The organism is Delftia sp. PX-1 (assembly GCF_055797465.1).
In genome coordinates, this window is record NZ_CP184763.1 from 5,763,482 (window position 1) to 5,876,995 (window position 113,514).

A 113,514-nucleotide genomic window follows, 5' to 3' on the forward strand; every position below is an offset into this window, starting at 1 on the left:
ACCTTGTGCAGGGCCTTGATGCTGGCCTGCTTGCTGGCGGAGTAGGAGTGGTAGTAGATGTCCACGGCCTTCATGCGCCGGGGCGCGTCGGTCATCTCGAAGGTTTCGATGACGCGCTCGAAGCCGTAGAACGGCCCGTGCCAGAGGTTGGTGTAGATGTTCTCGTTGGTGACGGGCGCATAGATCTGCAGATGGCCGCCCTTGCGCAGGCCCCAGCTGCGCACCTCCGTCAGAGAGGGATTGCTGCGCGTGATGGCCGTGTCGCCGCCATTCATGTTGAGCAGTCCCGCCGCGTCGGAGATGGCCAGGGCCTCGGCGCTGGGCGCCGTGTTGCCGGTCCACAGGAACACGTCCACCGGCTTGCCGGGCGGCGCCAGGCGCTTGCGGATGTAGTCGACCGAGCCATTGATCTCCCGGTTCATGTCCATCTGGTAGCCGGGGATGTGGAGGTTGAGGTTCACCTCCTTGCTGTCATCCCCGTCGGGCGCTGCCCCGGGCTCCCAGAAGAAGGGATGGGAATAGGAATGGCTGGCGATCTCGACATGGGGCATGGCGAAGATGCGCTTGGCAATGCCCTCCAGCTGGTCGGCCCATTGCGGATACAGGCCCTGCGGCGAGACTTCGGCCTCGATGACCGAGATGGTGTGCGGAATCCTGTAGCGCTCCAGGATCTCGCGGCGCAGCACTTCGCCCGCGAAGGGCGTGCCCGGCAGCTCGGCCTTGGAAGGAAAGCCGTCCCCGTCCACATGAGCCAGCAGCAGGCGGCGGCCGTTCTCGGTGGTGACGTCGGGCACCGGAAAGTCCTGCAGGCGCAGCGCCTCGCGCAACAGCGCGAAGGGGTCGATCACCCAGCGCGACTGGTCGGTGCCCGGCATGCCCACCACCACATAGGGCATGAGTGCAAAGCCGCCCCAGGGCGTGATGGCGGCCGACACGAAGCGGCGCCCCCGCTTGTCGTCGAAGGACAGCAACTCGCGGCTGCCCCTGGCCATCTGCGGCGTGAACTCCCAGCCTTCGTAATCGTGCGCTGGCTCGGCCGGCTGTATCTCGAAACCCATGACCGGCGCCTTTTCGGCGCGCCGCAGCGGGAACACGGGTGCCGCTTCCGTGCTGCGCGTGCCCAGGGCGGCCGACATGGTGCGGTCCTGTGACAGGCCCAGCGTATTGAGCACCAGCAGCGGCATGCCCTGCTGCACCTGGTTGGCCAGCCACTGCCGCACGCTTTTGGCCCGCATCTCGGGCACCGCGCCGCCGAACCAGCTCACCACGCCGGCATAGCGGTCACGCGCCACGCCTTCAGGCAGGGGCTCGCGCACATCGGCGTAGTCGGCGACGTAGCCCATGTAGTTCAGGGGCATTTCCAGGAAGCGGTGCGCCGATGCGCCGTTGATGGACGGATAGTCGGCACCGTTGTAGAGAATCAACACCCTGCGCGCCACCGCCTCCACCTGGCCTATGCCCAGGGTCTGCAGCCCGGCATCGGAAACCCAGGGGATGATGCCCAGCTGCGCAATGCGGCGGGCGGTCTCACGCGTGGCGTCGCGGTCATGCGGGGCCACGTAGTCGATGGACAGCACCGGCAGGCGGTCGCGCTCGCGGATGGTCTGCAGTTGCTGCAGCAGCCATTCGCGGTCTTTCTCGGGCACGTTCACATAGCGCTTGAGGCTGGCATCCCAGCCCCGCAACAGCGACTCGGCCGCCACCATCTGTACCTTGTCCCTCACGCGCGGCACGATCTCGAAGCCCCGGTTCAGGATCAGGCGGATGCCGGGATAGCGCTGGTGCAGCGTCTCGATGACGCGCACCAGGCCGTCCTGCTGGGCCTTTTCGTCGAAATTCGTGGCCAGGCGGTAGGAGTCCAGCGTGTCCAGGAAGAAGCCGCGAAAGCCCTGCTTCCACAGCGGCGCGATCACCTCGTCGGCAAAGAAGGCGGGCCACTGCGCGGGTGTCTGGTCCAGGACGATGGACTGCCAGGCGCCGTTGCGCGCCATCTTCCAGGCCTCGGGAATCTTGCCGAAGTAGGCGCGCTCGGGCAGCACCTCGGCCACGGAAGCGTAGGCATACAGCTCGCTGCCCGGGGCCTGCTTGCGAAACCGGACCGGGTCATAGCCATGGCCCGGCTCCACGACGGCAATGTCGTAGAGGCTCAATTCACTGAGCGATGCCTTGTTCCCGTAATAGACAGCCACCGCGGGTTCGGCAGCCTGCACCACCCAGCCGCACAGCAACCCCCAGCAGACCAGGCAGCTTCGCAGGAAACCGTTCATGGCCTTCTCCTCAGGGCGTGGTGATGCCCCATCAATTCATAGTTTTTATGCATCAAATTTCTTAACAATTTGATGAAAGCTATCGTCAATCCGACGAAAAGCGGGCCGAGCATAACGTTGTTTGTCTACAAATGTGTTTTCTCCCTACTTTTGTGCTCAGCCCACTTGAACCCGAGGAAAAGCTGGGTTATTGCGATACTAGGCACGCCAAAAAATCACCAATGAGAGGTATTCATGATCCTGGTCACAGGCGGCGCCGGCTTCATCGGCTCCCACACCTGCGTGGAGCTGGCCGCCGCAGGCGAGCCCTACCTGATCTACGACAACTTCAGCAACAGCAGCGCCGACGTGCTCGACCGCATGGAACGCATCACGGGCCGGCGCCCGCTGTGCGTGGAAGGCGATGTGCGCGACCGCGCCGCGCTGGACCGGCTGTTTGCCGAGCACTCCATCCGCGAGGTGATCCACTTCGCCGCACTCAAGGCCGTGGGCGAATCCGTGGCCCAGCCACTGCGCTACTACGAACACAACGTGGGCGGCACGGTCGCCCTGCTGCAGGCCATGCAGGCGGCGGGCGTGCACAGCCTGGTGTTCTCCTCCTCGGCCACGGTCTACGGCGACCCGGCCAGCCTGCCGATCCGCGAGGATTTCCCGCTGTCTGCCACCAACCCCTACGGCCGCAGCAAGCTGTGGATCGAGGAAATGCTGGCCGACCTGGACCGCGCCGAGCCCGGCCAGTGGCGCCTGGCACGGCTGCGCTACTTCAATCCCGTGGGCGCCCATGAAAGCGGCCTGATCGGCGAGGACCCACGCGACATCCCCAACAACCTCATGCCCTATGTGTCGCAGGTCGCCATCGGCCAGCGCCAGCAGCTCAGTGTCTTTGGGGATGACTACGCCACGCCGGACGGCACGGGCGTGCGTGACTACATCCACGTCACCGACCTGGCGCGCGGCCACCTGGCGGCGCTGCGCCATCTGCGTAAACAGCAAGGCCTGCTGACGGTGAACCTGGGCACGGGGCGCCCGGTCTCGGTGCTGGAGATGGTCAAGGCCTTCGAGCGCGCCAGCGGCCGCCCCGTGCCCTACCAGATCGTGGCGCGCCGCCCCGGCGACGTGGCCCAGTGCTGGGCCGACCCCGCCGAGGCCGAGCGCCTGCTGGGCTGGAAGGCCATGCTGGACCTGGACCGCATGTGCGAGGACGCATGGCGCTGGCAAAGCCAGGCCGCAGGTCTCAAGCGCTGAACCCCGCAGCGCCTGCGGACGCCGAGGGCGTGGTATCTTTTCGCCCTTGTTTCACGCCCTAGCCACGAGTCTGCCCATGCTTGCCAAACGCATCATCCCCTGTCTTGACGTCACGGGAGGGCGCGTCGTCAAAGGCGTGAACTTCGTGGAGCTGCGCGATGCGGGCGACCCGGTGGAGATCGCCGCGCGCTACAACGCCCAGGGCGCGGACGAGCTGACCTTCCTGGACATCACGGCCACCAGCGATGGCCGAGACCTGATCCTGCCCATCATCGAATCGGTGGCCAGCCAGGTCTTCATTCCGCTGACCGTGGGCGGTGGCGTGCGCACCGTCGAGGACGTGCGCCGCCTGCTCAACGCGGGCGCCGACAAGACCAGCTTCAACTCGGCCGCCATCGCCAATCCCGATGTGATCAATGCCGCCTCCGACAAGTACGGCGCGCAGTGCATCGTCGTGGCCATCGACGCCAAGCGCCGCACCGCCGAAGACGAGCAGCGCATCGGCGCCGACGGCCGCGCCGCCGGCCCCGGCTGGGATGTCTACAGCCACGGCGGACGCAAGAACACCGGCCTGGACGCCGTGCAGTGGGCCGCAGAAATGGCGCGCCGCGGCGCGGGCGAGATCCTGCTGACAAGCATGGACCGCGACGGCACCAAGTCCGGGTTCGACCTGAAGCTCACGCGCGCCGTCAGCGACGCCGTGCCCGTGCCCGTGATCGCCTCCGGCGGCGTGGGCTCGCTGGACGACCTGGCCGATGGCGTGACCCTGGGCGGCGCCGACGCCGTGCTGGCCGCCAGCATCTTCCACTATGGCGAATTCACCGTGGGCCAGGCCAAGCAGCGCATGGCCGAGCGCGGCGTGCCCGTGCGCCTCTGATACGGCGCGTCGGCGGACTCCTTCATTTCAGTTTTCCATGGCGCTCGCGCCGCCCACAACCCATGAAACCGGCGCGGCCCAAGGGACCAGGGACAGCGAGCAAGGGCCGCCCCGCAGCAAGGCTGTCGTCTCCCTCCCGCGCAGCGAGAGAGGGGGAAGGCGCGAAGCGACTCAGGGGGTGTATTTTCAATCCAGGCAATTCCTGACAATGCTGTCACAGGGATTCCAACCCAGGATATTCACAATGCAGGCAATGAACTGGCTAGATCAAGTCAAATGGGATGCGCAGGGCCTGGTGCCCGTGATCGCGCAGGAAAAGGACACGGGCGACGTGCTGATGTTCGCCTGGATGAACCGCGAGGCCCTGGCCAAGACGGCCGAGCTGGGCCGCGCCGTCTATTTCAGCCGCTCGCGCAACAAGCTGTGGTTCAAGGGCGAGGAATCGGGCCACGTGCAGACCGTGCACGAGGTGCGCATCGACTGCGACAACGACGTGGTCCTGCTCAAGATCACCCAGACCGGCCACGAGCCCGGCATTGCCTGCCATACGGGGCGCCACAGCTGCTTCTACAGCGTGCTGCGCGATGGCCAGTGGCAGGCCGTCGATCCGGTCTTGAAAGACCCCGAATCGATCTACAAATGAATTCCACGAACATGAACGACACCGCAAGCACTTCCTCGCAGGACGCCCTGGCGCGCCTGGCCGCCGTCATCGAAAGCCGCAAGCCCGCCAACGGCGGCGACCCCGACAAAAGCTACGTCGCCCGCCTGCTGCACAAGGGCCCGGATGCCTTTTTGAAGAAGATCGGCGAAGAGGCCACCGAAGTCGTCATGGCCGCCAAGGACGCAGACCATGGCGGGGACGCCGGCAAAATCCTCTACGAAGTGGCCGATCTGTGGTTCCATAGCATGATCGCCCTGGCCCACTATGGCCTGACGCCCGCCCAGGTCGTCGCCGAGCTGGAGCGCCGCGAAGGCACCAGCGGCATCGAGGAAAAGGCGCTGCGCAAGGCCCAGGAACGTGATGTGAACGAGAAAGGACCGCTGCCATGAATGACGATTACATCGAAGTCCGTGCCCTGGACCAGTCCCGCATCGAAGGCCTCAAGGCCTGGGGCTGGGTCAGCTACCTGCTGCACCTGGTGGTGGCCGTGGCCGCCGTCGTGCCCGGCGCCCAGCCCAGCATCGCGCTGCTGGTGATCGCCCTGATCATCGACCTGGTCAAGCGCGGCGACGCCGAAGGCAGCTGGATGGCCAACCATTTCTCGTGGCGCATCCGCAGCGTGATCTGGGCCGGCATCCTGTACCTGGTCACGGCACCTCTGTGGCTGCTGTTCTTCGTGCCCGGCTGGATCGCCTGGACGGTGATCTCCATCTGGTTCCTGTACCGCATCGTGCGCGGCATGGTCGCCATGAACCGCAACCAGGCCGTGGACCGCTGAAGCCGCCGGCCCGCCCGCCATGTCCTCCACCCCGACCTGCAAGATCAACCTCGCCCTGCAGGGCGGGGGCTCGCACGGCGCCCTGACCTGGGGCGTGCTGGACGCACTGCTGGAAGACGGCAGCCTTGTCTTCGACGGCATCAGCGGCACCAGCGCCGGCGCCATGAATGCCGTGGCCCTGGCACAGGGCTTTGCCCAGGCCGCGCGCCAGGAAAGCGATCCTGTGGCCGCCCAGGCGCTGGGCGCCCAATTGGCCCGCGCCTCGCTGACCGAACTGTGGGAAGGCGTGGGCACCATGGGCAGCCTGATGTGGGGCGCGCCATTGCCGGGCAGCCCCTTCATGGGCGTGCTCAACCAGTTCTTCTCGCCCTACCAGACCAACCCGCTGGACATCAACCCGCTGCGCAAGCTGCTCGAACGGGTCGTGGATTTCGAGGCGCTGACGCGTCCGCCCGTGGAGGGCGTGGTGCCCAAGGTCTTTGTCTGCGCCACCAATGTGCGCACAGGCCGGGGAAGCATCTTTTCGGGCAGAAGGCTCAGTGCCGACGCGGTCATGGCCTCGGCCTGCCTGCCCCAGCTGTTCAAGGCCGTGGAAATCGATGGCGAGCCTTACTGGGACGGCGGTTTCTCGGGCAATCCCGCCCTGTATCCCCTGATCTACGGCACGGCGTCCAGCGACATCCTGCTGGTGCAGATCAATCCCATCGAGCACACCGACCTGCCCAACACGGCGGCCGACATCATGGACCGCATGAACGAGGTCACCTTCAACGCCGGCCTGCTGTCCGAGCTGCGCGCCATCGAATTCGTCAAGCGCCTGCTGGAGCAGGGCAAGCTGGACCCGGCACGCTACAAAAAGGTGCTGCTGCACCGCGTGGACGGCGGCGCGGTGCTCAAGGGCTACGGCGCCTCGACCAAGACGCGCTCGGACATGCGTTTCGTGCGCGAGCTGTTCGAGCTGGGGCGCGAGCAGGGGCAGCACTGGCTCCAGCAGCACCGCAGCGACATCGGCGTGCGCCAGACACTGCACATCAACGACAATTCACCCTGATTTTTCGATCCACCGCCAGCTTCCCAGGACTCCCGTAGCGCCATGCACGACCACGACCCGAACTGCCTGTTTTGCCGCATCATCAAAGGCGAGATCCCTTCCCGCAAGGTCTATGAAGACGATGAAGTCTTCGCCTTCCACGACATCCATCCCGGCGCGCCCATCCACTTTCTGATGGTGCCCAAGAAGCACATCCCCTCCATGGCCCAGGTCCAGGCCGACGACGCTGCGCTGCTGGGCCGCATGATGGTGCTGGCGCCCCGCCTGGCCGCCGAGCAAGGCTGCAATCCGTATCCCGACGGCGGTTTCCGTCTGGTGGTCAACACGGGCACCGAGGGCGGACAGGAAGTCCACCACCTGCACATCCATGTCATGGGCGGCCCCCGCCCCTGGCTGAAGGGCTGAAGCCTTTGCTGGACGCAGGCTAGCGCGCAAGATGGCCCGCCTCTTGCTTGCGACTTCTGCGTACATGCGCCGGCCGAACGGCTTTTGTGGGGCCTTGCGAACTGCCGCCATGGCCCGGCGTCTAAAATGATCTGCAATTCTTAGGAGAGATTCTCATGGGCTCGTTTTCCATCTGGCATTGGCTGATCGTCCTGGCCATCGTGGTTCTGGTGTTCGGAACCAAGAAGCTGAAGAACATCGGTTCCGACCTTGGCGGTGCAGTCAAGGGCTTCAAGGACGGTGTGAAGGACGGCTCGACCTCCACCGACACCCCCGCAGCTGCCCCTGGCCAGGTTGCAGGCCAGACAGCCACCGACAAGGCCACCATCGACGTCGAAGCCAAGCAAAAGAGCTGATGCTCCGCACGCCAAGCCTCCATGTTTGATATCGGTCTGTCCAAGATGGCGCTGATCGGCGCCGTGGCTCTCGTGGTCATCGGCCCCGAGAAGCTGCCGCGCGTGGCGCGCACCGTCGGTACCCTGCTGGGCAAGGCCCAGCGCTACGTCTCCGATGTGAAGGCCGAGGTCAACCGTTCGATGGAACTCGACGAGTTGCGCAAGATGAAGGACACGGTGGAAGGCGCGGCGCGTGACGTCGAGCAGTCCATCCACACTTCGGCCGCCAATTTCGAGAAGGACTGGAACGAGTCCACGGCATCGCTCAACGGCACGTCTTCCTCGTACGACTCCTCTTCCTACGGCTCGGACAGCGATACGTACAGCGCCGTGGCGCCGGCCTACCGCCACCCGGGCAAGAACTGGCGCCTCAAGCGTGCTGCCGTGCCCCAGTGGTACAAGGCCCGGGCCGGCGTGCGCACCAAGGCGCAGTCGGGCGCGGCGCGCGTGGCGCGCTTTCGTCCCCAGAAGTCCCGCTGAAGATGCTGGCGCGCAGCGGGCCACGAGGCAACCGGCCCAGCCTCTGCCACCCGGGCACCCGCCATCGCCCCACCCTGCCCGATCCGTCGGGCTTTCTGCTTTTCATACCAGGTCCGTGGACGCCCTTGCGGCCCGCCGCGGTTTCGCACCATGTCCGACATTCCACCTAAAGACGACGAGCTGGCAGGCACCGAGCAGCCTTTCGTCCAGCACCTGATGGAGCTGCGCGACCGCCTGCTCTACTGCATCTACGGCATCGGTCTGGCGATCGCCGTGCTGGCCGTATGGCCCGGCCCCAACGGGCTGATCGACTTCATCGCCCACCCGATCAAGGCCCACATGCCGCCCGATGCCAAGCTCATCGCAGTCGGCGTGTTCACCCCCTTCTTCGTGCCGCTCAAGGTACTGATGATGGTGGGCATCTTGGCCGTGCTGCCCTGGATCATGTACCAAATGTGGGCCTTCGTGGCGCCCGGCCTGTACAGCCATGAAAAGCGCTTTGCGCTGCCGCTGATCATCTTCGGCAGCCTGCTGGCCTATATCGGCATCGCCTTCGTGCAGTTCTTCGTGCTCGACAAGATGTTCGCCTTCATCCAGGGCTTCACCCCGGACAGCGTGGCGGCCACGCCGGACATTGCATCGTATGTGGAGGCCATCCTGTCGCTGTACCTGGCCTTTGGCCTGGCCTTCCAGGTGCCCATCGTGGTCATGCTGCTGGTGCGCTTCGGCCTGGTGGACATCGCCAAGCTCAAGTCCTTCCGCGGCTATTTCATCGTGGTGGCCTTCATCATCGCCGCCGTGGTCACGCCGCCCGACGTGATCTCCCAGCTGGCCCTGGCCGTGCCCATGTGCATTCTTTACGAGATCGGCATCCTGGGTGCCGGCTGGTTCAGCCGCGTCTCCAAGGCGCCGGAAGAAGAAGCCGAACCCGGCACCGCAGTGGACAAGCCCGCAGAGGATAAACCCTCCCCCTGAGTCGCTTCGCGCCTTCCCCCAGAGGGGGACGACACCCTCGGTGCGGGGCGGCGCGGCCGGCCCAGGCCCTTCCTCGGTGTCTCTCGCTTTAGGGCGCGCCAGTTTCAAGGGCCTACGCTGAAACACGAGGAATTTGTAATAAAAAGCCCTTGGTTCATCACCAAGGGCTTTTTCTTTGTCTATGGCCAAGCCCCTTCCGGGGTTGGCATCTCACCGAGGCAGGTCGGACGTGCCCATGAGGAACTCGTCAATGGAGCGAGCGGCCTGGCGGCCTTCGCGGATGGCCCAGACCACCAGGGACTGGCCGCGGCGCACGTCGCCGGCGGCGAAGAGCTTGGGCACGCTGGTGGCGTAGCCGCCCGTGAAGTCGGTGGTGGCCTTGACGTTGCCGCGTGCGTCCTTGTCCACGCCAAAGGCATCGAGCACGGCCTGCACGGGGCTGACGAAGCCCATGGCCAGCAGCACCAGGTCGGCCTTGAGCACCTGCTCGCTGCCGGGCACCTCGACCATCTTGCCGTCCTTCATTTCGATGCGCACGGTCTTGACGGCCGTGACCTGGCCCTTCTCGCCGATGAACTCCTTGGTGGCGATGGCGAACTCGCGCTCGCAGCCTTCCTCGTGGCTGGAGCTGGTGCGCAGCTTGATCGGCCAGTAGGGCCAGACCAGGGGCTTGTTCTCCTGCTCGGGCGGCATGGGCATCAGCTCGAACTGGGTCACGCTGACGGCGCCATGGCGGTTGCTGGTGCCCACGCAGTCGGAGCCGGTGTCGCCGCCGCCGATGACGATGACATGCTTGCCATCGGCACGCAGCTGGCCCTTGAGCTTGTCGCCGGCATTGACCTTGTTTTGCTGCGGCAGGAACTCCATGGCGAAATGGATGCCCTTGAGTTCGCGGCCGGGCACGGGCAGGTCGCGCGACTGCTCGGCACCGCCGGTCAGCAGCACGGCGTCGAACTCGGCCATGAGCTGCTCGGGGCTGACGGTTTCCTTGGCCCAGTTGGTGACCTTGGAGTCTTCGCCCAGGCCGTCCTTGCCCGCCACCAGCACGCCGGTGCGGATCTTGACGCCTTCGGCCACGAGCTGCTCGACGCGGCGGTCGATGTGCGACTTCTCCATCTTGAAGTCGGGAATGCCGTAGCGCAGCAGGCCGCCGACGCGGTCGTTCTTCTCGAACAGCGTCACATCGTGGCCGGCGCGGGCCAGCTGCTGCGAGGCCGCCAGGCCTGCGGGGCCGGCGCCGACCACGGCCACCTTCTTGCCGGTCTTGCGGCTGCTGGGCAGCGGCTTGACCCAGCCTTCGGCCCAGGCACGGTCGATGATGGCGTGCTCGATGGACTTGATGCCCACGGCATCGTCGTTGATGTTCAGGGTGCAGGCGGCCTCACAGGGCGCGGGGCAGATGCGGCCCGTGAACTCGGGGAAGTTGTTGGTGCTGTGCAGCACGGCGCTGGCGCTCTTCCAGCCGCCGTGGAAGACCAGGTCGTTGAAGTCCGGAATGATGTTGTTGACCGGGCAGCCGTTGTTGCAGAACGGCGTGCCGCAGTCCATGCAGCGCGCGCCCTGGATCTTGGCCTGGCTGTCATCGAGGCCGATGACGAATTCCTTGTAGTGCTTCACGCGCTCGGCGACGGGCGCATAGCCCTCCTCGAGGCGCTCATATTCCATGAAGCCGGTGGTCTTTCCCATGATTCGTTGTCCTGATGTGTGGGGTGCAGGGATGGGTGCGGGCCGCTGCCCGCATCCTTCGCTTCCTTGTTATTTGGCGGCCACGGCTTCCTTGGCGTGTTCCTCGACCTCGGGCGTGGCGGGCTCTTCCATCACCTGGCGCTCGTACATCTCGGACAGGGCACGCTTGTACTCGCTGGGGAAGACCTTGACGAACTTGGAGCGGGCCGCCGCCCAGTTGTCCAGCAGGTCGCGGGCGCGCTTGGAGCCGGTCCAGCGGCTGTGCGCCTCGATCAGCGCGCGCAGCTGGCGCTCGTCGGTTTCGCGGCGGTGCCAGACGGCGGGCGAGACCTGGGCCAGGTGCTCGTCGTGGGGCAACACCTGGTCCAGCGAGACGGACGCCTTGTTGCAGCGCTCGGCGAAGCGGCCATCCTCGTCGTAGACATAGGCCACGCCGCCGCTCATGCCGGCGGCGAAGTTGCGGCCGGTCTTGCCCAGCACCACCACGGTGCCGCCGGTCATGTATTCGCAGCCGTGGTCGCCCACGCCTTCGACCACGGCGGTGGCGCCAGACAGGCGGACCGCGAAACGCTCGCCGGCCACGCCGCCGAAGAAGGCCTCGCCGCTGGTGGCGCCGAACATCACGGTGTTGCCCACGATGGTGTTGCTGGTGGTATCGCCACGGAACTCATGGCTGGCGTGCACCACCACGCGGCCGCCGGACAGGCCCTTGCCCGTGTAGTCGTTGGCGTCGCCGCGCAGGTTCAGCGTGATGCCGTTGCACAGGAAGGCGCCGAAGGACTGGCCGCCGGTTCCCTCGAAGTGGATGCGGATGGTGTCATCGGGCAGGCCTTCGGGATGCACGCGCGTCACGGCACCGGAGAGCATGGCGCCCACGGAGCGGTTGACGTTGCGCGCCACTTCCATGATGCGCACGCGCTCGCCGTTCTCGATGGCGGGCTTGCAGCGCTCGATGAGCTTCACGTCCAGCGCCTTGTCCAGCAGGTGGTCCTGCTTTTCGACATGGAAGCGCGCCACGTCGGCGGGCACTTCGGGCTGGGCGAACAGGCGCGAGAAGTCCAGGCCCTGGGCCTTCCAGTGCTGCAGGCCCTTGCGGGTGTCCAGCAGGTCGGAGCGGCCGATCAGGTCGTCGAACTTCGCCACGCCGAGCTGGGCCATGATCTGGCGCACTTCCTCGGCGATGAAGAAGAAGTAGTTCACCACATGCTCGGGCTTGCCCGAGAACTTGGCGCGCAGCACCGGGTCCTGCGTGGCCACGCCCACGGGGCAGGTGTTCAGGTGGCACTTGCGCATCATGATGCAGCCCTCGACGACCAGGGGCGCCGTGGCGAAGCCGAACTCGTCGGCGCCCAGCAGCGCGCCGATGACGACGTCGCGGCCGGTCTTCATCTGGCCGTCGGCCTGCACGCGGATGCGGCCGCGCAGGCGGTTGAGCACCAGGGTCTGCTGGGTCTCGGCCAGGCCGATCTCCCAGGGCGAGCCCGCATGCTTGATGGACGACCAGGGCGATGCGCCCGTGCCGCCGTCATGGCCTGCGATGACCACGTGGTCGCTCTTGCACTTGGCCACGCCGGCCGCGATGGTGCCCACGCCCACTTCGGACACGAGCTTGACCGAGATGTCGGCGTGCGGCGCCACGTTCTTCAGGTCATGGATCAGCTGGGCCAGATCCTCGATGGAGTAGATGTCGTGGTGGGGCGGGGGCGAGATCAGTCCGACGCCGGGCACGGAGTGGCGCAGCTTGCCGATGTAGTCGGACACCTTGCCGCCGGGAAGCTGGCCGCCCTCGCCGGGCTTGGCGCCCTGGGCCATCTTGATCTGCACCTGGTCCGAGGACGACAGGTACTCGGCCGTGACGCCGAAGCGGCCCGATGCCACCTGCTTGATCCTGGAGCGCAGCGAGTCGCCGTCCTGCAGCTCGATGTCGGCCTCGACCTTGTCGGCGCCGATGATGGAGCCCAGGGTCTCGCCCTTCCTGATCGGGATGCCCTTGAGCTCGTTGCGGTAGCGCTGGGGATCTTCCCCGCCTTCGCCGGTGTTGCTCTTGCCGCCGATGCGGTTCATGGCCACTGCCAGCGTGGCATGGGCCTCGGTGCTGATGGAGCCCAGCGACATGGCGCCCGTGGCAAAGCGCTTGACGATCTCCTTGGCCGACTCGACCTGGTCCAGCGGGATGGCCTTGGCCGGGTCGAACTTGAACTCGAACAGGCCGCGCAGCGTCATGTGGCGCTTGCTCTGGTCGTTGATCAGCTGGGCGTATTCCTTGTACGTGCTCCAGTTGTTGGAGCGCGTGGAATGCTGCAGCTTGGCGATGGCGTCGGGCGACCACATGTGCTCTTCGCCACGGGCGCGCCAGGCGTATTCGCCACCGGCGTCCAGCATGGTCTCCAGCACGGGATCGTCACCGAAGGCCGCGCGGTGGTTGCGGATGGTTTCCTCGGCGATCTCGAAGACGCCGATGCCCTCGACGCGGCTGGCCGTGCCGGTGAAGTACTTGTCCACGGTGTCGCTGTTCAGGCCGATCACCTCGAACAGCTGGGCGCCGCAATAGGACATGTAGGTGGACACGCCCATCTTGGACATGATCTTGGACAGGCCCTTGCCGATGGCCTTGACGTAGTTGTAGATGGCCTTGTCGGCCGACAGGTCGCCGCCCAGCTCCTTGTGCATGTCGGCCAGGGTTTCCATGGCCAGGTAGGGATGCACGGCCTCGGCGCCGTAGCCCGCCAGCACGGCGAAGTGGTGCACTTCGCGCGCCGTGCCCGTTTCCACGACCAGGCCGGCCGTGGTGCGCAGGCCCTCGCGCACCAGGTGCTGGTGGATGGCCGACAGCGCCAGCAGCGCGGGGATGGCCACCTGGGTGGCGCTCACATGGCGGTCGCTGATGATCAGGATGTTGGCGCCGCCCTTGATGGCGTCCACGGCCTGCGCGCACAGCGATGCCAGCTTGGCTTCCACGCCCTGCTTGCCCCAGGACAGCGGGTAGGTGATGTCGATCGTTGCGCTCTTGAACTTGCCCTGCGTGTGTCGTTCGATGTCGCGCAGCTTGGCCATGTCGGCGAAGTCCAGCACGGGCTGGTGCACTTCCAGGCGCATGGGCGGGTTGACCTGGTTGATGTCCAGCAGGTTGGGCTTGGGTCCGATGAAGGACACCAGCGACATCACGATGGCTTCGCGGATGGGGTCGATCGGCGGGTTGGTCACCTGCGCGAACATCTGGCGGAAGTAGTTGTACAGCGGCTTGTTCTTGTCCGACAGCACGGCCAGCGGGCTGTCGTTGCCCATGGAGCCGATGCCTTCCTCGCCGTTCTTGGCCATGGGGGCCAGCAGGAACTTGATGTCTTCCTGCGTGAAGCCGAAGGCCTGCTGGCGCTCGAGCAGCGGCAGGCTGGCGGCCTCGGGGCCGGCATGGGTGTCACCGCCCACGCTGCCCAGCTTGATGCGCAGGTTCTCGATCCACTGCTTGTAGGGCTTGGTGTTGACGATGTTGGCCTTGAGCTCGTCGTCCTCGATCAGGCGGCCCTGCTCCAGGTCGATCAGCAGCATCTTGCCGGGCTGCAGGCGCCACTTCCGCACGATGGCGCTGTCGGGCACGGGCAGCACGCCGGCTTCGGACGCCAGGATGACCAGGTCGTCATCGGTGATCACGTAGCGCGAGGGGCGCAGGCCGTTGCGGTCCAGCGTGGCGCCGATCTGGCGGCCGTCGGTGAACACGATGGAGGCCGGGCCGTCCCAGGGCTCCATCATGGCGGCGTGGTATTCATAGAAGGCGCGGCGGCGCTCGTCCATGGACTCGTGCTGTTCCCAGGGCTCGGGAATCATCATCATCACGGCCTGGCTGATGGGGTAGCCGGCCATGGTCAGCAGTTCCAGGCAGTTGTCGAACGTTGCCGTGTCGGACTGGCCGGCGAAGCTGATGGGATAGAGCTTCTTGAGGTCCTCGGCCAGCACGGGCGAGGCCATCACGCCCTCGCGCGCCAGCATCCAGTTGTAGTTGCCGCGCACGGTGTTGATTTCACCGTTGTGGGCCACGTAGCGGTAGGGGTGGGCCAGCGGCCACTCGGGGAAGGTGTTGGTGGAAAAGCGCTGGTGCACCAGGCCGATGGCCGAGACGCAGCGCTCGTCGGACAGGTCGTTGTAGTACACGCCCACCTGGTCGGCCAGCAGCAGGCCCTTGTAGACCACGGTGCGGCTGCTCATGCTGGGAACGTAGTATTCCTTGCTGTGCTTGAGCTTGAGGTTCTGGATGGCGGCGCTGGCCGTCTTGCGGATCACGTACAGCTTGCGCTCCAGCGCGTCCTGCACGATCACGTCGGCGCCGCGGCCGATGAAGACCTGGCGCAGGATGGGTTCCTTTTCCTGGACCGTGGGCGACATGGGCATGTCGCGGTTCACGGGCACATCGCGCCAGCCCAGCAGGACCTGGCCTTCGGCCTTGATGGCGCGTTCCATCTCCTGCTCGCAGGCCAGGCGCGAGGCGTGTTCCTTGGGCAGGAAGATCATGCCCACGCCGTACTCGCCCGCGGGCGGCAGGGCCACGCCCTGCTTTGCCATCTCTTCGCGGTAGAGCTGGTCGGGAATCTGGATCAGAATGCCCGCGCCATCGCCCATGAGCTTGTCGGCACCCACGGCACCGCGATGGTCGATGTTTTCGAGGATCTTGAGCGCGCCGGTGACGATGTCATGGCGCTTGACGCCCTTGATATGCGCAACAAAGCCGAGGCCGCAGGCGTCGTGCTCGTTGCTCTTGGAGTACAGACCGTGGTCTTGGAGATGCTTGATCTCGGCAGCCGTCGTCATGGCGGAATCCTCAAATTTTTCGCAGGGAACGCAAGATTAAGGCAAGGCATCACCTCATGCAATAAATTTATATAAGGGTCAGATCCCAATTAATTCCAGAACAAAAAAATCGGAAATTAATAAGGGACATATTTATTTCACAGAGGCCTGCGATGAGGAATCAAGCACTTGCAGACCATCAGTGGGTACTAACGCACTGTTGTGGTGCGCTCATTGGTCCGTCCTGGCGGACGGCCGGCGCGCTGGCGGGTCACGCGGCGCTCGGTGCGCTGTTGTAAATCGGCAATGAATTGCTCATCGCCCAGCGCCCAGCCCCGCAGCGCCGACTGGCTGATGCGTTCGCCGTCATCGCTGCTGACGCCCTCTTCCACGGCCGACACATACGCCGCGTCGCGCGCAAACGGGGTGTTGCCCAGCTCCCAGAACACGGCATGGGGCTGGATCAGCGCGTCGCTGCGCAGGCCGGCGTTGTGCGCGTAGCTGGACCAGGGCCAGTCGGCCGGCCGCTGGACCAGGCCGGCGCGCACGGGGCTGTCGTCCATGAAGACCATGGTGGGCAGCAGCCAGCTGGGCTGCAGCACCGTGCCGCGATAGCGACCTTCCCACAGCGTGCCGCTGCGGCCGTGGCGGTCGTTGAAGTAGCGCACATAGCGCCGGCCCACGGCCTGCATGAACCTGGGCAGGCCATCGTCGGTGCGCGGCGTGGCCAGCAGGTGGAACTGGCTGGGCAGGAGCACGTAGGCATGCACGGCCAGCTCGCAGCTGCGCGCCATCTCGCGCAGCAGCCCCAGCATGGTCTCCCGGTCCTGGGCATCGATGAAGATGTCCGCGCCGTTGTTGCCGAGCTGGATGATGTGGTGCGGCAGATCCGCAATGGTGAGTCTGGGCAGGCGGGCCATGGTGCTGGGTGCAGGCAAGCGGGTGCAGGGCGTGGAGCGGCAATTATGGAGCGCCCCGCCCCGCCCCGCGCTGCCGCACTGCGCCACACTCCGTTTTACAGGGAAAGACGCGACGAGGCCCTCAACAGCTGGCTCACCAGCTGCGTGGCGGCCAGCAGCCGGGGCAGCAGTTGCACGCGCATCATCTCGGCGCTGTTGCGGTTGGCCTGGCCGCTGATGTTGAGCGCGGCCACGGTGCGCCCTGCCGCGTTCTTCACGGGCGCCGCGATGGAGATCAGGCCTTCGGCCAATTCCTGGTCCACCAGGGCCCAGCCCTGGGCGCGCACCTCCAGAATGCGCTGGCGCAGGCGCTCGTCGTCCTGCTCGGTCAACGCCGTGAACTGGCGGCGCTCGCGCGCATCCAGCAGGGCCTGCAGGGATTCATCGCTCTCGCCGGCCAGCAGCACGCGCCCCATCGAAGTCCAGCAGGCCGGCAGGCGCGAGCCCACGCTGAGGTTGGTGCTCATGATCTTGTGGGTGTGCACGCGCAGCACATAGACGATGTCGCCCCCATCGAGCACGGCGGCCGAGCAGGACTCCTTGACCTCGTCGACCAGGTTTTCCATCACGGGCTCGGCCAGGTTCCAGACCGGGGTGGAGCTGAGGTAGGCAAAGCCCAGTTCCATGATGCGCGGCGTGAGCTGGAACAGCTTGCCGTCGCTCTTCACATAGCCCAGCGTCTGCAGCGTCAGCAGGATGCGCCGGGCCCCGGCGCGCGTGAGCCCCGTGCGCGCCGCCACCTCGCTGAGCGTCTGCGCAGGCGCCTCGGCGCTGAACGAGCGGATCACGCCCAGGCCGCGCGCGAAGGACTGCACATAGCTGTCGCCGGGGCGCGGCGTACCGCCCTCTTCTTCAACCCCACCTGTGGAAATTACGGAAGCGGCTTTTTTTTCCATGGCCCTATAATTCTTTCTGCGAACTTTTGTTCTACATACGAACATTTTAGCGCAGCGCCAGCGGCCTGCATACCGGAGACAAGCAAGTGATCAACAAAATCACCGACACCATCGCCGAGGCGTTGTCGGGCGTCCAGGACGGCTCCACCGTGCTGATCGGGGGCTTTGGCACCTCGGGCAATCCCACCGAACTCATCGACGGCCTGATCGCCCAGGGCGCACGCGAACTGACCGTGGTCAACAACAACGCGGGCAACGGCGACCAGGGCCTGGCCGCGCTGCTCAAGAGCGGCCAGGTGCGCAAGATCATCTGCAGCTTCCCCCGCCAGGTGGACAGCTGGGTGTTCGACGACCTGTACCGCAGCGGCAAGATCGAGCTGGAACTCGTGCCCCAGGGCAACCTGGCCGAGCGCCTGCGCGCCGCCGGCGCCGGCATCGGCGGCTTCTTCTGCCCCACGGCCTATGGCACGGAGCTGGCCAACGGCAAGGAAACGCGCGAGATCAACGGCAAGCACTATGTGCTGGAGCATCCCATCCACGGCGACGTGGCACTGGTCAAGGCCGAGAAGGGCGACCGCTGGGGCAATCTCACCTACCGCATGTCGGCCCGCAACTTCGGGCCCGTGATGGCCACGGCGGCCAAGCACACGATCGCCACCGTGCACGAGATCGTGGAGCTGGGCGCGCTGGACCCCGAGGCCGTGGTCACGCCCGGCATCTACGTGAGCCAGATCGTGAAGATCGACCGCGTGGCCACCCAGGCCGGCGGCTTCAAGAAAACCGCATGAGCGCCCCAACCGCCGAAAGCAAGAGCATGAGCAGCTACCAGAAACGCAGCAAGCAAGAGCTGGCCCGGCGCGTGGCCGAAGACATCTTCGACGGCGCCTACGTCAACCTGGGCATCGGCATGCCCACCCAGGTGGCCAACCATATCCCGGCCGGCCGCGAGGTCATCCTGCAAAGCGAGAACGGCATCCTGGGCATGGGCCCGGCGCCCGCCGAAGGCCAGGAGGACTATGACCTGACCAATGCCGGCAAGCAGCCCGTCACCCTGCTGCCGGGCGGCTGCTACTTCCACCATGCCGACAGCTTCGCCATGATGCGCGGCGGCCACCTGGACATCTGCGTGCTGGGCGCCTTCCAAGTCTCGGCCACGGGCGACCTGGCCAACTGGAGCACGGGCGAGGCCGGTGCCATTCCCGCCGTGGGCGGCGCCATGGACCTGGCCGTGGGTGCACGCCAGACCTGGGTGATGATGGACCTGCTGACCAAGACCGGCGAATGCAAGGTCGTCGAGGCCTGCAGCTATCCGCTCACGGGCCTGTCCTGCGTCAAGCGCATCTACACCGACCTGTGCACGCTGGAATGCACGCCCGAGGGCCTGCGCCTGATCGACACCGTGCCCGGCCTCTCGCACGCCGAGCTGCAGTCCATCGTGGGCCTGCCCATCAAGGACGCGACGGCCACGGCCTGATCCCTCCGCTCCCCCAGTGGGTGCGCTGCGGCGCACCCCGGCACCTCTTCATTCTTTTCCCAGGAGACACCATGAGCCAGTCCAACCAGGCCTTCATCTGCGACGCCATCCGCACCCCCTTCGGCCGCTACGGCGGCGCCCTGTCCCCGGTGCGTGCCGATGACCTCGGCGCCGTGCCGATCAAGGCGCTGATGGAGCGCAACCCCGGCGTGGACTGGACGGCCGTGGCCGACGTGCTCTACGGCTGCGCCAACCAGGCCGGCGAAGACAACCGCAACGTGGCGCGCATGTCCGCCCTGCTGGCCGGCCTGCCCATCGATGTGCCGGGCGCCACCATCAACCGCCTGTGCGGTTCGGGCCTGGACGCCGTGGGCACGGCCGCGCGCGCCATCAAGGCGGGCGAGGCCCGCCTGATGATCGCGGGCGGCGTGGAAAGCATGAGCCGCGCCCCCTTCGTCATGCCCAAGGCAGAAAGCGCCTTCAGCCGCAGCAACGCCGTCTATGACACCACCATCGGCTGGCGCTTCGTCAACAAGCTGATGAAGCAGCAGTACGGCGTGGACTCCATGCCCGAGACGGCAGAGAACGTGGCCGGCGACTTCAGGATCGAGCGCGAAGCCCAGGACCGCATGGCCCTGGCCAGCCAGCAAAAGGCGGCCGCCGCCATTGCAGCCGGCTACCTGGCCAAGGAAATCGTGTCCGTGTCCATTGCCCAGAAGAAGGGCGACGCCATCGTGGTGAGCCAGGACGAACATCCGCGCGCCACCACCATCGAGGCGCTGGCCAAGCTCAAGGGCGTGGTGCGCCCGGATGGCACGGTGACGGCCGGCAATGCCAGCGGCGTGAACGATGGCGCCTGCGCCCTGCTGCTGGCCAACGAGGAAGCCGCCCAGCAATACAACCTGGTGCCCCGCGCCCGCGTGGTCGGCATGGCCGTGGCCGGCGTGGCACCGCGCATCATGGGCTTCGGCCCCGCGCCTGCCGTGCGCAAGGTGCTGGCCCTGACCGGCCTGACGCTGGAGCAGATGGACGTGATCGAGCTGAACGAAGCCTTCGCCGCGCAGGGCCTGGCCGTGCTGCGCGATCTGGGCATTGCCGACGACGACCGCCGCGTCAACCAATGGGGCGGCGCCATTGCGCTGGGCCATCCGCTGGGCGCCTCCGGTGCCCGCCTGGCTACCACGGCCGTGAACCAGCTGCACACGCTGGGCGGCCGCTACGCGCTGTGCACCATGTGCATCGGCGTGGGCCAGGGCATTGCCGTGATCCTGGAAAAGGTCTGAGACAGCGATGAGCACCGTGGACAACAAGACACCCGTCACCGTGGTCAGCGGCGCCAGCAACGGCATCGGCCGCGCCATCGCCGAGGCCCTGCTGGCCCAGGGCCGCGCCGTGGTCAATCTCGACTACGTGCTGCCCGAATGGAGCCATCCGCTGCTGGTGAGCTACCAGGCCGACCTGACCAGCGAGCAGGCCACGGCCGAGGCGGCGGCCCGCATTGCCGCCGCGCACAACGTGGTGGCCCTGGTCAACAACGCGGGCGCCACGCGCCCCGGCACCATCGACAACGCCAGCACCCAGCATCTGGACGATGTGGTGGGACTGCACCTGCGCGCGCCCATGCTGCTGGTGCAGGCCTTCCTGCCCACGCTGCGTGCCTGCGGCGAGGGCCGCATCGTGAACATGTCCTCGCGCGCCGCGCTGGGCAAGCCCGACCGCATCGTCTACTCGGCGACCAAGGCGGGCCTGATCGGCCTGACGCGCACCCTGGCGATGGAGCTGGGCCGCGACCGCATCACGGTCAATGCCCTGGGCCCCGGCCCCATCGCCACCGAGCTGTTCACCAAGAGCAACCCCGAAGGCGCGCCGCAGACCCAGCGCATCCTCAACAGCATTGCCGTGGGCCGCATGGGCACACCGGAAGACGTGGCGCGCGCCGCGCTGTTCTTCCTGTCGCCCGACAACGGCTTCGTCACCGGCCAGGTGCTCTACATCTGCGGCGGCACCACGCTGGGCGTGGCGCCCATCTGACCGAACGTCGGACCGACCGTCTGACCGACCGTCTGACCGAACGCCTTCCCAGGCACAACCCCCTTCAAGAAGAACCACTGGAAGCGCCCGCCTGCACAGGCGTGCGCCACACAGGGCATTGCCCTGGCCCAGCCCGGCGTTGCCGGGCCCGGCCATCCACCTTATTGCCGAATCAGGAGACCTCTCGATGTTTGATCAAACCACCCGTTTCACCCGCCGCCGTGGCCTGCAGGCGCTGGCCGCCGCATCCCTGACCGCGCTCGGCGCCCTGTCCGGCACCGCCGCCCTGGCCCAGGACGGCTTCCCCAGCAAGCCCATCACCATCCTCGTGCCCTTCGCCGCTGGCGGCACCACCGACATCCTGGCGCGCATCGTCGCCCAGGCGCTGCAGCAGGAGCTGGGCCAGACCGTGATCGTGGACAACAAGCCCGGCGCGGGCGGCAACATCGGCGCCGTGGCCGCCGCACGTGCGCCGGCCGACGGCTACACGCTGTTCATGGGCACCGTGGGCACGCATGCCATCAATGCCGCGCTCTACGCAAAGCCCGGCTTCGACCCCATCAAGGACTTCTCGCCCCTGACGCGCGTGGCCAACGTGCCCAACCTGCTGGTAGCCCACCCCAGCCAGCCGTTCAAGACCGTCAAGGAAATGATCGCCTATGCGCGTGCCAACCCCGGCAAGCTGAACTACGGCTCCTCGGGCAGCGGCAGCTCCATCCACCTGTCGGGCGAGCTGTTCCGCTCCATGACAGGCCTGGACATGGTGCACGTGCCCTACAAGGGCAGCGCCCCGGCCATCACCGACCTGCTGGGCAACCAGATCGCCGTCATGTTCGACAACATGCCCTCGGCCATCCAGCATGTGCGCTCGGGCAAGCTGCGTCCCATCGCCGTGACCACGGCCAAGCGCTCGCCGGAACTGCCCGATGTGCCCACCGTGGCCGAAGCCGGCGTGCCAGGCTACGAGGCCACCTCCTGGTTCGGCCTGTGGACCCAGGCCAAGACGCCCGCCGCCGTGCAGCAGCGCCTGTACACGGCCATTGCCAAGGTGCTCAAGGACCCGGCCGTGGTCAAGAAGATCAACGACCAGGGAGGTGATGTCGTGATCGACACGCCGGCCGAATTCCTCGCCTACATCAAGGCCGAATCGACGAAGTGGAGCAAGGTCGTCAAGGACTCCGGGGCGCAAGTCTGACCTTCGTTTCCGTATAAAAGAGCTGCTGCGTGCAGCTCTTTTTCATTGGAGCACCGACCTATTGCTAAGCACCGCCCACATCGCACGAACGAGCGCGGCCCAACTCAGGGACACCGAGGAAGGGCCTGAGCCGGCCGCGCCGCCCCGCACCGAGGGTGTCGTCCCCCTTCAGGGGCGCCGTGCAACGGGGAAGGCGCGAAGCGACTCAGGGGGTAATCATTTCAATCCAGCAGATCGGAGTAGTCACCCTTGTCGTAGCCTTCGATGGCCTTCCAGGGCTGGGCCAGCGGTGCGGGCAGCTTGGTGGCGGTGACGACGATGCGCTCGGTGCCGTGGGAGTCGCTGCGCTCCACGCGGCGGGCGAACTGGTTGGCCACGTCCCAGTCGATGACAGTGGTCTGCTCGCCTGCCTTGCCGCGGTAGCGCTGCACGCCGTTGTGCGGCTTGCCCACGCGCTCCATGCCCTGCAGCGCGGTGGGAGGCACGATCCAGTACACGTTGTCGAAGGAGCCGCCGTAGCCCACGTTGCCGTGGTGGGCCAGGTCCACGCTGATGACGCGGCGCAGCTTGGCCAGGATGACTTCCACGCCCACCTTGCCGTCATCGGCGCGGCGGATGGACAGGGGTGCGGCGCGGGCTTCGTCATGGGCGTGGCCGGCGTGCGGGCCGTGGGCCTGGTCATGGCCGTGCTCCTGGCTCTGGCGCAGGGCGGCGGGCATTTCCCGCTCTATCCACAGCTGGGCCTTGCGGCGGTAGACGCGGTTGGTATAGACGCTGCTGCGCTGCACGCCGTCGCTGCCCACGCTCATGGCTTCATAGGTGATGCGCAGGTCGGCCTCGGGCGTGGCCTGCACGGCGGCCGTGGTGCGCGCCACGGAATCCGCAGGGACTGCGGCCGTGGGTGCGGGTGCCGGCTTGGGCGGCTCGGCGGCCCATGCTGCGGAGACGGAGCAGGCCAGCAGCGCGGCCGCGTAGATGTGGCGCGCCGCGCGCGGCGCCGGAAGGGAGAGCGTCATGGAATCCAGCCAATGCGAAAAAACCGGGGCCGGGCACACGCATGCGCCACGGCTCCGGCCAGGGGTTGGCAAGCAGCCAACGAAGGAAGAAACAATTACAGGCCAGCGGCTTCGCGGACCTTGGAGAACACCTTGGTGTTGTCCATCGTGCCCTTGAAGATCCTGGCGCCCGCGCCGCCGGCGAACAGCATCACGTCGCCGCCGCCATGGGTCTCGGAGCCCGGCGTGCCCAGGTTCAGGCCCACTTCCTGCAGGTAGTTGTCGTCCGTGGTGTCCACGCCGCTGAGGTCCTGGCGCTCCGCGCCGCGAGTGGGCGCGATCCAGGGCTTGTTGCCATCTTCGGCATTGACCTGGCTGGAGGCCGTGGCGTTGGGACGTCCGCCATTGCCGAAGGCCAGCGTGGTGTAGGGCTTGCCGTCCTGGGCCTTGGCCATCTGGCCGCTCTGGTAGTCCTGCACCTTGCCCAGGATGGGGTTGCCGATCCTGGAGTAGCCGTTGAACACCATGTTGTGGTCGTGATCGGCGGTGACGACGATCAGCGTGTTCTTCAGGCCCGGATCCTTCTTTTCCATGTAGGCCATGGCGGTCTCGATGGCGCGGTCGAAGGCCAGCGTGTCTTCCAGCGCGCGCTTGGCATTGGTGCCGTGCAGTGCGTGGTCGATGCGGCCGCCTTCCACCATCAGGAAGAAGCCCTTGTCATTGCGGCTGAGCACATCCAGCGCCTTGCCGGTCATGTCGGACAGGCTGGGCTCGTCCAGCCTTTGCTTGACGCGATCCAGCTCGTAGGCCATTTCGCTTTGCGTGAACAGGCCCAGCAGCTTGGGCGCCTTGGTCGCGTCCAGGGCCGCCAGCTCGCTGCCCTTGGCGACATAGGCGTAGCCCTTGGCCTTCATCATGTCCACGAGGTTGGCCGTGTCCGTGCGCTTGCTGCTGGGGTTGACCGACTTGGGCAGGTAGTTGCGCTGGCCGCCACCCATGAGCACGTCGATGCCGTCGCCCAGCCTGGCGTTGTAGTTGGCATGCCCGGGCACGGACTGCTCGGCAATGCTGTTGTAGCCATTGCGGTTGCAGATATGGGCATAGGTGGCCGCAGGCGTGGCATGGCCCACGCGCGTGGTGGAGATGGCGCCCACGGCGCGGCCCTTGGCCTTGGACAGTTCCAGCAGGGTCTGCGCGGGTTGGCCGTTGCCGGCCGGGCAGGTGGTGTCCTCGCCGTTGATGTACTGCTGGCCGTTGGCCGCGTAGGCCATGGTCTCGGCCGACATGGAGATGACTTCGTTGTTCATCTTCACGCCGGTCATGTAGGCGGCCATCGAGGGCGCGCTGTCCGTGGTCTGGCCATCGCGCGAGAAGGTCTTGATGCGGCTGGCGTAGGGCAGGGACTGCATGGTCAGCGTGGCGCGTTCGCTGCTGGCCAGGGAGCCGGCCTTTTCGGCCAGCTGCTTTTCACCCTTGTAGATGCGCGCGGCGGTCACGGTGACCGGGCCCATGCCGTCGCCGAGGAAGAAGATGACGTTCTTGGCCTCGCCAGCCGCATGGGCTGCAGGCGCCAGCAGCGCCAGCGCGCCGGCCGCCGCCAGGGCGAGGGAGGTCTTTTGAAGGATCGGATGCATGTGGAATTCCTTGAGTGCCTTGAATGCAGCGTGCGGCATCACAAGCCGATGCTCTTCTTGATCAGGTTGAACACGGCCGTGTTGTCGATCACGCCCGAGAACGTATCGGCACCCATGCCTTGAGCCCCCAGGAACACGTCGCCGCCGCCGTGGGTTTCGGAGGCCAGGGGCACCACGGCCTCCTGCAGGTAGTCGGGGCTCTCCAGCGAAGCCGCGTCGATAGGGCCGCGCGTGGCCAGGCGCTTGGGACCGTTGCCGAAGCCCAGGATGGTGTAGGGATTGCCATCCACATCGGTGGAGGCCTTGCCGTCCACGTAGTTCTTGACCAGGCCCAGCACGCCGGGCTTGCCGGCCTCGGTCTTGCCGGTGCGCGCGGCATAGCCGTTCAGGTGCAGCGTGTGGTCATGGTCGGCTGTGACGACGATCAGCGTGTTCTTCAGGCCCGGATCGAGCTTGGCCATCTTGTCCAGCGCGGTCTGGATGGCGTTGTCGAAGGCCACGGTATCCTGCAGCGCGCGGCGCGCGTTGGTGGCGTGCAGCGCATGGTCGATGCGGCCGCCTTCCACCATCAAGAAGAAGCCCTTCTTCTTGGCCGACAGCGCGTCGATGGCCTTGCCCGTCATCTCGGCCAGGCTCGGTTCCTTGGTCGCGTCGCGGTCCAGGTCATAGGCCATGTGGTCCTTGGTGAACAGGCCGGCGATCTTGCTGCCGTCCACGGGCAACTTGTCGAACTCGCTCTTGTTGGCGGCGTAGCTGTACTTTTGCGTCTTGAACTCGGCGATCAGGTTGCGGCTGTCGTTGCGGCGGCCGCCGTCGGCCTTGGGCGTGAAGTAGTACGAGCCACCGCCCAGGATCACGTCCACGCCGTCACCGAGCTTGCTGTTGTAGCCGGAGCCGCCGGGCACCAGGGCCGCGGCGATGGTGTTCTCCGCATCGCGGTGGCAGACGTGCGAGTAGGTGGTTGCCGGCGTCGCATGCGTGATGCGCGCGGTGGAGACCACGCCCGTGCCGTAGCCGGCGGACTTCATCTGCTCGAGCAGCGTGGGAACGGCCTGGCCGTTGCCGCTGGGGCAGGTGCTGTCGTAGTTGGTGTGATAGGCCTTGCCGCTGGCATCCGTGGCCTTGGTGTCGGGCGTCATGGAGATGACTTCGTTGTTCATCTTCACGCCGGTCATGTAGGCGGCCATCGAGGGCGCGCTGTCCGTCACCTGGGCGTCGTTCGAGAAGGTGTGGACGAAGGCCGTCTCGGGCAGCTTGTCCATGGTCAGCTCACCGTCTTCGCCCACGCTGTAGATGCGCGCGGCGGTCATGGTGGTGATGCCCATGCCGTCACCCAGGAAGAACAGCACGTTCTTGGTCGGGGTGGCAGCGGACGATCCATCGCTGCCGCCACAGGCGCTCAACAGCAGCGACGCACCGGCCAGCGCGCTGCACAACATCTTCAGTTTCATGCGGATATCCCTTTGTAGGCAGGGGACCCCGCGGCAAGGCCGCGCCCTCCCCCTGTTGATTGATTTGTGCACTGTAGGAACAGCCCGTGACGAGCCAGTGACAGTCAGCCCAGGCCGGCAGGCGTATCGTTGCAGGCAAGGCGCTGAGGGCCGGATAGCATTGCGGCCAACCCAGCGACGGAACAAGGAACCCCATGAACCAGAAAGCCCAAGACCCGATCGCCTCGCAGGCCCCGGAAGCGCCGCCCAGGCCGGTGCTCGACTACCCGTTCGAGGCGCCGCCGCAGCGCGGGCAGACGCTGGAGGTGGCGCCCGGCGTGCTCTGGCTGCGCATGCCCCTGCCCTATGCGCTGGACCACATCAATCTCTGGGCCATCGATGACGGCCAGGGCTGGGCCATCGTCGATACGGGTGCGCGCACCGACGAAGGCGTGGCCACCTGGCGCGCGCTGTTCTCCCAATCCACCGATGGCCGCTCGCTGACGCGCGTCTTCGTCACCCACATGCACCCCGACCATGTGGGCCTGGCCGGATGGCTGACGCGCAAGTTCCATGTGCCCCTGTACATGACGCGCCTGGAGTACCTCAACTGTCGCGTCGTGGTCTCGGACTGCAGCCGCGAGGCCCCGCCCGACGCCATCGCCTTCTACCGCCGCGCAGGCTGGAGCGACAGCGCACTGGAGTCCTACCGCGCCCGCTTCGGCAACTTCGGCAAGCACATCCATGCCCTGCCCGACAGCTACCGCCGCCTGCACGATGGAGAGGAACTGCGCATAGGAAAACACCTGTGGCGCGTGGTGGTCGGCAGCGGCCACTCGCCCGAGCACGCCAGCCTGTACTGCCCCGATCTCAAGCTGCTGATCTCGGGCGACCAGGTGCTGCCGCGCATCTCGTCCAACGTCTCGGTCCACCCCATGGAACCCGACGCCAACCCCATGGCCGACTGGATGGAGTCTCTGGAAAAGGTCAGGCGCGAAGTGCCCGACGATGTGCTCGTCCTGCCCGCGCACGGCGATTGCTTTCGCGGCCTGCATGCGCGCATCGATTCGCTGGTGGCAGGCCAGGAGCGTGCCAGCGACCGGCTGCTGGCAGCCCTGGCCGAGCCGCGTCGCGCCGTCGATGTCTTCGGCGCCCTCTTCTCACGCCCCATCAGCGAATCCAGCCCAGCCCTGCTGGGCATGGCCACGGGCGAAAGCCTGGCCTGCCTGAATCATTTGATGCATGCAGGGCAGGTGGAGCGCAGCATTGATGCCGATGGCATCGCCTGGTACCACGCCGTGGCGGGGGTCTGAGACTGCTGCAGGCAGCCGGCTCAGGCCGCCTGCAGCAGCGGATAGCGCTGTGCCATCGCATCCTGCAGGCCGAACTCCGCCAGGATGGCGCGCATGCGCTCAACCGCACTGCGCTTTTTCTGCCCCGTGTAACGCGCAATGATCAGCTCGTTCTTCATGCTGTGCTCCCAGCCGACCAGCTCGGTCACGGTGACCTGGTAACCGCAGGCTTCCAGGTACAGGCAGCGCAGCACGTTGGTGAGCTGGCTGCCCATTTCGCGCGTGTGTATGGGATGGCGCCACAGTTCGGCCAGCGGCGTGCGCGTCAGGCTCAGCGCCTTGGTCTGGCGCAGGCAGGCAGCGACCTCGGCCTGGCAGCAGGGCACCAGCACCATGGCCTTGGCCTTTTTCTCCAGGCCGAAGGCGATGGCATCGTCGGTGGCGGTGTCGCAGGCATGCAGGGCCGTGACCACGTCGAATTGCGCAGGCATGAAGTCGGCATGCGTGGATTCGGCCACCGACATGTTGAGGAAGCCCATGCGGTCGAAGCCCAGCTCGGCGGCCAGCTTCTGCGAAGCCTCCACCAGCGGCGCGCGCGTTTCTATGCCGTAGATATGGCCGCGCCCCAGCGGCTTGAAATACAGGTCGTAGAGGATGAATCCCAGGTAGGACTTGCCGGCGCCGTGGTCGGCCAGGGTGACCGCATGGCCGTCGGCCGACAGTTCTTCGAGGATGGGCGCGATGAACTGGTAGAGGTGGTAGACCTGCTTGAGCTTGCGGCGCGAATCCTGGTTGATCTTGCCTTCGCGCGTGAGGATGTGCAGTGCCTTGAGCAGTTCAATGGACTGGCCGGGCTTGAGGCCCAGCTGCGCGGTCACATCCTGCTCGGGCTTTGCGGCAGGCTTGCCCTGGCGCGCCTTCATTCGGCAGCGTCCGGCTTGGCTGCGTGCGCCATAGGGCAGCGCGCGCCCACACCCAGGTCCAGCCAGCCTTCGATGCCGATCTTCTCCAGCGTCTCCATGTTGCGCTCGTAGATGGATTCGGCTTCGGGGAACACCTCGACCGCCTTGTCTATGCTGTCCTCGCGCAGCAGGTGCAGCGTGGGATAGGGAGAGCGGTTGGTGCAGTTGGTGACGTCGTCGGCTTCGGTGCCCTCGAACTGGAACTGCGGGTGGAACGAGGCCACCTGCAGGATGCCGCCCAGGTCCAGCTCCTCGACCATGGCGTCGGCCACTTCGAGAAAGTCGTTGAAGTCCAGGAAGTCCTGCAATGCGTGCGGCAGGATCAGCAGCGTGGTGTCGCGCTTGTCCGGGGAGGCCTCGGCCAGGGCTTCCAGCTCGCGGTGCAGGTCTGCCGCCACGCCTTCGGCGTCGGTGGCCTGGCTGACCGTGTAGTGGATCTGGCCCTTGATGTGCACGCCCTTGGCGAAGGGGCACAGGTTCAGGCCGATCACGGCCTTTTCGAGCCAGTGCACCGTATCCTCGATCACGGTGACAGGCGGAAACTCGGCCGCGCGAATCTCGTGGTTGGTATCGGTCATGGCTGTGCCCTTCAAAAATGCGAACGGGGGCACTGCGCCCCCAGACATTGCGAAACCGTCCAGGAACCCTTCCCTGCCCTGTCACGCAGGGTCCGCATTCTAGCCGCGCCGCCCCGGCGACGCCGTTGCTCGGATTTCTCAGCCCAGCAGGCGCAGGCCTGTCAGCAGCTCATGCTCGCGGGCCGCGTAGCGGTCCGTCATCCCGGCGATGAAGTCGGCCACCACCCGCGCACGCGCCGATACGTCCTCGGCCAGCATGGCCCGCTGCACGAAGCGCGGCTTCATGCGGTCGGGCTCGACCATGTAGGCCGCAAACAGCTCGGCCACCACCTGCTGCGCGCCTTCCATGGTCTTCACCACCTGCTCATGGCGGTAGAGATTGCGGAACAGGAACTGCTTGAGCTGCTGCGACTGCTGCCTCATGGTATCGCTGAAGCCCACCAGAGGGCCAGGCTGGGCGCGCACCTCGTCCACCGAACAGGGCCGTGCCTGAGCAATGCGTTGCTGCGTGGCGGCGATCACGTCATAGACCTGGTCGCTGAGCATGCGGCGGATGCTTTCGTACAGCAGGCGCCGCTCGGCCAGGGGCATGCCCAGTTGAGGATGCTCGGCCAGTGTTGCGTCGTGATAGCGCGCGAACAGGGGAACAGCCTCGCACAGCTGGGGCATGGTGATCAGGCCGGAGCGCACGCCATCGTCCACGTCATGGGCGTTGTAGGCAATGGCATCGGCCAGGTTGCACAGTTGGGCCTCCAGCGAAGGCTGCCGGCCCAGCAGAAAACGCTGCGCCACCCCGCCGGGCTCGCGCGCCTCCAGGTGCTCGGCATTGGTGCGCGAGCAGTGCTTGAGAACGCCCTCGCGCGTCTCGAAGCTCAGGTTCAGGCCGTCAAAGGCTGGATAGCGCTCTTCCAGCCGGTCCACCACGCGCAGGCTTTGCAGGTTGTGCTCGAAGCCGCCATGCGGCTGCATGCAGGCATTGAGCGCATCCTGGCCCGCATGGCCGAAGGGGGTGTGGCCCAGGTCGTGGGCCAGACAGATGGCCTCGACCAGATCTTCGTCAAGTTGCAGCGATCGGGCCACCGAGCGGCCCAGCTGGGCCACTTCCAGCGAGTGCGTCAGGCGGGTGCGGAACAGGTCGCCCTCATGGTTGACGAAGACCTGGGTCTTGTAGACCAGGCGCCGGAAGGCCGAGGAATGGACGATGCGGTCCCGGTCGCGCTGGAAGTCGCTGCGCGTGGGCGCAGGCGCCTCCGGGAAACGCCGCCCCCGGCTGAACGCCGGGTTGCAGGCATAGGGGGCCAGGGCCTGTTTCTGCATTCGATCGCCTCATCATGCTGACAAGGGCACTCTAGCAGTTCCGGCTTGCCCCCAGCGCCGCGCGTCAGGCGCAGCAGGCGTCTATGACTTCGCGCACCAAGGCATCGGGCGCCGAGCGCATGACGGCCTTTCCCGGCCCGTCAATGAGAACGAAGCGGATCTCGCCCGCCTCGGACTTCTTGTCCACGCGCATCAGCTCCAGATAGCGGCCAGCGTTGTCACGCGCATCCAGCACGGCGCCGCGCACCGGCAGGCCCGCACGTTCGATCAGCACGCGCAGCCTTTGCACAAAGGCGGCATCCACCAGGCCAAGGCGCTGCGACAGCTCGGCCGCCATGACCATGCCTGCGCCCACGCCTTCGCCGTGCAGCCAGTTGCCGTAGCCCATGCCGGCTTCGATCGCATGCCCGAAGGTGTGGCCGAAATTGAGAATGGCGCGCAATCCGGCCTCTTTCTCGTCCTGCCCCACCACCCAGGCCTTGATCTCCACGCTGCGCTTGATCGCGTGCGCCAGTGCAGTGCGGTCGCGGGCAAGCAAGGCATCCATGTTCTCCTCCAGCCAGGCCAGGAAGTCCATGTCGGCGATGGGCCCGTACTTGATGACCTCGGCCAGGCCGGCGCTCAGCTCGCGCACGGGCAGCGTGTCCAGCGAGGCCAGATCGCAAACCACCAGCTGCGGCTGGTAGAAGGCGCCGATCATGTTCTTGCCCAGCGGATGGTTGATGGCGGTCTTGCCGCCCACCGACGAGTCCACCTGCGACAACAGCGTGGTGGGCACTTGCACGAAGGGCACGCCGCGCATGTAGCTGGCGGCAGCAAAGCCCGTCATGTCGCCGATGACGCCGCCGCCCAGCGCGAACAGCACGGTCTTGCGGTCGCAACCACCGGACAGCAGGTCATCGAAGATCAGATTCAGCGTCTGCCAGTCCTTGTGGGCCTCGCCATCGGGCAGCACCACGGTCCGCACGCTGCGGTAGCGCTGCTCCAGCACGCGGCGCAGTGCGGGCTCATAGAGCGGTGCGACCACATCGTTGCTGACGATGACGGCCTGTGCCGCAGAAGGCAGCGCGGCATAGGTGGCTGCCTGGTCCAGCAGGCCGGTGCCGATGGCAATCGGATAGGAGCGCTCACCCAGGTCAATGGTCACGACCTGGGCAGCAGGCGAGGAGGAGGCGTGGGGCAAGATGATGTCGCTCCAGGGGAGAAAGAATGAAAAGGTTTCCGCGACACGGCAGCGCGCCCGGCAACTGCCGATCTTAAAGAAAAAGGCCCCGGCAAGTGCCGAGGCCTTTGGTGTTCCAGCGGGCAGCGTTCAGGCCAGCTCCGCCTGCATGCGTATGCGCTGGGCGGCCTGCGCCACAGACAGGCCGGATGTCTGGATCACGAAGTGCGCCGTCTCCAGATACAGGGGCTCGCGCTGCAGCAGCAACTCGCGCAGGCGCAACGCCGGATCCTCCACCTGCAGCAAGGGCCGCGTCACATCGTTGCGCAGCCGCGCGGCGATGTCCTCTGGCGTGCAATCCAGGTAGAAGACCTGGGTGCGCTCATGCAGATGGCGGCGATTTTGCTCGCGCAGCACCACGCCGCCGCCCGTGGACAACAGCAGGCTGGATGTGGAGGCCGACAGCTCATCAATGACCTGCGACTCCATGTCGCGAAAAGCCTGCTCGCCCTCACGCTCGAAAAACTCCCGGATGCTGCAGCCCAGGCGCTGCTCGATCACATGGTCCGAATCCACAAAACGCATCGACCACAGGCGCGCCAGCTGGCGCCCTATGGTCGATTTGCCGGAGCCGGGCAGGCCGATCAGGGCCACCCGGGTTACCAAGCCTGAAACATCCATTTGCTGTTACCGCACGGGCCATGGGAAATCAAAATTATCTCCCATGGCCGTGAACGGCATCGCCTTTACGGCGTCGTGGTTGCCGGCTTGGCCACCGTGATGGTCATGTTCCTCGTGATCACCGTGTTGTCGGCATCCGTGACGCGCACGATCATGTTGAAGGTGCCATCCGCCGTCGGAGTACCCGACAAGATGCCGTCGCTGGACAACGCCAGCCCTTCGGGAGTGCCACCCAGACTCACCCACGTGTAGGGAGCGGTACCGCCGGTTGCCGACAGTGCGTACGCCAGGGCCACACCACGGACGCCAGAGATGGTCGGTGCAGTGAAGGCCAGAGGTGCCTTGGCCGCAATGGTCACGGTCACGGTCTTGTCGACCACGGTGCCCTGTGCGTCCTGCACACGTACCAGCATGTTGAAGGTTCCGACCACCGTCGGCGTACCGGAAAGCACGCCGTCGCTGCTCAGGCGCATACCGTCTGGAACACCGCCCAGTGTCGACCAGCGGTAAGGAGGAATGCCGCCTGTTGCTGCAAAGCCGTACACCAGAGGCTGGTCCTTGACACCCGTGATGCTCAAGCCATCAGGCAGGGCCAGAGGCGTCTTGGCGATCTCATGGTAGACACCCACAACGGTATAGGCCCTGATGGGATCCTGAATGCCATTGCTGACATCATTGTCCCGGCGGTCCACGGTCGTTTCCAGCACGATGGCGCCGCTATCGGGGCCACTGGAAAGCGACAGCTGTGCGATGCCGTTGAGCGAATTGACTTGCAACGAAGAGCCAGCCTTGGATCCAGAGATCAGGCGCGCACCTTCATAAGCCGAGCTGGGCAAAATCCGAACCTGCACATTGGGGCTGGTACCAGTGACCGGTTGATTGCGGTCGTCGACCACCTTCACTTCCAGTGCTACGTTATTTCGCAGATTGGAGAGGTTGTCGCGGGATCCCAGATAGCCAGGCGTCTGGGTCACGGCCAGCGTGCTGGCAGGAATGCCCTGCGCAGCGCCACCGACATTAACACTGGTCACAGCACTCACCTGGCGCTTATCGCGGGGATCGGTCACCGTGCAAGTCACGCTTGCTACACCAGCCTTGTCGATTGCGTGCAAGTGGAAAGTGGCACTACCAGAGTTGGAGCCCAGCACAATGGAACGACTGGCTGAGATATTTCCTTTATCGTCTTTTTTATCCGTTCCATCCAGATAATACAGAACTGCCGAATCAAGACCTGCAGTCACGGCGCATTGAAAAATGCCATCCCCACCAGGAATAGGCATATTTCCTTGACGAGCCTCGACATACATTGTTGTCGTATATGCCGCATCAGCACCAATACCAGGACCGGCATTTCCAATATTCACCGGCAGCTGCGTCTTATCTGCGCGCAGCGAAATGGTATACGGCTGATTTGTCTCACCAGCACTCCCTCCACCACCACCACACCCGGCCAGACCGAGTGCCAGCATGGCACCGAACATGATTTTTTGCATGATTATCTATCTCCTACTACATTCAACGAGCACTTCTGATGTCAGCCAACATCTTCGGTGTAATAAATACCAGCATTTCCCGCTTCTGGGACTCTCTCACGCGACTTTTGAAAAGATGCCCCAGAACAGGGACATCGCCCAATAGCGGAATCTTGTTTTCCGTATTGGTCTCCTCCATCTCGAAGATACCGCCGATCACTACAGTTCCACCATTCTGGACAAGAACCTGGGTACGCACATGCTTGGTATCGATGGCAACGCCTTGCAACGTGCTCTCACCACGTGAATCCTTGTTGACATCGAGGTCCAGAATGATATCGCCTTCGGGAGTGATTTGAGGCGTCACCTCCAGTTTCAGAACAGCCTTTTTGAAAGCAATGGTCGTCGCACCGTTAGGCGCAGTCACAGAGTAGGGGTACTCAGTACCCTGCTCAATCAATGCCTTGGTTTGATCAGCCGTTACCAACCTCGGGCTGGAAATGATCTTTCCCTGGCCATCGGACTCCATGGCAGAAAGCTCAAGAGTCAGGAATCGATTTGCAGCCGCATTGAAAATAGACATGGCAAACGTCCCGGAGTTCGCCACGTTTGACAGCTTCCCAGGCAGATTGACAAAATTTCCCGAGGTATTCACAGCCTGCCCGCTTGCCCCAGCTGAAGCATTGGCATTGTCAAAACCCGTACCGATGGCCACGCGGTTATCCCCACCAATGCTGTATCCCCCATCCCCACCGCGTTGAGCCCGCAAATCCCCGCCGCCTAGACGGACGCCCAGTGCACGGCCAAATGTGTCACGGGCTTCAACGATACGAGCTTCGATCAGCACTTGGCGAACAGGCACGTCCAGTGTCGCCAGCAGCACCTTCACTTCTTCCAGTTTCGTGGCTGTGTCGGTCACGAACAGCTGGTTGGTTCGGGGCTCCGAAATCGCAGATCCGCGCTCAGACAGAAATCTGGTGGAGGTTCCGCCAGTCCCGCCGCCACCACCGCTGCTTGCGCTGATCTGTTGAAGAATATCGGCTGCCTTCGCATAGTTCAGCTGAAAGCTCTGGGTCCGAAGCGGCTCCAGTTTCTGGATTTCCATGGCGGCTTCATAGTCACGCTTGGTGCGCGCATCGATCTCATCCTTGGGCGCAATCCAGAGCACCGAGCCCGACTTGCGCATGCCCAGGCCCTTGGCATCCATGATGATCTGCAGCGCCTGGTCCCAGGGAACATCCTTCAGACGCAGGGTCAGCGCCCCGGAAACCGTGTCCGAGGTCACGATGTTGAAGTTCGTGAAGTCGGCAATCACCTGCAGCAGGGACCGCACTTCGATGTTCTGGAAATTCAGGGAGAGCTTTTCACCGCTGTAGCCGGGGCCCTGCGTGAGCTTGCTCACATCCACCTTTTTCTGGCGGACCTCGATCACAAACTGGCTGTCGCTTTGGTAGGCACTGTGCTCCCAGTCACCGACGGGAGCGATACGCATGCGCACGGATTCCCCCTGCTGCACCGATGAGATTGTCTGCACCGGTGTTCCGAAATCCGCAACATCCAGCTTGCGGCGCAAGCCTTCAGGCAGGGAGGAACGCAGAAAATCGACGACCAGTTCCTTGCCTTCGCGGCGCAGGTCCACGCCGACCTGGCTATTGCTCAATCCCACGACGATGCGGCCCGAGCCATCGCTGCCACGACGGAAATCAACATCCCGAATGGGTTGGACATCGCTACCGACGGCTGTCTTGGCTTCGAACACACCCTGCTGTGCAGAAGGCTTCACCGCAGCAGACGCAGCTACAGGATCCAGCAGGATCAGCAACGCCTTGCCTTGGCGCTCAGTGCGGTAGGAAGTCGCCGTTTTCAAATTCAGCACCAGCCGGGAACGGCCCGAGGCCTCCACGATATTGATGGAACGCAGGTTGCCCTGGTTGAGCTCGACCATCGATTTGCCCGTCGCATTGGTTGCGCCAGGAAAATCCAGCGCGATCCGTGCAGGCGACTGGATCGCAAATCCGGTCGGGTCCGCAGCCAGCGCTTCGGAAAGCTCGATGCGCACCACCTCGGTGCTCCCCTGGAGGGAACCGGAGACCGACTCTATAGCGGACTGCGCCCATGCAAAGGAGCCCAGCAACCAACCGCCCAAGGCGATTCCCCAGCGAGCTTTATGAGACATGCTGCGATGTGTACCCATCATTTCCTTCCCTCCTGCAACTCCAGTGTGCTATTTCTTTCTATCCAGTCGCCGCTGCCATCCTGGACGATTTCCCGCAACTGGATGGAAGTCTCCGTGATCCGGGTGATCTTTCCGTAGTTCTGTCCCAGGTAATTTCCTGCACGAACCTGATACAGCAAGGCTCCTACCTTGATCAGCGCCGTAGGCACACCCTTCTTGTCCAGACTGCCCACCATGGTCATTGCATCCAGGGGCTCTGCTTCCAGCGGCTCCTTGCGGCGGTTGAGTTCTGCGGCAATCAGGCTGGTATTCGCATTGGTCTGGGCCGATTCCTTGCGCAGCACCTGCATCAGTTTCAAGGGATTGAAGGGGTCCATGCCATCAGCCCCCAGGTAGGCTTGGGGCGTAAACGCTTTGGGCTCTTCCAAAGGCTTGACCCGAGGCTTTGCATTGGCTTTCTCCTGAGCCATCCAGGTTTGCAACTCCTCTTGATCAGAAGAAGTGCAGCCCGAGACGGCCAAACAGCCAGACAACATAAGCAAGACGCTGCAGCGCATGTGTCTCATTTCTTCTTGCCCTTCCCGGCAGCCGCGCGCTGCGCCTGCACTTCATCGGCATCCAGATAGCGGAAGGTTCGCGCCGTCGCCTCCATGCTCAGGACCTCGCTTCCGTCCTTGCCCACAGGGACAATCGACAAGTTGTTCAAGGTCACGATGCGAGACAGGTAGGCCACGTCGGAAGCGAATGAACCGATGTCATGAAAGCGTCCTGTGACCTTCAAAGCAATGGGCAGCTCGGCGTAGTACTCCTTGACCACCATCGCCCCGGGGCGGAACGTTTCAAACTGAAGGCTGCGCCCCAGTCCGGCCTGGTTGATGTCCGAGAGCAGCGCAGCCATTTCCGCCTTGCTGGGCAACTGCTTTTCCAGCTGTGTCACATATTGCTGGACCTGTTCACGCTGCTTCTTCAGGCCATCCAGGCTGACCGCCTTGGACAGCTTCTGGCTGAAGTCCTGGCGCAGCGTGACTTCGGTGTTGCGCTCTTGCTCCAGCATGTCCTCATAGTCCTTGATCAGTACGTACCAGAGCAAGGCGGCAACGCCCAACGCAATGGCAACGCACAACAGAAAACGCGGCAGCAAGGGCCACCGCGAAGGATCATTGGGATCAAGACCACGGAATTGGCGCTGGATGTTCTCCTGCAGTGCGGAGAAGTCGATGTCGTTCTTTTTCTTCTTGGCCATCACTGGGACTTTCCTGGGTTGGCCGCCGTCGGAAGGCCTTTCTCCGCAACGCTGGCGCGCGTGAGCTGGAAGCGCAGATTGAACGCTGCAGCACGGCGCTGGTCCTTGGGCGTGACGTTGACCGTCTTGGCCACGATCTCCACCAGTTCCGGCTTGGAGATCCAGGGCGTTCCCTCGGACAGATTGCGCAGCATCTCGGACACCCGCTCATTGGACTGCGCCGTGCCCTGCATGGTCACGGCCAGACCTTCCTGCTTGATGCTGGTGATGTAGACGCCATCGGGCAGTTGGGACACCAGCTCGTTGAGCATGTGCACCGGCAGATTGCGATCGGACTGCAGGTCTTCCACGGCCTTCTGACGTGCACGCAGGGCAGTGATCTCATCCTCCAGCCCGGCGATTTCCTTGATCTGGGACTCCAGCACCGTGATCTCGGCGCGCAGCATGCTGTTCTTTGCCTGCTGGGCTTCGATCATCATCTGGTACCACCAGTAGACAGCACCAATGATCAAAACCCCTATCAGGGCCGAAAGGACCATGGTGGCCTGGAATGCTTCCTTGCGTCGCTTGCGTGTGGCTTCTCTGTGAGGAAGCAGATTGATCAGGATCACGACACAAACCTCCGCATGGCCAGACCGCAGGCGGTCAGGTAGGCGGGGGCCTCGCGCGACATGCGCTTGAGGCGCACGCCGCTGCCGACTTCCATGCCATCGAAGGGGTTGGCAAGGCTGCAGGCGAATCCGGTCTGCTGCGTGATGGCCTCGGACAGGCCGGAAAGCGGTGCCGAGCCGCCAGCCAGCAGGATGTGGTCTATGCGGTTGTGGGGCGTGCTGGTGAAAAAGAACTGCAGTGCGCGCGACACTTCCTGCGTCATGCTCTGCACGAAGGGCTTGAGCACGGCGGAGGCGTAGTCCTCCGGCAGTTCGCCGTTGCGCTTCTTGGACTCGGCCTCTTCAAGGGAGAAGCCATATTGGCGCGCGATCAGCTGCGTCAGCTGGGCGCCGCCAAAGGCCTGGTCACGGTCGTACAGCACCTCGTCGTCACGCAGGATCTGCATGCTGGTCGTCATGGCGCCTACCTCGAACAGCGCCACCAAAGCGTTGTTGCCCTGATTGGGCAGGCGCTCGATCAACCGTCCGGCGGCCATGCGGGAGGCATGGGGCTCGATGTCGATGACCATCGGTTTGAGGCCGGCCGCCTCGGCCAGGCCCTGGCGGTCCTGCACCTTCTCGCGGCGGGAGGCGGCAATGAGCACATCCACGTCGCCAGGCGAATTCGATGACGGGCCTATAACACAGAAGTCCAGACTCACTTCGTCGAGCGAAAAAGGAATGTACTGATTGGCCTCGGATTCGACCTGGACCTCCAGTTCCTGCTCGCTCATGCCGTCGGGCAGCGAAATCTTCTTGGTGATCACGGCCGAAGCCGGCAATGCCATGGCCACGTTCTTGGTCCGCGTGCCGCTTTTTTTGACCAGCCGCCGTACAGCCTCTGCCACTTCGTCGAACTTTTCGATGTTGCCATCCGTGATCCATCCCCGCTCCAGCGGCTCGATGGCACAGCGCTCCAGCAACAGTTCGCCCGACCTGGCACGAGACAGCTCAACGAGCTTGGCGCTCGAAGAACTGATGTCGATGCCTAGCAAAGGTGCGGGCTGGCGACTGAATAAGGATCCCATAGCAATCAACTTGCCCTCCCTCTTCTTGTGTATGTAAAGAACGCAACAAACCTTCACATATAGGTTGAATGCTATCAGCAAGACTGCGCGCAACTCACCATGCCTGCCGGAGCATGGTTGACGGTAGTGGCCAAAAACAGACATTGTTGCGGGCCATCAAATGCGACAGGAATGCACCCCTGCTTGCATGTCGGCCTGTACGCCTGGCTTAGGATGCGAGGCTTGCGGCCATGCTGGCAACCGTGTGCAGCCGCCTCCTACCGACCCCCTGGGGAACGCATTTTTATAATGCGGCACTCCTCAGCACTCCCTGCGACATGCCGCCCTCAGACTCCCGAGAACCCCAGGCTGGAAAGCCTCGCTCCGCTCCGTCCAAGCCCATGCATTGGTTTCCCAAGGCCTTGCTATGGCTGGCGGGCATCGCCGTCGCCGGCGCGCTGGCCCTGATGCTGACCGTGGCCGTGGCCCTGGCCATGGCCTACCCCAACCTGCCCGACGTGTCCGAGCTGGCCGACTACCGGCCCAAGCTGCCGCTGCGCGTGTACTCCAGCGAAGGCGCCCTGCTGGGCGAGTTCGGCGAGGAGCGGCGCACGCTGACACCCATCCAGGACATCCCCAAAGTGATGACCGACGCGGTGCTGGCCATTGAAGACACCCGCTTTTTCGAGCACGGTGGCGTCGACTACAAAGGTATGGCGCGCGCCGCGCTGGCCAATCTGGGCCGCGTGAAAAGCCAGGGCGCATCGACCATCACCATGCAGGTGGCACGCAATGTCTATCTGTCTTCCGAAAAAACTTTTACACGCAAAATTTACGAAGTCTTACTGACTTTCAAGCTAGAGCATCTGCTGAGCAAAAACCAGATTCTCGAGATCTACATGAACCAGATTTATCTGGGAAATCGGGCCTATGGCTTTGCCGCCGCCTGTGAAGCCTATTTCGGCAAACCGCTCAAGGACATCACCGTCGCCGAAGCCGCCATGCTGGCCGGCCTGCCCAAGGCGCCCTCGGCCTACAACCCGATCAGCAACCCCAAGCGCGCCCGCTCGCGCCAGCTCTACATCATCGAGCGCATGGAGGAAAACGGCTTCATCACGGCGGCCCAGGCCACTGAAGCCAAGGCCGAGCCGCTGAAGATCCGCACAGGCTCCTTCAACACCCGGGTGCATGCCGAGTACGTGGCCGAAATGGCGCGCCAGCTGATCTTTGCCCAGTACGGCAACGAGGCCTACACGCGCGGACTGAACGTCTATACCACCATCAATGCCGGCGAACAGGAAGCCGCCTACGCCGCGCTGCGCCGCGGCATCATGGACTACGAGCGCCGCCAGAAGTACCGCGGCCCCGAGAAGTTCGTGGCCCTGCCCGCCGACGCCGAGGACCGTGAAGACGCCATCGACGACACCCTGGCCAACCACCCCGACAACGGAGACGTGCTCGCCGCCGTGGTGCTGGATGCCAACCCGCGCAAGATCCTGGCGGCCCGTGCCGACGGCGAGCAGATCGAGATCACGGGCGAAGGCCTCAAGCCTGCCGAATCGGGCCTGAACCCCAAGGCACCGCCCAACATCAAGATCCGTCCCGGCGCCGTGATCCGCGTGGTCAAGACGCCCAAGAACACCTGGGAAATCACGCAGCTGCCCGAGGTGGAAGGCGCCTTCGTGGCCCTGGTTCCCCAGACGGGCGCCTTGCGCGCCCTGATCGGCGGCTTCGACTTCCAGAAGAACAAGTTCAATCATGTGACCCAGGCCTGGCGCCAGCCCGGCTCGGCCTTCAAGCCCTTCATCTACTCCGCGGCGCTGGAAAAGGGCTTCTCGCCCTCCACCATGATCAATGACGCACCGCTGTTCTTCAGTGCGGGCGTGACGGGGGGGCAGCCCTGGGAGCCCAAGAACTACGACAGCCGCTACGACGGGCCGATGACCATGCGCACAGGCCTGAACAAGTCCAAGAACATGATCTCCATCCGGCTGCTGCAGGCCGTGGGGCCAAAGCAGGGCCAGGAGTGGGTCACGCGCTTCGGCTTTGACGCCGCCAAGCACCCGGCCTACCTGACCATGGCTTTGGGCGCAGGTGCCGTCACGCCGCTGCAGCTGGCGGCAGGCTACTCCGTGTTCGCCAACGGCGGCCACCGCGTCAATCCCTGGCTGATTTCCCGCGTCACCGATCACAAAGGCCGCATCCTGTCCGAATTCACACCGCCCCCGGTGCAGGAACTGCCCCAAGCCATTGACGCGCGCAACGCCTTCATCATGGACAGCCTGCTGCAGGACGTGGCGCGCGTTGGCACGGCAGCGCGCGCGCAGTCCACGCTCAAGCGCCCCGACCTGTATGGCAAGACCGGCACGACCAACGATTCGGTGGATGCTTGGTTTGCGGGCTTCCAGCCCACACTGGCCGCCGTATCCTGGATCGGCTACGACACGCCGCGCAACCTGGGCAGCCGCGAGACCGGCGGCGGCCTGAGCCTGCCGATCTGGATCAGCTTCATGCAGCACGCGCTCAAGGGCGTTCCCGTGGCCGAGATGCCCGTGCCGCCCGGCGTCGTGAACATGGGCGGCGAGTGGTACTACGAGGAAAACGCGCGCAACGGCGGCGTCAGCAGCCTGGGCATGGACAGTGCATCCACGGGCAGCGCCGCAGGCGCCACGCCCCCGCCCGCCACCGAGGAACGCAACCGCATCCTCGACCTGTTCCGCAACTGAGGCGGTCGACCACGCAAGAAAGCCCGGCCATGCCGGGCTTTTCTTTTGGAGCCAGCCGAAAGCCGGGGTCTCAGCGTGCCGAGAACTGCAGCACCAGGCCCGATTGCTCGGTGGCGTAGCGGCTCAGGTTGGCGAAGAACTCGCCCGCGCCCTTGGTATCGAGCCAGGCGCCCTGCGACGCGTCGTAGCGGTAGTGGAAGCCGCCGGCCTTGGCGGCCAGCCAGATCTCGTGCAGCGGCTTTTGCTGGTTGATCACGATCTGGCTGCGGTTGGCAAAGACCAGGGTCACCATGCCTCCCACGCGCTGGGCATCGAGGTCGGCATCGGTTTCATCGTTGATGCGATCGCAGTCTTGCTCCACCGCCAGCAGCAGTCGTTCGGCAAGGTCCAGAAATTCTTGGTCGGTCATTACAATTCGCTTATGTTGAAAGCCTCGCAAATTCTAGTCAGGTGCATTGCCCTTGGGGCCTGTGCGGCGTCCCTTGCGGCCTGTGGGCAGAAGGGGCCTCTGTTCCTGCCCAGCTCGCCAGCCGCCAGCCACCGCGCCACGCTGCCGCAGACCCTGGGCATCTCCAGCCCGGCCGAGCGGGCAACGCCCGCACCGGCGCCCACCACCTTGCCGACCGGCCCCTCCAATGCAGCCGTCGAGGAAAGCTCCACGCCCACGGGCGCCTCGGACTCCCGCAGGCCACAGGCCGACTGACGCGGCAGCCGCACTGCGGCTTGATGCACGTCAACCCCGCTGCATGGCATGGCGCTTAGAGTGACCGCATCTTGTCCCTCGACAACCCGCCATGCCCGTAGAGCTTTACCGAGACAAAAACCACGCCTGCCTGATGTTCACCGACCTCATCGAGGAAGATGGACAGGCCATCCAGGCCAACCAGTTCCTCATCGTCGATGACGACACGGGCGCCATCATCGATCCGGGCGGCAATCTCGCGTTCAACGAGCTGTTCATGGGCATGTCTCGGCATTTCGCGCCGCACAAGCTTTCCTATCTGATTGCCTCCCACGCCGATCCCGACATCATTGCCTCGCTGGATCGCTGGATGACCAGCACCAAGGCCCAGTTGGTGATCTCGCGCATCTGGGAGCGCTTTGCGCCCCACTTCACCAAGGTCGGCAAGACCGAGAACCGCGTGATCGGCGTGCCGGACGCCGGCGGCCGGCTGCCGCTGGGCCGCCATGAGCTGCACCTGCTGCCCGCCCACTTCCTGCATGCCGAGGGCAACTTCCACTTCTACGATCCCGTCAGCCGCATCCTGTTTACGGGCGACCTGGGCGTGTCCCTGATGAACGGCATCGAGGCACAGGTGCCGGTGACCGATCTGGTGCCGCACATCGCGCGCATGGAAGGCTTTCACCGCCGCTACATGGTCTCCAACAAGATCCTGCGGCTGTGGGTGCAGATGGCGCGCCAGCTGCCCATCGACATGATCGTGCCCCAGCACGGCGCGCCCATCATGGGCGCCAAGGCGATTGCCGACCTGTTCAACTGGCTGGAAGGCCTGCAGTGCGGCATTGATCTGTTCGACCAGCGCAACTACCAGTTGCCCATGGCGGACATCGACCCCGTCACCCGCCAGCTGCGCCCTGCCCTGCGCGCCGTCGCGGGCTAGCTTCTGGCGCGCCGGCGGCGCAGTGCATGGGCCACACGCCAGCCCAGCAGCAGCGCAAGAATGGCGGCGTATACGCCGACCTCTGCGAAGTTGTTCTTGCCCGCGCGCATCCAGAAGAAATGCAGCAGGGCCAGCGGCGCCACCGCATAAATGCAGCGGTGCAGCCATTGCCAGCGCTTTGCGCCCATGGCCCGGAGCACACGGTGCGGCGATGTGGCGGCAAGCGCGGTCAGCAAGAGCAGGGCCGCAAAGCCCACGAGGATGAACGGGCGTTTGGGGATGTCGAGCACGATCTCGCCCCAGTCCAGCCCCATGTCGAACCACGCATAGCACAGCAGGTGCAGCACGGCGTAGAAGAACACATACAGGCCCAGCATGCGCCGAAAGCGCGCCAGCGCCGTCAGCCCCAGCGCCTGGCGCAGCGGTGTCACGGCCAGCACCACGCAAAGAAAGCGCAGCGTCCAGTCGCCCGTGGAGCGCAGCAGGGCCTCGGCCGGATTGGCGCCAAGAGTGTTCAGGATGGCTCCGGCCAGCAGCCACGCAAACGGCAACAGGCACACAAGAAACACCAGCGGCTTGGCCGCCCGGTGCAGCAAAAGGCGCTGTAACACCGTCATTGCATGGGCCGCATCAATAGAACTTCTTCAGATCCATGCCCGTGTAGAGCTGGCCGACCTGGGCTTCGTAGCCGTTGAACAGCAGCGTCTTGCGCTTCTTGGCGAACAGGCCATCCTCGCCAATGCGCCGCTCCGTGGCCTGGCTCCAGCGCGGGTGCGGCACGTCCGGATTCACATTGGAATAAAAGCCGTACTCGTTGCGCGCCGCCTTGTTCCAGGCCGTGCCCGGCTCCTTGTCGGTCAGGCGGATGGCAACGATGCTCTTGGCGCTCTTGAAGCCGTATTTCCACGGCACGACCAGCCGCACGGGCGCGCCATTCTGGTTGGGCAGCACTTCGCCATACATGCCGAAGGCCAGCAGCGTCAGCGGGTGCATGGCTTCATCAAGGCGCAGCCCCTCGGTGTAAGGCCAGTCCAGCACGCCGCTGCGCAGGCCCGGCATCTGCGCCTTGTCGGCCAGGGTCACGAATTCCACGTACTTGGCACTGCCCAGCGGCTGCACCTTGCGCAGCAGCTCGGCCAGGGAATAGCCGACCCAGGGAATCACCATGGACCAGCCTTCCACGCAGCGCAGCCGGTAGATGCGCTCTTCCAGCGGTGCGAGCTTGAGCAGCGCATCCAGGTCCAGTGTCTGCGGCTGCTGGACCAGGCCTTCGATCTTCACTGTCCACGGCCGCGTCTTGAGCGTGTGGGCGTTCTTGGCAGGATCGTCCTTGTCCAGGCCGAATTCGTAGAAGTTGTTGTACTGCGACGCATCGGCATAGGCGGTGACGCGCTCCATGGAGTTCGCACCCGGCACCTGCGAAGGCACGGAAGCCAGCGCCGCCAGCTTGCCGGGGCGCTGCACGCCTGCCGCCCAGCCCGGCAAGGCGGCACCGGCCGAACCTGCGGCCAGGTACTGCAGCCAGGCCCGGCGCTGCAGGTAGCTCGCCCGGGGCGTGATTTCGCTGCCTTGCGGATGTTGGAAGCCGTTGTCGTGGGAGCGGATCAGCATGGGAATCTCCGAAAGTGCCTGCTGCGGCAGGGGTACCGGGCGGCATGACGATTGGGAGCCTTGCAGGCCCGCGCAAGTTCCATGCTACGCCCCAGCCTCAACTGCCATGAAAAAGAGCCGGATACAAAAAGGGCTGCATGCGCGCCGGCGCATGCAGCCCTTTGTTCGGCGGCGGTCCGAATCAGCAGCGGATCACAGCTCGCCGTAGCTGTGCAGTCCCGACAGGAACATGTTCACGCCCAGGAAGGCGAAGGTGGTGATGGCCAGCCCGCCCAGCGCCCACCAGGCGGACACGGTGCCGCGCAGCCCCTTGACCAGGCGCATGTGCAGCCAGGCCGCGTAGTTGAGCCAGACGATCAGCGCCCAGGTCTCCTTGGGGTCCCAGCTCCAGTAGCCACCCCAGGCCTCGGCCGCCCACAGCGCGCCCAGCACGGTGGCGATGGTGAAGAAGGCAAAGCCCACGGCGATGGACTTGTACATCACATCGTCCAGCAGCTCGAAGCTGGGCAGCCGCTCGGCGATGCGCTTGCGCGCCAGCAGGATGCCGGCCACGATCAGCGCCGAGACGCCGAAGTACACCATCCAGTAGCTGCCGCCGTTGTCGGTCGCACCCTTGCGGAAAACGATGGGCTCGAAGCACAGCACCACGCCCAGCATCCACAGCGGGGCGAGCTTGTACCAGCGCGTCTCCGTGGCCTGCTGCTTGATGAGGTAGGCGAAGGAGACCATGGCAGCCAGCGCGAAGGTGCCGTAGCCGATGAAGTTGGCCGGCACATGCAGCTTCATCCACCAGCTCTTGAGCGCCGGCACCAGGGGCTGGATCTCGTGCGCCTCGCGCACCAGCGTGTACCACAGCAAAAAGCCCACGGCCGCGCTGACCACCAGCATCACGAAGCCACCCAGGGCGCGCGTGTCGTAGTGCTGTTCGTAGTACAGATAGAACAGCGCCGTCATCCAGCAGAACATGACGAACACTTCATAGAGGTTGCTGACCGGGATGTGCCCCACGTCAGGGCCGATCAGATAGCTCTCGTACCAGCGCACCATGGTGCCCACCAGCGCCAGCGTCACGGCCAGCCAGGCCAGGCGCGAGCCCAGCAGCGACAGCGCCGTGCCCTCGCCCCGCGCAAACATGCCGATCCAGTAGAAGACGGTGCTGATGAAGAACACCATGCTCATCCAGAGGATGGCCGACTGGCTGGACAGGAAGTACTTGAGGCCGAACACCGTGTCCGAGCGCGCCAGCTGCGCCCCCTCCGGCCCCTGGTACAGCGCAATGGCCAGCAGCGACAGCCCGGCCACCACCAGCATCAGCGCCCGCAGCGAGCGCCAGAACCAGCCCAGCCAGATGGCCGCGGGAATGGTGCCGACCAGGATGCACTTCTCGTAGACATCCATGTACTCGCCATAGCGCTGCAGCGCATAGAGCAGCCCCGCCGCCACGAGGGCCGCAAACACCCAGTCGAACCAGTTGCGGCGGGCGAAGAAGCCCTCGTTGAGCGTCAAAGTCGTCGTGGTGGCGGTGTTCATGCGGAACCTCCGGGGGGTTTCTTGTGGATGGGCTCGGCGCCTATCAGCTTGCCGGCCAGCATGGCGAATTCTCTATCACCATCGAGCGTTTTGCGATTGGTGGACAAGGCCATTTCGGCATGGCTTTGGCCATCGCGGGGCGTGAGCCAGATCCAGATGCGGCGGTCGCGCACGTACAGCATGCAGAACACGCCGATGATGAGAAACAGGCAGCCCAGATACACCACGTTCTTGCCCGGCGCACGCGCCACCTGGAACACGCTGGCCTGCACCTGCTTGAAGTCCTGCAGCATGAAGACCATGGGCACGGGGTAGAACTGCGCGTCGCTGAGCGAGAACACGGCCTGTGTCATGAAGGACTGCGTCTGCTCGCTGGGCTCCAGCGGTGCCTGGCCGGCCTGGGCCCGCACGATCTGGGCCATCTCGAACAGCACGCCATTGAGAATGCGCACCAGCACCTCGCCCGCGCGTTCACGCTCGGCCGCGGGCACATTGCTTTCCATGAAATCGGAGATGGCCTGCAGCCCGCCCAGCGGCTTGCCATCGGGCCCCTTCTTGTCGGTCTGTCCCGCGAACAGCTCCAGCGCCTTGGTGGCCGACTGCGCCAGCGCACCGCTCAGCTCGGCGCGCGAGGAATCGATGGCCTTGGCCACATAGGCCCGGGCCGCCTGCTCGCGCAGTTTGGGATCCTGCAGCGCGCTGCGCAGGCGCAGGAAGGTGTCCATTTCGCTTTCGGGGTCGGCGGGAATGCGCAGATAGCGCATGGCGTCGGCCTGGTTGTCGCGCACGCCCAGCAGGAACACGCGCTGGCCGTCGCCCGTGTCCACGGGCAGCATGTAGTTCTGGAACTCGCGCGCCTGGCCCGCGGCATCGCGCAGCTTGTAGCGGATGCTGGGGCCGATGTTGCGCAGCTCCTTCTTGGTCACGGTCTTGTGGGCCGCGCCCAGGCGCTCGTCGATGGCCTGCTTCAGGTCCACCTTGCGCACATCGGTGGCGCTGCCACTGGCGCCGCCCGCACCGCCGAAGTTCTCGACGTTGATGGTGCGCAGCTCGGCAAACTCCAGCGTCAGCGCCTCGTCCTTGCCGTCGGCGAGCTTGCGCGTGAACTGGCTGGAGCCGCCAATCACGCCCTCGACATCGAAGGGCTTGGTCCCGGCCTCCAGCGGCACGGCATGCAGCTTCACCGACGAGCCGCCGTCATCAAAGCTGGACTGGTAGATCTCGATGCCGCGGTAGCTGGCCGGGTGGTTGACCTCGATGCGCTTTTCCAGCTTCTCGCCCGTGGCCTTGTCGTGGATGACGACCTCGCTGGCAAACAGCTTGGGCATGCCCGTGGAGTAGTACTCGACGATGAACTTCTTGAGCTCCACCGCAAAGGGCAGCTCCTGCAGCAGCACGCCATCGGACTGCGACAGGATGGCCGTGCCCGCCGTGCCGCCCTCGGTCACCAGCAGGTTGCCGCGGAAGGTGGGGTTGCGTTCGCTCAGCCGGTGCTGCTCGGACACCTCGGAGATCAGGCCACCGCCGGTATAAGGTGTTTTGCCTCCCAGCCACATCTGCGCACGCACGATAAGGTCACCGTCGAACAGCCCCCCCAGGCAGATCAGCACGATGGCGCCATGGGCGGCGATGTAGCCCAGCTTGTGGGCCGCGCCCGCCTTGGCCGCCAGCATCCAGCCCGTGCCGGGACCGGCCGCCGTATCGCGCTGCTGCAGCCGCACCTTCCAGCCGCCCGACACCAGCTGCTGGCCCAGGCGCCTGGCGGCTTCCTCGGTGCTGCCGGGCACCACATTCTGCGCACGGTGGCTGAAGGCCTTGAGGCTTTGCTCGCGAACGTTTTCCTTGAAATTGCGCAGATCGGCCAGGTATTTGGGCGCATGGCGTGCCACGCACAGCGAGGTGCTGATCACCAGAAAGGCCAGGATCAGCAGGAACCACCAGGCGCTGTAGACCGCATTGAGCTTGAGCGCAAGAAACAGCTGGGCCCAGAACGGTCCGAACTGGTTGACGTAGTTGCCCACCGGCTCATGCTGCTTGAGCACGGTGCCGATCACCGAGGCAATGCAGATGACCGTCAGCAGCGAGATCGCAAAGCGCATCGATGCCAGCAGCTCCAGCATCGCGCGCGCGGCCTGCGGGCGGGGGGAGGCAAGAGCGGCACCGGAAGAGTTGTCTGACATGAAGAGCGAAAAACCAAAACCCGAATGAAAAAAGCGGGACCATCTGCATTCATGCGATGGACCCGCCTGGCTTGGGGCGTCTATAGGGCAATAGGTTCCCGGTGATTACCCTGGGAACCGCATCGGTTCCGGGAGCACATCAACGCAGGCCAGCGATGTAGTCTGCCACGGCCTTGATTTCGCGATCGTTAAGCTTGGCAGCAACCTGCGTCATCTGAATGCTATTGCCGCGCTTGCCGTCACGGAAGGCCGTGAGCTGGGTGGTGGTGTAGTCGGCGTGCTGGCCGGCCAGACGCGGGTACTGGGCCGGGATGCCGGCGCCGTTGGGGCTGTGGCAGCCTGCGCAGGCGGCGATGTTGCGCTCCTGGATGCCACCACGGTAGATGCGCTCGCCCATGGCCACCAGGTCCTTGTCCTTAGCAAAGCCGTCCTTGGGCTTTTGCGCATGCAGCCAGGCGGCGATGTTCTTCATGTCAGGCTCGCTGAGCATGCTGGCAAAGCCCTTCATCACCGGGTCCTTGCGCTTGTCGTCCTTGAACTCCAGCAACTGCTTGACCAGGTACTCGGGATGCTGGCCGGCCAGCTTGGGCTGGATGGGCACCGTCGAATTGCCGTCAGCCGCATGGCATGCCGCGCAGACGGCGGTGTAGCTGGCCTCGCCCTTCGCCAGATCGGCCTTGGCCGCCTTCGGCTGAGCCGGGGCAGCAGGTGCCTCGCCAGCGGAGAAAGCGGGAAAGGCGGGGGCTGCAGCAAGAATGGCAGCCGTCAGCAAAGAGGCAAGCAACTTCATATCGAGGGCGTGGTTCTGTTGTTGAAAGCGCAAAATTCGGCGGATTCTACAATGGGGCCCCCTGTGATTGATATCGTCAGGAACCCTGCTTTCGCCCCTGCGCGCAGAGGAAGACACATTCCTTGATCGTGGTCACAAACTGGCCACGGATCCGGTGCGGAACATGTGTTTTTCGCAACCCAGCATATCGATCTGTGCCAGCGCGGCAATAAGGGCTCTACCCATGTGGCGCGCAATACCACACCCCTTCTTTCCCGGATTCCAGGTCCCTCGCCCGCCTCAGCCCGCGCCGAAGCGGCTTTCGGCCTGCCTGCGGAATTCCGAGGGCGTCATCCCCTTGATTTCAAGGAAGCGCCGGTTGAAGTTGGCCAGATTGCTGAAGCCGACCTGAAAACAGATATCGGCGATGAAGCAATCGGTCTGCATGAGCAGATGGCAGGCACTGTTGATGCGCACGCGGCTGACAAAGTCGGTGAAGCTGTTGCCTGTGGCACGGCGAAAGAAACGGCTGAAGCGGCTTTCGCTCATGCCCAGTTCGGCCGCCACGTCCGCCAGGCTCAGCGGCTCGTTCACGCGCGCCATGATGCGGTTGACCACCTCGTTGATCTGGTCCACCTGGGCCTCGGCCTGCACGCCCTGCATCTGCACGGCCGACAGCAGCCGGTAGTCCGTGCATTCGGAAAGATCGGACAGCAGATCACAAAAGGCCGCGAAGCGGCGCATGCCGCGCGCACCCCGGACCGCCTCCCAGTGCACGCGCGCTGCCTCGGCCATGCCGAAGAACTCGATGCCGTGCCGCGCGCGATCCAGCAGCTGCAGCACCTCGCGCATCTCGGGGATCTGCTCGGCCGCACGGGCAATGGGATCGTGGTTGAACAGGATGACGAGATCGCGTTCGGGCGCGCCGGCCTCGGGCACGTCGAACGATATCCAGTTGTGCGGCAGGCGCGGCCCGCACAGCACGAGGTGGCCCGGCTCGAACGGCCCTATCCAGTCACCCACGAAGGCACGGCCCGAGGTGTGGGTGATGAGATGCAGTTCGTACTCGTCATGGAAATGCCAGCGCACCAGCGGACTCGGGAAACCATGCGCCAGGCAGCGCACCAGGCCACTGCCCTCCACGTCTTCATAGCCCAGGGCGGGCGTGCGGACAAAGTCGCGCTCCAGTTCGGGATGGCGCTGGCGCGGCGGGCGGCGGCGTGTGCTGGGCATGGCAGTCGGTCAATCAGGGACGATGGAGACGGGCACAGGGCGCACGGTAACACCGGCGGCCGCTACGCCCTGTGGTGCTGCTGCGCCTGCGCAGCATCCAGGCCCGCAAGCGCGGCATCCAGCTCCGCACGCCAGGGCGGCTGGGCGCCGGCGCGCGTGCAGTTGAGCGCGGCAGCCGTGGCCGCAAAGCGCAGCACCTCGCGCCACGCGGCATCTGGCAGGGACTGCAACTGCTGCGCCTGCTCCACGCCGCGCTCAAGCAACGCCACGGACAGTGCCGCGCCAAAGGTGTCGCCCGCGCCGATGGTGTCCGCCAGCGGCACTGCAGGCGGGCGCACCGACAGCGGAGCGCGACCTGCGCGCAGCAAGGTGGCGCCCTCGGCCCCCTGCGTGAGCACCACGGCCCTGGGCCCGCGCGACAGCCAGCTCCCGGCAGCCTCCAGCACCGGCTGACCGGGCGCGATGAAGGCCGCATCCTCGTCGCTGAGCTTGACCAGGTCGGCCAGGGCCAGCCAGGCCAGGCAGTCGCGCCGGAAGGCCTGCGCATCGCGGATCAGCGTGGGACGCACATTGGGGTCGAAGACGATGAGGCGCCGACCGCGCTGCGCGGCCACCAGATCCAGGATGCGCGGCCCCGCCGGCGCATGCAGCAGCGCGATGGAGCCGAACTGCAGGATGCGGCATTCGTCCGGCAACTTCGGCAGCTCGGCAGGCGCCCACAGCGTGTCGGCCGTGCCCTGCATGTAGAAGGCATAGCGGTTGGTGTGTTCGCCGCGCTCCACAAAGGCCAGCGTGCTGGGCGCGCTGCAGCGCTGCACCAGGCGCATGTCCACGCCGTTGCGCTGCAGGTGCGCGAACAGGCGCTCGCCAAATAGGTCCTCCGAGAGCTGCGAGACAAGGCCCGTGGCCTGCCCCAGCCGTGCCGCCGCGATGGCGCCATTGGCGGGCGCCCCGCCCTCATGGCCCTGGAAGGCCAGGCCACCCGTGGCGGTGAAATCGATCAGGGCCTCGCCCACGATGGCTATGCGCATGTCAGCTCCGCCTTGTGCATGTTTCGGTTCTGTCCACAAATGCCCGTACCCGCTCCGAGGCCCGGCGCACCGACTCCACCAGCTGCGGATGGCCTGCCACCTCGCCCCACAGCAGCGGCTCGGCGCACAGCGAGGCCACGGGATCGGGCGCCGCGCAGATGGCATGCGCCACCGCCGGGTCCATGGCCTGGTCCTGGTACGCATAGGGCAGTGTGCCCCGGTGCCAGCGCTGCAGGAAGGCCAGGAACAGCGCAGGCAGCATGGCCGCGGCATCGATGGCGGCGTTGTCCGCCAGCCGCTCGCGCAGCGTGGGCGCGATGAAGCCGGGGATCTTGGCAAACCCATCGGCCGCCACACGCTGGTTGGTGTCGCGCAGGGCCGCATTGCCAAAGCGCTCCAGCACCGTGTCACGGTAGGCCGGCAGGTCCAGCGGGCTGGGCCGGCCCGGTGCGCAAAGGCAGGCGATCACATCCCGGGTCACGTAGTCCCAGGCCATTTGGCGTATCGCGGGCACGGCGCAGCCTTCGTGGATATGCTCCAGGCCCGCCAGCGTCCCGGCCCAGGCGATGCAGCTGTGGCTGGCGTTGAGGATGCGGATCTTGGCCTCTTCGTAAGGCGCCACCGAGGGTACCAGCTCCACGCCCACGGTCTGCCAGGCGGGGCGCCCGGCAATGAAGCGGTCCTCGATCACCCATTGCGTGAAGCGCTCGGCCATCACCGCGGCCTCGTCGTCGCGGCCGGTGGCGGCCAGCACGCGCGCGCGCAGCTCAGGTGGCGGGCGGGGAGTGATGCGATCGACCATGGCGTTGGGGCAGCTGGTATGCCGCTGTGCCCAGTCGGCCAGCCCATGCAGCTGTGCCTGGCGCATGAAGGCCAGCAGGCCGGAGCGCAGGCGGTCGCCGTTGTGGCGCAGGTTGTCGCAGCTCAGCAGCGTGACGGGGCCGGCATCGGTGGCGCGGCGCGCCTGCAGGATGGCGCAGAGCACGCCATAGAGGGTGGTCCCCGCCTCTCCCCGGCGTGCGCGCTCCAGGTCCTGCGCCAGATCGGGATGCGCGGCGTCGAGCGCTCCCTGACCATCCAGGCAGTAACCGGCCTCGGTGACCGTGAAGGAGATGATGCGGGTGGCCGGCCAGGCGCCCCGCTGCACGACGGCGGCCAGCCCGGGCGCGTACGGAATCACCTCGCTCAAGGCATCCATCCACTGGTAGTGCACCGTGCCGTTGGGCGCAATCGTCTCCAGCGTGTAGGCACCGCCTTGTCGCACCAGGGCGTCCAGCGTCTGCGCCATGTCAGGGCGCAGGTTGGCGCCCGCCAGCGCCCACTGCGTGTCGCCCGCATCCATCAATCGCTGCTGGTAGGCAGCCTGGTGCGCGCGATGGAAAGAGCCCAGCCCCAGGTGCAGCACCGTGGGGCGGGAAAGGGAGGGGGCAGTCGCGTTCATGGTGTCCCGGACAAAGGGATGGGAAGAGACGGAAAGAAGAAGGCAGGGCTCGGCCGCCAGGCTCAGCAGGCCGCCAGCGCACGGCCATCGCGGTCGAACAGATGGAGCATGCAGCCCGGGTCGAGGGACACCCTCACCCCATCGCCCACGGCCAGCGGCATGCGCTCGGTCTGGCGCGCCACCAGCGGCACGCCGGCCACGTCCACATGGACCAGCGTGTCGGCACCCAAGGCTTCGATCAGGTCCACGCGCCCCTGGACGCCAGCCCCATCACTGGGACCTGCATCTGCCTGGGACAGGCGCAGCGCCTCGGGGCGTATGCCCAGCGTGCCGTCCCGCGGCAAGCGCCCCTGCGTGCTGGCCGACAGGCCCGGCACGGCATGGGCCGCCAGCAGGTTCATCGGCGGCATGCCGATGAACTGCGCGACAAAGCGGTTGGCCGGGCGGTCATAGAGCTCCAGAGGAGAGCCCACCTGCTCGATGGCGCCGTCGCGCATCACCACCACGCGGTCGGCCAGGGTCATGGCCTCCACCTGGTCGTGCGTCACATAGATGGTGGTGGCGCCCAATGCACGGTGCAGCTTGAGGATTTCCACGCGCGTGTTGCCGCGCAGCGCCGCATCCAGATTGGACAGCGGCTCGTCGAACAGGAAGACCTTGGGCTCGCGCACGATGGCGCGTCCGATGGCCACGCGCTGGCGCTGCCCGCCCGACAGCTCGCCCGGGCGGCGCTCCAGGCAGGCCGTGAGATTGAGCGTTGCTGCCGCCCGGCCGACCTTGCGCAATATCTCCTTGCGCGGCACGCCCGCCAGGCGCAGCGCAAAGGACATGTTGTCGTACACGCTCATGTGCGGGTACAGCGCATAGCTCTGGAACACCATGGCCAGATCGCGCCGGCCCGAGGGCGCGTGCGTGATGTCGCGCCCATCGAGCAGCAGATGGCCCGCGCTGACGGACTCCAACCCCGCGATCAGGCGCAGCAGCGTGGATTTTCCGCAGCCCGAGGGGCCGACGAAGACGATGAACTCGCCGCGCTCGATGGCGAGGTCCACGCCACGGATGATGTGCGCCTCGCCAAAGCTCTTGCGCATGTCTTGCAGTTGCAGATAGGCCATGGTTTTCTTGGTTGGAAGAGCGGCTACTTGACGGCGCCGAAGGTCATGCCCTGCACCAGTTGCTTCTGGCTGAACCAGCCGAACACCACGATGGGCGCGATGGCCAAAAGCGAGGCGGCCGAAAGACGGGCCCAGAACAGCCCCTCGGGGCTGGAGTAGGAGGCGATCAGCGTGGCCAGCGTGCCGGCGCGCGCGCTGCTGAGGTTGAGCGACCAGAAGGCCTCGTTCCAGCTCAGCACCAGACACAGCAGGCCCGTGGAGGCAATGCCGCCCAGCGCCAGCGGCAGCACCACATGGCGGAACTCGGCCCACAGGCCGGCGCCATCCATGCGCGCGGCTTCGAGGATCTCGTGCGGGATGTCCTTGAACGCGCTGTAGAGCATCCACACCATGATGGGCAGGTTGGACAGCGTGAAGACCACGGTCAGCACCGTGAGCGTGTCCAGCAGGCCGGCGCCCTGGGCCAGCACGTAGATGGGCAGCAATGCGCCCACGGCGGGCATCATCTTGGTGGACAGCATCCACATCAGCACATCGCGTGTGCGCCGCGTGCGAAAGAAGGCCATCGAATAGGCGGCGGGCACGGCGATGGCCAGGCCCGCCAGGGTGGACCCCAGGCTGGTGACCAAGGAGTTGCGCGCGTGCAGCAGGTAGTTGCTGCGCTGCTGCACCTCGCCGAAGTTGGCCAGCGTGGGCTCGAACACGAACAGCGGCGGCACGGCAATGGCCTGCAGCTCGGTCTTGAACGCGGTCAGGAACAGCCAGCCCAGCGGAAAGAACAGCAGCAGCGCCAGCGCCCAGGCCGCGGCGGCACGCAAGGCGGTGGAAAGTGAAGGGGCCGTCATGCGCTCAGTCCAGGCTCTTGCCGACGATGCGGATCAGGAAGACGGCAACGATGTTGGCCAGCACCACGGCGAACAATGCCCCCGCAGAGGCCACGCCCACGTCGAAATGCATCAGCGACTGCTTGTAGATGAGATAGGTGAGGTTGGTGCTCTCGTTGCCCGGGCCTCCCGCCGTGGTGATGGCGATCTCCGCAAACACGCCCAGCAGGAAGATCATCTCGATCATCACCACCACCGCCATCGGTCGGGCCAGATGGGGCAGCGTGAGGTGGTGGAAACGTTGCAGGGCATTGGCGCCGTCCATGCGCGCCGCCTCCATCTGCTCGCGGTCCAGCGACTGCAGCGAGGTGATGAAGATCAGGCAGGCAAAAGGCAGCCACTGCCAGGACACCATGATGACCACGGACAGCAGCGGCACCTCGGTCAGCCAGTCCACAGGCTCCAGGCCCAGCGCCCTGCACAGGCTGGCCAGCACGCCGTAGATGGGATTCATCATCATGTGCTTCCACAGCAGCGCGTTGACGGCGGGCATCACGAAGAAGGGCGAGATCAGCAGCACGCGCACCATGCCGCGGCCCGGAAATGGCTCGTTGACCAGCAGCGCCAGCAGCACGCCCAGCACCACGGTGATCGACACCACGCTGGCCAGGAACACCAGGGTCTGGCGCACGGCGGGCATGAAGTCCGGGTCGGTGACGAAGAACTCGTAGTTGCGCCGGCCCACGAAGGGGTGGCCGCCCGGCTGCATGAGGTTGTAGTCGACGAACGAGAAATACACCGTCATCAGCAGCGGCACCAGCATCCAGCACAGCAGCACGGCCACGGCGGGAGCCATGAGCGCGCGGGGCAGCAGGCGCGTCATGGGCGCGGGGCTTGGTCGAAGCATCGAGGCAGCCATCACTTGTAGTAGCCGCTTTTCCTCATCTCGCGGTCCGCCAGGGTCTGCGAGGTCTTGAGCGCCTGCTCCACCGTGGCTTTGCCCGACAGCGCCGCACTGACTTGCTGCCCCACGGCAATGCCTATGGCCTGGAACTCGGGGATGGCCACGTACTGCACGCCGATGTAGGGTGAGCGCGGCTCGGTCGCATCGCTCAGGCTCACGCTGTCGATGGCGCTTTTCTCGGCGCCGGCAAAGTCCGCGACTTTCTGGAACTCGGCGCTCGCATAGGTGGACTGCCGCGTGCCCGTGGGAACGGCGCGCCAGCCATGCTCGCGCGCCACCAGCTGCACATACTCCTTGGAAGTGGCCCATTTGATGAAGGCCTGGGCCGCATCCACCTTCCTGGAGCTGGCGGGAATGGCCAGGTTCCAGGTCCACAGCCACGTCGCCCCCTTGGGCGTGGAGGCCACGGGAGCGGCCGCATACGCCACCTTGCCGGCCACCTTGGACTGCCGTGGATCGCCCACGAACGAGGCCGCAATGCTGGCATCGACCCAGGCCGCGCACTTGCCCTCGTTGAACAGCGCCAGGTTCTCGTTGAAGCTGTTGGCCGATGCGCCGGGCGGCCCGTAGGCCTTCAGCAGCTCCACATAGAAACCCACCGCCTTCTTCCAGGCCGGTGTGTCCAGCTGCGGCTTCCATTGCATGTCGAACCACTGGCCACCGTGGGTGTTGACCATGGTGGTGACCAGGGCCATGTTGTCACCCCAGCCCGGCTTGCCGCGCAGGCAGATGCCGTAGACGCCAGCCTTGGGATCATGGGCCTTGGCGGCAAATTCCCGCACCTGCTCCCAGCTCGGCTGCGCGGGCATGGTGAAACCCGCCTTTTCGGCCAGATCACGGCGGTACATGAGCATCGATGCCTCGCCATAGAACGGCAGGGCGTGGAGCCTGCCTTCGTGCGACAGGCCCTTGCGGATGGAAGGCAGCAAGTCGTCTGCGTCATAGGCGGCATCGGTGGCAATCGGCAGCAGCCAGCCATTCCTCGACCAGATCGGCACCTCGTACAGGCCCACCGTCATCACGTCGAACTGGCCGCCCTTGGTGGCGATGTCGGTGGTCACTCGCTGGCGCAGCATGCCCTCTTCCAGCGTGACCCATTTGAGCGTGATGCCGGGATGGGCCTGCTCGAAGCGGGCAGAGAGTTTCTGCATCTCGATCATGTGGCCGTTGTTCACGGTCGCAATCACGAGTTCGGTGTCGGCCTGTGCGCCGGCGGCCGATGCGGCCACGGCCAGCGCCGCGCCCGCCCTGAGCAAGCTGTGCATGTCTGTCTCCTTCGCAATGAATGCTGTGGTCTTCGCGGTCCATCCCTGCCGCTGGTGACCGATTGTGGGGACAGGCCTGCGGGTGCATTGGTACGGGCAGCCCGGCCGCTGATACTTCTATGCACATACCTGGCTAGAGATATCCCTGATCTGCGCAACACACTATCTGCGAGCAGCGGTCTGGCGAGAGCCGCTCCTAGAATGCTGGCCATGACTTCCAGCGAGCAGACCATGGCCATGCAGATCGCCCCGGTTCCTCCCAGCGCCCTGGGCGAATCGCCCTTCTGGCACCCCGCTGATCGCCGGCTCTACTGGTGCGATATCCAGGGCCTGCGCATCCATGCCTGGGACCCGGCCAGCGGCCAGCAGCAAAGCTGGGCCACGCCCAGCGAGCCCGGCTGCTGCGCGCCCACGGACAAGGGCCGCATCGTCATCGGCCTGCGAGACGGCTTCGGCCTGCTGGATCCGGCCACCGGCCACATCACCATGCTGGCCGGCCTGGACCACGATCCACGCCAGTTCCGCCTCAACGACGGCCGCTGCGACCGAGCCGGCCGCTTCTGGGCCGGCTCCCTGTTCGCACCAAAGACCGCGCCCGAGGCGGCACTGTGGTGCCTGCGCGCGGTGGACAACGGCGGCTACGCGGTCCAGCGCATGGCAGGCGACTGCACCACGGCCAACGGGCTGGCCTTCAGCCCCGACGACGCATGGCTGTACTGGGCCGACACGCCCGCACACCGCATAGACCGCTTTGCCTTCGACCTGGATACCGGCACGCTGGGGGCCCGCGCACTGTGGAAGGCCTTCGCGCCCCGCACGCAAGGGCGCCTGTACGGCGGCCGGCCCGATGGTGCCTGCGTCGACACCCGGGGCCACTACTGGGTGGCCATGTACGAAGGCGGCTGCGTGCTGCGGCTGGACCCGCAGGGCGAAGTCGTGCAGCGCATCGAGACGCCCGTGCGCTGCCCCACCATGGTCTGCCTGGGCGGAGAAGACCTGCGCACGCTCTACATCACCTCCGCCTCGCACGGCCGCCCCGAGGAAGAACGCCGGGCCGCCGTGCCTGCCGGGGCGCTGATGCATTGCCGCGTCGAGGTGCCAGGGCTGCCGGTCAACTGTTTCCGGGAGGCGTAGAGCGGGGCCAGGCCCTCAGGCCATCAGGCCCGCAGCCGCTGCAGCAGGCCGGCGGTGGAGGCGTCCAGCCCCGCCATGTCGCCATTGCCCAGGCGCAGCTGAAGGTCACGCGCCAGCAGCTTGCCCAGCTCCACCCCCCATTGGTCGAAGCTGTTGATGCCCCACAGCGCGCCGGCCACGAACACGCGGTGCTCCTGCAGCGCAACCAGCGCGCCCAGCGCCGCAGGCGTGAGCGCGTCCAGCAGCAGGAAGCTGCTGGGACGGTTGCCGGGGAAATGGCGGTGCCCGTCCTCGCTGGCGCGCCCCTGCATCAGGGCCTGGGCCTGGGCCAGCGCGTTGGCCAGCAACTGTTCCTGGTGGCCTGGCAAGGTGTGCGAAGCCTGCTTCACCGCAATGATCTCCAGCGGCACGATGTCGCTGCCCTGGTGCAGCATCTGGAAGAAGGCATGCTGCCCATCCGTGCCGGGCTCACCCCAGAGCACGGGTGCCGAGCCCAGCGCCAGCGGCCGGCCCTGCCGGTCCACGCGCTTGCCGTTGCTCTCCATCTCCAGTTGCTGCAGATAGGCCGGCAGGCGCCGCAGGCCTGCGTGGTAGGGCGCGATGCAGCGGCTGCCAAAGCCCAGCAGATTGCGGTACCAGACGTCGAGCAGGCCCAGGCGCACGGGCAGATTGGCCTGCAGCGGCGACGTGCGGAAATGCATGTCCATGGCGTGCGCACCGGCCAGCATGGCGCGAAACGCGGCAGCGCCTACGGCAACGGCCACCGGCAGTCCGATGGACGACCACAGCGAATAGCGCCCGCCCACCCAGTCCCAGAAGCCGAAGGTGGTGGTGATGCCCATCTGCGCCGCCGCAGCGGCATGGGTGGTCAGCGCGACGAAATGGCGGGACACCTCGCTGCCGCCGTTTGCGTGGAACCAGTCGAGTGCGCTGCGCGCATTGGTCAGCGTCTCCTGCGTGTTGAACACCTTGGAGGCCACGATGAACAGCGTGCTGCGCGGCTGCAGGCCCACGAGCACGGCCTGCAGCGCATGGCCATCCACATTCGAGACGAAGTGCATGCGCCGGCGCGCATCGCCCAGGCCTTGCAGCGCCTGGACCGCCATCTGCGGCCCCAGACCCGATCCGCCTATGCCCATGCACACCACATCGGTGATATCCGCATCCGCACGCACGCGCTCGGCATAGGCCAGCATGGCATCCAGCGTCTCGTGCACCTGGGCCAGCGCCCAGGCCAGGCCCGGCGGCGCATTGCCGGGCGGATGGCGCAGCAGCGTGTGCAGCGCCGCACGCCCCTCGGTGGAGTTGACGGCCTCGCCCGCGAACATGGCGTCGCGCTGGCGCTCCACCTCGCAATCGCGGGCCAGCTGCAGCAGCAGGTCTTCGGCCTGCGCGTCCCACAGATTCTTGGACAGGTCCGCAAAGCAGTGCGGAGCCTCCTGGCTGAAGCGCGCGAACCGGGCGGGGTCAGAGGCGAAGGCACCGCGCAGGTCGAACTCGGGCATCACGGCCCGGGCGTGGTTTTGCAAAAGAGGCCAGGCGAGGGCGTGATCGCAACGGATAAGCATGGGGTTCACCGACAGGGCTTCTTGCAGAGAAGTAATCAAATTACAACAATCATCATCTGAAGCTTCAATCAAATGACGTGGTACCTCTATAATTTATTCGATTTCCTCAAAAATTGGTAACTCAGTTACCAAAATATTCACCTCGGGAGGCAACATGGGTTTCGATCTGGTCTTGTTTGGCGGCACGGGCGATCTGGCATGGCGCAAGCTCATGCCGGCGCTGTTCCAGGCGTTTCGCCATGGCACCCTGCCCGAGGGCGGCCGCATCCTGTGCGTGGCCCGCGATGACCTGAGCGACGACCAGTACCGCGCCCTCATCCAGTCGCGCTTTGACGGCGTCGAGCTGTCCAAGCGCCCCAACCCCGAGGAATTCGCCCGCTTCGCAGACCTGCTGCACTACCTGCGCATGGACCTGTCGCAGCCCGCCGACTACGGGAAGCTGGCACAGGCGCTGGCCGCGCGCGACGCAGAAACGGTGGTGATGTACGTGGCCACCGCCCCCAGCCTGTTCACCACGGTCTGCGAGCAGATCGCCGCCGTGGGCCTGAACGGCCCGCGTACCCGCGTGGTGCTGGAAAAGCCGCTGGGCCACGACCTGGCCTCCAACCAGGCCATCAATGCCACGCTGCGCAAGGTGCTGCGCGAAGAGCAGGTGTTCCGCATAGACCACTACCTGGGCAAGCCCTCTGTGCAGAACCTTCTGGCGCTGCGCTTTGGCAATGCGCTGTTCGAGCCGCTGTGGCGGCGCGAGACCATTGCCAACATCCAGATCACCATCGCCGAGGAACTGGGCGTGGAAAGCCGGGGCGCGTTTTACGACCAGACCGGCGCGCTGCGCGACATGGTGCAAAACCATGCGCTGCAGCTGCTGTGCGCCATCGGCATGGAGCCGCCGATCAACGCATCGGCCCATGCCATCCGCGACGAAAAGCTCAAGGTGCTGCAGTCGCTCAGGCCCTGGACGCCGGAAACCCTGAGCCAGCACGTGGTGCGCGGCCAGTACCTGGCCGGCGCCAGCCAGGGCCAGCCCGTGCCGGCCTACCAGCAGGAAAAAGGCGTGGCGGCGGGCAGCCAGACCGAGACCTTTGTCGCCCTGCGCACCGAGATCTGCAACTGGCGCTGGGCCGGCGTGCCCTTCTACATCCGCACCGGCAAGCGGCTGGCAGGAAGGGACGCGCGCATCGTCGTGAACTTCCGGCCCGTGCCCCACCCGATCTTCCGCTCGCCCCTGTCCGAAGCCAATCGCCTAGTGATCAATCTGCAGCCCAAGGACGGGCTGGAGCTGCACCTGCTGGCACAGGGCGCCACCCAGCAGCAGGCCGAGCCTTCGCTGGCCCCCGTGCACCTGAACCTGGACTTCGACCAGCGCTTCGGTGCCAAGCGCGTGGGCGCCTACGAGCGCCTGCTGCTGGACGTGATCGCCGGCAGGCTGAACCTCTTTGTGCGCAGCGACGAGCAGGAACAGGCCTGGCGCTGGGTGGAACCCATCCTTCAGCACTGGCGCAGCGACACCTCGGGGCCGCGCGGCTATGCGGCGGGCAGCTGGGGGCCCAGCGCAGCCAGCGCCATGATTGCGAGGGATGGCTTTTGCTGGAGCGAAGAGGTTTAGGCTCCCCCTGAGGCGCTGCGCGCCTTCCCCCTCTCTGCCCGCTTCGCGGGGGAGGGGACGACAGCTTCGCGGCGGGGCGGCCCTTGCTCGCTGTCTCCGACTTTGGAGTGCGCCAGTTTCATGCGCCACGCTTTGTCAGCACCGTTGCCTATAGCCCGCTGGGCGCGCCGGTTCCATGGGGGAACCTACAATGAGGCCCCGAGAGACTGACCACACCATGAATCCTGCTGCGCCGGCTGGCGATGCCGCCCCCACTTCCTCCCTGATCGATCCCAAGCTGGCCATGGGCTGGATGCACACGGCGCGCTTTTTGACGACGGCTGCGCAGTTGCACCATCTTCCCAAGGTCGATGTGCCCGAGATCGCGTTCGTGGGCCGCTCCAACGCCGGCAAGTCCACCTGCATCAACACGCTGACGCAACAAAAGCAGCTGGCCTTCGCCTCCAAGAAGCCTGGCCGCACGCAGCACATCAACCTGTTTTCCCTGGGCAAGCAGGGCGTGACCGACGCCGTGCTGGCCGACCTGCCCGGCTACGGCTATGCCGCCGTCTCGCGCACGGACAAGCAGCGCTGGCAGCGCGTGATGCTGAACTATCTGGTCAGCCGCGAGAGCCTGTCGGCCATCGTGCTGCTGTGCGATCCGCGCCTGGGCCTGACGGAGCTGGACGAAGCCCTGCTCGACGCCATGCGCCCGCGCGTGCAGGAAGGCCTGAAATTCCTCGTGCTGCTGACCAAGGCCGACAAGCTCACGCGTGCCGAGCAGGCCAAGGTGCTGTCCATCACGCGGCTCAACGCCGGTGGTGGCGAAGTGCGCATGTTCTCCGCGCTCAAGAAGCAGGGCGTGGACGAGGTGGCCCAGCTGCTGTGGCACTGGAGTCATCCCGAAGGCCTGAATCCGCCGGCGGCCACGGACGGGCCCGCCGACGTCGCGAACGTCGCAACTGCGACGCCCGCCGCGACCGACAGCCCCCAAGATTAGCGCCTGGAGGCGCTCGTGTAGCCAGCGCCCCGCAAGGAGCGCAACATGGTGACCACCTGCATTCGCGAGCTGCCTCACGGCATCTATCTGCACTGCCGCGTCAGTGGCGAACCCGGCCAGCCACTGCTGCTGTTCCTGCACGGCTTTCCTGAAGGCAGCTTCATCTGGGAAGGCATGCTGGAGCAGTTCGGCACGCAATGGCGTTGCGTCGCCCCCGATCTGCGGGGCTTTGGCCGTTCCAGCCAGCCGGCCGGCGTGGAGCAGTACAAGGCCAAGCACCTGCTGCAGGATCTGGCGGCGCTGATCGCCATCGAAAGCCCTGGCGCACCCGCAGCCTGCGTGATCGCCCACGACTGGGGCGGTGCCCTGGCCTGGGGCCTGGCCAACCGCCATCCCGGGCTGATGCAGCGGCTGATGATCCTCAACGCCCCGCATCCGGGCGCCTTTCTGCGCGAACTGCTGCACAACCCCGTGCAACAGGCCGCAAGCCAGTACATGCATTTTCTGCGCCGACCTGATGCGCCCGCCCTGCTGGCCGCGAACGACTGGCAGCGCATGCTGGGCTTTTTCCGCACGCCGCAGGGCGAGTTGCCCGGATGGCTCACGCCGCAGTTGCAGCAGCGCTACCGCGAGCACTGGGACCTGGGCGTGCAAGGCTCCTGCCACTACTACGGCGCCAGTCCCCTGGTGCCGCCCCGGCCCGAAGATCCGGCCTCAGCCGACGCACTGCGCAACCTGAGGCTGCCGCCCGAGATGCTGGACATCGGCGTGCCCACGCATGTGCTCTGGGGCGACAGCGACCCCGCGCTGCAGCCTGCCCTGGTCGAAGGTCTGGAGCCGTGGGTGCCGCGCCTGACGGTGCAGCACCTGGCCGGCACCTCGCACTGGGTCGTGCACGAGCAGCCCGATGCGGTGCGGCAAGCGCTGGAGCAGTTCCTGTCCCGCCCCCTTCAGTAGACCGAAGGCTCGCCTTCGGGCCGGGTCTTGAAGCGCCTGTGCACCCAGTAGTACTGGTCGGGCATGGTGCGGATGGCCGCCTCCAGCTCACGGTTCATGCGGGCCGTATCGGCCTCGACATCGTCGGTGGGGAAATCCGTCCAGGCCGGGGTGATCTCGGCCACATAGCCCGTGGGCGTCATGCGCGTGTACATGCCCAGCACCTTGGCCCGGCCCAGGCGCGCGAAGCGCGACAGCGAGGGAATGGTGGCCGCGTTCACGCCGAAGAAAGGCACGAAGACCGAGTCGTTGCGACCGAAGTCCATGTCGGGCAAAAGGTACAGCAAACCGCCCTTGCGCAGGCTGGAGATGATGGGCTTGACCCCGTCGGCGCGGTTGAGCATGCGCACGTCGCCAAAGCGCTGGCGCCCCGACATGAACCACTCATCGACCGCCGGGTCCGGATGGGTGGAGAAGATCGAGGTGAAGGGCCGCGTGGTGTGCAGCGGCAAGGCCAGCCCGCCCGCGTCCATGCTGTAGAAATGCGGCGCGAACAGGATGGTCGGGGTGTCGCCATCGAGCTCATGCACGGCACCCTGCAGCTTCACGCGCTCGGCCACCACCTCGCGCGGCGCCGCCCACAGCCAGCTGCGGTCCAGCCAGGTCTGGCAAAAGACGATGAAGTTGCGGCGCGCCAGATCCACGCGCTGCGCCTCGGTCAGCTCGGGAAAGCACATCGCCAGATTGCGCAGCGCCACCTTGCGGCGCGGCGCGGCCAGCACGAACAGCAGCCGCCCCAGAAACGCACCCAGCCCCCGCAACCACGGCAGCGGCATCCACGCCAGCGACCGCATCAGCCACACGCCGATGCGCCCGCTCATGCACCCACCTCGTCGGCAGCTGATTCACGGCGCGGCTGCTTGTAGCGCGCATAGCCCCACAGGTACTGCTGCGGGCATTGGCGGATGGTGTGTTCCATCGCCTCGTTGATCTGCTGCACCGCAGCTTCCAGATTCTCGGACAAGGGCACGGGCAACTCCTCAAGATACAGCGCATAGCCCCGCCCCCAGGACAAGCGCTCACAACGGGCCACGATCACCGCGGCCCCCGTCTGCAACGCCAGGCGCGCCGCCAGCGTCATCGTATAGGCATCACGGCCGAAGAACGGCGACCAGACGCCCTGCCCCTCGGGCGGAACCTGGTCGGGCAGCAGCCCCACGGCCATGCCCTTGCGCAACGCCTTGATCATCTGGCGCACGCCAGCCAGCGTGGTCGGCACGGCCTGCACGCCGGGGCGGTTGCGCGCCGTCTCCATGACGCGGGCCAGCCAGGGCTGGCGCGCGGGGCGGTAGAGAATGGTGATCTCGCCATGCTCGGCCGACCATTGCCGTGCCGCATGCTGCACCGACAGCTCGAAGCAGCCCAGGTGGGGCGTCAGAAAGATGATTCCGCGCCCGGCAGCGTAGGCCCGGCGCACGCATTCCTCGTTGTGCATCTGGCAGCTCGGCTGCCTGCCCATCCACATGCGCGGCAGCTCCGCCACCATGCGCCCCGCGTGCCCCACGGCCGGCGCCACGGCGCCGAAGCCGTAGCCGGCCTGGCGGGCATTGGCCAGAAAGCGGCGCCGGTACGTGCCGGAGGCCACGAAAGCCACCCAGCCGATGAGCGCGCCAAGGGGGTGCAATAGCCACAAAGGCAGTGCAGCAAACAGTCGGAACAAGGAAGGCATTAAAATGTGCGGGTCGCTGAGTTAACTGAGCAACTTGCAGAGCGACGTAAAACAAGTCTGCTAAAGCGTTCGCCAGGGCTCCTGCAGCTTGGGCAACGCCCATCAAAAAAAGCTGCAACCAAGGAGTTTATTCACATGGCGAACGATTTTCTTTTCACCTCGGAATCTGTCTCTGAAGGCCATCCGGACAAGGTGGCCGACCAGATCTCTGACGCGATCCTGGACGCCATTTTCGCCCAAGACCCGTACAGCCGCGTGGCGGCCGAGACACTGACCAACACGGGCCTGGTGGTTTTGGCAGGTGAGATCACCACGGGCGCCAACGTCGACTACATCCAGGTCGCACGCGACACCATCAAGCGCATCGGCTACGACAACACCGACTACGGCATCGATTACAAGGGCTGCGCCGTGCTCGTGGCCTACGACAAGCAGAGCCAGGACATCGCCCAGGGCGTGGACAAGGCCAGCGATGACGAGCTCAACACCGGCGCCGGCGACCAGGGCCTGATGTTCGGCTACGCCTGCGACGAGACACCCGAGCTGATGCCCGCGCCCATCTACTACGCGCACCGCCTCGTCGAGCGCCAGGCCCAGCTGCGCAAGGACGGCCGCCTGCCCTTCCTGCGTCCTGACGCCAAGAGCCAGGTGACCATGCGCTACGTGGACGGCAAGCCCCACAGCATCGACACCGTGGTGCTGTCCACCCAGCACAGCCCCGACCAGTCGGAATCGGCCACCAGGATGAAGTCCAGCTTCACCGAAGCCATCATCGAGGAAATCATCAAGCCCGTGCTGCCCTCCGAGTGGCTGCAGGACACCAAGTACCTGATCAACCCCACGGGCCGCTTCGTCGTGGGCGGCCCCCAGGGTGACTGCGGCCTGACCGGCCGCAAGATCATCGTCGACACCTACGGCGGTGCCTGCCCCCATGGCGGCGGCGCCTTCAGCGGCAAAGACCCAACCAAGGTGGACCGCAGCGCCGCCTACGCCGCGCGCTACGTGGCCAAGAACATCGTGGCCGCCGGCCTGGCGCGCCAGTGCCAGATCCAGGTGGCCTACGCCATCGGCGTGGCACGCCCGATGAACATCACGGTCTACACCGAAGGCACGGGCGTCATCCCCGACGCCGAGATCGCCAAGCTGGTGGCCGCCCACTTCGACCTGCGTCCCAAGGGCATCATCCAGATGCTGGACCTGCTGCGCCCGATCTACAGCAAGACCGCTGCCTATGGCCACTTCGGCCGTGAAGAGCCCGAGTTCACCTGGGAGCGGACGGACAAGGCAGCGGCGCTGCGTGCTGCGGCTGGCCTGTAAGCAAAATGCCAGGGGCGTTCACGCCCATCTGATGGCCTCCCGGCCCCATGCCGCGCCTGACGCAGCATGGGGCTTTTTTCATCTCGGTCCTTCTCACAACACTCACGTCAAACCGGCGCAGCAGGCTGCGGTAGCGGGTTGCTCGGCTGGTAAACTGCCTGCGCTCTTCCCGAGAGCGGCCATTTCCCGGCCCACCATTTCAAGTTCCGCCACATCCGAGACAAGTCAAGAAGCAATGGCTGCCCCCTCCAAAGCGATTTACTGGTTCAGTGCCCTTCTTTTGCTGGCCATATTGGGGGTGTATCTGCCCGGCCTGAACAACGGGCTGCTGTTCGACGATATGCGTCTGACGGATGGAACGATTTTCGGCAACTATGGCAGCCTGTTGGACTTCAAGCAGCGCACGCTGTCGTATGGCAGCTTCGTCTGGATCGAACAGATTTTCGGAGACGGCTGGTGGAAGCAGCGCGTCTTCAATATCGCCTTGCATCTCGCGACCGTGGCGGCTCTCTATGCATTGTTCAAGGCACTGCTGACACAGACGCGCTTTCCGCACGACATCGAGGAGCAACCCCACTTCCACGCGTCGCGCGATGCAGCCCTGCAACTGGGCTTGGTCCTTTTCGCGCTCAACCCTGTCGCGGTCTACGCCGTTGGATACCTGGTGCAGCGATCCATCGTCATGGCAACCCTCTTTGCCGTTATGGCATGCTGGGCCTTTGTGCGCGGGCTTCAGGGCGGGCGAGTCCTCTGGCATATCGCGGCATTGATCTGCTATGTGCTCGCCATCCTGTCCAAGGAGCATGCCTTTCTGACGGTCGCCATGGTGGTGCCGCTCTATATCTTTGTGCAGCGCCCCGGCCTGAAGGCTGCCATGGTCATTGTGGGAATGGCCTTGCTGCTGCTGGCCGTTGCCTCGGCGGCAGTCTTTCATTTCTTCGGCAGTCTGGTGGGCCAGATTTTCGACGAGCAATCCCAAGGCTATGCAAGGCAATTGGAAGCCCTTCGGCCCGGGATCACCTCACAGATCTATCCCCTGAGCATCCTCAATGAAGCGGCCCTGTTTTTTGCCTATGGCTTTCTGTGGATCGTTCCCTATGTGGGCTGGATGTCCATCGACCTGAGACCGGCATTTCCTCTCGGCTTCGGCTCGATCTGGCACCTAGCCGGCGCGCTCGGTTACCTGGCCCTGCTGGCCTGCTCAATCTGGGCCGTGCTTAGGCGTCCCGGTGTCATTGGCTTGGTCGCGCTCTGCCTCCTGTTTCCCCTGCTCTGGTATGCGACCGAATTCGCCACGGTCTGGCTGCAGGACCCCTTCGTTCTGTATCGCAGCTATCTGTGGGCCGTGGCCATCCCGGGATTGGCGGCCATTGCGCTGACGGGGGTCAAACCACGCGCCATCTACATCGTCGGCATCGTCATCGGCATGGTGTTCGGGGCATTGGCCTTCGAGCGTGTGCTCTCTCTTCAGGACGCGGGCACCTCCTGGGCCGATGCCGCCGAAAAAATCGATAAAAAGGCCCCGGCCAATGCCGTGGGACGCGGTCGTGCCTTCCTCAACGTCGGAACGGCACACGCCGACAAGGGCATGCTCGACCAGGCGCTGCAGGACTTCGCCACAGCCAACGCCCTTGGCGACCTGGGAGGCAACGCGCTGTTCAACATGGGTGCCGTGCTTTCTCAGCAGAAGAAATTCTCAGAAGCCCTGAATGCCTTTGCCGCAGCCCAGGCCAAGGGATTCAAGGGCCAGGCCTTGCACTACCAAAAGGCCGAAGCGTTGATGGCTACAGGCCAGTTGCGCGCTGCCTTCGAAGAGTACTCACGCGCCTTGGGCGAGCCCACTGAAGACAGTGCCAACGCCAAGCAAATGGAGCAGACCCTGCGCCTGAAACGCGCAGAGGCGGCCATAGGTGTGCAGCAATACAAAGTTGCAGCTGACGACTTCCGAACTCTGCTGCAGACCTCGCCAAACGCCCCTCGCCTGATCGTCGGATTGGGGCTGGCCCTTGTCGGCCAGGGTGATAGTGCGCAAGCCAAAGACCTGCTGGAACCACTGGTTGCTCGCAGCCCCAGCGCGCCCGCTTTCTACGGGCGTGCAATGGCCTATCACGGCCTGGGCAACCTGCCGGAAGCACTGAAGAGTCTGGACCAGGCAATACGCCTGGAGCCGCAGAATCCGCAGTACCGCCAGGTCCGCAATCAACTGAGCCCGGCTACCGCAAAGCCTCAGACGGCAAAGTAGGCGCTGTCCGCCATGGCCCTGCGCATACTCCACGTCGGCAAATTCTTCCCTCCCTACCGGGGCGGCATGGAAGTCTTTCTGGCCGACCTGATACACGAGCAACGACGCCAGGGTGTCGATGCCCATGCCCTGGTCCATGGTGATCCGGAGCCGGATGATCCCGCCTGGCTGGAACGCGTGCCCGTTCAATTCAATCTGGTCTATGCCCCCATGGCCATGGGATTCCGGCGCGCACTGGGCCGCGCCATCGAACGCATTCAGCCCGACGTACTGCACCTGCATCTGCCCAACAACTCGGCACTTTGGGCACTGACCCTGCCCATCGCGCGGCGCGTGCCCTGGGTCATCCACTGGCACTCCGATGTGGTGGTGTCCAACATCAAGTGGTCCGTGGCATTGGCCTACATGCTGTACCGGCCGTTCGAGCAGGCCTTGCTGGAACGCGCCCAACAGGTATTCGCAACGTCGCCGCCCTATCTTGAGGCCAGCAATGCCCTGCGTACCTGGCGCAGCAAATGCGAGATCGTTCCGCTGGGCCTGAACCTCGAAACCATTCCTGTACCAGCACCGCTGCAGCACGGCCAAGGCTGGCGCCCCGACACCCGGCTGCGCCTGTTGTCCATCGGTCGGTTGACCTACTACAAAGGCTTCGAAACCTTGATCCGAGCTGTCTCGGCCATGCCTGGCGTGGAGTTGCTGATTGCGGGAGAAGGCGAGCTGCGTGCATCCCTTGAAGAGTTGATACGCCAATGCACTCCTGAGGGCAGACAGGCCAGTGTGCGACTGGTGGGCGCGGTGTCGGACGAGGAAAAACATGCCTTGTTTGCAGGGTGCGACATCTTCTGCCTTGCCTCACGCGAACGCACGGAAGCTTTCGGCATCGTATTGCTGGAGGCCATGCTGCACGGCAAGCCCTGCCTGGTCACCGACCTTCCCGGTTCGGGCATGCCCTGGGTGGTCGCCCACTCACACGCCGGCCTGCATGTACCGTTTGAAGACATTGATGCCTGGCGCAGCAGCATTGCTCGCCTGCAGCACGACACGGCCCTCAGGCAACGGCTGGGCCAATCGGGCCACAAGGCCTTGCATCGGTTTTTCAGCATCGGCCCCTGTGAACGAAGCGTGGCGCGCCACTACCGCAGCCTGGCACCCGACACTCGCCCGGCAAGAGCACGCCAGGACTTGCTGGTTGTCATTTCCACGCGCAACAACGAAGCCGAGATTGCGCACCTGATACGTCGCGTGCATGCATTGGTCGAGGCCAGCGTGCTCGTCGTGGACAACCGCAGCACGGATGCTACCTGCCATGAAGCCGAGCAATGCGGTGCCAGGGTGCTGCGCCCCTTGCTGGCAATGACCAATTGGGGCAGCCTGCAGACCGGCCTGCGCTACGCGCAGACCCATGGGTTCCAGACCGTCGTCACCATCGACGCTGAAGGTCGCTATGAGGTGGAGGAGCTGCCCACGCTGCTGGCACAACGCCAGCAGGCGGACATGGTCGTAGCCTACTTCGCGGAGCGCAACAGCCTGGTGCGCCGCATCGCGTGGCAATGGTTCCGCTGGTTGACAGGTTTTGGCCTGCGGGATTTTGTGTCCGGTTTCCGGTTGTACAACCGCCAAGCATTGGAGGTGGCAGCCTCTACGGAGGCCACAATGCTTGACTATCAAGACATCGGCACGCTGCTGCTTATGCGCAGGCAGGGACTACAAGTTACAGAGATCGCTCTGCCACTACATACTGCGAAAGTCAATCGATCGAAAATCTTCAGATCATGGGGCAATGCAGTGAGATATGTAGCTGTATCTTCATTACTGAGTATTGCACATGGCAGAGATAGGCGAAATCCACTTCAAACCTCCCGCTGATTTATCGAACCAATTGAGCTACTTTGGCATAGATTTCTATTGTTCGCTCGGAGCATTGATCCCAAGACATTTGACCAGATCGCACCAACCCTAAGGTTCGCGCCTGCCTTTGCCAATGCTCATCAGTCAGGCAGGTCTGAAGGCCATACGAGATTTCCTCCAGATTCAAGGGATTCACCAGCCTAGCGGCACCTCCGGCAATCTCTGGCATGCAGGAAACGTTGGATGTGAGCACAGGAGTGCCACTCGCCATTGCTTCTACAATAGGTAATCCAAAACCTTCATAAAGTGATGGATAGGCCATCAACCGCGCCCCCGCATACAATGCCGGAAGCCAGCTTTGGTCGACATAGGATATATATTGCAACCAGCCTTGGGCTTGTGCTTTTGCAAGGCACAAGTGAATCGCACTAGAGTTCCAGCCATTTCCCCCGGCAATCACCAAAGGCCAATTGTGCCGCACCTCTTTGGGTAGCATTCCATATGCCTCAACAAGGCGTTGGATATTTTTCCGTGGCTCTATGGTACCGACAAATAGGCTATACCTCCCAGACTTAAGCCCCAAAGCATTAAGTACAGAGTCTAGCATCTCTGATGTATGAGGTCGGAAATCATTACCCGCCGCCAAATGTATAGCGGTCACTTGTTCTGGCGACATCAATCCATGAGCCAGCACTTCCTGGCGAACAGTCTCGGATACCGTAATTACATGATCTGTCCTCGCCAAACTTTCACCCAAAGCCATATTCATATATTCAACACGGGCCTGGGGATGAAAATTCGGATAAACGATATGAGAGAGATCGTGTATTGTGCTTACAGTCCTACCACTGAAATTCGGAACAATATAATTAGGTGAATGATATACACACCCGTCATTTCCACGCAGCCGCCATCCAAAAAGAGCAGGGGTGATCCTTTTGTATAAACGAACAGCCAATCTACTCCCCGCAACCCTATCCCGCAAAGCCGCTTTGGTCTTAGTTACGGATAATTTCAAAGGGGCGGTGGTTTCCAAAGCAGCCATGGGATCATCAACCCATCGCCCGGAAGAAAAATACCGCAATCTATCAATACGCTCATGACAACCCAGCCGCTTCGCCAGCTCATAGGTATATCGCCCGATACCAGTCAGTGGTGGGCGAAGCGCATCAGCGGCAAAAATTACATCAAGTCTCATAAGAGCATTATCTGACACCAGAATATATTAAAAATCTATTACCCTATCAGAGCGATCAGTGTCAATGCAATATTTCTTTCAACAGCTCCTTACAAGTACGAGCTCGATGACTCCAAGAATGAGCCTTAATAACATCCTCTTTTCTTCCATCAGTCAGTTGCTCTGGATTATCTGCCCATTGCCTATACATATCTCTTAGCACAGCCTCAATTTGTCTGCTGCAATTTTTCACAACAATCCCTGAACCTGTCTCTTCCAAAAGTTCGACACTTGGGTCAAAACCTTCAGCAGTCTTTATGTGTAGTATGGCCTTCTCAGCACCAAGATATTCATATATTTTTCCTGGAATCTGGTAGCTTTGGACATTTCCAATATTCACTAGTACATCTGCCTTTCTTTGCAACTCAAGGCACTCAAAATGACTTTTTTTCCCAGCAAACTCAACACCAAAAATCCCTTGAAACATGGGCTCAAATTCAGAATTATCCCCAGCAATGACAAAAGATATTTCTAGATCCTGCAATCCAACAAGTGCCTTTGCCAACTCTATCGGATTCCTGAAATCTCTGTAGAAATTTCCTGTAAACACCAGAAGAAAGCGTTGTTCACTTTCTTTAGTTTTCCAACCTACTCGCCTATACGAAAAACCTTGAGGCAATACTGATATTTTTCTCTCGACACTGGCACCATGACGACTTATCAACAAATCCAACACACTGCCAGCCGTTACCCAGATGGAAGAGGCTGAGTGAATAACCTTTCGCTCCACTTTCAGATCAATTCCGCGCCTCCATTTTGGCGAGTATGGGGTTAGCAATGGATCACCCATGTCAATAACCCAAGGAATTCCCAACTTACGAGCATAATTTCCAACAAAAATATCAACACCCGGCTCATGTGAGCTTATTACGGCATCGAATTTTTCATCCCTCAACAACTTCTTTATCTTTCGAAGTGCGAAAGGATACCATTCAGACCTTACATCCGGATAAAAAATAGCATTCAAAATCGATCGAACTATTCGATAAGCCTGAAATAGCCGAGATGGCTTTGACGCATTTCTGCCATTCTCAGCTTTACTATTTCTCCAGACATTTCCTGCCAATCTCTGGCTAAATCCGATAAAAGGCCCTGGCCAGACTCGATGGATAGTAATACGCGCATCCATATCCATGGGAAACGCGTTTTCTGTCGAAATATCTGGACATACGACATGGATGTCTACACCAATATCGACTAGCTCATTGGACAAATAAAACCAACGCAATGCCTGGGCAGCCAATATTGGAGGAAACTCATATGCAATAAGCAATACTTTCACTAAGCTTGCTCTCTCAGAACGGCAACTATTCTTTCAGCGGCCTTTCCATCTCCGTATGGAGAAACACCTCGTGCCATTTTCTTGTATTCCGTTTCATCATCTAGCAAGCACTGCACTCTTTGAACAATATGCTCACTATCAGATCCCACCAATTCCACAACTCCTTCAGCAACTGCTTCAGGGCGTTCTGTTTCCTCGCGCAATACAAGTACAGGCTTGCCAAGTGCAGGAGCCTCTTCCTGAACGCCTCCGGAATCGGTCAAGATCAGGACTGATCTCTTCATTGCTGCAACAAAAGGTGCGTAATCCAAAGGCTCGCAAAGAAGGAAGTTGGGTTCTTGACTCAAAAACTCATAAGCCACATTCTTTACATTTGGATTTGGGTGAACAGGATAAAGAAATTGAATCTCAGGATTCTTCCGAGCCAGTTCCTTCAACGCACGACAAATACTCCTAAATGGTTCACCAAAATTTTCTCTACGGTGTGAAGTAACAAGCACAAGACGTTTTTCAGGATCTAAAGGCAAATCTAGCTCAAATTTCTTTTCAGCAGTTGCTAACAGTGCATCTATGACCGTATTGCCGGTCACGATAATATCCTTATCCACAATCCCATCCCTAAGAAGATTCTTTCTTGATTCTTCTGTTGGAGCGAAATGCCAACGAGCAAGTTTTCCAGCAATTACACGATTTGCTTCCTCTGGAAAGGGGTTCTGCATATCCCATGTACGCAAACCAGCTTCAACATGACCAATCGGAACCCTATGATAAAAACAAGCCAAAGCTACAGTCATTACCGTAGTGGTATCCCCTTGAACTAATACAACGTCTGGCTTCTCTTCTTTAAGCACCGCATCCAACTCCAAGAGCAAACGTCCCGTAAGCTCTGTCAGTGCTTGATTTGGCCGCATTATGTTCAAATCGATATCAGGCTCCACTCCGAAAAAATCCAATACCTGATCCAGCATCTGGCGATGCTGTGCCGTAGCTAATACGCGGACCCGTGCCCATGGCTCTTTTTTAAGAGCAATGATAACCGGAGCCATCTTAATAGCTTCCGGGCGAGTTCCTACAACACAAAGAATATTCTTTTTTGAAGTATGAATATTAGACATTTTCACTCAGTGTAATCAATAAAAAAATCGCTGCGATGCTTCCATTTCTCTCTGAAATAGTCAGCATTTCTTTTAAAAAGATTTGCATAAGAATCAGAGCTAGCACTGGCATTAGTAGTTTGATGTGGTTGATGGCGAATACCCGTCAAGTCGCGATAACAGATATCCAGACCCAATTGTTTTATCTGAAGTGAAATATCTGTATCTTCAAAGCAAGTCGGGTCATAAGCGGTATCAAATCCCTGAGTAGAATTGATCACTGCCGTTCGCGTGAAAAAACCACCAGTACCCAAATATGCGATATCTGATCGATAGCCTTCACGAATGGCCTTTGCATTCATGGCACGATTAGGACAATAGTCCGTGATCATTCCACCAAAATCCGTTCGACCAGCATCGAACCAACCTGCAGCCCATCCAACAGCACCCACATTGGCATCACGACTCAGAATAGAGAGAGCCTCTTCAAAACAGCTTGACGAAGTAAACCATTGGTCGGAATCAAAGAAAGAGATATATTTTCCAGTAGCAGCTGCGATCCCTAAATTACGCCCGGATGCGCAACCATTCACGGGGTTCTTAATCACTTGTGCCGAGGGGAAATTTTCTTGGACAAATTCAGCACCATTGTCAGTACTGCAATTATCTACAACAATCAATTCTTTTATATATACGGAGCAATGATGCAACAAAGAGGCTAGCGTCCGCTCAATGATTTTTCGATTGTTATGTATAAGAATTACAACACTAACTGAATTTCGAAAATTTGTTACTTCCGGTTTTGCAGTGATGACATCAAGCCGAGAAAACCATGAATTCTCCCAAATAAACTGATCACCATATTCCTTGATGCTACTGTTATCTCTATGTATGACCCTAGCGCAAGCCAGGGCAAAATCTTCTGGATTTTTCTCAATCATCAAGCCAGGGTATCCATTTATTTCTGGCAAGTCAGTGGAGACGACAGGTTTACCGGCAAACAAATATTCAAAGACCTTAATGGGAGATACAGCATCAGAGATCTTCCCCGGGGAAAATGGAAGCAAGCAGAAATCCGAGTACGCCAAGTAGGCGGGCAAATCCTCAATGCGCTTAGAACCCAAAAGATAAATATTTTTTGGAAGATTCTCTCTTTGCGGGCGATCACCGATCAGCACGAAGTTAATACTAGGGTTTTTGCGTGCCGCCTCTTCAAGGAAATCCCAAGCAAACCACTCACCATAAAGCGAACCGAAATACAGGCCGATCCCTCCATTTCTCGGGAGATCATCAGGGCGTGTATAACTTTTATACTTATCGAAAATATACTCATTCGCAGCATTAGGTAGATATAAAGCATCGTCACGACCCAAATTATTAAGGCGATGAACTAGAAGCTTTGCTGTACCAACCACAATTTGAGATTTTTTTACAATTTCGCAATAAACATCCCGATTAAACCAATCGCCGCCAAGACTTGTTTCCCAATCATCTATCAATTCAAATACGGTACGCATACCGCAAATGCTGAATTTATTCAGATACTCCAACGCAGCTCGGTGAGGCAACTCTACTAACAGAGTTGCATTACTGGAAATATTTTTAAGCAGTGCGTCCGGAGAAATGGAGTCTATATGCACATGATTCAATCCATAGAGGGAGACATTAGAGTCAACATAATCATTGACTTCAAAATCAAACTTCTTATAGATATGTATATAGGTAACTCGCCGCCCAGTTTTCAAAGCGCAGCGAGCCAGTTGTGCAGAGCGCTGCCCGCCACCGATATCATCAAAAGGCACCCCGGCAATGATAACTAGATCGTCATCCAAAAGAGCTTGATCTGCTATATATATACCTTTATGGTGCTGATTCGGATATTCCGAAAGAACTGGATGAGTCACCGTTGGCAAGGACACCTGCTGTAGATCAATCGGATGTATTGTTGGATTGATCTTATGCAATATATTGCGCCTGATGTGTGGCGGTAGCTTAAGAAAAACAGGCGTTCCTAGTCTACTTATGTGTGAATAAGTAGCGCGCAACGGCCGGGTGATCCGCCAAGAGGCAGATGTCCTGAAATTCTGTAGTTCTTTTTGCAGTTTTTCAATTTCTGCATTACGCGAAACAAGGATGTTTTTCAATTCAGCATTGGCTTGATGCATCTCCTCTGCAACCAAGGCAGCAGAGTTTAGCTCAATCTCATGATTCTCGATTTTTTTCAGATTTCTTTCAGATCGTCTTGAATGTTCAGCAATCGATTTTTCAAGTATTTCGACCTTAGCTTGTGCGCTTTTACTGGCATGGATCGCATCCGTTAACCGCCGCTCAAGTTCAGCTTCTGCCCCTTGCCTGGTGTTGATGACATCAGCTAACCGTTTCTCCAATCCAGCTTGTGCTTCTTGACTTGTGTGGATGACATCAGCTAACCGCTTTTCAAATTCAGCTTGTGCGCTTTGGCTATTGTCCTTAAGACCTTTTAGGCGCTGGTTCAGTTCAGCAATTTCCTCATGTTGGCGATGCAATTCATGGCTCTGGCTATTTATATTATTTTTATCTATAAAAACATCGTTTAACGTCAGTTTCTGCTCAGAAATCCATTGATCTTTGCCATAAATTAAGAGTATTTGCTCCCCTGCCCAAAATTTATGTGGTCCAGAAACCTTACTCCACACTAAAGAAAAACCGTTAGCCAATTTAGTAGGAATATTTTTCGCAAGAAAAGTAAACTCGTGCTCATCAATCCTCTGGAACTCTTGGTAAGGCAGTAGCAGCACTATGGCTTTTCTAGCATGCTCAGTTATGCGTCGCAATACTTCATATGGATTAGAAAAATGCTCCAGTGTGTTCGATGAAAACACGATATCATACTCATCTAAAGTATCTTGACTCGGGTTGAGCCAATTCTGGCATTTGAAATTTATGGCAGGATATCTCTTAGATGCCTGTTCTATCGCGGGAGCAGAAAAATCCACCCCGCAAATATTTGCGACTGGCATTTGACTAGCCCACACATCCGTACCATCTCCTTGCGCGCAACCCCAATCCACTAATGTCAGAGCATCTCGCTGCAGGGCTTGAAAAATCCACTCAGGTAATTGATTCACAGCAAGCCAAGAAAATTCTCTTGATTGAGCAGGACCACTCATTTTTTCCCAGTCAGTGACAAAGCGCATATCCCAGTAGGGTTGAGAATTGATTTTTTTATCGGTAGTCATGGCACTAGCTGAATGGATGATTGTGTGACAGAAGGCTGGAATACGCCAAACAGGCGATGCTCCGATTCGGAGGCAAAATACTGAACTCCCTCTATATATTCATAGTAGTGGATATCTTTATTTTCTCTATTCTCCACAGCTACAACCAAAAGATATTTTCCCGCTGTAAGATAGTTAGTAAAGTCAAAAGATACTTTAAAGCACTCTCCCTTTGAGAAATCAAGTTTGGTGAAATCATGCGTAGTCGACACGATAAGATCTGTTCCTTTCAGATCCTTGATAGAAAATGCCAAGCTGATATTCTCTTTAGGCAAATGAGAAGGCAGTGCCACTTCTATAACAACTTTAAGTGACTCGCCCCAAGCATATACATTTTTCCTGACTTGACTGGCATCCAAAAGCTCTGCGACTTTAACAATACCAACCTCAGAACCCCAATGGTTGATTGGCTTGAGAAAATCATCTTTAGTATTTTCCAATGCTGGACAATCTATTCGATCCGACAAGGCAGGCATACTCGTAGAAACATCTTCATCCTGCATTCTTTTTTGTTCTTCAACCACCTCATCGCGAAACATATACGCCATATATTGGCCAGTAACGGGAAAAACATCTCCATCATCAATCAGTTTACCTTGATTAATCCAAATAGCTCGCTGACACAAGGTTCGAACAGATCCAACATCGTGGCTTACGAATAAGATAGATGCACCTTGTGCTTGTATATCCTTTATCCGACGCATACATTTAGCAATGAAGCGAGCATCCCCGACAGCCAATGCCTCGTCAACAATCAAGATTTCCGGATCCACATGGATAGCAACAGCGAACGCTAAGCGTGCGTACATGCCGCTGGAATAGGTTTTAACTGGTTGCTCAAGGAAATCCCCTAGTTCGGAAAATTCCAGAACATCTTGCATTCGTGACTGCATAGCCTCACGAGGAATACCTAAAATTGCCGCATTGAGATATGCATTCTCGCGTCCAGTGAATTCAGGATTAAATCCAGCACCCAATTCTAACAGCGCAGCAATACGGCCATTAACTTTGACGCGACCACTGGTTGGCTTTAATGTGCCGCAAATAAGTTGTAATAACGTAGATTTACCACTGCCATTTTGCCCAATAATACCAACCGTTTCCCCTTTGCCAATCTTAAAAGAAACATCTCTCAATGCCCAGAACTCACGATAATATTTTTTTTTCGAGCTTTGACTAATAGCCCCCACTCCCTGAGTGGCATATTGCTTCAGACGGTCAAGCGGTTTTTTGTAAATCTCGTAGCACTTACTTATATTTTCGACTTCAATGATAGATTTAAAGGACATCAGAGAACCCTCCCTTGGTTTTTTGAAACCAAGCAAACCCTATCCAAAAGACGGATGCTGACACGACAGCTTGCTGAAACCATGCCTTCCAATTAATAGACTTCCCCCACAGCATCACGTCGCGAGCAGTTTCTATTGAAAAGGTCAGCGGATTAATCTCTAGCAATTTTCTGTACTCAACGGGAATTGAAGTCGTCGAATAGAAAATAGGAGATAGAAACATAAGTATTGTGATTATTATTGCAACAAACTGCGGTGTATCTCGAATGTAAACACCTAATGATGCAAGAATCCACGAGATCCCCAAAGTGAGAAATATCAATGGCAAAAGAGTAATTGGCAGCAAAAAAATACTTGCATGCGGAACGCCAAAGAAAATAATATAAAATATTATCCAAACAAAAGTGCTCACCATAAATTGAAAAAAGGCCGAAGCCAACGCAATATACGGCAATATCTCAATGGGAAAAATTATTTTCTTAACATAGTTAATATTACCAATAATTAGTACTGGTGCACGACTGATCACTTCCGAAAATAATCCAAATATTATCAATCCAGCAAATAAAACCAATGCAAACTCTGTTCTCGACCCATTACCACCCGACCATTTAGATTGAAATATTATACTAAACACAAAGGTATAAACAGCCAGCATCAACAATGGATTTAAAAAAGACCAAAGCAATCCAGCAATCGACCCTTTATAACGGCTTACAATTTCTCGCTTAGCCAAATCCGCAATAAGCCCTCTGTATTTAAAAAATACTCTTATAGGAGTGAATATATTTACACTGTCTAAAACCATATAGTGATGAATTGATTTTTCTTAACAAACTAGTATTCGCTCTGAATGCGAACAATATCGTCTTCGCCCAAGTACGCGCCCGACTGTACTTCGATAATTTCAAGCGGTAGTTTTCCTGGATTTGATAAAAGGTGAACATGTCCGACAGGTATGAAAGTGGACTCGTTTTCCCCAAGCAGGAAAGTTCTATCGCCATTAGTCACTTCTGCAGTTCCTTTCACTACGATCCAATGCTCAGCCCGGTGATAATGCATCTGAAGACTAAGCTTGGATCCAGGATTGACAACGATACGCTTGACTTGGAAGCGGTCACCGCGGTCTATGCTGTCGTACCAACCCCAGGGGCGATGTACCTTACGATGCGAGGCTGCCAACTGCCGATTTTGCGCCTTCAATTCGGTGACGATCTTTTTTACATCCTGACTCCTGCTCTTGTCAGCCACTAGGACGGCATCTGGAGTTTCCACGATGATTAGGTTATCCACTCCAACGGTAGTCACTAGGCAACTCTCCGAGAAGAGAAGGCTGTTTTGAGTGTCAATAGCCAGCGTGTGGCCCACGTGGGCGTTGCCACATGAATCACGTGGCAACACGTCCCACAGAGAGTCCCAGGCCCCCAGGTCCGACCAGCCCGCGTCCAGCGGCACCACCGATGCAGGTATTCCCAGATCTTTGTTACCTGGCAAATGCTCCATTACTGCGTAATCGATCGAGTTTGAAGGGCATCCAGCGAAGAGCTCGCCATGGGGACGGATGAAGTCCATATCTTGGCTGCTTTGAATTATCGAGGCTCGACAAGCGTGCAGAATCTGCGGTTGCAGCTCTGCGACAGCCTTAAGCCACACGTCTGCTCGCACCATGAAAAGACCGCTATTCCAGAGATAATTGCCGCTTCTCACATAGCGTTCTGCCAGTTCCTGACTCGGCTTCTCAGTAAAGCTGCTTATCGCGAATGCACCGCAATCGATAGCTTCAGCCTTCTCTATGTAGCCAAAACCAGTCTCGGGACGGCTGGGCACAATGCCAAACGTCACCATAGAGCCTTCCTTTGCAAGTTGCCAAGCCACAGACACGGCATCGTGAAAGTCCGAAAGCTTGGTCATGACATGATCTGCAGGCATGGCCAGCATGACGGTGCCGGGCTCTGCAATCAGGGCCGCCAGGGTCAAAGCCGGAGCCGTGTTTCGACCAACAGGCTCCAACACCAGCCTGGCGCCCTCTATTCCAGTCTCCTGCAGTTGTTGCGCGGCCAAAAAACGGTGCTCGTTATTGCAGATCACGACGGGAGCAGCCTTCGGTATATGTTCGGCCATACCGTCTAAGCGCTCGACAGTTTTCTGCAACATAGAGATACCGTCCCCGTGAAGCGCCAAAAATTGCTTTGGGTAGCTCTCACGGGAAAGCGGCCACAGGCGGGTTCCAGAGCCGCCGCAAAAGATGACGGGAAGCAAGGGGGTGCTCATGACGGGGTCTTGTTAGAAAGAGGCAGACGCAAATCCTCAGCATCCGCCTCCAGCATCGCCAACCGCTGATTCAACCGCCGCACATCGCGCTCGATGCGGGTGTTGACCATGTCGGCATGCAAGGCCTTGATGAGCAGGACGATGCTGGCCAGCAGCAGCAGCATGGCCGGCGGATAGCTGATGCCCAGCACCGCTGCCAGGCGGTTGATCATCCCGGGCCAGACGCCCAGCACGACGGCGGCAACGGCAACGACCACCCAGAACAGGCCGTGCATGAGGTAGAGATGGTCGCGCCGGATCAGGTACAGGATCAGCGCGGCCAACCCTATGCCCATGAAAGTCGTTGTTACCTGAAGGGAAGCCATATTGATAATCAAAAGCTACCGAATGAAAGCATTCGGTTGATGCAGGGCACGGCCGAAACCAGCGCTATTGCCGTATGAAACGGTCCAAACCACCCAGGGAATACGTAAAACCTCCCATTGTAGGTTCCGCATCATGTTCCGAAGTCGCTTCCCCCTCTCGTTTCGCCCTGGCCTTGACAGGGATGTGGCCCCGTATTTCACAGCCCCTGCAGAAGCGGAAGGATCAAGCCTTGGTGACAGGCGACGCTCCTGCAGCACTACACTGAAGCATTGACCTGATGCACCGACCACGCACTGTTGCTTGCGTGCACCCTCATATATGCCATCTTCCACCACCCAGCTCCTGGTCATAGACCCCCAGAACGATTTCTGCGACCTGCCTGACGACTGGTACCCCGATCGGCAACGCCCCAGCCTTCCCGTGGCGGGCGCCCATGCCGACATGCAGCGGCTTGCCGGTTGGATACGGCGCGAGGGGGCGAGAATTGACGCCATCACGGTGACGCTGGACTCGCACCAGCGCTATGACATTGCCCACCCCGCCTTCTGGCAGCAGGGCGATGGCAGCGAGGTAGTGCCGTTCACCCCTATCACGGCGGCGCAGGTGCGGGCGGGGGTGTTCCGGCCACGCAACGCCGAGGCGCTGCAGCGCAGCCTGGAATATCTGGATGCACTCGAAGCCAGCAGCCGCTACATGCTGATGGTCTGGCCCGTGCACTGCGAGGTGGGCAGTTGGGGCCACGGTATCCATGCCGATGTGCTGGCGGCCTGCGGCGACTGGCAGCAGCAGCGCCAGCGCGCCGTGTACAACGTTTTCAAGGGGCTCAATCCCTGGACCGAGCACTACAGCGCGCTGCTGGCCGAGGTGCCGGACCCTGCCGATCCGGCGACCTTGCTGAATACGGCCTTGCTGGAGCGGCTGGCCCAGGCAGACATGCTGGTGGTCGCGGGCGAGGCGAGCAGTCACTGCGTGCGCTCCACGGTCGAGCATCTGGTCGAGCACCTTCCCCATCCTGAGCGCATCGTGCTGATGCACGACGCCATGAGCCCGGTGCCGGGCTTCGAGTCCGCGCACCATGATTTTCTAGCAGCCATGCAGGCCCGCGGATTGCGGCTGGCCTCCAGCCAAGAACTCCACCTGTAGGGGCGGACCGCCTTCACGCGCGCAGCCCCCTTTCCTGTTTCCCCAGCATCGCACCATGGCTCCCATCATCACCAGCCTGCTCGACACCGATCTCTACAAATTCACGATGTGGCAGGCCATGCTGCACCGCAATCCCCAGACCGAGGCCGAGTACGAATTCGTCTGCCGCACGAAGACCGCTTTCCCGCTGGCCGAGCTGCTGCCCGAGGTGGAGCGCGAGCTGGACGCCCTGTGCGCGCTGCGCTTCACGCCCGAAGACCTGGCCTACCTGGGCGGGCTGCGCTTCATGAAGAGCGACTTCATCGACTTTCTGCGCATCTTCCAGTTCCAGCGCGCCTTCATCCGTGCCTGGGCCGATGGCGACACCCTGCACATCGAGGCCAAGGGCCCCCAGGTCCATGTGATGGGCTTCGAGATCTATGTGCTGGCCATCGTCAACGAGCTGTATTTCCGGCGCTTCGACGCCGAGGCGGCGCTGGCCGAAGGCCGCAGGCGCCTGGCCGGCAAGATAGAGCGTCTGCGCCACCTGGCCTGCGAGGCCAGGCTGCGCAATCCCTTCGAGCTGTTCGACTTCGGCGTGCGCCGGCGCTTCTCGGGCGCCTGGCAGCGCGAGGTGGTCCAGGCCTTTGCCACGCAGACGGCGCAGTGGTTCAAGGGCACGTCCAACGTGCTGCTGGCGCGCGACTTCGGCATCGTGCCCATCGGCACCATGGCCCATGAGTACCTGCAGAGCTACCAGGCCCAGGGCGTGCGCCTGCGCGACTTCCAGATCGCCGCGCTGGAGGACTGGGTGCAGGAGTACCGGGGCGACCTGGGCGTGGCCCTGACCGACACCGTGGGCATGGATGCCTTCCTGGCCGATTTCGACATGTACTTCGCCAAGCTCTTTGACGGGCTGCGGCACGACTCGGGCGACCCATATGCCTGGGGCGAGAAGGCCATCGCCCACTACCAGAAGCTGCGCATAGACCCGCAGGCCAAGCGCCTGGTGTTCTCCGACGGGCTGGACCTGGACACGGCCCTGGCCCTGTACCAGCGCTTTGCCGACCGCATACAGCTGGGCTTCGGCATCGGCACGCGGCTGACCAACGACATGGGGCTGGAGACCATCAACATCGTGATGAAGCTCACCCACGCCAACGGCCAGCCCGTGGCCAAGATCTCGGACTCGCCGGGCAAGACGCTGTGCAACGACGAAACCTATCTGGCCTATCTGCGCCAGGTCTTCGGCCTGGCCCAGCCTGTCGCCGTCTGACACCGCCCGACACCGCCAAAGCTCCATTCATGCTGCGCATCACCATTGCCCAACTCAACCCCACCGTCGGCGACATCGCCGGCAACGTGGCCCGCATGGCCGAGGCCGCTGCCCGCGCCGCGCACGCGCAGGCCGACCTGCTGGTCTTTCCCGAGCTGTCGCTGTGCGGCTACTACCCAGGCGACCTGCTGGACGAGCCCGCCTTTCGCGAGCGCCTGGAGCAAGGCTTGCAGCAACTGCTGCAGGCCACGCGCCAGTGGCCTCAATTGCACTGGGTCATCGGCGCGCCCACGCGCGCCAGCGGGCCGGGCAAGCCGCTGCACAACAGCCTGCTGGTGCTCAAGGACGGCGCCGTTCGCCTGCGCTACGACAAGCAGCTGCTGCCCACCTACAACATCTTCGACGAGCGCCGCCACTTCGAGCCCGGCCCCGACGCGGCCAAGGTGCTGCGCATAGGACAGGCCCAGGTGGGCTTTCTGGTGTGCGAGGACGGCTGGAACGACGCCGGAGCCGACTACGCCACCAACCCCTTCGCGCGCATGGCCGACGCCGCGCCCGACCTGGTGGTCAGCATCAACGCCAGCCCCAGCCACCTGGGCAAGCGCGAGCAGCGCCACGAGATCTTCGGCCAGGCGGCCACGCGCCACGGCCTGCCCATCCTCTACGTGAACCAGATCGGCGGCCAGGACCAGATCGTGTTCGACGGCGCCTCCTTCGCGGTGGAGCCCGGGCGCGGCGTGGTCTTCGAAGCCGAGCGCTTCGTGGAGGACCTGCGCACGCTGCAGTTCGGCGACGGACGCTTCCTCGACGCGGCCGGCCAGCCCTGCATGAGCGTGACGGCCGCAGGCCTGCCCACCATGGAGTTCTACCGCCGCCAGATCGTGCTGGGCCTGCGCGACTATGCGCGCCGCTGCGGCTTCACGCGCGCCGTCGTCGGCAGCTCGGGCGGCATAGACAGCGCGCTGACCCTGGCCCTGGCCGCTGAGGCCCTGGGCGCGGACAACGTGGTGGCCGTCACCATGCCCTCGCGCTTTTCGTCGAGCGGCTCGGTCGATGACTCGGTGATCCTGTGCCGCAACCTGGGCATCACGCTGCACGAGCACCCGATACGCGAACTGGTCGACGGCTATGCGCGCCAGTTCGAGGCCAGCTTCGGCCAGCCGCTGCGAGGCCTGCCGCTGGAGAACCTGCAGGCACGCATCCGCGGCACCACGCTGATGGAGTACTCCAACGCCTTCGGCCACCTGCTGCTGACCACGGGCAACAAGTCCGAGATCTCGGTGGGCTACTGCACGCTGTATGGCGACACCAACGGCGGCCTGGGCCTGCTGGGCGATCTGTACAAGACCGAGGTCTTCGAGCTGTCTCGCCACATCAACCACAGTGCGGGCCGCGAGCTGATTCCCCAGGCCATCATCGACAAGCCGCCCTCGGCCGAGCTTGCACCCGACCAGAAGGACGAGGACAGCCTGCCGCCCTATGCGGTGCTGGACGAAATCCTCAAATACGCCATCGAGGGCCGGCACCTGTCCACCGCCGAGTACGGCACGGCTGAGCGTTTTGTGACCCAGCTGCTGGGCCAACCCGGCGGGGCCGAGCTGGTTGACCGCGTCAAGCGCATGATCTTCCGCAGCGAGTACAAGCGCCGCCAGGCCCCGCCCATACTGCGCGTGCGCCCGCGCGCCTTCGGCACCGGCCGCCAGATGCCCATTGCCGCCCACTACGAATGAAGCCAGAGTGAAGCCACCGAGCCTGTTTATGCAAGAGACTGCCGCCATGGACGCCCCCCCCGAAACCCCGGCCACCAGCGAGCGCGTGCACACCGCCGTGCTGATCGGGCGCTTCCAGCCGCTGCACAACGGCCACATGGCCCTGCTGCGCGCGGCGCTGGAGCGTGCCGAGCAGATCGTCGTCGTGCTGGGCAGCGCCTGGCAGGCGCCCAATCCCAAGAACCCCTTCAGCTGGCAGGAGCGCGCGCAGATGCTGCGCGAGGCGCTGCCGCCGGCCGACGCGGCCCGCCTGCACTGCGTGCCCGTGCGCGACTACTACAACGAGCCGCTGTGGGTACAGGCCGTGCAGCAGGCCGCGCAGTCCTGCGTGCCCGAAGGCGCCAGCGTGGCCCTGGTCGGCCATTTCAAGGACGCGACCAGCGGCTACCTGGCGCGCTTTCCGCGCTGGCAGCTGATCAGCCTGCCGCGCCTGGGCCAGTTCGACGCCACGCCGCTGCGCGACATCTACTTCGGCGAATCCGGCGTGGACTTCGAGGCCCTGGCCGCCCAGGTGCCGCCCGCCACCCTGCAGTTCCTGCGCCAATGGGCCACCACGCCCGTCCATGCGCAGATGTGCGAGGAATGGCGCATGCTGGCCCGGTACCGCCAGGCCTGGGCTGCGGCGCCCTACCCGCCCGTCTTCGTGACCGTGGACGCACTGCTGCGCTGCCGCGTGCCGCACGAAGGCGCGCAACAGGACCACATCCTGCTGATACGCCGCGCCCATGCCCCGGGCCTGGGCCTGTGGGCGCTGCCGGGCGGCTTCCTGGAGCCGCGCGACACGCTGTGGCAGTCCTGCCTGCGCGAGCTGCGCGAGGAGACCTGCTCCACGCTCAGCGAGGCCGACCTGCAGGCGGCCCTGCAGTCCGTGCAGGTCTTCGACCATCCCGACCGCAGCCTGCGCGGACGCACCATCACCCATGTGCACTATCTGGACCTGGGCGTGCTGCCCTCGCTGCCGCCCGTGCAGGGCGGCGACGATGCGGCACTGGCGCGCTGGGTGGCCGTCTGCGACCTGCCCGCCATGGAAAGCGCGTTCTTCGAGGACCATTTCCAGATCCTGCGCCAGTTCCTGCCCCTTCCGGTGCAACAGCCCCTGGCGGACACGGCCGTGAAAATCGGCTAAAACCGGAGATTGCGGCGCCATCTTGCGTCGCAATACCGTTTTTCCGGGCTCCCCGTGTCCCCCCGCGTTTGAATGACTACCACCCTACAGATCCGACCCGCCACCCCCGATGACGCCGAGCTCATCGTCCGCTTCGTGCGCGAACTCGCCGTCTATGAAAAAGCCGAGCATGAAGTCCTGGCCACGCCAGAGCATGTGAAGCGCACCCTGTTTGCCGACAACCCCGCCGTCTTTGGCCTGATCTGCCTGCATGGCGACCAGCCCGTGGGCTTTGCGGTCTACTTCTTCAACTACTCGACCTGGCAGGGCCGCCACGGCCTGTACCTCGAAGACCTCTACGTCACGCCCGAGGCGCGCGGCCTGGGCGCGGGCACGGCGCTGCTGCGCCGCCTGGCGCAGATCGCCGTCGAGAAGGACTGCGGCCGCTTCGAGTGGAGCGTGCTCGACTGGAACCTGCCCTCCATCGAGTTCTACGACCGCCTGGGCGCCCTGCCCCAGACCGAGTGGATCCGCTACCGCGTGACGGGCGACACCCTGCTGGAGATGGCGCGCGAGCCGGCCTGAGGCCGGCCCCCTTCGTCTGCCTACTCGGGCTCCACGCCCTGGCGCACGGCCTGCTCGACCACCTCGCGCGTCAGCGTGGGCACGAAGGTCTCGATGAAGGCATAGGCATAGCCGCGCAGCCAGGCGCCCTTGCGCAGGCCCAGCCGCGTGGTGTTGACCTCGAACAGGTGGCCGGCGTCCAGCGTGCGCAGGCCCTGGTCGCGCTCGGCATCCAGCGCCACCGAGGCGACGATGCCCACGCCCATGTCCAGCTCCACATAGGTCTTGATCACGTCGGCGTCCATGGCCGTGAGCACCACGTCGGGCTCCAGGCCCTCGCGCGCAAAGGCCTCGTCGATGTGGGCGCGGCCCGTATAGCCCTGCTCGTAGGTGATGATGGGAAAGCGCGACAGCGCCTCCAGCGTCAGCGCCTGCTGCGACTGCAGCAGCGGGTGGCCGGGCGGCACGACCACGCCGTGCGTCCAGCGGTAGCAGGGCAGCGCCACCAGGCCTTCATAGCCGGCCAGCGCCTCGGTGGCCACGCCGATGTCGGCCTCGCCGCTGCGCAGCATCTGCGCCACCTGCTCGGGCGAGCCCTGGTGCAGGTGCAGGCGCACCTGCGGATAGCGCTGGCGGAAGTCGCGCACCACATGGGGCAGCGCATAACGGGCCTGCGAGTGGGTGGCGGCAATCGACAGCCGCCCCTGCTCGCTGGCGCTGAAGTCGGCGCCCACGCGGCGCAGGTTGTCGGCCTCCAGCATCAGGCGCTCGACGATGGGCAGCAGCGCCTCGCCGGGCGGCGTCAGCCCGGTCAGCCGCTTGCCTGCGCGGATGAAGATCTCCACGCCCAGCTCTTCCTCCAGCTCGCGGATCTGACGGCTCACGCCAGGCTGGGAGGTGTGCAGCGTGTGGGCCACCTCGGTCAGGCTGTAGCCGCGGCGCACGGTTTCGCGCACATAGCGCAGTTGCTGGAAGTTCATGGGCAAGGCTCCGCCCGGGGCCGGTGCGGCCCGGGCCTGTGGAAGGCAAAAGCAGAAAGGGAAGAGAGAGGGGGACGGCGAGAGGCTTTCAGGCCGAACAGGCCACGGCCGGCTCATCCGGAGCATCGGCCGCTGCCTCGCGGGGCAGCTCCAGCAGCTCGATCAGATTGCCTGCGGGGTCGCGCGCATAGCAGCGCCGGCCCTCGCTCACGGGCGCCACCTCCAGCGCCAGGCAGCCGTGTACCAGCAACTGCTGGCGCAGCGCATCCACGTCGCTGACCGTCAGCGCCAGGTGCACCAGGTTGCCCGCCGCGCGCTCGGTGCCGCCGGACTGCCCCTTGTAGGGCACCAGATCAATGCGCTGCCCGCCGGCCAGAAAGCTCAGGCCCGGACGCCCGGCAACGGTCAGGGCAGACAGGCCCAGCACTTCGCCATAAAAGCGCTCCATGGCCGCCTGGGCGCGCGCCGGAAAGGACAGCTGGACATGGTGGACGCCACAGACGATGGCCACGCCAGGCTTCATGGCAGTGCGGCCGGCAAGAGGGGAAGGCCAGGCGGGGCGTGTGGTGTGGGTCATCGAAGCATCTCGGAAAAGAATCAGCAGCCCGAATGCTGCTGCAGGCCATTGTCGAGACAAGTCGAAAAAACCAAAAATAATAAAAATTCAGTCTGTTATTTCCAAATCATCTCAAGAGATCGAACGCCGGTGGTCGGCACGGCGCGCCAGCCATTCGCCGCCGAACTGCAGCACCGACACCAGGGCCACCAGGATGACGATGACCTCGAACATCACACGCGTCTCATAGCGCTCGTAGCCGTAGCGGATGGCCAGATCGCCCAGGCCGCCCGCCCCCACGGCGCCCGCCATGGCCGAGGCATTGACCATGGCGATCACGCTCACGGTCATGCCGCCGATCAGGCCCGGCAGCGCCTCGGGCAGCAGCACCTGGCGCACGATCTGCGGGCGGCGCAGGCCCATGGCGCGCGCCGCCTCCACCAGGCCGCCGTCCACTTCGCCCAGGCTCACCTGGGCGATGCGCGCAAAGAACGGAATCAGGTTGGCCGACAGCGGCACCACCGCCGCCCAGGTGCCCAGCGTGGTGCCCACGATGGCGCGCGTCACCGGCAGCAGGGCCACCAGCAGGATGATGAAGGGAATGGCCCGGCCGATGTTCACCGCCGCCGACAGCCCCCGGTACAGCCGCGGCCTGGCATAGAGCCCGCCCGGCGCCGTGGTGTGCAGCACGATGGCCAGCGCCAGCCCGGCAACGATGGCGATCAGCGAGGACGCGCCCGCCATCAGCAGGGTTTCCAGAAAGGCCTGCAGGTATTTATCGAGCGGGGGCAGGGACATGGCCAAGCAGTTGCAGTGAATCGGCGCCCAGCGCCTGTTGAAGGGAAGACAGCGCGTCCGGCGAGAGCGGGGAGAGCGACGAGGGCAGATCCTGCACCGGCACGCCCACCAGCAGGCGGCCCTGCGAACGCCCGCGCATGCAGTCCAGCCCACCCTGCAGCAAGCGGGCACGCGGGCCCAGCACCTGAAGCTGCGCCAGCGGCAGGCCCTGCTGGCTGCCGCCGTCGGCCCATCCGATGGCCAGCACGGCGACGGCCTCCGGGCCATCGGCCGCTGCCACCAGTTCCAGGTCCGCCGCCAAGGCCTGCCGCAGCGGCCGCAGCAGCGCACGCGCTGCTTCCGAGCGCGGTGCCGCAAACAGCTGCCAGACCTCGCCGATCTCCTGCAGCCGGCCCTGGTCCAGCACCAGCACGCGGTCGCAGACCTCGCGGATCACGGCCATGTCGTGCGTGATGAGCACGATGGTCAGCCGCAGCTTGCGGTTGATCTCGCGCAGCAGCTCCAGGATGGACTGCGTGGTTTCGGGGTCCAGGGCCGAGGTGGCCTCGTCGCACAGCAGGATTTCGGGCTCGTGCACCAGCGCGCGCGCAATGCCCACGCGCTGCTTTTGCCCGCCCGAGAGCTGGGCCGGATAGGCGCCGCTCTTGTCCGCCAGCCCCACCAGGGCCAGCAGCTCGTCCACCCGTGCGCGCACGAGCGCGGGCCGCCAGCCTGCGGCCTGCAGCGGCAGGGCCACGTTCTCGTACACCGTGCGCGAGGACAGGAGGTTGAAGTGCTGGAAGATCATGCCGATGCGCCGGCGCAGCGCCACCAGCGCGTCCTCGTCCAGCGTGGCGACATCGGTGCCGTCCACCAGCACGCGGCCGCTGCTGGGCCGCTCCAGCGCATTGATGGTGCGCAGCAGCGTGGATTTGCCGGCGCCGCTGCGGCCGATGATGCCGAACACCTCGGCACGCGCCACCTCGAAGCTCAGCGCCTGCAGTGCGTGCACGGGCTCGCCCGCGCTCCTTCCCGCGCCCCTGCCCGTTCCCGGGTAGTGCTTGCGCACGCCCTCGAAGACGATGTGCGGCCGCTGCAGCGCATCGATTGCATGGGGCTCGCCGGCCGCCGCCTGTTCCACCTTCATTGCCTTACACGCCTCAGAAGGCCGGCAGCACCGAGCCCTGGTACCTGCTCACGATGAACTGGCGCACGGGCTCGGACTGGTAGGCGCGCAGCAGGGCCGCGACCCAGGGTGCAGCGCGGTCGCGCTCGTGCACGGCAATGATGTTCACGTAGGGATTGCGCTCGCGCCTTTCGACGGCAATGCCATCGCGCGTGGCGATCAGCCCCGCCTGGTAGGCAAAGCTGTTGACGATGGCCGAGGCATCGAGATCGTCCAGCGAGCGCGCCAGCACCACCGAGGCCGCCTCCACCAGCTGCACCTTCTTCTGGTAGCTGGCGATGTCGGCCAGGCCCGCCGTGCCCTTGAAGGGGTCGAAGCCCTCGCGCAGCTTCAGGATGCCCTGGTCCTGCAGCACCACCAGCGCGCGCGTCTGGTTGCTGGGATCGTTGGGAATGCCCAGGCGCGCGCCAGCGGGCAGGTCGGCCAGGCGTTTGTGCTTTTTCGAATAGAAGGCGATGGGCGAGATGTAGGTGTCGCCCGCCGCCACCAGCCGGTAGCCGCGCTGCTGGTTCTGGTCGCGCAGGAACGGCACATGCTGGAAGGAGTTGGCCTCGATGTCGCCGTTGTTCAGCGCCTCGTTGGGGCTGGCCGCGCCGCTGATGACCACGGGCTTGACCTGCAGACCCTGCTCGCGTGCCACGCGGGTCACCACTTCCCAGATTTCCTCGTCCACGCCGCCGCGCACGCCCACGCGCAGCGGGCCGGCCTGCGCGGCCCGGATGGCGCCTGACATCGCCGCCACCGAGGCCCCCGCCGCCAGTCCCCGCAGAAATACTCGCTTGTCCATCGCACAGTCCTTTCAAGAATCAATAGGCACCAGGGTGCAGCTCACGGCCGGCCGCGCGGGCCTGGGCCTGCAGGCGGGCGAAATGCTCGGGATAGAAGCGCTGGGCCACATCCAGGTGGGAGCGCACGCGGCCCTTGAGCGCGTTCTCGCCCACATGGCTGAACAGCGGGTTGTCCGGGTCGCTCTGCGGCCCCGTGGCCAGCACGGCCAGCTCGGGCGGCAGGGTCAGCAGCGGCACCTGGCCCAGGTCCAGGCGCGGCGCCAGGAAGTAGGCGATGGAGTAGCGCTGCACGCCCGCGCGCGGCACCAGCACGCGATGCACGTTGGCGCGCAGATAGCCGTTGGTGGCCAGCTCCAGCATCTCGCCGATGTTGATGACGAAGGCCCCGTCGCGCGGCGGCACATCGACCCAGCCGGCCGGCGTCTCCACCTGCAGCCCGCCCACCTCGTCCTGCAGCAGCAGGGTCAGCAGGCCGCCGTCCTTGTGTGCGCCCACGCCCTGGCCTGCTGCGCCCAGCTCGCTGCCCGGGTAGTGGATGATCTTGATGCGGTGCGCAGGCAGGCCGCTGACCAGGGCGTCCAACGCGCCCTCGGGCAGCTGCAGCGCGGCCACGAAGTGGCGCAGCAGCTCCAGCGCCACGCCATGCGCTGCCGCCTGCCAGGCCAGCACCTCCTCGCGGAACCCGGGCAGGGCCTGCGGCCACTGGTTGGGGCCTTGCAGCCCCTTCCAGTCCGGCACGCCGGGGCCTGCGGGAATCTCGGGCGACTCCTCGCCCAGGTCGATCTGCTCGCGCTGGTCGGGCCGCTGGCGCGTGATCTCCATGCCCACGGCCGTATAGCCCCGGAAGTGCCGCGTGTTGGCAATGGCCAGCGCCTGCTTGTCCGCCAGCGGCAGCGCAAAGAATTCGCGCGCGCGCCGCTGTATGCCCTGCCATGCGTCCCGGCCTATGCCGTGCCCTTCCAGGTAGAAGAAGCCGGTGTCGCGTGCCGTGCGCGCCAGCTGGCGCAGCGCCTGGGCCTGCGTGGCCGGGTCGCGCAGGGCCTGCAGGTCGATGACGGGCAGGGCCGGGGTTGCCGCCGTGGCGGCGGGCGCTTCGAGGGTGGATGCTGTCAAGGTGCTCATGCTGTGCTGCCAGGGAAGTGGGAAGGAAGGGGCGCTCAGGCCGCCAGGCGCTGATCGCGGTCTTGCTCGTGGTCTTGTTCGCGGTCTTGTCCGCGTTCGGCAGCCAACACCGCATGGCCCTGCGCCTGCTCCAGCGCCTGCTCCAGGTCGGCCAGCAGGTCCTGCGGGTGCTCTATGCCGATGGACAGGCGCACCAGCCCGGGCGCAATGCCCACGCGCGCCAGCTCCTCGTCGCTGAGCAGGCTGTGCGTGGTCTCGGCAGGAATGGCGGCCAGCGACTTGCTGTCGCCGATGTTGACCAGGCGCAGGAACAGGCGCAGCGCGTCATAGAAGGCGCGCGCCGCCGGCCGGCCGCCGCGCAGCTCGAAGCCCAGCAGCGCCGGCACATGCCCGCCGCGCAGCTGGCGCAGGGCCAGCGCGTGGTCGGCGTGGCCGCTCTGGCTGGCGTGGTGTATGCGCTCCACCAGCGGATGGCGCTGCAGGAAATCGATCACGGCCAGCGTGTTGCGGCTGGCGCGCTCCTGGCGCAGGCCCAGTGTCTCCAGGCCCTGCAGCAGCAGGAAGGCGCTGTGCGGCGCCAGCGCCGCGCCGCAGTTGCGCAGCAGCACGGCACGGGCCCGCGCGATGAAGGCGCGGTCGGGAAATTTCTCGGTGAAGACAAAGCCCTGGTAGGCCGGCTCGGGCGCGCTGAACTGCGGGTAGCGCCCCGCGTGCGCCACCCAGTCGAAGCGGCCGCTGTCCACAATCAGCCCGCCCAGCACATTGCCGTGTCCGCCAATGGCCTTGGTGGCCGAATGCACGACGATGTCGGCGCCCCAGTCGAAGGGCCGCAGCAGCAGCGGCGAAGCCACGGTGTTGTCCACCACCAGGGCCACGCCGGCCGCATGGCTGATATCGGCCAGCTGGCGCAGGTCGGCAATGCCGCCCGATGGATTGCCCACGGACTCCACGAACACGGCCTTGGTGCGCGGCCCTATCGCCCGGCGCAACGCCTGGAAATCATCCTTGGCCACGGCCGTGCTCTGCACGCCGCGCGAGGCCAGCACATGGGCGATGAAGTTGTGCGTGCCGCCATACAGCTGCGAGGCCACGACCACATGGTCGCCCGCACTGGCCAGCGTGGCCAGTGCCACGTCGATGGCGGCCATGCCCGAGGCCAGGGCCAGCGCGGCCACGCCGCCTTCGAGAGCCGCAATGCGCTGCTCCAGCACCGCCAGCGTGGGGTTGGCCGTGCGCGAGTACACATCGCCCTCCTCCACCAGGCCGAACAGGTTGGCGCCGTGCTGGGCGCTGTCGAACACGAAGGAGGTGCTCTGGTAGATGGGCACGGCCGCGCTGCGCTGCTGCTCTCGCCCCCGGTAGCCGGCGTGCAGGGCCTGGGTGTCCTGCTGCCACAGCGCATCGCTGGCTGCGTCGTGCGGGGCGGACTCGGTGCCGGTCGCTGAGGTCATGCATGGACTCCGTATGAGTGGTCGATGCAGCCCATTATTTGAAGCCCGCGCCCTGCGCACTACGAAGAAAAACGCGTTCGCTTATTCGGTTTGCGCATGTCGCCGGGCCGCGCCCTTCCTAGTTGCCACGCACATATGGATGCGCGTTTTGCGTCGTTGGAAACACGGCACTCAGCGGACAGCATCGGCAGTCCCGAAACTGCTTTGGAGGGAGTTCCATGACCCGCAAGACCCAGACCGAGATCGACAGGACCCAGGACAGCCGCTGCGCCCATGGCGCCGATTGCGGTGCTTTCGGGGCGCTCGATGCTCCCGAGGCGACCGAGCCCTCGCTCTCGCGCCGCGCCCTGATCCGCGCCGGCGCCGCAGCCGGCGCGCTGGGATCGGCCGCCTGGTTCAGCGGCCGCGCCGGGGCGCAGCCGCGCCAGAAGATCACCTTTGCCTGGAGCCAGGCCAGCTTCTGCCATTCGCCCATTCCCGTGGCGCTGGAGCGCGGCTTCTTCGAGCGCAACGGCCTGGACGTAGAACTGCTGAACTGGGGCGGCTCGGCCGACCAGTTGCTGGAGGCGCTGGCCACGGGCAAGGCCGATGCGGGCGCGGGCCTGATCCACCGCTGGATCAAGCCGCTGGAGGCGGGGCTGGATGTCAAGCTCATCGGCAGCGTGCACGGCGGCTGCCTGCGCCTGGTCGGCCTGAAGTCGGCCGGCGTCACGCTGGACCCCAGCACGCTCAAGGGCAAGACCATCGGCGTGGCCGATCTCAACAGCCCGGCCAAGCAGTTCTATTCCATCCACCTGGCCAAGCGCGGCCTGGATGTGGACAAGGACATCGAATGGCGCGTCTACCCGGCCGACCTGCTGGATGTGGCCGCCAAGAAGGGCGAGATCCAGGCCATTGCCGACGGCGACCCGAATCTCTACCTGATCGAAAAGCGCAACCCCGGCACCTTCCTCGAACTGGGCAACAGCGCCAAGAACGAGTACGCCGAAAGCATTTGCTGCGTGATCGGCGCAGGCGCAAAGTTCGCCCGGGCCAACAAGCCCGCAGCGGCCAGCGTGGTGCGCGCGCTGACCCAGGCCTCGGACTACATCGCAGAGAACCCTAACGAAACGGCGAAGATCTTTGCCAGGTACTCGCCCAAGGTGCCCGTCGAGGACCTGCAGCGCCTGCTGGCCGAGCTGACCTTCAAGCACCATCCGCACGGCAAGCCGCTGCGCGACGAGGTCCAGGCCTTTGCGGCCGACTTCCGCACGGCCGGCGTGCTCAAGAAGCAGACCGACCCTGGCCGCTTTGCCAGCCACATCACGCTGGACGTCCTCGCATGAGCACCGCAAGACCACGCTGGCGCCTGGGCGCCACGGATGCCGCACCCGGCCTGGAACGGGAACAGGCGCAGGACTCGCGCAAGCCAGGCCCCTGGCGCACCGGCCTGCTGGCCGCCGCCGCCTGGGCCGGCCTGGGCATGCTGACCCTGCTGTGGCCCAACAAGGAGATCGGCTTCAGCGAATGGGCATTCACGCAGGAATTCGGCATTGCCGCCCTGGCCGTGGCCCTGTTGCTGCTGGCATCGGCCGTGCTGCCTGTACGAGGCGCACGGCGCGTACGGCGCATCGACCGCTGGCTGCGCCCGGCCGGTGCCTGGCTGGTGGCCGCGCCGCTGCTGCTGGCGCTGTGGGAGACGCTGACGGCCAAGCTCGGCGCGCTGCCGCCGCCGTTCTTCGCGCCACCGCAAAGCCTGATCGACGTGGTCCATGAGGACTGGCAGCGCCTGGGCCTGTCCACGCTGTATTCGCTGCGGCTGCTGCTCAACGGCATCATGTTCGGCGCGGTGATCGGGTTTCTCACGGGCGTGTGGATAGGCTGGTCGCGCATCGCGGGCTACTGGGTGCATCCGCTGCTGCGCTTCCTGGGGCCGGTGCCGGCCTCGGCCCTGCTGCCGCTGGCCTTTTTCTTCGCGCCGTCGAGCTACTCGGCAGCCGTGTTCCTGGTGGCGCTGGCCACGTTCTTTCCGGTGGCCGTGCTGACCTGGTCGGGCGTGGCCTCGGTCAGCAAGAGCTACTACGACGTGGCGCGCACGCTGGGCGCATCGCCCTGGTTTCTGGTGCTGCGCGTGGCCATCCCGGCCGCCCTGCCCCAGGTCTTCGTGGGCCTGTTCATGGGGCTGGGTGCCTCGTTCTCGGTGCTGATCACGGCCGAGATGATGGGCGTGAAGGCCGGCCTGGGCTGGTATCTGCAATGGGCCCAGGGCTGGGCAGCCTACGCCAACATGTACACGGCGCTGCTGGTCATGGCCGTGCTGTGCTCGGGCCTGATCACGCTGCTGTTCACCGTGCGCGACCGCACGCTGTCGTGGCAGAAGGGAACCGTCAAATGGTGATTGCCGCAGAACATGCCGCCAACGCCGCAGCCACGCCCGCCATCGCAGGGGCGGCCCTAGCCGGCGCGGCCATCGATGTGCAGGCCGTCAGCCACTGGTTCGGCCAGGGACAGGGCGCGCTGCAGGTGCTCGACGAGGTCAGCCTGCAGGTACGGCCCGGCGAGTTCGTCGCCCTGCTGGGCCCCAGCGGCTGCGGCAAGTCCACGCTGCTGCGCCTGGTGGCCGGGCTGGACGCGCCCACGGCCGGCGCCGTGGCGCAGGACGGCACGGCCATCACCGAGCCCGATCCCTCGCGCATCGTCGTCTTCCAGGACCCCACGCTGTTTCCCTGGCGTACGGTGCGCGGCAACGTGGCCCTGGGCCTACAGGCACGCGGCCTGCTGGACAGCCAGGCCCACCGCATCGACGAGGCCCTGCGCCTGGTTGGGCTGGAGGATTTCGCGGACAGCCATCCCCACCAGCTGTCGGGCGGCATGGCCCAGCGCGCGGCTCTGGCGCGCGCGCTGGTCAACGACCCGCGCCTGCTGATCCTGGACGAGCCGCTGGGCAAGCTCGACTCGCTGACACGGCTGGCCATGCAAAGCGAGATCCTCAAGATCTGGCAGCGCGCAGGCTTTTCCGTGCTGCTGGTCACCCACGATGTGGAAGAGGCCCTCTTCCTGGCCCACCGCGTGCTGGTCTTCAGCCAGCGGCCCGCCCGCATCGTGGCCGAGATCGATGTGGACCTGCCCTACCCGCGCCAGCGCGGCCACGCCCGCCTGTCCGAGCTGCGCCACGAGGCCCTGCGCCACCTGGGCCTGGACCAGACCTGGTAGCGCCCGCCTCCGATGCAACGCAGCGACTCCCCCGACTGGCTCAACCCCTTGATCGGCGCCATGCAGCAGGCCCAGGTCGGCCTGCTGCAGCTGCTGCACGGCCTGGGCCTGGCCGGCACGGTGGATGGGCAGCCCGCCTGGCCCTGGGCCCTGCGCCTGTCCGGCGAAAACCTGGTGATCGACCTGGGCCAGGCCCGGGGCCTGCTGTGGTCGCTGGCGGCCGTGGTCACCGCCATCGTTTTGCTGGTGCTGGCCCTGGCGCTGGTCCTGGTGCTGCGCCGCATCCGCCTGCCGGCCCTGGTGCTGACCGCGCTGGCCGCGCTCGCCCTGCTGCTGGCCCCCTGGCCGCGTGCCGACCTGATCCTGGTGCCCGCGCATGCCACCAGCTTCCATGCCTCGCCCACGGGCTTCAGCGTGGAGAGCATTGCGCGCGGCAGCGCGGTCTATGCCCAGCACTGCACGGCCTGCCACGGTGCCGATGGCCGGGGCCACGGCCCGCTGGCCGCCAGCCAGCCGGTCTGGCCCCCCAACTTCACCAGCCCGCTGCTGTGGCGCCGCGCCGATGGGGAATTGCTCTGGGCCATTCTTCATGACCGCCGCCCCGTGGAGTCTGGCGACGGCGCACGGGCACACGGCCAGGCCGACCGGCTGTCCAGCGACGACGCCTGGGCCCTGATCGACTTCATGAAGGCTCGCGCCGCAGGCCAGATGCTGCAGATCGCCGGCAGTTGGCCCTATCCCGTGGGACTTCCCGACATGGCCGTGCAGTGCGCAGGCCAGCCCGCACGCCGCCTGAGCACCTGGCAAAGCCGCCAGCAGCGGCTGAGGGTGGTGGCAGGCAGCGGCCCGGTGCAGGAAGACCCGCGCCTGGTCAGCCTGCAGCTGTCACCCGATGGCGGCAACCGCGCCGCCAGCGCCCTGGACTGCACCGTCAACGACCCGCGCGCCTGGCAGGCCATGGCCCTGCTCAGCGGCTCGGAGCAGCTGCAGGGCATGCAATGGCTGGGCGACCGCAGCGGCTGGCTGCGCGCGCTATCGCGTCCGGGCGCCCAGGGCTGGTCGGAGGACGACCTTGTCTGCCGCACGGACACGGTGGCCGAGGCCACCTCCGGCGCTGGCGCAGTGGCCGATGGCCTGAGCGCGCTGATTGCACGCATGGACGCCGAGCCCGTGCGGTTCATCAAGGGTGGGTTTGTGCATTGAGTTGTGCATTGATCAGGGCCATCCCGGCCTGGCATGCAGTTATCGTCACCGCGCTGGCGGCCACTGGCGCGCGGTGTGCACCAGAGCCAGCACCCAGACCGTCGTGCCTTCTATCTCATAGACAAGGCGATAGCTTTCATGGGGGATCAGCTCGCGCGTGCCGGCAATCCTGCCCGTTTTGCCCATCTTGGGATACGCGGCCAACCGGGCCGCTGCGTCGCTGAAAAGCAGGTCCATGCGCAAGGCTGCGCGAGGATTGTCAGTTGCGATGTAGTCCCAGATATCGGCGCGATCCTGCTGCGCCTGCGGTGTCCAGATGACTTTCACGCACGGTCTGCCGCAACCTGACGGCGCCGGGCAGCGAACTCGGCCTCGACTTCCTCATTCGAGCGGCCAAGTCCAGCGCGCATGGAGGCACGTCCCGCCTCGACCTTGCGCTGAAGATAGCCGTCATATTCACGGGCCTTGCGGCGCTGCTCAATGTAGTCGCGCATCAACTCCCGCATGACCTGGGATGCGGGCCGGTCCTCGCCTGCGGCTTCGGCCATGAAGTCTTCGCGCAGCTCGGCTTCCAGTTTCATGGTGAAAACGGCTTCCTTGGGCATGATTGACTCCTGTGAAGATACCAACAAAGTATATACATCGTCAGTACCAAACACTCCAGAGACTCAACCGCTTCATCCCATTCGCAACTTGCACTTGCCAATGCATCAATCAAATCAGGACTAGTTGCAAGCAAGGCCTCTTTCTATATTCGCGCCTCGACGGCGCCCGGCTTCCATGGGCCGCAGCTGCGCACGACACTACTGCGGGGACCCCACCCCTGCCTGACTGACCCACAACAAGGAGAGACTGCGATGACCGATCTCACCATCAACGGCAAGACCGTTTCCATGGACCTGGACCCCGAGACGCCCATTCTGTGGGCCCTGCGCGACACGCTGGAGATGACCGGCACCAAGTTCGGCTGCGGCGCGGCGCTGTGCGGCGCCTGCACGGTGCACATGAATGGCCAGGCCATACGTTCCTGCGTGACGCCGATCTCGGCGGCCGCGGGCCAGAAGATCACCACCATCGAGGCCATGACCTCGGGCTCCGACCGCGTGGGCACCGCCGTGCGCGATGCCTGGGTGCGCCACGACGTGGCCCAGTGCGGCTACTGCCAGAGCGGGCAGATCATGAGCGCCACGGCCTTCCTCAAGTCGCTGCCCAAGGGCAAGAAGCCCAGCGGCGAGGAGATAGACGCGGCCATGGCCGGCAACATCTGCCGCTGTGGAACCTATGCACGCATCCGCGCGGCCGTGGCCGATGCCGCGCGCACCCTGGGCTGAATGGAGAACGCCGCATGCTGACCACCTTCAACCCCGCCGAACTGCCGCGCGCCCTGCAGCACATCCTGGACCGTGACGAGGCCACCGCTGCCATCGCCGACGCGCCAGCCCTTGCACAGATCCCCCGCCGCAGCTTCCTCAAGATCGCCGGTGCCGGTTCGCTGGCCCTGGGCGTGTTTCCCGCCATGGCGCAGGCGCCGGGCAAGGGCGAGGCCGCCGGCCTCAAGCCCACCGAGCAGCCCGCCTCCTTCGTGGAGATCTCGCCCAGCGGCGAAGTCACCGTGGCCATCAACCGCCTGGAGTTCGGCCAGGGCGTGCACACCGCCCTGCCCCTGGTGCTGGCCGAGGAGCTGGACGCCGACTGGAGCAAGGTCGGCGCACGCCTGGGCGGCAACGATGCGGCCTATGCCGATCCGCGCTACGGCATCCAGATGACGGGCGGCTCCACCGCCCTCAAACACAGCTACACCCAGTACCGCGAGCTGGGCGCCCGTGCGCGCGCCATGCTGGTGGCCGCCGCCGCCGCGCAGTGGAAGGTGGACGCCGCCACGCTGCGCACGCGCGAGGGCTTCGTGCTCGGCCCCAATGGCAAGAAGCTGTCGTATGGCGAGCTGGCCCAGGCCGCCATGGCCCAGCCCGTGCCGGCCACCGTCGTGCTGAAGAATCCCAAGGACTTCCGCCTGATCGGCAAGCCCACGGGCCGCATCGACGCCCGGGCCAAGAGCAGCGGCCAGCAGAGCTTCGGCATCGACATGCACCTGCCGGGCCAGCTGACGGCGGTGATTGCACACCCGCCCGTGTTCAAGGCACAGCTGGCCTCGCTGGACGACGCTGCGGCGCGTGCCGTGCCCGGCGTCAAGGCCGTGCTGCGCGTGCCCGTGGACGGTGGCGGCGAAGGCGTGGCCGTGATCGCCACCGGCTACTGGCCAGCGCGCAAGGGCCGCGAGGCGCTGAAGGCGCAATGGAACACCGACGCCGTGGAGAAGGTGGACAGCGAACGCCAGCTGGCCCAGTACCGCGAGCTGGCCGCGCAGCCCGGCACGCGCCACTTCGACGCCGACATCTCGGCACTGGACAAGGCGCCGCGCCATATCGAGGCCGAGTTCAGCTTCCCCTACCTGGCCCATGCGCCCATGGAGCCGCTCAACTGCACGGTGCAGATGGGCGAGACCGGCGAGGCTGGAGCCGACCTCTACCTGGGCACGCAGTTCGCGGGCGTGGACGGCATGGCCGCCGCGCGTGTGCTGGGCCTCAAGCCCGAGCAGGTGCGCGTGCACGTGCAGATGGCCGGCGGCGGCTTTGGCCGCCGGGGCGTGGGCACCAGCGACTATGTGGTCGAGGCCTGCCAGGTGGCGCTGGCCGCGCGCCGCGCCGGCCTGAACGCCCCCGTGCGCATGGTCTGGAGCCGCGAGGACGACATCAAGGGCGGCTACTACCGCCCCATGCACCTGCACCGCGCCAGGATCGGCTTCGACGAACGCGGCAAGGTGCTGGCCTGGGACCACGCCATCGTGGGCCAGTCCATCACGGCGGGCACCATGTTCGAGGGCGGCATGATCAAGAACGGCATCGACGCCACGGCCGTGGAGGGCATGCGCGAGCCCTATCCGCTGCCCATGCGCCTGACCGTGCACCACCCCAAGGTCAACGTGCCCGTGCTGTGGTGGCGCAGCGTGGGATCGACCCACACGGCCTTCGTCATGGAAACGCTGATCGACGAGATCGCGCGCAGCAGCCGCCAGGACCCCGTGGCCTACCGCATGCAGATGTTCGGTGACAAGCACCCGCGCCATCGGCTGGCCCTGCAGCTGGCCGTGGACAAGAGCGGCTACGGCAAGCGCCAGCTGCGCGCGGGCCGCGCCTGGGGCGTGGCCGTGCACGAGTCCTTCGACACGGTGGTGGCCTATGTGGTGGAGGCCTCGGTCAAGGACGGCCGCCCGGTGCTGCACAAGGCCACGGCAGGCGTGCACTGCAACCTGGCCGTGAACCCGCGCACCATCGAGGCGCAGGTGCAGGGCGCGGCGCTGATGGGCCTGTCCATGTGCCTGCCCGGCGCGGCGATCACGCTCAAGGACGGTGTGGTGGAGCAGAGCAACTTCGGCGACTTCGCCGTGCCGCGCATCACCGACATGCCCGAGATCGCCGTCCACGTCGTGCCCAGCGCCGAGCCGCCGACGGGCATGGGCGAGCCCGGCCTGCCGCCGCTGGCCCCGGCCTTCGCCAACGCCGTGGCGCAGCTCACGGGCAAGCCTGTGCGCAAGCTGCCGTTCGATCTGGCGTGATCGCGCTGGCGTGATCGATCTGGCCTGAACGGCCGGACCTGATCGCGGTCAGCCCCCGGAAAGGGCGGCGGCACCTGCGGCCGCCGCCCTTTCCAGTTCTTCCATGGTCAGCAGATAGTCCGGGCAGTCCTGCAGCCGCTGCACGGCCAGGTCGATGAAGGCACGCACGCGCCGGGGCAGCGCGTCGCGGCTGCCGTAGTAGACATGCAGACCGATGTGCTCGCTGACATGCTCCAGCAGCACGGGCACCAGGCGCCCCGCGCGGATGTGCGCGGCCGCGCAGATGTTGGACAGCTGGCCCAGCACCTGGCCGGCCAGCACGGCATGCAGCTCCAGCTCGGCATCGTTGGTGGACAGGGCCGGCTGCAGGTAGCGGTGCGTGAGTTCGCCATCGACCGGCAGGTACCAGGGCATCACCGTGTCCGTGGCCGCATGGCGGAACATGCTGCAGCGGTGCGCGGCCAGCTCGTCCAGCGACCGGGGCACGCCATGGCGCTGCAGGTACTGCGGCGCCGCGCAGACGATGAGCTGCACGGGAAACAGCCGCCGCCCGATCACGCTTTCATCGGGCGAGGCGCCGATGCGAAACCCCGCATCGACCCGGTCCAGCACCCAGTTGCCTATGCCGTCGTCCAGCCGCACATCGGGGACGATGCCCGGGTGCAGGCGGCAGAACTCATCGAGCAGCGGCATCAGCACGGGCGCAAAGCAGGACTTGGGGCCCACGATGCGCAACGGCCCCGCAATGCCCTCGCGGCTGTCGCGTGCCAGGTTCAGTGCGCGGTCCAGCGCGGCCAGCGCCGGCTGGGTGTCCTGCAGGAAACGCTGGCCCTCCTCGGTCAGCGCCAGGCTGCGCGTGGTCCGGTGCAGCAGGCGCACGCCCAGGTGCTGCTCCAGATGGGCCACCGCCTGGCTGGCGGCCTGGGGGCTCACGCCCTGGGACAGCGCCGCCTGGCGCAGGCTGCCCAGCTCGACCGCCTTGGCAAAGGTGGCGATGGCGCGCAGTTCATTGATGGGCATGGTGCGGAAATCCGGTATTCGTGGGCTGACAGTGCCGCAGTATCCCGCCTTTGCGCATGCCCTGCCCGCGGCTTGCGGGGCAAGCTAGCGCCCCTGGCGCGCCAGCCATACGCCGGCTGCCGTCAAGGCCATGCCCGCCAGCGCCAGGCCGCCCAGCGTCTCGCCGAACATGGCCCAGGCGATCAGGGCCGTGGCCGGCGGCGTCAGGTAGAACAGGCTGGCCACGTGCACGGCGCCGCCCCGGCGTATCAGCAGGTTGAGCAGGCTGACCGCGCCCACGGACAGCACCAGCACCAGCCAGCCCAGCGCAAACAGGAACTCGCCGCTCCAGCGCACCTGCATGGTTTCCGTGGCCAGGGCCAGCGCCCCCGTCGCCACCAGGCAGGGCAGGTACTGGATGACCGAGCCCGTGCGCAGATCAAACGAGGGACAGAACCGCTTCTGGTACAGCGTGCCGGCCGTGATGCCGGCCAGCGCCACCACGGCCGGCACCAGCATGGCCAGCAGGGCATGGACCGGCACCGAGGCGATCTTGCCCGCCACCACCAGGGCCACGCCCGTGAAGCCCAGCGCCAGCCCGGCCCACTGCCGGGGCCGCACGGACTCGCCCAGCAAGGTGCCGGCCACCAGGGCCGTGATCAGCGGCTGCAGCCCCACCACCAGGGCCGTCACGCCCGAAGGCAGGCCGTGGGCGATGGCCGTGAACACCCCGGCCAGGTACACGCCATGCACGAACAGCCCTGACACGCCAATGTGCAGCCACTGGCGTGCCGACCGTGGCCAGGGCGCGCGCAGCACCAGGGCCACCGCCGCCATCAGCACCAGGACGATGGCATAGCGCAGCGTCAGAAAGGTCAGCGGCTCCACATAGGGCAGGCCGAACTTGGCGCCGATGAAGCCCGTGCTCCACAGCAACACGAACAGCCAGGGAAGCAAGGCGGCCGCCAAGGCGGGCGGCGAGGGTCTTTGGGTCATGTAGCGGATGCGCAAGACGATAGGGGCGGCGCCAGTGTGTCATGCCCCGTGCGCCAGGGGCTGCGCGTGGCAAACCACCGCACCAGGCAGTCGCGCAGCGCCGTCATGGCCGCGCTGCTGAACGCCGCCGAGGGCCGCACGAAGTAGATGCCCGAGGCGCCATCCAGGCGCCATTGCGGCAGCACCCGCACCAGCCGGCCTGCGGCCATGTGCTCGCTCATCAGCCAGTCGCCGCCGGCCAGAATGCCCACGCCCATGACGGCGGCCGTGAGCAGGGCCTCGCTGTCATTGCTGACCATGGGGCCGCGCACCAGCACGGTGTGCCGGGCCTGGCCTTGCGGTACATCGCCCGATGCGCCACCGTGCACCAGCTCCCATTGCGGAAACGACTGCAGCCCCGTGAAGCCCAGGCAGCGGTGCGCCGCCAGGTCCTCGGGGTGCACCGGCGTGCCGTGGGCCTGCAGGTAGGCGGGCGCGGCGCCCAGGATGCGCTGGTGCCCGCCCAGCCGCAGCGCCACGAGCCGGCTGTCCGCCAGCCGGCCTATGCGCACCGCCGCGTCGAAGCGCTCGCCCACGATGTCCACGAAGCGGTCCGCATACTCCACCTCCAGCACGATCTGCGGATGGGCCAGCGCAAACTCGGCCAGCAGCGGGCTGAGCCAGCGCCGTCCCATGGCGGCCGGCAGCGACAGCCGCAGCCGGCCCCGGGCCTGCGAGGCGCCCTGGGCGGCCTCCTTCTGGGCATCGGCGATCAGGCCGGCCGCCTGGCGCACCTTGTCCACCAGGCGCAGGCCCTCGTCGGTCAGGTGCAGATGGCGTGTGCTGCGCTCCACCAGCCGCACGCCCAGACGGGTCTCCAGCGCGTTCAGGCGTTTGGACAGCACGGACGGATGGCGCAGCAAGGCCCGCCCCGCCGCAGCGAAGGAGCCTTGTTCATGCAGCGCCACCAGGGCCGCCAGTTCATCGGCGTGCTGGCTGTCCAGAAGGTTCATGGGGTCAGGATGATCGCACCTTGGGAGCGTCCCTGCTCCAGATCGCCATGCGCCTGCGCCACCTCCGCCAGCGCATACCGGCGCCAGACGCCGGGCACGATGATGCCGGCCGCCACGGCGGCCAGCACGTCCCGTGCGCGCTCCTGGTAGTCGGCTGCCGTGGCCGTGTGCGCGGCCAGCGAGGGGCGCGTGAGGAACAGCGAGCCCTTGGCATTGAGCGTGGCCACCGAGATGGGATCGGGCAGGCCGGAGGTCGCGCCGAAGGACACCAGCAGGCCGCGCGGGCGCAGGCAGTCCAGCGAGGCGCCCAGCGTCGTGCGGCCGATGGGGTCGTAGACCACGTCGGCCTTCAGGCCCCCGGTGGCCTGCAGCACCTGGCCCGGCAGCGTGGCCGCATCGAACACGAAGACCTCGTCGCAGCCGGCCGCCCGCGCGCGCTCCACGCTGGCTGCCTTGGACACCACGCCGATCACCAGGGCGCCCAGGTGCCTGGCCCAGGCGCACATCAACTGGCCCAGCGCACCGGCGGCGCCATAGATCACGATGCGGCTGCCGGGGCCCACGGCATGGGTGGTCTTGAGCAGGTACTGCGCCGTGATGCCCTTGAACAGCACGGCCGCCGCCGCGTCGTCAGGCAGCGCATCGGGCAGCTTCACCAGGCGCTCGGCCGGATACAGGCGGGCGCTGGCATAGGCGCCCAGCGGCCCCGTGGCGTAGCCCACGCGCTCGCCCACGGCCACATTCGTCACGCCCTCGCCCACGGCGGCCACCCGCCCCGCGCCCTCCAGCCCCAGGCCCGAGGGAAAGGCGATGGCGACCGCGCCCTTGCGCTGGCTCACGTCCAGCGGGTTCACGCCGATGGCCGTCTGCTCCAGCCAGACCTGGCCGGGGCCGGGCGCCTGCACCTCGACCGGCTCCAGGCGCATGGCGTCGGGGGTGCCTGCGGCGTCCATGCGGACCTTGATCAATGGATTCATCTCGCTGCTCCGTGAAATGGGTGCAGCGTAGAAGAAGCGATTGACGGCAGCAATAGGCCGGCGTGCAGTTCACTGCTGCATGGGGTGCAGCAATGACCACGAACCAGCGCGCACGCCGCCCACGCTGCCCGTCAGAAGTCGTGCCGGATGCCCAGCTCGAAGGCCGTGGAGGCGCGCCCGCCAAAGTAATTGGCCGCGGCCGGATTGCCGCTGACTGCCGCACCCCCGGCAATGGCGAAGGCCGCCCCATTGCGGTTGGACATGCGGGCCGCATGCGCGTACAGCGCCGTGCGCCGCGACAGCGAGTGCACATAGCCCAGCGCCCACAGGTCGGCATCGCTGGCGCTTTGCGCCGCCGTCGCGCCCTTCTGGTCGGCCTTGACGTAGCTGAGCTTGACCACGCCGCTGCCCACGGGAACGCTCATGCCCACCAGGGTGTTGACCGTGCGGTCCACGCCATGCACCCAGCGGCGCTGGGCCAGGCTGGCCTTGAGCCAGCCGAAGTCGTAGGAGACACCGTAGCTCTGGTCCTTGAAATGGATGCCGCTCAGGGTGTTGCGCGTGGTGAACTGCGCGCCCGCCACGTTCCAGCCCGCGCCCGCCCACCCCAGCCGAAAGCCGTTGCCGCGCGTCTGGCCTGCCGCCGTGGCGCCCTTCTCGCCCAAGGTGGCGATCAGGCTGCCGGACACGCCCTGCAGCCCGCCCAGGCCGGCCGGCAGGAAATACTCCACCGCATTGCTCACGCGCAGCGTGGGATTGGCCGCCTGCGACTCCGGCGCCGTGCCGAAGGCCTGGCCCAGCGCGCGGGAAGCCGTGAATGAGCGAAAGCCATTGGCGCTGCCGATGCCCAGCGTGGCAAACGGATCGAAGCCGCTCCACACCAGGTGCGTGGGCACCCAGTCCCGCCCCAGCCGCAGCTCGCCCCATTGGCGCGAGGCCAGGCTGACCGTGGAGCGCCGGTCCCAGAACGGGCCGCTGGCGCCCATGGCGCCGGTGTCGGCCAGCAGGCTGCCGTCCAGGTAGAAGCCCGCGCTCAGGCCGTCGCCCAGGTCCTCCTGCCCCCGCAATACCAGCTTGCTGGTGGAGTTGGCGCCGCTGGCCTGCGAGGTGACCGTTCCCAGGCCCTGGTTGCGCACCTGCCTGACGCTCACATCGACGGTGCCCGAGATCGATACCGAGGACTGCGCGCCCGCATGCGCGGCGGCCAGCCCCAGCGAGGCGGCCAGGGCCTGGCGTATGAAAACCTGCATGTTGTCTCCTTGTGATTTTTTGCTTTGCTTTGCTCTTTGCTCTTTGCTCTTTCTCGGGCTTGTGCCGGGGTCTGCCCGGCTACTCGGGCTTGAAGCCCGCGCCCTTGAGCAGCGCGGCGCTCTGCACCACATCGGCGGCGATGAAGCGCTTGAACTGCTCGGTGCTCTCCGAAACCGTGTCGATGCCCAGGCTCGCGAAGGCGCCGGACCTGGCCAGCTCGGCCACCGCCGCGTTGGAGGCCTGGTTCAGCCGCTGCACCCGGTCGGCAGGCGTGTCCCTGGGCGCCCACAGTCCGTACCAGGACGTGTAGGCAAACCGCGGCAGGCCGCTTTCCTGCATGGTGGGCACCTCGGGCGCCAGCGGACTGCGCTTGCCGGAGGTGATGGCAATCGGCCGCACCTTGCCGGCCTTGGCCAGCGGCAGCACGGAGACCATGGAGTCGAGCAGCAGGTCCACATGGCCGCCGCCCACATCCACCAGCGCGGGTTGCGTGCCCTTGTAGGGCACGTACTCGAGGCGCATGCGGCCCTGCTGGGCCAGCAGCAGCGTGGCCAGGTGGCTGGGTGCGCCCACGGCGGGAATGGCCGCCGTCCACGTGCTCTTGGCGCCTGCGGCCAGCACCTCGCCCAGCTTGCTGTGGGGCAGCTGCGGCGATATCACCAGCATCAGCGGCGCCTCGCCCACGCGCGCCACGGGGACAAAGTCGGTCTGCGGGTCATAGGGCGGATGGGCCAGCACCTGCTTGGCCAGCACATGCGTGGCGGCCGAGAACAGCAGGGTGTAGCCATCGGGGGCAGCCGCCAGCACCGCACGGCCCCCCACCACGCCGCTGCCGCCCACGCGGTTCTCGACGATGACCGTCGTGCCCAGCTGCTTGCGCAACTGCTCGGCAAACAGGCGCGCCGCGCTGTCCACGCCGCCGCCCGCCACAAAGGGGACGATGACCTTGACCATCTTGCCCGGCTCGGGAAAGGCGGCGGGCGCACTGGACGAGGCCATGCTGGCGATGGGCAAGGCAGCCAGCGCACCCAGTAAGGCGCCCAGCACCGGCCCCTTCAGCCGTGTCAGAGTTTTCATGCTTTGTCTCCTGTTTCTTTTGAAAATGGGCGGGCCGTTGCGTGGCTCAGCCCGGGTCCTGATTCGGCGCGCGCCGCCTGTGCCTGCGCACCAGCACGCTCAGCGTGTCGTCCAGGGCCTGGGCATCCAGCCCCCGCGTGATGAAGACGATGCGCGTGCGCCGGTCGGCACCCGGCCAGCGGGGCAGCGTCTGCGGCGGGGCGAACAGGTGCTGCACGCCATGGATGACCAGGGGCTGGTCCGGGTGCTCCTGCAGGTGCACGATGCCTTTGACGCGCAGCAGGTCATCGCCGCGCATGGCCGTGACCCAGTCCATCCATTCGCCGAACGCCTGCGCGGGCAGGGGCTCGTCGCGCTGCAGCACAAAGGACGAGATGCCGTCGCGGTGCGTGCCTGCCGGCGCAGTCACCGGAGCTGTCACCGGAGCCATGGCCCGGTAGCCGGGTGCCTGGAGCATGCCCGCAGCGGCGTCCTCCTGCCCCGTCGCGCCTTCCGACATCAGCCGCTGCAGCAGCGCCACATGGTGGCCGGGGTCCATGCCTTGCGGCGCCTCGCCGTTGATGGCCTGCACCTGGGCCAGCAGTTGCGCAGCGGGCTGTGCGCCGCCCAGCAAGTCTGTCTTGGTCAGCAGCACCAGGTCAGCCACGGCCAGTTGCCGCACGGCTTCGGGATAGCCTGCCAGCGTGGCGCTGCCCAGCACGGCATCGACCGTGCAGGCCACGCCGGCCAGCGCATAGCGCGCGCGCACGGCGGGCTCGCCCAGGAAGGAGCGCAGTATCGGCCCCGGGTCCGCCAGGCCGCTGGTTTCGATCAGCACGCGGAGCGGCGCGCCCTGTTCGCGCAGGGCCAGGCGCTCCAGCGCCTCCACCAGATCGCCGCGCACGCTGCAGCACAGGCAGCCATTGGCCAGCAGCACCGTGTCCTCGCAGGCCAGGCTGGTCAGGTCCTGGTCGATGCCGACCGCACCGAACTCGTTGACGATGACGGCCGTCCCGTGCAGGTCCGGCAGCGCCAGCAGCCGGTTGAGCAGCGTGGTCTTGCCGCTGCCCAGGAAGCCCGTGAGCACGGTGACCGGAATGCGCTGGCCCGCCGCTTCGGGCAGGGCCAGCAGGCTGGAGAAATGCCCGCTCATGACGCCACCCCACCATGCACCTCGGCGAACGAGCGCAGCGTGCGCTCCAGCCGCGCCAGCGCCCACTGCGCCACGGCCTGCGGCACCTCGTCCGAGCCCAGTGCATCGAGCAGGCCGCGCAGCGGCTGCGCGCCCTGCCCGGCTGCGGGCCGGGCACGGAACCAGGCCGCCACCTCGGGCTGCTCGCAGCGCTCGCCCCCGTCCTGCAGGTAGTCCACGATGTCCAGCTCGAAGTCCTCCAGCCGCAGGCTGATGCCGCCCGCCCCGCAGGCGCAGGCACCGCCCAGGGCGACATGGCGCAGCGCCAGGGCGCACCACAGGTCCCAGAGCCGGCCGGCCTGCAGGGCGTGGTCGGAGGCCATGGCCGTGCTCACTGCCCGTCCCAGGCCACGGCTGAGGTTGCCGTTGCGGCCGACGGAGACCTGCCGCTGCGCAGCGCCTGCGTGCCCTCGTGGTCCACCTGTCCCTGGCTGTCCAGCGCCACGCGGTAGACCTCGCGGGCCACCTGGGCGCTCACATAGCCTTCGCGCACGTCCTCGGCCACCTTGTCCAGTTCGCGCGCCAGCGGGTCGCCAAAGCCCCCGCCGCCGCCCGACAGCATGCGGTAGGCATCGCCGCGTTCCAGGCGCACGTTGAAGATCTTGGCGTTGGCATGGTCGGTCTTCCACTCGCCCTTGTGGCGCACGGCCAGGCCGTTGCCCATGGCGTCACCGCCGCCCTCCAGGCCCCAGGGCTTGCAGTGCACGCGGTCGATGCGCGTGGTGACGGTGAAGGGCGACAGCGCCTGCACCACCATCTCCGCGCCCAGGCCGCCCCGGTACTGGCCCGCGCCGGCCGAGTCCTGGCGGATCTCGTACTTCTCCACCAGCACCGGGTACTTGGCCTCGAGCTGCTCGGTGGGGCTGTTGTGGGTGTCGCCGTCATTGATGCAGACGGTGACGGACACGCCGTCCTCACGGCTCTTGGCGCCCCAGCCGCCGCCCAGCGGGCCGATGCCGACGATGAACAGCCGCCCGTCCTCGGGCGAGATGCCATGGATGTTGGGAAACACCAGGTCCGCATGGTGGCCCGCGATGGAGCGGTCGGGAATCGCCGGCGCCAGGGCCTTGAAGATGGTGTCGATCACCGTCATGGGGAAGGTCATCCACACGCGCATGGGATACGGCCTCTCGGCGCTGATCACCGTGCCCATGGGCATGATCACCTTGAGCGGCCGAAAGCTCCCGTCGTTGACCGGGTAGTCGGTCGGCGTGGTGAGGCATTTGTAGGCCACCTGCGCGCAGGCGATGCCCGTGGTGAAGCCCGAGTTGTAGAAGCCGCGCACCTGCTTGGAGACGTCCGACAGGTCCACCGTCATCTCGTCGCCCTGCACCGTGACCTTGACGCGGATGGGAATGCGCTTGCCGATGTCCAGCCCGTCGTCGTCCATGAAGGACTCGGCCTCGTACACGCCATCGGGAATCGACAGCGTGTTCTTGCGCGCCACGGCCTCGCTGGAATCCATGATCTGCGCGATGGCGCCGTTGACCGCATCCACGCCATAGCGCTGCAGCAGTTCCACATAGCGGCGCTCGCCCGTGGTGATGGCCGTGATCTGCGCGCGCAGATCGCCCAGGGCCCGCTCGGCCAGGCGCACGTTCATCGCGATGATGTCGATCAGGTCCTGGTTGACCTCGCCCTGGCGCTGGTACTTCATGATGGGGATCTGTATCCCCTCGCTGAAGATGTCCGTGGTGACGTTGCCCAGCGTGCCGCCCACGTCCAGCCAGTGGGCCATGCAGCAGGTGAAGCCTTCGAGCCGGCCCTCATGGAACACCGGCATGGTGAACGTGAAGTGGTTCAGGTGGCTGCCGGTGGTGTAGGCATCGTTGGTGACCAGGATGTCGCCGGGCAGGATGTTCTCGTAGCCGAAGTGGCGGATCTTGGCCTTGACCGTCTCCGACATGCCGCGGATGAACATGGGCAGGCCCAGGCCGATGGACACCGTGTCGCCCTCGCGCGTGAACAGGCCGACCGTGAAGTCCAGCGCCTCGTAGATGATGAGGTTGTAGGCCGTGCGCGTCAGGTTGGTCTTCATCTCCTCCGTGACGGCGTACAGGCCGTTGCGGATGATCTCGACGGTGACCGGATCGACGGGCCTGGAGTCAGTGGGGTGGTTCATGTGCGGTCGCTCCCGATGTCGATTTGCAGATTGCCCAGTTCGTCCACGCGCAGCCGGTCGCCGGGCTGCACGACGGTGGTGGATGCGTGTTCCTCGATCAGCGCGGGCCCCGCGATCTCGTTGCCCGCCAGCAGGCGCTCGCGCAGATGCACCGGCGTGTCCACCCAGCCGCTGGAGCGGAAATAGACGGGCTTGACCGTGCGCACGGAGGCACGGCTGGGCTCGGCGCTGCCGCGTTCCACGCTGTGCCTGGGCGGTTTCTTCATCGTGCCCAGCACCGTGACGCGCAGGCTCACGAGGTCGGCCGGCTCCTGCGGGGCCGAGGTGCCGTAGCGCACCTTGTGCAGCTCGTCGAACTGGCGCTTGATGGCCGAGCGGTCCCGGCCCTCGAAGAAGGCCATGGGCAGGTCCACGGTCACCGCATGCTCCTGGCCCACGTAGCGCATGTCGGCGGCGCGCTCGATCACGATGCCGTCCGGCGCGATGCCGGACTGCGCCAGCGCGGCGCGGCCCTCGTCCTCCATGCTCTGGTAGGCGGCCTCGATCTCCTCGAAGGACACCTCGCCCAGCTTGCGGAACACCGAGCGCACGTAGTCGTAGCGCAGGTCGGAGAACAGCATTCCGTAGGCCGAGAAATAGCCGGGCGCATAGGGGATCAGCACCTTGCGGATGCCGATCTCGCGCGCAATGGCCGAGGCGTGCAGCGGCCCCGCGCCGCCGTAGACGACCATGGTGAAGCTGCCCGCATCCAGGCCGCGCTCGGTGGTCACGGCCTTGACGGCATGCGACATCTGCGTCACGGCGATGCGCAGGATGCCGTCGGCCGCCTCGGTGGGCTCCAGGCCCAGCGGGGTCGCCACGCGCTCGGCCATCTGGCGCTGGCAGGCGTCCATGTCCAGCTGCAGCTCGCCGCCCAGGAAATGCTCCGCGTCCAGCCGGCCCAGCACCAGGTTGGCGTCGGTCACCGTGGGCTCCAGCCCGCCACGGCCATAGGCCACGGGGCCGGGGATGGAGCCGGCGCTCTGCGGGCCCACGCGCAGCGCGTTGCCCGTCTCCACGCGGGCGATGGAGCCGCCGCCCGTGCCCACTTCGTGGATGTCCATCATCGGGATCTGTATCGGCAGGGCCTGCTCGTAGCCGCCGATCAGCGCCGAGCCCGTGGTCAGCGGCCGGCCTTCGCTGATCACGCCGGCCTTGGCCGTGGTGCCGCCCATGTCGAAGGCGATGGCATCGCCCATGCCCAGTTGCGCACAGATGGCCTGGGCGCCGATCACGCCGGCCGCCGGACCCGATTCGAGCATGCGCACGCAGCCCACCTTGGCATGCTCGACCGGGAACAGGCCGCCCGTGGACTGCACGATGTAGAAATCGCCCTCGAAGCCCTTGCCGCCCAGGTGGCTCTCCAGCTGGCCCAGGTACTGCGACACGCGCGGCCCCACATAGGCATTGGCCACGGCGGTGGACACGCGCTCGAACTCGCGGTACTCCTGCGACAGCTCGTGCGAGGCGCAGACGAAGGCGCCCGGCATCTCTTCCTGCAGGATCTGCTTGACGCGCTGCTCGTGCGCCGGGTTGCGGTAGGAATGCAGCAGCAGCACGGCCACGGCCTCCACGCCCTGCCCTGCCAGCTCGCGGGCCAGCTCGCGCACGGCTGCCTCGTCCAGCGGCTTGTGCAGGCTGCCGTCGGCGCGCAGGCGCTCGGACACCTCATGGCGCAGCGAGCGCCGCACCAGCGGCTGGTGCTTGTTGAAGAACAGGTTGTAGGCATCGGGCCGGTTCACGCGGCCGATCTCGTAGATGTCGCGGAAGCCCTCGGTGATCAGCAGCGCGGTGTGGGCGCCATTGCGCTCCAGCAGCGTGTTGATGGCAATGGTGGAGCCGTGCAGGAACAGATGGCCGTCGCGCCAGTCGATGCCTGCGCTGTCTATCGTGGCCTGGATGCCGTTGACCAGCTCGCCATG

At 64.6% G+C, this 113,514-nt stretch carries 99 protein-coding genes (2 of these 99 only partly in view); 37 read left to right on the forward strand and 62 right to left on the reverse strand.

Annotated features, from left to right (window positions below; all coding sequences use genetic code 11):
• Positions 1 to 2,267 carry the 5' portion of a bifunctional glycoside hydrolase/polysaccharide deacetylase family protein gene (locus tag ACN20X_RS26365; RefSeq protein WP_392443430.1) on the reverse strand. Its footprint begins 553 nt before the window's first position, so 2,267 of the gene's 2,820 nt are visible here — the first part of the coding sequence; the start codon lies at positions 2,265 to 2,267; its stop codon lies beyond the left edge, outside the window.
• A gap of 234 nt (positions 2,268 to 2,501) precedes the next feature.
• Between ACN20X_RS26365 and galE the strand changes: the two genes are divergently transcribed.
• The 10 genes from galE to tatC all read left to right on the forward strand — a co-directional run bounded on the left by galE (position 2,502) and on the right by tatC (position 9,176).
• Entirely contained in the window at positions 2,502 to 3,512 is a 1,011-nt protein-coding gene (gene galE, locus ACN20X_RS26370; RefSeq protein WP_473210037.1) for a UDP-glucose 4-epimerase GalE, read from the forward strand.
• Positions 3,513 to 3,588: 76 nt separating this feature from the next.
• On the forward strand, positions 3,589 to 4,389 hold the full coding sequence (gene hisF / locus ACN20X_RS26375; RefSeq protein WP_013800786.1) for an imidazole glycerol phosphate synthase subunit HisF: 801 nt from the start codon (positions 3,589 to 3,591) through the stop codon (positions 4,387 to 4,389).
• Positions 4,390 to 4,633: 244 nt separating this feature from the next.
• Complete coding sequence (hisI, locus tag ACN20X_RS26380; protein WP_174538852.1) at positions 4,634 to 5,032, forward strand: phosphoribosyl-AMP cyclohydrolase; 399 nt, start codon at positions 4,634 to 4,636, stop codon at positions 5,030 to 5,032.
• Complete coding sequence (locus ACN20X_RS26385; RefSeq protein WP_016445563.1) at positions 5,029 to 5,442, forward strand: phosphoribosyl-ATP diphosphatase; 414 nt, start codon at positions 5,029 to 5,031, stop codon at positions 5,440 to 5,442. Before hisI ends, ACN20X_RS26385 begins: the two co-directional genes overlap by 4 nt.
• Positions 5,439 to 5,831 (forward strand): DUF4870 family protein, encoded by a 393-nt coding sequence (locus ACN20X_RS26390; RefSeq protein WP_013800783.1) that lies wholly within the window; start codon positions 5,439 to 5,441, stop codon positions 5,829 to 5,831. The genes ACN20X_RS26385 and ACN20X_RS26390 overlap by 4 nt, the downstream gene beginning before the upstream one ends.
• A gap of 19 nt (positions 5,832 to 5,850) precedes the next feature.
• Positions 5,851 to 6,882, forward strand: coding sequence for a patatin-like phospholipase family protein (locus ACN20X_RS26395; protein ID WP_016445562.1), 1,032 nt, complete (start codon positions 5,851 to 5,853; stop codon positions 6,880 to 6,882).
• A gap of 42 nt (positions 6,883 to 6,924) precedes the next feature.
• Entirely contained in the window at positions 6,925 to 7,287 is a 363-nt protein-coding gene (locus tag ACN20X_RS26400) for a histidine triad nucleotide-binding protein (RefSeq protein WP_016445561.1), read from the forward strand.
• 155 nt (positions 7,288 to 7,442) lie between these two features.
• Positions 7,443 to 7,682 (forward strand): Sec-independent protein translocase subunit TatA, encoded by a 240-nt coding sequence (gene tatA / locus ACN20X_RS26405; RefSeq protein ID WP_016445560.1) that lies wholly within the window; start codon positions 7,443 to 7,445, stop codon positions 7,680 to 7,682.
• A gap of 21 nt (positions 7,683 to 7,703) precedes the next feature.
• Positions 7,704 to 8,201, forward strand: coding sequence for a Sec-independent protein translocase protein TatB (gene tatB, locus ACN20X_RS26410; RefSeq protein WP_012207353.1), 498 nt, complete (start codon positions 7,704 to 7,706; stop codon positions 8,199 to 8,201).
• Between the two features lie 150 nt (positions 8,202 to 8,351).
• The gene (tatC, locus tag ACN20X_RS26415) at positions 8,352 to 9,176 is read left to right on the forward strand and encodes a twin-arginine translocase subunit TatC (RefSeq protein WP_016445558.1); all 825 of its coding nucleotides are present in this window, start codon (positions 8,352 to 8,354) and stop codon (positions 9,174 to 9,176) included.
• 210 nt (positions 9,177 to 9,386) lie between these two features.
• On the opposite strand, the gene ACN20X_RS26420 is transcribed toward tatC, so the two are convergent.
• From ACN20X_RS26420 to ACN20X_RS26435, 4 genes are all read right to left on the reverse strand, one after another.
• Positions 9,387 to 10,862, reverse strand: a complete 1,476-nt coding sequence (locus ACN20X_RS26420) for a glutamate synthase subunit beta (RefSeq protein ID WP_126310914.1) — start codon at positions 10,860 to 10,862, stop codon at positions 9,387 to 9,389.
• 69 nt (positions 10,863 to 10,931) lie between these two features.
• Complete coding sequence (locus tag ACN20X_RS26425) at positions 10,932 to 15,662, reverse strand: glutamate synthase-related protein (protein ID WP_016445556.1); 4,731 nt, start codon at positions 15,660 to 15,662, stop codon at positions 10,932 to 10,934.
• A 188-nt stretch (positions 15,663 to 15,850) separates the two neighbouring features.
• Positions 15,851 to 16,561 carry a transposase gene (locus ACN20X_RS26430; RefSeq protein WP_016445555.1) on the reverse strand — a complete coding sequence of 237 codons (711 nt, stop codon included), beginning with the start codon at positions 16,559 to 16,561 and terminating at the stop codon, positions 15,851 to 15,853.
• A 95-nt stretch (positions 16,562 to 16,656) separates the two neighbouring features.
• A complete protein-coding gene (locus tag ACN20X_RS26435) occupies positions 16,657 to 17,496 on the reverse strand; it encodes an IclR family transcriptional regulator domain-containing protein (RefSeq protein ID WP_046239363.1) in 840 nt (279 codons plus the stop codon).
• Between the two features lie 86 nt (positions 17,497 to 17,582).
• On the opposite strand from ACN20X_RS26435, the gene ACN20X_RS26440 reads away from it, so the two are divergent.
• The 5 genes from ACN20X_RS26440 (at position 17,583) to ACN20X_RS26460 (ending at position 22,196) form a co-directional block, all read left to right on the forward strand.
• Positions 17,583 to 18,284 (forward strand): 3-oxoacid CoA-transferase subunit A, encoded by a 702-nt coding sequence (locus tag ACN20X_RS26440; protein ID WP_012207359.1) that lies wholly within the window; start codon positions 17,583 to 17,585, stop codon positions 18,282 to 18,284.
• 26 nt (positions 18,285 to 18,310) lie between these two features.
• The gene (locus ACN20X_RS26445) at positions 18,311 to 18,970 is read left to right on the forward strand and encodes a 3-oxoacid CoA-transferase subunit B (protein WP_026062883.1); all 660 of its coding nucleotides are present in this window, start codon (positions 18,311 to 18,313) and stop codon (positions 18,968 to 18,970) included.
• Positions 18,971 to 19,041: 71 nt separating this feature from the next.
• The gene (gene pcaF, locus ACN20X_RS26450; RefSeq protein ID WP_133072257.1) at positions 19,042 to 20,253 is read left to right on the forward strand and encodes a 3-oxoadipyl-CoA thiolase; all 1,212 of its coding nucleotides are present in this window, start codon (positions 19,042 to 19,044) and stop codon (positions 20,251 to 20,253) included.
• A gap of 7 nt (positions 20,254 to 20,260) precedes the next feature.
• Entirely contained in the window at positions 20,261 to 21,001 is a 741-nt protein-coding gene (locus tag ACN20X_RS26455) for an SDR family NAD(P)-dependent oxidoreductase (protein WP_013800773.1), read from the forward strand.
• Positions 21,002 to 21,188: 187 nt separating this feature from the next.
• A complete protein-coding gene (locus ACN20X_RS26460) occupies positions 21,189 to 22,196 on the forward strand; it encodes a Bug family tripartite tricarboxylate transporter substrate binding protein (RefSeq protein ID WP_046986461.1) in 1,008 nt (335 codons plus the stop codon).
• Between the two features lie 221 nt (positions 22,197 to 22,417).
• Here the strand turns inward: ACN20X_RS26460 and ACN20X_RS26465 are convergent, their stop codons facing one another.
• From ACN20X_RS26465 to ACN20X_RS26475, 3 genes are all read right to left on the reverse strand, one after another.
• Positions 22,418 to 23,212, reverse strand: a complete 795-nt coding sequence (locus ACN20X_RS26465; protein ID WP_043789998.1) for a hypothetical protein — start codon at positions 23,210 to 23,212, stop codon at positions 22,418 to 22,420.
• Positions 23,213 to 23,307: 95 nt separating this feature from the next.
• Positions 23,308 to 24,825, reverse strand: coding sequence for an alkaline phosphatase (locus ACN20X_RS26470; protein WP_016445550.1), 1,518 nt, complete (start codon positions 24,823 to 24,825; stop codon positions 23,308 to 23,310).
• 38 nt (positions 24,826 to 24,863) lie between these two features.
• The gene (locus ACN20X_RS26475; protein WP_046986463.1) at positions 24,864 to 26,276 is read right to left on the reverse strand and encodes an alkaline phosphatase; all 1,413 of its coding nucleotides are present in this window, start codon (positions 26,274 to 26,276) and stop codon (positions 24,864 to 24,866) included.
• Between the two features lie 194 nt (positions 26,277 to 26,470).
• Here ACN20X_RS26475 and ACN20X_RS26480 point away from each other — a divergent pair, with 194 nt between their 5' ends.
• A complete protein-coding gene (locus ACN20X_RS26480) occupies positions 26,471 to 27,568 on the forward strand; it encodes an MBL fold metallo-hydrolase (protein WP_046986464.1) in 1,098 nt (365 codons plus the stop codon).
• 20 nt (positions 27,569 to 27,588) lie between these two features.
• Here the strand turns inward: ACN20X_RS26480 and ACN20X_RS26485 are convergent, their stop codons facing one another.
• The 11 genes from ACN20X_RS26485 to ACN20X_RS26535 form a co-directional block, all read right to left on the reverse strand.
• Positions 27,589 to 28,470, reverse strand: a complete 882-nt coding sequence (locus tag ACN20X_RS26485) for a class I SAM-dependent methyltransferase (protein WP_034364807.1) — start codon at positions 28,468 to 28,470, stop codon at positions 27,589 to 27,591.
• Positions 28,467 to 29,087: a DUF1415 domain-containing protein gene (locus ACN20X_RS26490; RefSeq protein WP_017406652.1), complete on the reverse strand. Its 621-nt coding sequence runs from the start codon at positions 29,085 to 29,087 to the stop codon at positions 28,467 to 28,469. Before ACN20X_RS26490 ends, ACN20X_RS26485 begins: the two co-directional genes overlap by 4 nt.
• Before the next feature lie 138 nt (positions 29,088 to 29,225).
• Positions 29,226 to 30,404, reverse strand: coding sequence for a deoxyguanosinetriphosphate triphosphohydrolase (locus ACN20X_RS26495; RefSeq protein WP_034364810.1), 1,179 nt, complete (start codon positions 30,402 to 30,404; stop codon positions 29,226 to 29,228).
• Positions 30,405 to 30,468: 64 nt separating this feature from the next.
• A complete protein-coding gene (aroB, locus tag ACN20X_RS26500; protein ID WP_034364813.1) occupies positions 30,469 to 31,587 on the reverse strand; it encodes a 3-dehydroquinate synthase in 1,119 nt (372 codons plus the stop codon).
• A gap of 129 nt (positions 31,588 to 31,716) precedes the next feature.
• Positions 31,717 to 32,247: a shikimate kinase gene (locus ACN20X_RS26505; protein WP_016445543.1), complete on the reverse strand. Its 531-nt coding sequence runs from the start codon at positions 32,245 to 32,247 to the stop codon at positions 31,717 to 31,719.
• A gap of 65 nt (positions 32,248 to 32,312) precedes the next feature.
• Positions 32,313 to 33,740, reverse strand: a complete 1,428-nt coding sequence (locus ACN20X_RS26510; RefSeq protein WP_016445542.1) for an Ig domain-containing protein — start codon at positions 33,738 to 33,740, stop codon at positions 32,313 to 32,315.
• A gap of 22 nt (positions 33,741 to 33,762) precedes the next feature.
• Entirely contained in the window at positions 33,763 to 35,916 is a 2,154-nt protein-coding gene (locus tag ACN20X_RS26515) for a type IV pilus secretin PilQ (protein WP_016445541.1), read from the reverse strand.
• Positions 35,913 to 36,461 (reverse strand): pilus assembly protein PilP, encoded by a 549-nt coding sequence (locus ACN20X_RS26520; protein WP_034364816.1) that lies wholly within the window; start codon positions 36,459 to 36,461, stop codon positions 35,913 to 35,915. Before ACN20X_RS26520 ends, ACN20X_RS26515 begins: the two co-directional genes overlap by 4 nt.
• The gene (locus ACN20X_RS26525) at positions 36,458 to 37,138 is read right to left on the reverse strand and encodes a type IV pilus inner membrane component PilO (protein WP_016445539.1); all 681 of its coding nucleotides are present in this window, start codon (positions 37,136 to 37,138) and stop codon (positions 36,458 to 36,460) included. Before ACN20X_RS26525 ends, ACN20X_RS26520 begins: the two co-directional genes overlap by 4 nt.
• Entirely contained in the window at positions 37,138 to 37,749 is a 612-nt protein-coding gene (locus tag ACN20X_RS26530) for a PilN domain-containing protein (protein ID WP_016445538.1), read from the reverse strand. Before ACN20X_RS26530 ends, ACN20X_RS26525 begins: the two co-directional genes overlap by 1 nt.
• Complete coding sequence (locus ACN20X_RS26535) at positions 37,746 to 38,825, reverse strand: pilus assembly protein PilM (RefSeq protein WP_026062715.1); 1,080 nt, start codon at positions 38,823 to 38,825, stop codon at positions 37,746 to 37,748. Before ACN20X_RS26535 ends, ACN20X_RS26530 begins: the two co-directional genes overlap by 4 nt.
• A gap of 371 nt (positions 38,826 to 39,196) precedes the next feature.
• Here ACN20X_RS26535 and ACN20X_RS26540 point away from each other — a divergent pair, with 371 nt between their 5' ends.
• A complete protein-coding gene (locus ACN20X_RS26540; RefSeq protein ID WP_017406662.1) occupies positions 39,197 to 41,521 on the forward strand; it encodes a penicillin-binding protein 1A in 2,325 nt (774 codons plus the stop codon).
• 70 nt (positions 41,522 to 41,591) lie between these two features.
• On the opposite strand, the gene cyaY is transcribed toward ACN20X_RS26540, so the two are convergent.
• Complete coding sequence (gene cyaY, locus ACN20X_RS26545) at positions 41,592 to 41,930, reverse strand: iron donor protein CyaY (RefSeq protein ID WP_016445535.1); 339 nt, start codon at positions 41,928 to 41,930, stop codon at positions 41,592 to 41,594.
• A gap of 12 nt (positions 41,931 to 41,942) precedes the next feature.
• On the opposite strand from cyaY, the gene lptM reads away from it, so the two are divergent.
• Both lptM and ACN20X_RS26555 read left to right on the forward strand, forming a co-directional pair.
• The gene (lptM, locus tag ACN20X_RS26550) at positions 41,943 to 42,224 is read left to right on the forward strand and encodes an LPS translocon maturation chaperone LptM (protein ID WP_082254145.1); all 282 of its coding nucleotides are present in this window, start codon (positions 41,943 to 41,945) and stop codon (positions 42,222 to 42,224) included.
• Positions 42,225 to 42,315: 91 nt separating this feature from the next.
• Positions 42,316 to 43,143, forward strand: a complete 828-nt coding sequence (locus ACN20X_RS26555; protein ID WP_012207382.1) for an oxygen-binding di-iron domain-containing protein — start codon at positions 42,316 to 42,318, stop codon at positions 43,141 to 43,143.
• On the opposite strand, the gene ACN20X_RS26560 is transcribed toward ACN20X_RS26555, so the two are convergent.
• The 12 genes from ACN20X_RS26560 to ACN20X_RS26615 all read right to left on the reverse strand — a co-directional run bounded on the left by ACN20X_RS26560 (position 43,140) and on the right by ACN20X_RS26615 (position 57,106).
• Positions 43,140 to 43,760 (reverse strand): protein-methionine-sulfoxide reductase heme-binding subunit MsrQ, encoded by a 621-nt coding sequence (locus ACN20X_RS26560; RefSeq protein ID WP_026062808.1) that lies wholly within the window; start codon positions 43,758 to 43,760, stop codon positions 43,140 to 43,142. The two genes, ACN20X_RS26555 and ACN20X_RS26560, sit on opposite strands and share 4 nt — an antisense overlap.
• 13 nt (positions 43,761 to 43,773) lie before the next feature.
• Positions 43,774 to 44,754, reverse strand: a complete 981-nt coding sequence (msrP, locus tag ACN20X_RS26565; protein WP_016445533.1) for a protein-methionine-sulfoxide reductase catalytic subunit MsrP — start codon at positions 44,752 to 44,754, stop codon at positions 43,774 to 43,776.
• Between the two features lie 192 nt (positions 44,755 to 44,946).
• Positions 44,947 to 46,284 carry a c-type cytochrome biogenesis protein CcsB gene (gene ccsB, locus ACN20X_RS26570; RefSeq protein WP_016445532.1) on the reverse strand — a complete coding sequence of 446 codons (1,338 nt, stop codon included), beginning with the start codon at positions 46,282 to 46,284 and terminating at the stop codon, positions 44,947 to 44,949.
• A complete protein-coding gene (locus ACN20X_RS26575) occupies positions 46,281 to 48,464 on the reverse strand; it encodes a cytochrome c biogenesis protein ResB (RefSeq protein WP_267178062.1) in 2,184 nt (727 codons plus the stop codon). The genes ccsB and ACN20X_RS26575 overlap by 4 nt, the downstream gene beginning before the upstream one ends.
• 139 nt (positions 48,465 to 48,603) lie before the next feature.
• Positions 48,604 to 49,254, reverse strand: coding sequence for a c-type cytochrome (locus ACN20X_RS26580; RefSeq protein WP_016445530.1), 651 nt, complete (start codon positions 49,252 to 49,254; stop codon positions 48,604 to 48,606).
• A gap of 279 nt (positions 49,255 to 49,533) precedes the next feature.
• Positions 49,534 to 50,466 carry an AraC family transcriptional regulator gene (locus ACN20X_RS26585; RefSeq protein ID WP_016445529.1) on the reverse strand — a complete coding sequence of 311 codons (933 nt, stop codon included), beginning with the start codon at positions 50,464 to 50,466 and terminating at the stop codon, positions 49,534 to 49,536.
• Positions 50,467 to 50,528: 62 nt separating this feature from the next.
• Positions 50,529 to 51,497, reverse strand: a complete 969-nt coding sequence (locus tag ACN20X_RS26590; protein ID WP_016445528.1) for a carbohydrate kinase family protein — start codon at positions 51,495 to 51,497, stop codon at positions 50,529 to 50,531.
• 1 nt (position 51,498) lies between these two features.
• A complete protein-coding gene (gene dalD / locus ACN20X_RS26595; protein ID WP_432675268.1) occupies positions 51,499 to 52,938 on the reverse strand; it encodes a D-arabinitol 4-dehydrogenase in 1,440 nt (479 codons plus the stop codon).
• A gap of 62 nt (positions 52,939 to 53,000) precedes the next feature.
• Positions 53,001 to 54,053 (reverse strand): ABC transporter ATP-binding protein, encoded by a 1,053-nt coding sequence (locus ACN20X_RS26600; RefSeq protein WP_432675266.1) that lies wholly within the window; start codon positions 54,051 to 54,053, stop codon positions 53,001 to 53,003.
• A 23-nt stretch (positions 54,054 to 54,076) separates the two neighbouring features.
• The gene (locus tag ACN20X_RS26605) at positions 54,077 to 54,898 is read right to left on the reverse strand and encodes a carbohydrate ABC transporter permease (RefSeq protein WP_026062016.1); all 822 of its coding nucleotides are present in this window, start codon (positions 54,896 to 54,898) and stop codon (positions 54,077 to 54,079) included.
• A gap of 4 nt (positions 54,899 to 54,902) precedes the next feature.
• Positions 54,903 to 55,760, reverse strand: coding sequence for a carbohydrate ABC transporter permease (locus ACN20X_RS26610; protein ID WP_151019603.1), 858 nt, complete (start codon positions 55,758 to 55,760; stop codon positions 54,903 to 54,905).
• A gap of 35 nt (positions 55,761 to 55,795) precedes the next feature.
• A complete protein-coding gene (locus ACN20X_RS26615; RefSeq protein WP_017403960.1) occupies positions 55,796 to 57,106 on the reverse strand; it encodes an ABC transporter substrate-binding protein in 1,311 nt (436 codons plus the stop codon).
• 231 nt (positions 57,107 to 57,337) lie between these two features.
• Here ACN20X_RS26615 and ACN20X_RS26620 point away from each other — a divergent pair, with 231 nt between their 5' ends.
• Positions 57,338 to 58,240 carry an SMP-30/gluconolactonase/LRE family protein gene (locus ACN20X_RS26620; protein WP_191625525.1) on the forward strand — a complete coding sequence of 301 codons (903 nt, stop codon included), beginning with the start codon at positions 57,338 to 57,340 and terminating at the stop codon, positions 58,238 to 58,240.
• Between the two features lie 23 nt (positions 58,241 to 58,263).
• Here the strand turns inward: ACN20X_RS26620 and pgi are convergent, their stop codons facing one another.
• Entirely contained in the window at positions 58,264 to 59,808 is a 1,545-nt protein-coding gene (gene pgi / locus ACN20X_RS26625) for a glucose-6-phosphate isomerase (RefSeq protein WP_026062014.1), read from the reverse strand.
• A gap of 154 nt (positions 59,809 to 59,962) precedes the next feature.
• On the opposite strand from pgi, the gene zwf reads away from it, so the two are divergent.
• The 3 genes from zwf to ACN20X_RS26640 all read left to right on the forward strand — a co-directional run bounded on the left by zwf (position 59,963) and on the right by ACN20X_RS26640 (position 63,353).
• Positions 59,963 to 61,417 carry a glucose-6-phosphate dehydrogenase gene (zwf, locus tag ACN20X_RS26630; protein WP_047217124.1) on the forward strand — a complete coding sequence of 485 codons (1,455 nt, stop codon included), beginning with the start codon at positions 59,963 to 59,965 and terminating at the stop codon, positions 61,415 to 61,417.
• A gap of 217 nt (positions 61,418 to 61,634) precedes the next feature.
• On the forward strand, positions 61,635 to 62,396 hold the full coding sequence (gene yihA / locus ACN20X_RS26635; RefSeq protein WP_017403957.1) for a ribosome biogenesis GTP-binding protein YihA/YsxC: 762 nt from the start codon (positions 61,635 to 61,637) through the stop codon (positions 62,394 to 62,396).
• 45 nt (positions 62,397 to 62,441) lie between these two features.
• The gene (locus ACN20X_RS26640) at positions 62,442 to 63,353 is read left to right on the forward strand and encodes an alpha/beta fold hydrolase (protein ID WP_151019605.1); all 912 of its coding nucleotides are present in this window, start codon (positions 62,442 to 62,444) and stop codon (positions 63,351 to 63,353) included.
• On the opposite strand, the gene ACN20X_RS26645 is transcribed toward ACN20X_RS26640, so the two are convergent.
• Both ACN20X_RS26645 and ACN20X_RS26650 read right to left on the reverse strand, forming a co-directional pair.
• Complete coding sequence (locus ACN20X_RS26645) at positions 63,347 to 64,213, reverse strand: lysophospholipid acyltransferase family protein (protein ID WP_017403955.1); 867 nt, start codon at positions 64,211 to 64,213, stop codon at positions 63,347 to 63,349. The genes ACN20X_RS26640 and ACN20X_RS26645 overlap by 7 nt on opposite strands.
• Positions 64,210 to 65,061: a lysophospholipid acyltransferase family protein gene (locus tag ACN20X_RS26650; RefSeq protein WP_151019606.1), complete on the reverse strand. Its 852-nt coding sequence runs from the start codon at positions 65,059 to 65,061 to the stop codon at positions 64,210 to 64,212. The genes ACN20X_RS26645 and ACN20X_RS26650 overlap by 4 nt, the downstream gene beginning before the upstream one ends.
• 135 nt (positions 65,062 to 65,196) lie before the next feature.
• Between ACN20X_RS26650 and metK the strand changes: the two genes are divergently transcribed.
• The 3 genes from metK (at position 65,197) to ACN20X_RS26665 (ending at position 70,486) form a co-directional block, all read left to right on the forward strand.
• Entirely contained in the window at positions 65,197 to 66,378 is a 1,182-nt protein-coding gene (gene metK / locus ACN20X_RS26655) for a methionine adenosyltransferase (RefSeq protein WP_017403953.1), read from the forward strand.
• 235 nt (positions 66,379 to 66,613) lie between these two features.
• Positions 66,614 to 68,620 carry a tetratricopeptide repeat protein gene (locus ACN20X_RS26660; RefSeq protein ID WP_151019607.1) on the forward strand — a complete coding sequence of 669 codons (2,007 nt, stop codon included), beginning with the start codon at positions 66,614 to 66,616 and terminating at the stop codon, positions 68,618 to 68,620.
• Between the two features lie 12 nt (positions 68,621 to 68,632).
• Positions 68,633 to 70,486, forward strand: a complete 1,854-nt coding sequence (locus tag ACN20X_RS26665) for a glycosyltransferase (RefSeq protein WP_151019608.1) — start codon at positions 68,633 to 68,635, stop codon at positions 70,484 to 70,486.
• 1 nt (position 70,487) lies between these two features.
• Here ACN20X_RS26665 and ACN20X_RS26670 read toward each other — a convergent pair whose 3' ends face one another.
• The 8 genes from ACN20X_RS26670 to ACN20X_RS26705 form a co-directional block, all read right to left on the reverse strand.
• On the reverse strand, positions 70,488 to 71,666 hold the full coding sequence (locus ACN20X_RS26670) for a glycosyltransferase family 4 protein (protein WP_047473536.1): 1,179 nt from the start codon (positions 71,664 to 71,666) through the stop codon (positions 70,488 to 70,490).
• A gap of 61 nt (positions 71,667 to 71,727) precedes the next feature.
• Positions 71,728 to 72,987, reverse strand: coding sequence for a glycosyltransferase (locus tag ACN20X_RS26675; protein WP_473210038.1), 1,260 nt, complete (start codon positions 72,985 to 72,987; stop codon positions 71,728 to 71,730).
• Complete coding sequence (gene wecB, locus ACN20X_RS26680; protein WP_473210039.1) at positions 72,987 to 74,102, reverse strand: non-hydrolyzing UDP-N-acetylglucosamine 2-epimerase; 1,116 nt, start codon at positions 74,100 to 74,102, stop codon at positions 72,987 to 72,989. Before wecB ends, ACN20X_RS26675 begins: the two co-directional genes overlap by 1 nt.
• A gap of 2 nt (positions 74,103 to 74,104) precedes the next feature.
• Complete coding sequence (locus ACN20X_RS26685; protein ID WP_473210040.1) at positions 74,105 to 77,299, reverse strand: glycosyltransferase; 3,195 nt, start codon at positions 77,297 to 77,299, stop codon at positions 74,105 to 74,107.
• Positions 77,296 to 78,627 (reverse strand): ABC transporter ATP-binding protein, encoded by a 1,332-nt coding sequence (locus ACN20X_RS26690; protein WP_473210041.1) that lies wholly within the window; start codon positions 78,625 to 78,627, stop codon positions 77,296 to 77,298. The genes ACN20X_RS26685 and ACN20X_RS26690 overlap by 4 nt, the downstream gene beginning before the upstream one ends.
• On the reverse strand, positions 78,617 to 79,435 hold the full coding sequence (locus tag ACN20X_RS26695; RefSeq protein WP_473210042.1) for an ABC transporter permease: 819 nt from the start codon (positions 79,433 to 79,435) through the stop codon (positions 78,617 to 78,619). The genes ACN20X_RS26690 and ACN20X_RS26695 overlap by 11 nt, the downstream gene beginning before the upstream one ends.
• Positions 79,436 to 79,464: 29 nt before the next feature.
• A complete protein-coding gene (locus tag ACN20X_RS26700) occupies positions 79,465 to 80,898 on the reverse strand; it encodes a mannose-1-phosphate guanylyltransferase/mannose-6-phosphate isomerase (protein WP_473210043.1) in 1,434 nt (477 codons plus the stop codon).
• The gene (locus ACN20X_RS26705) at positions 80,895 to 81,263 is read right to left on the reverse strand and encodes a DUF2304 domain-containing protein (RefSeq protein ID WP_154833568.1); all 369 of its coding nucleotides are present in this window, start codon (positions 81,261 to 81,263) and stop codon (positions 80,895 to 80,897) included. The genes ACN20X_RS26700 and ACN20X_RS26705 overlap by 4 nt, the downstream gene beginning before the upstream one ends.
• 319 nt (positions 81,264 to 81,582) lie before the next feature.
• Here ACN20X_RS26705 and ACN20X_RS26710 point away from each other — a divergent pair, with 319 nt between their 5' ends.
• From ACN20X_RS26710 to ACN20X_RS26730, 5 genes are all read left to right on the forward strand, one after another.
• Positions 81,583 to 82,407 (forward strand): cysteine hydrolase family protein, encoded by an 825-nt coding sequence (locus ACN20X_RS26710; RefSeq protein ID WP_473210044.1) that lies wholly within the window; start codon positions 81,583 to 81,585, stop codon positions 82,405 to 82,407.
• A 55-nt stretch (positions 82,408 to 82,462) separates the two neighbouring features.
• The gene (gene pncB / locus ACN20X_RS26715) at positions 82,463 to 83,662 is read left to right on the forward strand and encodes a nicotinate phosphoribosyltransferase (protein WP_012207404.1); all 1,200 of its coding nucleotides are present in this window, start codon (positions 82,463 to 82,465) and stop codon (positions 83,660 to 83,662) included.
• 29 nt (positions 83,663 to 83,691) lie between these two features.
• A complete protein-coding gene (locus ACN20X_RS26720; RefSeq protein WP_432675246.1) occupies positions 83,692 to 85,392 on the forward strand; it encodes an NAD+ synthase in 1,701 nt (566 codons plus the stop codon).
• A 46-nt stretch (positions 85,393 to 85,438) separates the two neighbouring features.
• Entirely contained in the window at positions 85,439 to 86,557 is a 1,119-nt protein-coding gene (locus tag ACN20X_RS26725) for a bifunctional nicotinamide-nucleotide adenylyltransferase/Nudix hydroxylase (protein ID WP_473210045.1), read from the forward strand.
• A gap of 72 nt (positions 86,558 to 86,629) precedes the next feature.
• The gene (locus tag ACN20X_RS26730; RefSeq protein ID WP_034397032.1) at positions 86,630 to 87,121 is read left to right on the forward strand and encodes a GNAT family N-acetyltransferase; all 492 of its coding nucleotides are present in this window, start codon (positions 86,630 to 86,632) and stop codon (positions 87,119 to 87,121) included.
• A 20-nt stretch (positions 87,122 to 87,141) separates the two neighbouring features.
• Here the strand turns inward: ACN20X_RS26730 and ACN20X_RS26735 are convergent, their stop codons facing one another.
• The 7 genes from ACN20X_RS26735 to ACN20X_RS26765 all read right to left on the reverse strand — a co-directional run bounded on the left by ACN20X_RS26735 (position 87,142) and on the right by ACN20X_RS26765 (position 93,960).
• On the reverse strand, positions 87,142 to 88,080 hold the full coding sequence (locus ACN20X_RS26735; protein ID WP_013800726.1) for a CysB family HTH-type transcriptional regulator: 939 nt from the start codon (positions 88,078 to 88,080) through the stop codon (positions 87,142 to 87,144).
• 88 nt (positions 88,081 to 88,168) lie between these two features.
• On the reverse strand, positions 88,169 to 88,657 hold the full coding sequence (locus ACN20X_RS26740) for a VOC family protein (protein ID WP_432675243.1): 489 nt from the start codon (positions 88,655 to 88,657) through the stop codon (positions 88,169 to 88,171).
• Positions 88,658 to 88,768: 111 nt separating this feature from the next.
• Positions 88,769 to 89,434, reverse strand: a complete 666-nt coding sequence (locus ACN20X_RS26745; RefSeq protein WP_013800725.1) for a methionine ABC transporter permease — start codon at positions 89,432 to 89,434, stop codon at positions 88,769 to 88,771.
• Positions 89,412 to 90,560: a methionine ABC transporter ATP-binding protein gene (locus ACN20X_RS26750; RefSeq protein WP_151019265.1), complete on the reverse strand. Its 1,149-nt coding sequence runs from the start codon at positions 90,558 to 90,560 to the stop codon at positions 89,412 to 89,414. The genes ACN20X_RS26745 and ACN20X_RS26750 overlap by 23 nt, the downstream gene beginning before the upstream one ends.
• 13 nt (positions 90,561 to 90,573) lie before the next feature.
• Positions 90,574 to 91,386 carry a MetQ/NlpA family ABC transporter substrate-binding protein gene (locus ACN20X_RS26755; RefSeq protein WP_012207412.1) on the reverse strand — a complete coding sequence of 271 codons (813 nt, stop codon included), beginning with the start codon at positions 91,384 to 91,386 and terminating at the stop codon, positions 90,574 to 90,576.
• A 19-nt stretch (positions 91,387 to 91,405) separates the two neighbouring features.
• Positions 91,406 to 92,509 carry an isopenicillin N synthase family dioxygenase gene (locus ACN20X_RS26760; protein ID WP_043790067.1) on the reverse strand — a complete coding sequence of 368 codons (1,104 nt, stop codon included), beginning with the start codon at positions 92,507 to 92,509 and terminating at the stop codon, positions 91,406 to 91,408.
• Positions 92,510 to 92,544: 35 nt separating this feature from the next.
• A complete protein-coding gene (locus ACN20X_RS26765; RefSeq protein WP_151019266.1) occupies positions 92,545 to 93,960 on the reverse strand; it encodes an O-acetylhomoserine aminocarboxypropyltransferase/cysteine synthase family protein in 1,416 nt (471 codons plus the stop codon).
• A 218-nt stretch (positions 93,961 to 94,178) separates the two neighbouring features.
• On the opposite strand from ACN20X_RS26765, the gene ACN20X_RS26770 reads away from it, so the two are divergent.
• From ACN20X_RS26770 to ACN20X_RS26785, 4 genes are read left to right on the forward strand one after another with little or no spacing between them, the layout of a single operon-like run.
• On the forward strand, positions 94,179 to 95,285 hold the full coding sequence (locus ACN20X_RS26770) for an ABC transporter substrate-binding protein (protein WP_016450925.1): 1,107 nt from the start codon (positions 94,179 to 94,181) through the stop codon (positions 95,283 to 95,285).
• Positions 95,282 to 96,337 (forward strand): ABC transporter permease, encoded by a 1,056-nt coding sequence (locus tag ACN20X_RS26775; RefSeq protein ID WP_016450924.1) that lies wholly within the window; start codon positions 95,282 to 95,284, stop codon positions 96,335 to 96,337. Before ACN20X_RS26770 ends, ACN20X_RS26775 begins: the two co-directional genes overlap by 4 nt.
• Positions 96,331 to 97,152 carry an ABC transporter ATP-binding protein gene (locus ACN20X_RS26780; protein WP_016450923.1) on the forward strand — a complete coding sequence of 274 codons (822 nt, stop codon included), beginning with the start codon at positions 96,331 to 96,333 and terminating at the stop codon, positions 97,150 to 97,152. The genes ACN20X_RS26775 and ACN20X_RS26780 overlap by 7 nt, the downstream gene beginning before the upstream one ends.
• Positions 97,153 to 97,164: 12 nt before the next feature.
• On the forward strand, positions 97,165 to 98,355 hold the full coding sequence (locus ACN20X_RS26785; protein WP_016450922.1) for a c-type cytochrome: 1,191 nt from the start codon (positions 97,165 to 97,167) through the stop codon (positions 98,353 to 98,355).
• A 45-nt stretch (positions 98,356 to 98,400) separates the two neighbouring features.
• On the opposite strand, the gene ACN20X_RS26790 is transcribed toward ACN20X_RS26785, so the two are convergent.
• Together ACN20X_RS26790 and ACN20X_RS26795 are read right to left on the reverse strand one after the other, a co-directional pair.
• On the reverse strand, positions 98,401 to 98,682 hold the full coding sequence (locus ACN20X_RS26790; RefSeq protein WP_034347583.1) for a type II toxin-antitoxin system RelE/ParE family toxin: 282 nt from the start codon (positions 98,680 to 98,682) through the stop codon (positions 98,401 to 98,403).
• The gene (locus tag ACN20X_RS26795; RefSeq protein WP_016450920.1) at positions 98,679 to 98,960 is read right to left on the reverse strand and encodes a CopG family ribbon-helix-helix protein; all 282 of its coding nucleotides are present in this window, start codon (positions 98,958 to 98,960) and stop codon (positions 98,679 to 98,681) included. Before ACN20X_RS26795 ends, ACN20X_RS26790 begins: the two co-directional genes overlap by 4 nt.
• A gap of 252 nt (positions 98,961 to 99,212) precedes the next feature.
• On the opposite strand from ACN20X_RS26795, the gene ACN20X_RS26800 reads away from it, so the two are divergent.
• Both ACN20X_RS26800 and ACN20X_RS26805 read left to right on the forward strand, forming a co-directional pair.
• Complete coding sequence (locus tag ACN20X_RS26800) at positions 99,213 to 99,686, forward strand: (2Fe-2S)-binding protein (RefSeq protein WP_016450919.1); 474 nt, start codon at positions 99,213 to 99,215, stop codon at positions 99,684 to 99,686.
• 14 nt (positions 99,687 to 99,700) lie between these two features.
• Positions 99,701 to 101,968, forward strand: a complete 2,268-nt coding sequence (locus ACN20X_RS26805) for a xanthine dehydrogenase family protein molybdopterin-binding subunit (protein ID WP_473210046.1) — start codon at positions 99,701 to 99,703, stop codon at positions 101,966 to 101,968.
• A 48-nt stretch (positions 101,969 to 102,016) separates the two neighbouring features.
• On the opposite strand, the gene ACN20X_RS26810 is transcribed toward ACN20X_RS26805, so the two are convergent.
• The 10 genes from ACN20X_RS26810 to ACN20X_RS26855 all read right to left on the reverse strand — a co-directional run.
• Complete coding sequence (locus ACN20X_RS26810; RefSeq protein ID WP_016445491.1) at positions 102,017 to 102,988, reverse strand: LysR family transcriptional regulator; 972 nt, start codon at positions 102,986 to 102,988, stop codon at positions 102,017 to 102,019.
• Between the two features lie 84 nt (positions 102,989 to 103,072).
• A complete protein-coding gene (locus ACN20X_RS26815; protein WP_046984933.1) occupies positions 103,073 to 103,963 on the reverse strand; it encodes a DMT family transporter in 891 nt (296 codons plus the stop codon).
• A complete protein-coding gene (locus tag ACN20X_RS26820) occupies positions 103,960 to 104,955 on the reverse strand; it encodes a LysR family transcriptional regulator (RefSeq protein ID WP_473210047.1) in 996 nt (331 codons plus the stop codon). Before ACN20X_RS26820 ends, ACN20X_RS26815 begins: the two co-directional genes overlap by 4 nt.
• Positions 104,952 to 105,932, reverse strand: coding sequence for a quinone oxidoreductase family protein (locus ACN20X_RS26825; RefSeq protein WP_473210048.1), 981 nt, complete (start codon positions 105,930 to 105,932; stop codon positions 104,952 to 104,954). The genes ACN20X_RS26820 and ACN20X_RS26825 overlap by 4 nt, the downstream gene beginning before the upstream one ends.
• Positions 105,933 to 106,063: 131 nt before the next feature.
• Positions 106,064 to 107,182 (reverse strand): porin, encoded by a 1,119-nt coding sequence (locus tag ACN20X_RS26830; protein ID WP_046239867.1) that lies wholly within the window; start codon positions 107,180 to 107,182, stop codon positions 106,064 to 106,066.
• A gap of 79 nt (positions 107,183 to 107,261) precedes the next feature.
• Positions 107,262 to 108,260, reverse strand: a complete 999-nt coding sequence (locus ACN20X_RS26835; protein WP_473210049.1) for a tripartite tricarboxylate transporter substrate binding protein — start codon at positions 108,258 to 108,260, stop codon at positions 107,262 to 107,264.
• A gap of 46 nt (positions 108,261 to 108,306) precedes the next feature.
• Positions 108,307 to 109,392, reverse strand: a complete 1,086-nt coding sequence (locus ACN20X_RS26840; RefSeq protein ID WP_133073705.1) for a CobW family GTP-binding protein — start codon at positions 109,390 to 109,392, stop codon at positions 108,307 to 108,309.
• Positions 109,389 to 109,754 (reverse strand): hypothetical protein, encoded by a 366-nt coding sequence (locus ACN20X_RS26845; RefSeq protein WP_034398970.1) that lies wholly within the window; start codon positions 109,752 to 109,754, stop codon positions 109,389 to 109,391. The genes ACN20X_RS26840 and ACN20X_RS26845 overlap by 4 nt, the downstream gene beginning before the upstream one ends.
• An 8-nt stretch (positions 109,755 to 109,762) precedes the next feature.
• Complete coding sequence (locus ACN20X_RS26850) at positions 109,763 to 111,553, reverse strand: hydantoinase B/oxoprolinase family protein (protein WP_043790064.1); 1,791 nt, start codon at positions 111,551 to 111,553, stop codon at positions 109,763 to 109,765.
• Positions 111,550 to 113,514: the 3' portion of a hydantoinase/oxoprolinase family protein gene (locus ACN20X_RS26855; protein ID WP_099732820.1), read on the reverse strand. 132 nt of this gene lie beyond the right edge of the window; only the last 1,965 of its 2,097 coding nucleotides appear in the window; the start codon falls outside the window, past its right edge — the gene reads right to left on this strand; the stop codon is at positions 111,550 to 111,552. The genes ACN20X_RS26850 and ACN20X_RS26855 overlap by 4 nt, the downstream gene beginning before the upstream one ends.

What these genes read in the sequence shown, in the direction of transcription:
- ACN20X_RS26660 (WP_151019607.1), top strand. Translation starts at nt 66,614, where the DNA reads ATGGCTGCCCCCTCCAAAGCGATTTACTGGTTCAGTGCCCTTCTTTTG.
- hisI (WP_174538852.1), top strand. Translation starts at nt 4,634, where the DNA reads ATGCAGGCAATGAACTGGCTAGATCAAGTCAAATGGGATGCGCAGGGC.
- ACN20X_RS26725 (WP_473210045.1), top strand. Translation starts at nt 85,439, where the DNA reads ATGGACGCCCCCCCCGAAACCCCGGCCACCAGCGAGCGCGTGCACACC.
- ACN20X_RS26395 (WP_016445562.1), top strand. Translation starts at nt 5,851, where the DNA reads ATGTCCTCCACCCCGACCTGCAAGATCAACCTCGCCCTGCAGGGCGGG.
- ACN20X_RS26585 (WP_016445529.1), bottom strand. Translation starts at nt 50,466, where the DNA reads ATGCCCAGCACACGCCGCCGCCCGCCGCGCCAGCGCCATCCCGAACTG.
- pncB (WP_012207404.1), top strand. Translation starts at nt 82,463, where the DNA reads ATGGCTCCCATCATCACCAGCCTGCTCGACACCGATCTCTACAAATTC.
- ACN20X_RS26850 (WP_043790064.1), bottom strand. Translation starts at nt 111,553, where the DNA reads ATGAACCACCCCACTGACTCCAGGCCCGTCGATCCGGTCACCGTCGAG.
- ACN20X_RS26800 (WP_016450919.1), top strand. Translation starts at nt 99,213, where the DNA reads ATGACCGATCTCACCATCAACGGCAAGACCGTTTCCATGGACCTGGAC.
- ACN20X_RS26640 (WP_151019605.1), top strand. Translation starts at nt 62,442, where the DNA reads ATGGTGACCACCTGCATTCGCGAGCTGCCTCACGGCATCTATCTGCAC.
- ACN20X_RS26645 (WP_017403955.1), bottom strand. Translation starts at nt 64,213, where the DNA reads ATGAGCGGGCGCATCGGCGTGTGGCTGATGCGGTCGCTGGCGTGGATG.
- galE (WP_473210037.1), top strand. Translation starts at nt 2,502, where the DNA reads ATGATCCTGGTCACAGGCGGCGCCGGCTTCATCGGCTCCCACACCTGC.
- ACN20X_RS26695 (WP_473210042.1), bottom strand. Translation starts at nt 79,435, where the DNA reads ATGGTTTTAGACAGTGTAAATATATTCACTCCTATAAGAGTATTTTTT.
- ACN20X_RS26485 (WP_034364807.1), bottom strand. Translation starts at nt 28,470, where the DNA reads ATGAAGGCGCGCCAGGGCAAGCCTGCCGCAAAGCCCGAGCAGGATGTG.
- ACN20X_RS26720 (WP_432675246.1), top strand. Translation starts at nt 83,692, where the DNA reads ATGCTGCGCATCACCATTGCCCAACTCAACCCCACCGTCGGCGACATC.
- ACN20X_RS26460 (WP_046986461.1), top strand. Translation starts at nt 21,189, where the DNA reads ATGTTTGATCAAACCACCCGTTTCACCCGCCGCCGTGGCCTGCAGGCG.
- zwf (WP_047217124.1), top strand. Translation starts at nt 59,963, where the DNA reads ATGGGTTTCGATCTGGTCTTGTTTGGCGGCACGGGCGATCTGGCATGG.
- ACN20X_RS26445 (WP_026062883.1), top strand. Translation starts at nt 18,311, where the DNA reads ATGAGCAGCTACCAGAAACGCAGCAAGCAAGAGCTGGCCCGGCGCGTG.
- ACN20X_RS26750 (WP_151019265.1), bottom strand. Translation starts at nt 90,560, where the DNA reads ATGAAGGTGGAACAGGCGGCGGCCGGCGAGCCCCATGCAATCGATGCG.
- ccsB (WP_016445532.1), bottom strand. Translation starts at nt 46,284, where the DNA reads ATGAACACCGCCACCACGACGACTTTGACGCTCAACGAGGGCTTCTTC.
- ACN20X_RS26705 (WP_154833568.1), bottom strand. Translation starts at nt 81,263, where the DNA reads ATGGCTTCCCTTCAGGTAACAACGACTTTCATGGGCATAGGGTTGGCC.
- wecB (WP_473210039.1), bottom strand. Translation starts at nt 74,102, where the DNA reads ATGTCTAATATTCATACTTCAAAAAAGAATATTCTTTGTGTTGTAGGA.
- tatB (WP_012207353.1), top strand. Translation starts at nt 7,704, where the DNA reads ATGTTTGATATCGGTCTGTCCAAGATGGCGCTGATCGGCGCCGTGGCT.
- ACN20X_RS26525 (WP_016445539.1), bottom strand. Translation starts at nt 37,138, where the DNA reads ATGGCCAAGAAGAAAAAGAACGACATCGACTTCTCCGCACTGCAGGAG.
- ACN20X_RS26580 (WP_016445530.1), bottom strand. Translation starts at nt 49,254, where the DNA reads ATGAAGTTGCTTGCCTCTTTGCTGACGGCTGCCATTCTTGCTGCAGCC.
- ACN20X_RS26665 (WP_151019608.1), top strand. Translation starts at nt 68,633, where the DNA reads ATGGCCCTGCGCATACTCCACGTCGGCAAATTCTTCCCTCCCTACCGG.
- ACN20X_RS26610 (WP_151019603.1), bottom strand. Translation starts at nt 55,760, where the DNA reads ATGACGCGCCTGCTGCCCCGCGCGCTCATGGCTCCCGCCGTGGCCGTG.
- ACN20X_RS26670 (WP_047473536.1), bottom strand. Translation starts at nt 71,666, where the DNA reads ATGAGACTTGATGTAATTTTTGCCGCTGATGCGCTTCGCCCACCACTG.
- ACN20X_RS26805 (WP_473210046.1), top strand. Translation starts at nt 99,701, where the DNA reads ATGCTGACCACCTTCAACCCCGCCGAACTGCCGCGCGCCCTGCAGCAC.
- ACN20X_RS26755 (WP_012207412.1), bottom strand. Translation starts at nt 91,386, where the DNA reads ATGGACAAGCGAGTATTTCTGCGGGGACTGGCGGCGGGGGCCTCGGTG.
- ACN20X_RS26540 (WP_017406662.1), top strand. Translation starts at nt 39,197, where the DNA reads ATGCATTGGTTTCCCAAGGCCTTGCTATGGCTGGCGGGCATCGCCGTC.
- ACN20X_RS26605 (WP_026062016.1), bottom strand. Translation starts at nt 54,898, where the DNA reads ATGACGGCCCCTTCACTTTCCACCGCCTTGCGTGCCGCCGCGGCCTGG.
- metK (WP_017403953.1), top strand. Translation starts at nt 65,197, where the DNA reads ATGGCGAACGATTTTCTTTTCACCTCGGAATCTGTCTCTGAAGGCCAT.
- ACN20X_RS26615 (WP_017403960.1), bottom strand. Translation starts at nt 57,106, where the DNA reads ATGCACAGCTTGCTCAGGGCGGGCGCGGCGCTGGCCGTGGCCGCATCG.
- ACN20X_RS26700 (WP_473210043.1), bottom strand. Translation starts at nt 80,898, where the DNA reads ATGAGCACCCCCTTGCTTCCCGTCATCTTTTGCGGCGGCTCTGGAACC.
- ACN20X_RS26400 (WP_016445561.1), top strand. Translation starts at nt 6,925, where the DNA reads ATGCACGACCACGACCCGAACTGCCTGTTTTGCCGCATCATCAAAGGC.
- ACN20X_RS26390 (WP_013800783.1), top strand. Translation starts at nt 5,439, where the DNA reads ATGAATGACGATTACATCGAAGTCCGTGCCCTGGACCAGTCCCGCATC.
- msrP (WP_016445533.1), bottom strand. Translation starts at nt 44,754, where the DNA reads ATGCTGATCCGCTCCCACGACAACGGCTTCCAACATCCGCAAGGCAGC.
- ACN20X_RS26845 (WP_034398970.1), bottom strand. Translation starts at nt 109,754, where the DNA reads ATGGCCTCCGACCACGCCCTGCAGGCCGGCCGGCTCTGGGACCTGTGG.
- ACN20X_RS26825 (WP_473210048.1), bottom strand. Translation starts at nt 105,932, where the DNA reads ATGAATCCATTGATCAAGGTCCGCATGGACGCCGCAGGCACCCCCGAC.
- cyaY (WP_016445535.1), bottom strand. Translation starts at nt 41,930, where the DNA reads ATGACCGACCAAGAATTTCTGGACCTTGCCGAACGACTGCTGCTGGCG.
- ACN20X_RS26685 (WP_473210040.1), bottom strand. Translation starts at nt 77,299, where the DNA reads ATGACTACCGATAAAAAAATCAATTCTCAACCCTACTGGGATATGCGC.
- ACN20X_RS26480 (WP_046986464.1), top strand. Translation starts at nt 26,471, where the DNA reads ATGAACCAGAAAGCCCAAGACCCGATCGCCTCGCAGGCCCCGGAAGCG.
- pgi (WP_026062014.1), bottom strand. Translation starts at nt 59,808, where the DNA reads ATGCTTATCCGTTGCGATCACGCCCTCGCCTGGCCTCTTTTGCAAAAC.
- ACN20X_RS26490 (WP_017406652.1), bottom strand. Translation starts at nt 29,087, where the DNA reads ATGACCGATACCAACCACGAGATTCGCGCGGCCGAGTTTCCGCCTGTC.
- ACN20X_RS26465 (WP_043789998.1), bottom strand. Translation starts at nt 23,212, where the DNA reads ATGACGCTCTCCCTTCCGGCGCCGCGCGCGGCGCGCCACATCTACGCG.
- tatA (WP_016445560.1), top strand. Translation starts at nt 7,443, where the DNA reads ATGGGCTCGTTTTCCATCTGGCATTGGCTGATCGTCCTGGCCATCGTG.
- ACN20X_RS26730 (WP_034397032.1), top strand. Translation starts at nt 86,630, where the DNA reads ATGACTACCACCCTACAGATCCGACCCGCCACCCCCGATGACGCCGAG.
- ACN20X_RS26810 (WP_016445491.1), bottom strand. Translation starts at nt 102,988, where the DNA reads ATGCCCATCAATGAACTGCGCGCCATCGCCACCTTTGCCAAGGCGGTC.
- ACN20X_RS26385 (WP_016445563.1), top strand. Translation starts at nt 5,029, where the DNA reads ATGAATTCCACGAACATGAACGACACCGCAAGCACTTCCTCGCAGGAC.
- ACN20X_RS26770 (WP_016450925.1), top strand. Translation starts at nt 94,179, where the DNA reads ATGACCCGCAAGACCCAGACCGAGATCGACAGGACCCAGGACAGCCGC.
- ACN20X_RS26475 (WP_046986463.1), bottom strand. Translation starts at nt 26,276, where the DNA reads ATGAAACTGAAGATGTTGTGCAGCGCGCTGGCCGGTGCGTCGCTGCTG.
- ACN20X_RS26815 (WP_046984933.1), bottom strand. Translation starts at nt 103,963, where the DNA reads ATGACCCAAAGACCCTCGCCGCCCGCCTTGGCGGCCGCCTTGCTTCCC.
- ACN20X_RS26735 (WP_013800726.1), bottom strand. Translation starts at nt 88,080, where the DNA reads ATGAACTTCCAGCAACTGCGCTATGTGCGCGAAACCGTGCGCCGCGGC.
- ACN20X_RS26760 (WP_043790067.1), bottom strand. Translation starts at nt 92,509, where the DNA reads ATGAGCACCTTGACAGCATCCACCCTCGAAGCGCCCGCCGCCACGGCG.
- hisF (WP_013800786.1), top strand. Translation starts at nt 3,589, where the DNA reads ATGCTTGCCAAACGCATCATCCCCTGTCTTGACGTCACGGGAGGGCGC.
- ACN20X_RS26420 (WP_126310914.1), bottom strand. Translation starts at nt 10,862, where the DNA reads ATGGGAAAGACCACCGGCTTCATGGAATATGAGCGCCTCGAGGAGGGC.
- ACN20X_RS26795 (WP_016450920.1), bottom strand. Translation starts at nt 98,960, where the DNA reads ATGCCCAAGGAAGCCGTTTTCACCATGAAACTGGAAGCCGAGCTGCGC.
- pcaF (WP_133072257.1), top strand. Translation starts at nt 19,042, where the DNA reads ATGAGCCAGTCCAACCAGGCCTTCATCTGCGACGCCATCCGCACCCCC.
- ACN20X_RS26765 (WP_151019266.1), bottom strand. Translation starts at nt 93,960, where the DNA reads ATGACCTCAGCGACCGGCACCGAGTCCGCCCCGCACGACGCAGCCAGC.
- ACN20X_RS26470 (WP_016445550.1), bottom strand. Translation starts at nt 24,825, where the DNA reads ATGCATCCGATCCTTCAAAAGACCTCCCTCGCCCTGGCGGCGGCCGGC.
- ACN20X_RS26590 (WP_016445528.1), bottom strand. Translation starts at nt 51,497, where the DNA reads ATGCGCATAGCCATCGTGGGCGAGGCCCTGATCGATTTCACCGCCACG.
- ACN20X_RS26505 (WP_016445543.1), bottom strand. Translation starts at nt 32,247, where the DNA reads ATGGATGTTTCAGGCTTGGTAACCCGGGTGGCCCTGATCGGCCTGCCC.
- ACN20X_RS26510 (WP_016445542.1), bottom strand. Translation starts at nt 33,740, where the DNA reads ATGCAAAAAATCATGTTCGGTGCCATGCTGGCACTCGGTCTGGCCGGG.
- ACN20X_RS26435 (WP_046239363.1), bottom strand. Translation starts at nt 17,496, where the DNA reads ATGGAAAAAAAAGCCGCTTCCGTAATTTCCACAGGTGGGGTTGAAGAA.
- ACN20X_RS26520 (WP_034364816.1), bottom strand. Translation starts at nt 36,461, where the DNA reads ATGAGACACATGCGCTGCAGCGTCTTGCTTATGTTGTCTGGCTGTTTG.
- ACN20X_RS26575 (WP_267178062.1), bottom strand. Translation starts at nt 48,464, where the DNA reads ATGTCAGACAACTCTTCCGGTGCCGCTCTTGCCTCCCCCCGCCCGCAG.
- yihA (WP_017403957.1), top strand. Translation starts at nt 61,635, where the DNA reads ATGAATCCTGCTGCGCCGGCTGGCGATGCCGCCCCCACTTCCTCCCTG.
- ACN20X_RS26835 (WP_473210049.1), bottom strand. Translation starts at nt 108,260, where the DNA reads ATGAAAACTCTGACACGGCTGAAGGGGCCGGTGCTGGGCGCCTTACTG.
- ACN20X_RS26425 (WP_016445556.1), bottom strand. Translation starts at nt 15,662, where the DNA reads ATGACGACGGCTGCCGAGATCAAGCATCTCCAAGACCACGGTCTGTAC.
- ACN20X_RS26745 (WP_013800725.1), bottom strand. Translation starts at nt 89,434, where the DNA reads ATGTCCCTGCCCCCGCTCGATAAATACCTGCAGGCCTTTCTGGAAACC.
- lptM (WP_082254145.1), top strand. Translation starts at nt 41,943, where the DNA reads ATGTTGAAAGCCTCGCAAATTCTAGTCAGGTGCATTGCCCTTGGGGCC.
- ACN20X_RS26620 (WP_191625525.1), top strand. Translation starts at nt 57,338, where the DNA reads ATGGCCATGCAGATCGCCCCGGTTCCTCCCAGCGCCCTGGGCGAATCG.
- dalD (WP_432675268.1), bottom strand. Translation starts at nt 52,938, where the DNA reads ATGAACGCGACTGCCCCCTCCCTTTCCCGCCCCACGGTGCTGCACCTG.
- ACN20X_RS26600 (WP_432675266.1), bottom strand. Translation starts at nt 54,053, where the DNA reads ATGGCCTATCTGCAACTGCAAGACATGCGCAAGAGCTTTGGCGAGGCG.
- ACN20X_RS26830 (WP_046239867.1), bottom strand. Translation starts at nt 107,182, where the DNA reads ATGCAGGTTTTCATACGCCAGGCCCTGGCCGCCTCGCTGGGGCTGGCC.
- ACN20X_RS26455 (WP_013800773.1), top strand. Translation starts at nt 20,261, where the DNA reads ATGAGCACCGTGGACAACAAGACACCCGTCACCGTGGTCAGCGGCGCC.
- tatC (WP_016445558.1), top strand. Translation starts at nt 8,352, where the DNA reads ATGTCCGACATTCCACCTAAAGACGACGAGCTGGCAGGCACCGAGCAG.
- ACN20X_RS26515 (WP_016445541.1), bottom strand. Translation starts at nt 35,916, where the DNA reads ATGATGGGTACACATCGCAGCATGTCTCATAAAGCTCGCTGGGGAATC.
- ACN20X_RS26785 (WP_016450922.1), top strand. Translation starts at nt 97,165, where the DNA reads ATGCAACGCAGCGACTCCCCCGACTGGCTCAACCCCTTGATCGGCGCC.
- ACN20X_RS26555 (WP_012207382.1), top strand. Translation starts at nt 42,316, where the DNA reads ATGCCCGTAGAGCTTTACCGAGACAAAAACCACGCCTGCCTGATGTTC.
- ACN20X_RS26840 (WP_133073705.1), bottom strand. Translation starts at nt 109,392, where the DNA reads ATGAGCGGGCATTTCTCCAGCCTGCTGGCCCTGCCCGAAGCGGCGGGC.
- ACN20X_RS26775 (WP_016450924.1), top strand. Translation starts at nt 95,282, where the DNA reads ATGAGCACCGCAAGACCACGCTGGCGCCTGGGCGCCACGGATGCCGCA.
- ACN20X_RS26710 (WP_473210044.1), top strand. Translation starts at nt 81,583, where the DNA reads ATGCCATCTTCCACCACCCAGCTCCTGGTCATAGACCCCCAGAACGAT.
- ACN20X_RS26820 (WP_473210047.1), bottom strand. Translation starts at nt 104,955, where the DNA reads ATGAACCTTCTGGACAGCCAGCACGCCGATGAACTGGCGGCCCTGGTG.
- ACN20X_RS26780 (WP_016450923.1), top strand. Translation starts at nt 96,331, where the DNA reads ATGGTGATTGCCGCAGAACATGCCGCCAACGCCGCAGCCACGCCCGCC.
- ACN20X_RS26740 (WP_432675243.1), bottom strand. Translation starts at nt 88,657, where the DNA reads ATGACCCACACCACACGCCCCGCCTGGCCTTCCCCTCTTGCCGGCCGC.
- ACN20X_RS26430 (WP_016445555.1), bottom strand. Translation starts at nt 16,561, where the DNA reads ATGGCCCGCCTGCCCAGACTCACCATTGCGGATCTGCCGCACCACATC.
- ACN20X_RS26560 (WP_026062808.1), bottom strand. Translation starts at nt 43,760, where the DNA reads ATGACGGTGTTACAGCGCCTTTTGCTGCACCGGGCGGCCAAGCCGCTG.
- ACN20X_RS26495 (WP_034364810.1), bottom strand. Translation starts at nt 30,404, where the DNA reads ATGCAGAAACAGGCCCTGGCCCCCTATGCCTGCAACCCGGCGTTCAGC.
- ACN20X_RS26650 (WP_151019606.1), bottom strand. Translation starts at nt 65,061, where the DNA reads ATGCCTTCCTTGTTCCGACTGTTTGCTGCACTGCCTTTGTGGCTATTG.
- ACN20X_RS26690 (WP_473210041.1), bottom strand. Translation starts at nt 78,627, where the DNA reads ATGTCCTTTAAATCTATCATTGAAGTCGAAAATATAAGTAAGTGCTAC.